This is a genomic window from Pseudaestuariivita sp. (genome assembly GCF_052825805.1).
Window position 1 is genome coordinate 110,636 of record NZ_JBRBVB010000001.1, and the last position, 104,574, is coordinate 215,209.

At 65.2% G+C, this 104,574-nt stretch carries 110 protein-coding genes and 1 tRNA gene (1 of these 111 running past the window's edge); 53 read left to right on the top strand and 58 right to left on the bottom strand.

Annotated features, from left to right (window positions below; all coding sequences use genetic code 11):
- The 6 genes from ACU0B3_RS00545 to ACU0B3_RS00570 form a co-directional block, all read left to right on the top strand.
- Positions 1 to 1,562: the 3' portion of a DNA polymerase III subunit gamma/tau gene (locus ACU0B3_RS00545; RefSeq protein WP_446258852.1), read on the top strand. Its footprint begins 181 nt before the window's first position; the window shows 1,562 of its 1,743 coding nt (coding positions 182-1,743); its start codon lies beyond the left edge, outside the window; the stop codon is at positions 1,560 to 1,562.
- A complete protein-coding gene (locus ACU0B3_RS00550) occupies positions 1,559 to 2,032 on the top strand; it encodes a GNAT family N-acetyltransferase (RefSeq protein WP_446258853.1) in 474 nt (157 codons plus the stop codon). Before ACU0B3_RS00545 ends, ACU0B3_RS00550 begins: the two co-directional genes overlap by 4 nt.
- 144 nt (positions 2,033 to 2,176) lie before the next feature.
- A complete protein-coding gene (locus tag ACU0B3_RS00555; protein ID WP_446258854.1) occupies positions 2,177 to 2,521 on the top strand; it encodes a YbaB/EbfC family nucleoid-associated protein in 345 nt (114 codons plus the stop codon).
- Between the two features lie 92 nt (positions 2,522 to 2,613).
- The gene (locus ACU0B3_RS00560) at positions 2,614 to 3,576 is read left to right on the top strand and encodes a TraB/GumN family protein (RefSeq protein ID WP_446258855.1); all 963 of its coding nucleotides are present in this window, start codon (positions 2,614 to 2,616) and stop codon (positions 3,574 to 3,576) included.
- 22 nt (positions 3,577 to 3,598) lie between these two features.
- Positions 3,599 to 4,192, top strand: coding sequence for a recombination mediator RecR (gene recR / locus ACU0B3_RS00565; protein WP_446258856.1), 594 nt, complete (start codon positions 3,599 to 3,601; stop codon positions 4,190 to 4,192).
- A 387-nt stretch (positions 4,193 to 4,579) separates the two neighbouring features.
- The gene (locus ACU0B3_RS00570; RefSeq protein ID WP_446258857.1) at positions 4,580 to 5,746 is read left to right on the top strand and encodes a Bcr/CflA family efflux MFS transporter; all 1,167 of its coding nucleotides are present in this window, start codon (positions 4,580 to 4,582) and stop codon (positions 5,744 to 5,746) included.
- Positions 5,747 to 5,775: 29 nt separating this feature from the next.
- Here ACU0B3_RS00570 and ACU0B3_RS00575 read toward each other — a convergent pair whose 3' ends face one another.
- A complete protein-coding gene (locus ACU0B3_RS00575; protein WP_446258858.1) occupies positions 5,776 to 6,552 on the bottom strand; it encodes a DUF1013 domain-containing protein in 777 nt (258 codons plus the stop codon).
- 155 nt (positions 6,553 to 6,707) lie between these two features.
- On the opposite strand from ACU0B3_RS00575, the gene ACU0B3_RS00580 reads away from it, so the two are divergent.
- A complete protein-coding gene (locus ACU0B3_RS00580) occupies positions 6,708 to 7,349 on the top strand; it encodes a ribonuclease T2 family protein (RefSeq protein ID WP_446258957.1) in 642 nt (213 codons plus the stop codon).
- A 176-nt stretch (positions 7,350 to 7,525) separates the two neighbouring features.
- Entirely contained in the window at positions 7,526 to 8,161 is a 636-nt protein-coding gene (locus tag ACU0B3_RS00585) for a hypothetical protein (protein WP_446258859.1), read from the top strand.
- Here ACU0B3_RS00585 and ACU0B3_RS00590 read toward each other — a convergent pair.
- From ACU0B3_RS00590 to ACU0B3_RS00600, 3 genes are read right to left on the bottom strand one after another with little or no spacing between them, the layout of a single operon-like run.
- The gene (locus ACU0B3_RS00590; RefSeq protein WP_446258860.1) at positions 8,158 to 9,135 is read right to left on the bottom strand and encodes a quinone oxidoreductase family protein; all 978 of its coding nucleotides are present in this window, start codon (positions 9,133 to 9,135) and stop codon (positions 8,158 to 8,160) included. The genes ACU0B3_RS00585 and ACU0B3_RS00590 overlap by 4 nt on opposite strands.
- A gap of 11 nt (positions 9,136 to 9,146) precedes the next feature.
- Positions 9,147 to 10,139 (bottom strand): NAD(P)H-quinone oxidoreductase, encoded by a 993-nt coding sequence (locus ACU0B3_RS00595; protein WP_446258861.1) that lies wholly within the window; start codon positions 10,137 to 10,139, stop codon positions 9,147 to 9,149.
- Between the two features lie 60 nt (positions 10,140 to 10,199).
- A complete protein-coding gene (locus ACU0B3_RS00600; RefSeq protein WP_446258862.1) occupies positions 10,200 to 10,898 on the bottom strand; it encodes a COQ9 family protein in 699 nt (232 codons plus the stop codon).
- Between the two features lie 122 nt (positions 10,899 to 11,020).
- Between ACU0B3_RS00600 and rpsU the strand changes: the two genes are divergently transcribed.
- Positions 11,021 to 11,227 (top strand): 30S ribosomal protein S21, encoded by a 207-nt coding sequence (gene rpsU, locus ACU0B3_RS00605; protein WP_005614280.1) that lies wholly within the window; start codon positions 11,021 to 11,023, stop codon positions 11,225 to 11,227.
- Between the two features lie 314 nt (positions 11,228 to 11,541).
- On the opposite strand, the gene ACU0B3_RS00610 is transcribed toward rpsU, so the two are convergent.
- Together ACU0B3_RS00610 and mscL are read right to left on the bottom strand one after the other, a co-directional pair.
- Positions 11,542 to 12,003, bottom strand: a complete 462-nt coding sequence (locus ACU0B3_RS00610) for an Lrp/AsnC family transcriptional regulator (protein ID WP_446258863.1) — start codon at positions 12,001 to 12,003, stop codon at positions 11,542 to 11,544.
- 96 nt (positions 12,004 to 12,099) lie between these two features.
- Positions 12,100 to 12,531, bottom strand: a complete 432-nt coding sequence (mscL, locus tag ACU0B3_RS00615; protein ID WP_446258864.1) for a large conductance mechanosensitive channel protein MscL — start codon at positions 12,529 to 12,531, stop codon at positions 12,100 to 12,102.
- A 150-nt stretch (positions 12,532 to 12,681) separates the two neighbouring features.
- Between mscL and ACU0B3_RS00620 the strand changes: the two genes are divergently transcribed.
- Positions 12,682 to 13,377 (top strand): glutathione S-transferase family protein, encoded by a 696-nt coding sequence (locus ACU0B3_RS00620; RefSeq protein ID WP_446258865.1) that lies wholly within the window; start codon positions 12,682 to 12,684, stop codon positions 13,375 to 13,377.
- A 122-nt stretch (positions 13,378 to 13,499) separates the two neighbouring features.
- Here ACU0B3_RS00620 and ACU0B3_RS00625 read toward each other — a convergent pair whose 3' ends face one another.
- The 9 genes from ACU0B3_RS00625 to pyk form a co-directional block, all read right to left on the bottom strand.
- Positions 13,500 to 13,949 carry a YtoQ family protein gene (locus ACU0B3_RS00625; RefSeq protein ID WP_446258958.1) on the bottom strand — a complete coding sequence of 150 codons (450 nt, stop codon included), beginning with the start codon at positions 13,947 to 13,949 and terminating at the stop codon, positions 13,500 to 13,502.
- A gap of 44 nt (positions 13,950 to 13,993) precedes the next feature.
- Positions 13,994 to 16,387, bottom strand: a complete 2,394-nt coding sequence (gene pheT / locus ACU0B3_RS00630; RefSeq protein ID WP_446258866.1) for a phenylalanine--tRNA ligase subunit beta — start codon at positions 16,385 to 16,387, stop codon at positions 13,994 to 13,996.
- A 225-nt stretch (positions 16,388 to 16,612) separates the two neighbouring features.
- Positions 16,613 to 17,548, bottom strand: a complete 936-nt coding sequence (locus ACU0B3_RS00635; RefSeq protein ID WP_446258867.1) for a dimethylarginine dimethylaminohydrolase family protein — start codon at positions 17,546 to 17,548, stop codon at positions 16,613 to 16,615.
- Between the two features lie 122 nt (positions 17,549 to 17,670).
- Positions 17,671 to 18,450: an alpha/beta hydrolase family esterase gene (locus ACU0B3_RS00640; protein ID WP_446258868.1), complete on the bottom strand. Its 780-nt coding sequence runs from the start codon at positions 18,448 to 18,450 to the stop codon at positions 17,671 to 17,673.
- Between the two features lie 114 nt (positions 18,451 to 18,564).
- Entirely contained in the window at positions 18,565 to 19,638 is a 1,074-nt protein-coding gene (gene pheS, locus ACU0B3_RS00645) for a phenylalanine--tRNA ligase subunit alpha (protein WP_446258869.1), read from the bottom strand.
- Between the two features lie 158 nt (positions 19,639 to 19,796).
- On the bottom strand, positions 19,797 to 20,162 hold the full coding sequence (gene rplT / locus ACU0B3_RS00650; RefSeq protein ID WP_446258870.1) for a 50S ribosomal protein L20: 366 nt from the start codon (positions 20,160 to 20,162) through the stop codon (positions 19,797 to 19,799).
- Between the two features lie 21 nt (positions 20,163 to 20,183).
- Complete coding sequence (gene rpmI, locus ACU0B3_RS00655; RefSeq protein ID WP_446258871.1) at positions 20,184 to 20,384, bottom strand: 50S ribosomal protein L35; 201 nt, start codon at positions 20,382 to 20,384, stop codon at positions 20,184 to 20,186.
- Positions 20,385 to 20,547: 163 nt separating this feature from the next.
- Positions 20,548 to 20,775 (bottom strand): hypothetical protein, encoded by a 228-nt coding sequence (locus ACU0B3_RS00660; protein WP_446258872.1) that lies wholly within the window; start codon positions 20,773 to 20,775, stop codon positions 20,548 to 20,550.
- A 32-nt stretch (positions 20,776 to 20,807) separates the two neighbouring features.
- Positions 20,808 to 22,253, bottom strand: a complete 1,446-nt coding sequence (gene pyk, locus ACU0B3_RS00665) for a pyruvate kinase (RefSeq protein ID WP_446258873.1) — start codon at positions 22,251 to 22,253, stop codon at positions 20,808 to 20,810.
- Between the two features lie 212 nt (positions 22,254 to 22,465).
- Here pyk and ACU0B3_RS00670 point away from each other — a divergent pair, with 212 nt between their 5' ends.
- On the top strand, positions 22,466 to 23,209 hold the full coding sequence (locus ACU0B3_RS00670; protein WP_446258874.1) for an N-formylglutamate amidohydrolase: 744 nt from the start codon (positions 22,466 to 22,468) through the stop codon (positions 23,207 to 23,209).
- A 28-nt stretch (positions 23,210 to 23,237) separates the two neighbouring features.
- Positions 23,238 to 23,573: a DUF1244 domain-containing protein gene (locus ACU0B3_RS00675; protein WP_446258875.1), complete on the top strand. Its 336-nt coding sequence runs from the start codon at positions 23,238 to 23,240 to the stop codon at positions 23,571 to 23,573.
- A 266-nt stretch (positions 23,574 to 23,839) separates the two neighbouring features.
- Here ACU0B3_RS00675 and ACU0B3_RS00680 read toward each other — a convergent pair whose 3' ends face one another.
- From ACU0B3_RS00680 to dgcN, 6 genes are all read right to left on the bottom strand, one after another.
- Entirely contained in the window at positions 23,840 to 24,829 is a 990-nt protein-coding gene (locus ACU0B3_RS00680) for a hypothetical protein (RefSeq protein ID WP_446258876.1), read from the bottom strand.
- A 5-nt stretch (positions 24,830 to 24,834) separates the two neighbouring features.
- Positions 24,835 to 25,695 carry a D-amino-acid transaminase gene (locus ACU0B3_RS00685; protein ID WP_446258877.1) on the bottom strand — a complete coding sequence of 287 codons (861 nt, stop codon included), beginning with the start codon at positions 25,693 to 25,695 and terminating at the stop codon, positions 24,835 to 24,837.
- Between the two features lie 33 nt (positions 25,696 to 25,728).
- A complete protein-coding gene (locus ACU0B3_RS00690; protein ID WP_446258878.1) occupies positions 25,729 to 26,325 on the bottom strand; it encodes a cysteine hydrolase family protein in 597 nt (198 codons plus the stop codon).
- Complete coding sequence (locus ACU0B3_RS00695) at positions 26,322 to 26,945, bottom strand: exonuclease (protein ID WP_446258879.1); 624 nt, start codon at positions 26,943 to 26,945, stop codon at positions 26,322 to 26,324. Before ACU0B3_RS00695 ends, ACU0B3_RS00690 begins: the two co-directional genes overlap by 4 nt.
- A gap of 4 nt (positions 26,946 to 26,949) precedes the next feature.
- Entirely contained in the window at positions 26,950 to 27,915 is a 966-nt protein-coding gene (dgcA, locus tag ACU0B3_RS00700; RefSeq protein ID WP_446258880.1) for an N-acetyl-D-Glu racemase DgcA, read from the bottom strand.
- Positions 27,916 to 28,046: 131 nt separating this feature from the next.
- Positions 28,047 to 29,042 (bottom strand): N-acetyltransferase DgcN, encoded by a 996-nt coding sequence (gene dgcN / locus ACU0B3_RS00705; protein WP_446258881.1) that lies wholly within the window; start codon positions 29,040 to 29,042, stop codon positions 28,047 to 28,049.
- Positions 29,043 to 29,315: 273 nt separating this feature from the next.
- Here dgcN and ACU0B3_RS00710 point away from each other — a divergent pair, with 273 nt between their 5' ends.
- On the top strand, positions 29,316 to 30,275 hold the full coding sequence (locus ACU0B3_RS00710; RefSeq protein WP_446258882.1) for an L-malyl-CoA/beta-methylmalyl-CoA lyase: 960 nt from the start codon (positions 29,316 to 29,318) through the stop codon (positions 30,273 to 30,275).
- A 101-nt stretch (positions 30,276 to 30,376) separates the two neighbouring features.
- Positions 30,377 to 31,555, top strand: a complete 1,179-nt coding sequence (locus ACU0B3_RS00715; protein ID WP_446258883.1) for a LytS/YhcK type 5TM receptor domain-containing protein — start codon at positions 30,377 to 30,379, stop codon at positions 31,553 to 31,555.
- 19 nt (positions 31,556 to 31,574) lie between these two features.
- On the opposite strand, the gene ACU0B3_RS00720 is transcribed toward ACU0B3_RS00715, so the two are convergent.
- Positions 31,575 to 32,027, bottom strand: coding sequence for an Lrp/AsnC family transcriptional regulator (locus ACU0B3_RS00720; protein WP_446258884.1), 453 nt, complete (start codon positions 32,025 to 32,027; stop codon positions 31,575 to 31,577).
- Between the two features lie 72 nt (positions 32,028 to 32,099).
- On the opposite strand from ACU0B3_RS00720, the gene ACU0B3_RS00725 reads away from it, so the two are divergent.
- Entirely contained in the window at positions 32,100 to 32,711 is a 612-nt protein-coding gene (locus tag ACU0B3_RS00725; RefSeq protein ID WP_446258885.1) for a LysE family translocator, read from the top strand.
- Positions 32,712 to 32,767: 56 nt separating this feature from the next.
- A complete protein-coding gene (locus ACU0B3_RS00730) occupies positions 32,768 to 33,730 on the top strand; it encodes an acetyl-CoA carboxylase carboxyltransferase subunit alpha (protein ID WP_446258886.1) in 963 nt (320 codons plus the stop codon).
- A gap of 19 nt (positions 33,731 to 33,749) precedes the next feature.
- Here ACU0B3_RS00730 and ACU0B3_RS00735 read toward each other — a convergent pair whose 3' ends face one another.
- Entirely contained in the window at positions 33,750 to 34,094 is a 345-nt protein-coding gene (locus ACU0B3_RS00735; RefSeq protein WP_446258887.1) for an antibiotic biosynthesis monooxygenase family protein, read from the bottom strand.
- A gap of 133 nt (positions 34,095 to 34,227) precedes the next feature.
- Between ACU0B3_RS00735 and pdxR the strand changes: the two genes are divergently transcribed.
- The 4 genes from pdxR (at position 34,228) to ACU0B3_RS00755 (ending at position 40,581) form a co-directional block, all read left to right on the top strand.
- Positions 34,228 to 35,694 carry a MocR-like pyridoxine biosynthesis transcription factor PdxR gene (gene pdxR, locus ACU0B3_RS00740; protein WP_446258888.1) on the top strand — a complete coding sequence of 489 codons (1,467 nt, stop codon included), beginning with the start codon at positions 34,228 to 34,230 and terminating at the stop codon, positions 35,692 to 35,694.
- A 121-nt stretch (positions 35,695 to 35,815) separates the two neighbouring features.
- A complete protein-coding gene (locus ACU0B3_RS00745) occupies positions 35,816 to 36,820 on the top strand; it encodes a TAXI family TRAP transporter solute-binding subunit (RefSeq protein ID WP_446258889.1) in 1,005 nt (334 codons plus the stop codon).
- 263 nt (positions 36,821 to 37,083) lie between these two features.
- Positions 37,084 to 39,309, top strand: a complete 2,226-nt coding sequence (locus tag ACU0B3_RS00750) for a TRAP transporter permease (RefSeq protein WP_446258890.1) — start codon at positions 37,084 to 37,086, stop codon at positions 39,307 to 39,309.
- Positions 39,310 to 39,405: 96 nt separating this feature from the next.
- A complete protein-coding gene (locus tag ACU0B3_RS00755) occupies positions 39,406 to 40,581 on the top strand; it encodes an acetyl-CoA C-acyltransferase (RefSeq protein ID WP_446258891.1) in 1,176 nt (391 codons plus the stop codon).
- 176 nt (positions 40,582 to 40,757) lie between these two features.
- On the opposite strand, the gene ACU0B3_RS00760 is transcribed toward ACU0B3_RS00755, so the two are convergent.
- Complete coding sequence (locus tag ACU0B3_RS00760) at positions 40,758 to 41,783, bottom strand: NAD(P)-dependent oxidoreductase (protein WP_446258892.1); 1,026 nt, start codon at positions 41,781 to 41,783, stop codon at positions 40,758 to 40,760.
- Between the two features lie 4 nt (positions 41,784 to 41,787).
- Positions 41,788 to 44,286 (bottom strand): adenosylcobalamin-dependent ribonucleoside-diphosphate reductase, encoded by a 2,499-nt coding sequence (locus ACU0B3_RS00765; protein ID WP_446258893.1) that lies wholly within the window; start codon positions 44,284 to 44,286, stop codon positions 41,788 to 41,790.
- Positions 44,287 to 44,420: 134 nt separating this feature from the next.
- Between ACU0B3_RS00765 and ACU0B3_RS00770 the strand changes: the two genes are divergently transcribed.
- Complete coding sequence (locus ACU0B3_RS00770) at positions 44,421 to 44,855, top strand: DUF1489 family protein (RefSeq protein WP_446258894.1); 435 nt, start codon at positions 44,421 to 44,423, stop codon at positions 44,853 to 44,855.
- Between the two features lie 20 nt (positions 44,856 to 44,875).
- Here the strand turns inward: ACU0B3_RS00770 and hisG are convergent, their stop codons facing one another.
- From hisG to hisS, 3 genes are read right to left on the bottom strand one after another with little or no spacing between them, the layout of a single operon-like run.
- Entirely contained in the window at positions 44,876 to 45,574 is a 699-nt protein-coding gene (gene hisG, locus ACU0B3_RS00775) for an ATP phosphoribosyltransferase (RefSeq protein WP_446258895.1), read from the bottom strand.
- On the bottom strand, positions 45,571 to 46,662 hold the full coding sequence (locus tag ACU0B3_RS00780; protein ID WP_446258896.1) for an ATP phosphoribosyltransferase regulatory subunit: 1,092 nt from the start codon (positions 46,660 to 46,662) through the stop codon (positions 45,571 to 45,573). Before ACU0B3_RS00780 ends, hisG begins: the two co-directional genes overlap by 4 nt.
- Entirely contained in the window at positions 46,655 to 48,142 is a 1,488-nt protein-coding gene (hisS, locus tag ACU0B3_RS00785) for a histidine--tRNA ligase (protein WP_446258897.1), read from the bottom strand. Before hisS ends, ACU0B3_RS00780 begins: the two co-directional genes overlap by 8 nt.
- Before the next feature lie 117 nt (positions 48,143 to 48,259).
- On the opposite strand from hisS, the gene ACU0B3_RS00790 reads away from it, so the two are divergent.
- Positions 48,260 to 48,463, top strand: a complete 204-nt coding sequence (locus ACU0B3_RS00790; RefSeq protein WP_446258898.1) for a SlyX family protein — start codon at positions 48,260 to 48,262, stop codon at positions 48,461 to 48,463.
- A 19-nt stretch (positions 48,464 to 48,482) separates the two neighbouring features.
- Here ACU0B3_RS00790 and ACU0B3_RS00795 read toward each other — a convergent pair whose 3' ends face one another.
- Positions 48,483 to 49,544 carry a hypothetical protein gene (locus ACU0B3_RS00795; RefSeq protein WP_446258899.1) on the bottom strand — a complete coding sequence of 354 codons (1,062 nt, stop codon included), beginning with the start codon at positions 49,542 to 49,544 and terminating at the stop codon, positions 48,483 to 48,485.
- A 269-nt stretch (positions 49,545 to 49,813) separates the two neighbouring features.
- Entirely contained in the window at positions 49,814 to 53,341 is a 3,528-nt protein-coding gene (gene dnaE / locus ACU0B3_RS00800) for a DNA polymerase III subunit alpha (protein ID WP_446258900.1), read from the bottom strand.
- A gap of 151 nt (positions 53,342 to 53,492) precedes the next feature.
- On the opposite strand from dnaE, the gene ACU0B3_RS00805 reads away from it, so the two are divergent.
- The 13 genes from ACU0B3_RS00805 to ACU0B3_RS00865 all read left to right on the top strand — a co-directional run bounded on the left by ACU0B3_RS00805 (position 53,493) and on the right by ACU0B3_RS00865 (position 66,892).
- A complete protein-coding gene (locus tag ACU0B3_RS00805; protein ID WP_446258901.1) occupies positions 53,493 to 53,822 on the top strand; it encodes an ArsR/SmtB family transcription factor in 330 nt (109 codons plus the stop codon).
- A complete protein-coding gene (locus ACU0B3_RS00810) occupies positions 53,819 to 54,307 on the top strand; it encodes an SRPBCC domain-containing protein (protein ID WP_446258902.1) in 489 nt (162 codons plus the stop codon). Before ACU0B3_RS00805 ends, ACU0B3_RS00810 begins: the two co-directional genes overlap by 4 nt.
- Positions 54,304 to 54,753 (top strand): SRPBCC domain-containing protein, encoded by a 450-nt coding sequence (locus tag ACU0B3_RS00815; protein WP_446258903.1) that lies wholly within the window; start codon positions 54,304 to 54,306, stop codon positions 54,751 to 54,753. Before ACU0B3_RS00810 ends, ACU0B3_RS00815 begins: the two co-directional genes overlap by 4 nt.
- 178 nt (positions 54,754 to 54,931) lie before the next feature.
- A complete protein-coding gene (gene xdhA / locus ACU0B3_RS00820; protein WP_446258904.1) occupies positions 54,932 to 56,332 on the top strand; it encodes a xanthine dehydrogenase small subunit in 1,401 nt (466 codons plus the stop codon).
- Positions 56,329 to 58,662 carry a xanthine dehydrogenase molybdopterin binding subunit gene (xdhB, locus tag ACU0B3_RS00825; RefSeq protein ID WP_446258905.1) on the top strand — a complete coding sequence of 778 codons (2,334 nt, stop codon included), beginning with the start codon at positions 56,329 to 56,331 and terminating at the stop codon, positions 58,660 to 58,662. Before xdhA ends, xdhB begins: the two co-directional genes overlap by 4 nt.
- Positions 58,659 to 59,411 (top strand): xanthine dehydrogenase accessory protein XdhC, encoded by a 753-nt coding sequence (xdhC, locus tag ACU0B3_RS00830; RefSeq protein WP_446258906.1) that lies wholly within the window; start codon positions 58,659 to 58,661, stop codon positions 59,409 to 59,411. Before xdhB ends, xdhC begins: the two co-directional genes overlap by 4 nt.
- The gene (locus ACU0B3_RS00835) at positions 59,408 to 60,922 is read left to right on the top strand and encodes an ABC transporter ATP-binding protein (protein WP_446258907.1); all 1,515 of its coding nucleotides are present in this window, start codon (positions 59,408 to 59,410) and stop codon (positions 60,920 to 60,922) included. The genes xdhC and ACU0B3_RS00835 overlap by 4 nt, the downstream gene beginning before the upstream one ends.
- A gap of 78 nt (positions 60,923 to 61,000) precedes the next feature.
- Entirely contained in the window at positions 61,001 to 62,044 is a 1,044-nt protein-coding gene (locus ACU0B3_RS00840) for an ABC transporter permease (RefSeq protein WP_446258908.1), read from the top strand.
- Positions 62,041 to 62,961, top strand: a complete 921-nt coding sequence (locus ACU0B3_RS00845; protein ID WP_446258909.1) for an ABC transporter permease — start codon at positions 62,041 to 62,043, stop codon at positions 62,959 to 62,961. The genes ACU0B3_RS00840 and ACU0B3_RS00845 overlap by 4 nt, the downstream gene beginning before the upstream one ends.
- A gap of 24 nt (positions 62,962 to 62,985) precedes the next feature.
- Positions 62,986 to 63,717 (top strand): ion transporter, encoded by a 732-nt coding sequence (locus ACU0B3_RS00850; RefSeq protein ID WP_446258910.1) that lies wholly within the window; start codon positions 62,986 to 62,988, stop codon positions 63,715 to 63,717.
- The gene (locus tag ACU0B3_RS00855; RefSeq protein ID WP_446258911.1) at positions 63,714 to 64,793 is read left to right on the top strand and encodes a BMP family ABC transporter substrate-binding protein; all 1,080 of its coding nucleotides are present in this window, start codon (positions 63,714 to 63,716) and stop codon (positions 64,791 to 64,793) included. The genes ACU0B3_RS00850 and ACU0B3_RS00855 overlap by 4 nt, the downstream gene beginning before the upstream one ends.
- Before the next feature lie 99 nt (positions 64,794 to 64,892).
- On the top strand, positions 64,893 to 65,825 hold the full coding sequence (locus tag ACU0B3_RS00860; RefSeq protein ID WP_446258912.1) for an aldo/keto reductase: 933 nt from the start codon (positions 64,893 to 64,895) through the stop codon (positions 65,823 to 65,825).
- Positions 65,822 to 66,892 carry an NAD(P)/FAD-dependent oxidoreductase gene (locus tag ACU0B3_RS00865; protein ID WP_446258913.1) on the top strand — a complete coding sequence of 357 codons (1,071 nt, stop codon included), beginning with the start codon at positions 65,822 to 65,824 and terminating at the stop codon, positions 66,890 to 66,892. Before ACU0B3_RS00860 ends, ACU0B3_RS00865 begins: the two co-directional genes overlap by 4 nt.
- A 61-nt stretch (positions 66,893 to 66,953) precedes the next feature.
- Here the strand turns inward: ACU0B3_RS00865 and ureG are convergent, their stop codons facing one another.
- From ureG to ACU0B3_RS00920, 11 genes are all read right to left on the bottom strand, one after another.
- Entirely contained in the window at positions 66,954 to 67,589 is a 636-nt protein-coding gene (gene ureG, locus ACU0B3_RS00870) for an urease accessory protein UreG (RefSeq protein ID WP_446258914.1), read from the bottom strand.
- 132 nt (positions 67,590 to 67,721) lie between these two features.
- Positions 67,722 to 68,354: an urease accessory protein UreF gene (locus ACU0B3_RS00875; protein ID WP_446258915.1), complete on the bottom strand. Its 633-nt coding sequence runs from the start codon at positions 68,352 to 68,354 to the stop codon at positions 67,722 to 67,724.
- A complete protein-coding gene (locus ACU0B3_RS00880; RefSeq protein WP_446258959.1) occupies positions 68,341 to 68,811 on the bottom strand; it encodes an urease accessory protein UreE in 471 nt (156 codons plus the stop codon). The genes ACU0B3_RS00875 and ACU0B3_RS00880 overlap by 14 nt, the downstream gene beginning before the upstream one ends.
- Before the next feature lie 409 nt (positions 68,812 to 69,220).
- A complete protein-coding gene (gene ureC, locus ACU0B3_RS00885) occupies positions 69,221 to 70,978 on the bottom strand; it encodes an urease subunit alpha (RefSeq protein ID WP_446258916.1) in 1,758 nt (585 codons plus the stop codon).
- 94 nt (positions 70,979 to 71,072) lie between these two features.
- Positions 71,073 to 71,534, bottom strand: a complete 462-nt coding sequence (locus tag ACU0B3_RS00890; RefSeq protein WP_446258917.1) for a hypothetical protein — start codon at positions 71,532 to 71,534, stop codon at positions 71,073 to 71,075.
- Positions 71,531 to 71,656 (bottom strand): hypothetical protein, encoded by a 126-nt coding sequence (locus ACU0B3_RS00895; protein WP_446258918.1) that lies wholly within the window; start codon positions 71,654 to 71,656, stop codon positions 71,531 to 71,533. The genes ACU0B3_RS00890 and ACU0B3_RS00895 overlap by 4 nt, the downstream gene beginning before the upstream one ends.
- A 96-nt stretch (positions 71,657 to 71,752) precedes the next feature.
- The gene (locus tag ACU0B3_RS00900; protein WP_446258919.1) at positions 71,753 to 72,145 is read right to left on the bottom strand and encodes a lysozyme inhibitor LprI family protein; all 393 of its coding nucleotides are present in this window, start codon (positions 72,143 to 72,145) and stop codon (positions 71,753 to 71,755) included.
- Position 72,146: 1 nt separating this feature from the next.
- The gene (locus ACU0B3_RS00905; protein WP_446258920.1) at positions 72,147 to 72,452 is read right to left on the bottom strand and encodes an urease subunit beta; all 306 of its coding nucleotides are present in this window, start codon (positions 72,450 to 72,452) and stop codon (positions 72,147 to 72,149) included.
- Entirely contained in the window at positions 72,449 to 72,733 is a 285-nt protein-coding gene (locus ACU0B3_RS00910) for a hypothetical protein (protein ID WP_446258921.1), read from the bottom strand. The genes ACU0B3_RS00905 and ACU0B3_RS00910 overlap by 4 nt, the downstream gene beginning before the upstream one ends.
- 94 nt (positions 72,734 to 72,827) lie before the next feature.
- Positions 72,828 to 73,130 (bottom strand): urease subunit gamma, encoded by a 303-nt coding sequence (locus ACU0B3_RS00915; protein ID WP_446258922.1) that lies wholly within the window; start codon positions 73,128 to 73,130, stop codon positions 72,828 to 72,830.
- 30 nt (positions 73,131 to 73,160) lie between these two features.
- Positions 73,161 to 73,973 carry an urease accessory protein UreD gene (locus ACU0B3_RS00920; RefSeq protein WP_446258923.1) on the bottom strand — a complete coding sequence of 271 codons (813 nt, stop codon included), beginning with the start codon at positions 73,971 to 73,973 and terminating at the stop codon, positions 73,161 to 73,163.
- A 179-nt stretch (positions 73,974 to 74,152) separates the two neighbouring features.
- Here ACU0B3_RS00920 and ACU0B3_RS00925 point away from each other — a divergent pair, with 179 nt between their 5' ends.
- The 4 genes from ACU0B3_RS00925 to denD all read left to right on the top strand — a co-directional run bounded on the left by ACU0B3_RS00925 (position 74,153) and on the right by denD (position 77,350).
- Entirely contained in the window at positions 74,153 to 75,313 is a 1,161-nt protein-coding gene (locus tag ACU0B3_RS00925) for a pyridoxal phosphate-dependent aminotransferase (protein ID WP_446258924.1), read from the top strand.
- Positions 75,310 to 76,011, top strand: coding sequence for an AzlC family ABC transporter permease (locus tag ACU0B3_RS00930; RefSeq protein WP_446258925.1), 702 nt, complete (start codon positions 75,310 to 75,312; stop codon positions 76,009 to 76,011). The genes ACU0B3_RS00925 and ACU0B3_RS00930 overlap by 4 nt, the downstream gene beginning before the upstream one ends.
- Entirely contained in the window at positions 76,008 to 76,328 is a 321-nt protein-coding gene (locus tag ACU0B3_RS00935) for an AzlD domain-containing protein (RefSeq protein ID WP_446258926.1), read from the top strand. The genes ACU0B3_RS00930 and ACU0B3_RS00935 overlap by 4 nt, the downstream gene beginning before the upstream one ends.
- Before the next feature lie 62 nt (positions 76,329 to 76,390).
- The gene (gene denD / locus ACU0B3_RS00940) at positions 76,391 to 77,350 is read left to right on the top strand and encodes a D-erythronate dehydrogenase (RefSeq protein WP_446258927.1); all 960 of its coding nucleotides are present in this window, start codon (positions 76,391 to 76,393) and stop codon (positions 77,348 to 77,350) included.
- Between the two features lie 67 nt (positions 77,351 to 77,417).
- On the opposite strand, the gene arsH is transcribed toward denD, so the two are convergent.
- A complete protein-coding gene (gene arsH / locus ACU0B3_RS00945) occupies positions 77,418 to 78,128 on the bottom strand; it encodes an arsenical resistance protein ArsH (RefSeq protein WP_446258928.1) in 711 nt (236 codons plus the stop codon).
- 45 nt (positions 78,129 to 78,173) lie between these two features.
- On the bottom strand, positions 78,174 to 78,632 hold the full coding sequence (locus tag ACU0B3_RS00950) for a hypothetical protein (RefSeq protein ID WP_446258929.1): 459 nt from the start codon (positions 78,630 to 78,632) through the stop codon (positions 78,174 to 78,176).
- Between the two features lie 320 nt (positions 78,633 to 78,952).
- Here ACU0B3_RS00950 and ACU0B3_RS00955 point away from each other — a divergent pair, with 320 nt between their 5' ends.
- Positions 78,953 to 79,552, top strand: coding sequence for a thymidine kinase (locus ACU0B3_RS00955; protein WP_446258930.1), 600 nt, complete (start codon positions 78,953 to 78,955; stop codon positions 79,550 to 79,552).
- Here the strand turns inward: ACU0B3_RS00955 and ACU0B3_RS00960 are convergent.
- Both ACU0B3_RS00960 and ACU0B3_RS00965 read right to left on the bottom strand, forming a co-directional pair.
- Positions 79,549 to 80,211 (bottom strand): GntR family transcriptional regulator, encoded by a 663-nt coding sequence (locus ACU0B3_RS00960; protein ID WP_446258931.1) that lies wholly within the window; start codon positions 80,209 to 80,211, stop codon positions 79,549 to 79,551. The two genes, ACU0B3_RS00955 and ACU0B3_RS00960, sit on opposite strands and share 4 nt — an antisense overlap.
- Before the next feature lie 47 nt (positions 80,212 to 80,258).
- Complete coding sequence (locus tag ACU0B3_RS00965; RefSeq protein ID WP_446258932.1) at positions 80,259 to 80,951, bottom strand: M48 family metallopeptidase; 693 nt, start codon at positions 80,949 to 80,951, stop codon at positions 80,259 to 80,261.
- A 111-nt stretch (positions 80,952 to 81,062) separates the two neighbouring features.
- Between ACU0B3_RS00965 and ACU0B3_RS00970 the strand changes: the two genes are divergently transcribed.
- Positions 81,063 to 81,395 (top strand): TIGR02300 family protein, encoded by a 333-nt coding sequence (locus ACU0B3_RS00970; protein WP_446258933.1) that lies wholly within the window; start codon positions 81,063 to 81,065, stop codon positions 81,393 to 81,395.
- A gap of 115 nt (positions 81,396 to 81,510) precedes the next feature.
- Positions 81,511 to 81,586, top strand: a tRNA-Ala gene (locus tag ACU0B3_RS00975).
- A 255-nt stretch (positions 81,587 to 81,841) separates the two neighbouring features.
- Here ACU0B3_RS00975 and ACU0B3_RS00980 read toward each other — a convergent pair.
- Together ACU0B3_RS00980 and ACU0B3_RS00985 are read right to left on the bottom strand one after the other, a co-directional pair.
- Complete coding sequence (locus ACU0B3_RS00980; protein ID WP_446258934.1) at positions 81,842 to 82,615, bottom strand: hydroxypyruvate isomerase family protein; 774 nt, start codon at positions 82,613 to 82,615, stop codon at positions 81,842 to 81,844.
- Entirely contained in the window at positions 82,612 to 83,658 is a 1,047-nt protein-coding gene (locus tag ACU0B3_RS00985; protein ID WP_446258935.1) for a zinc-dependent alcohol dehydrogenase family protein, read from the bottom strand. The genes ACU0B3_RS00980 and ACU0B3_RS00985 overlap by 4 nt, the downstream gene beginning before the upstream one ends.
- Positions 83,659 to 83,859: 201 nt before the next feature.
- Between ACU0B3_RS00985 and ACU0B3_RS00990 the strand changes: the two genes are divergently transcribed.
- Genes ACU0B3_RS00990 through ACU0B3_RS01000 form a run of 3 tightly spaced genes read left to right on the top strand, consistent with a single transcriptional unit; the run spans position 83,860 to position 87,867 of the window.
- The gene (locus tag ACU0B3_RS00990; protein ID WP_446258936.1) at positions 83,860 to 84,810 is read left to right on the top strand and encodes an ABC transporter substrate-binding protein; all 951 of its coding nucleotides are present in this window, start codon (positions 83,860 to 83,862) and stop codon (positions 84,808 to 84,810) included.
- Positions 84,811 to 84,845: 35 nt separating this feature from the next.
- Positions 84,846 to 85,829 (top strand): quaternary amine ABC transporter ATP-binding protein, encoded by a 984-nt coding sequence (locus ACU0B3_RS00995; RefSeq protein WP_446258960.1) that lies wholly within the window; start codon positions 84,846 to 84,848, stop codon positions 85,827 to 85,829.
- Entirely contained in the window at positions 85,822 to 87,867 is a 2,046-nt protein-coding gene (locus ACU0B3_RS01000) for an ABC transporter permease (protein ID WP_446258937.1), read from the top strand. Before ACU0B3_RS00995 ends, ACU0B3_RS01000 begins: the two co-directional genes overlap by 8 nt.
- Positions 87,868 to 88,100: 233 nt before the next feature.
- Here ACU0B3_RS01000 and nusG read toward each other — a convergent pair whose 3' ends face one another.
- From nusG to ACU0B3_RS01035, 7 genes are all read right to left on the bottom strand, one after another.
- Positions 88,101 to 88,634: a transcription termination/antitermination protein NusG gene (gene nusG, locus ACU0B3_RS01005; protein WP_446258938.1), complete on the bottom strand. Its 534-nt coding sequence runs from the start codon at positions 88,632 to 88,634 to the stop codon at positions 88,101 to 88,103.
- A 109-nt stretch (positions 88,635 to 88,743) separates the two neighbouring features.
- Positions 88,744 to 88,935, bottom strand: coding sequence for a preprotein translocase subunit SecE (secE, locus tag ACU0B3_RS01010; protein ID WP_446258939.1), 192 nt, complete (start codon positions 88,933 to 88,935; stop codon positions 88,744 to 88,746).
- A gap of 153 nt (positions 88,936 to 89,088) precedes the next feature.
- Complete coding sequence (locus ACU0B3_RS01015; protein ID WP_446258940.1) at positions 89,089 to 89,757, bottom strand: hypothetical protein; 669 nt, start codon at positions 89,755 to 89,757, stop codon at positions 89,089 to 89,091.
- A gap of 93 nt (positions 89,758 to 89,850) precedes the next feature.
- Positions 89,851 to 91,248 (bottom strand): PucC family protein, encoded by a 1,398-nt coding sequence (locus ACU0B3_RS01020; protein WP_446258941.1) that lies wholly within the window; start codon positions 91,246 to 91,248, stop codon positions 89,851 to 89,853.
- A 102-nt stretch (positions 91,249 to 91,350) separates the two neighbouring features.
- Positions 91,351 to 91,695, bottom strand: coding sequence for a light-harvesting protein (locus ACU0B3_RS01025; protein WP_446258942.1), 345 nt, complete (start codon positions 91,693 to 91,695; stop codon positions 91,351 to 91,353).
- 12 nt (positions 91,696 to 91,707) lie between these two features.
- Positions 91,708 to 91,863: a light-harvesting antenna LH1, beta subunit gene (gene pufB / locus ACU0B3_RS01030; protein ID WP_446258943.1), complete on the bottom strand. Its 156-nt coding sequence runs from the start codon at positions 91,861 to 91,863 to the stop codon at positions 91,708 to 91,710.
- Between the two features lie 845 nt (positions 91,864 to 92,708).
- Positions 92,709 to 93,641, bottom strand: a complete 933-nt coding sequence (locus ACU0B3_RS01035; protein WP_446258944.1) for a LysR family transcriptional regulator — start codon at positions 93,639 to 93,641, stop codon at positions 92,709 to 92,711.
- A 100-nt stretch (positions 93,642 to 93,741) separates the two neighbouring features.
- Here ACU0B3_RS01035 and ACU0B3_RS01040 point away from each other — a divergent pair, with 100 nt between their 5' ends.
- The 6 genes from ACU0B3_RS01040 to ACU0B3_RS01065 all read left to right on the top strand — a co-directional run bounded on the left by ACU0B3_RS01040 (position 93,742) and on the right by ACU0B3_RS01065 (position 99,525).
- Positions 93,742 to 94,791 carry an ABC transporter ATP-binding protein gene (locus ACU0B3_RS01040; RefSeq protein WP_446258945.1) on the top strand — a complete coding sequence of 350 codons (1,050 nt, stop codon included), beginning with the start codon at positions 93,742 to 93,744 and terminating at the stop codon, positions 94,789 to 94,791.
- Between the two features lie 79 nt (positions 94,792 to 94,870).
- On the top strand, positions 94,871 to 96,124 hold the full coding sequence (locus tag ACU0B3_RS01045; RefSeq protein WP_446258946.1) for an ABC transporter substrate-binding protein: 1,254 nt from the start codon (positions 94,871 to 94,873) through the stop codon (positions 96,122 to 96,124).
- Between the two features lie 82 nt (positions 96,125 to 96,206).
- Positions 96,207 to 97,238 (top strand): carbohydrate ABC transporter permease, encoded by a 1,032-nt coding sequence (locus ACU0B3_RS01050; protein WP_446258947.1) that lies wholly within the window; start codon positions 96,207 to 96,209, stop codon positions 97,236 to 97,238.
- Position 97,239: 1 nt separating this feature from the next.
- Positions 97,240 to 98,121, top strand: a complete 882-nt coding sequence (locus ACU0B3_RS01055; protein WP_446258948.1) for a carbohydrate ABC transporter permease — start codon at positions 97,240 to 97,242, stop codon at positions 98,119 to 98,121.
- Positions 98,118 to 98,453, top strand: coding sequence for a hypothetical protein (locus ACU0B3_RS01060; RefSeq protein WP_446258949.1), 336 nt, complete (start codon positions 98,118 to 98,120; stop codon positions 98,451 to 98,453). The genes ACU0B3_RS01055 and ACU0B3_RS01060 overlap by 4 nt, the downstream gene beginning before the upstream one ends.
- A 73-nt stretch (positions 98,454 to 98,526) precedes the next feature.
- Positions 98,527 to 99,525 (top strand): ester cyclase, encoded by a 999-nt coding sequence (locus tag ACU0B3_RS01065; protein WP_446258961.1) that lies wholly within the window; start codon positions 98,527 to 98,529, stop codon positions 99,523 to 99,525.
- Between the two features lie 201 nt (positions 99,526 to 99,726).
- Here the strand turns inward: ACU0B3_RS01065 and ACU0B3_RS01070 are convergent, their stop codons facing one another.
- The 3 genes from ACU0B3_RS01070 to ACU0B3_RS01080 are packed head-to-tail and all read right to left on the bottom strand — an operon-like array spanning position 99,727 to position 102,755.
- Positions 99,727 to 100,911, bottom strand: a complete 1,185-nt coding sequence (locus tag ACU0B3_RS01070; protein WP_446258950.1) for a Gfo/Idh/MocA family protein — start codon at positions 100,909 to 100,911, stop codon at positions 99,727 to 99,729.
- A gap of 3 nt (positions 100,912 to 100,914) precedes the next feature.
- Positions 100,915 to 101,574, bottom strand: a complete 660-nt coding sequence (locus ACU0B3_RS01075; protein ID WP_446258951.1) for a hypothetical protein — start codon at positions 101,572 to 101,574, stop codon at positions 100,915 to 100,917.
- Positions 101,571 to 102,755 carry a Gfo/Idh/MocA family protein gene (locus ACU0B3_RS01080; RefSeq protein WP_446258952.1) on the bottom strand — a complete coding sequence of 395 codons (1,185 nt, stop codon included), beginning with the start codon at positions 102,753 to 102,755 and terminating at the stop codon, positions 101,571 to 101,573. The genes ACU0B3_RS01075 and ACU0B3_RS01080 overlap by 4 nt, the downstream gene beginning before the upstream one ends.
- 597 nt (positions 102,756 to 103,352) lie before the next feature.
- Between ACU0B3_RS01080 and ACU0B3_RS01085 the strand changes: the two genes are divergently transcribed.
- Together ACU0B3_RS01085 and ACU0B3_RS01090 are read left to right on the top strand one after the other, a co-directional pair.
- Positions 103,353 to 103,616: a hypothetical protein gene (locus ACU0B3_RS01085; RefSeq protein WP_446258953.1), complete on the top strand. Its 264-nt coding sequence runs from the start codon at positions 103,353 to 103,355 to the stop codon at positions 103,614 to 103,616.
- Between the two features lie 388 nt (positions 103,617 to 104,004).
- On the top strand, positions 104,005 to 104,439 hold the full coding sequence (locus ACU0B3_RS01090) for a ParB/Srx family N-terminal domain-containing protein (protein ID WP_446258954.1): 435 nt from the start codon (positions 104,005 to 104,007) through the stop codon (positions 104,437 to 104,439).
- 15 nt (positions 104,440 to 104,454) lie between these two features.
- Here ACU0B3_RS01090 and ACU0B3_RS01095 read toward each other — a convergent pair.
- Positions 104,455 to 104,574, bottom strand: a 120-nt coding sequence (locus tag ACU0B3_RS01095; protein ID WP_446258962.1) for an IS3 family transposase, incomplete at its 5' end; no start/stop codon positions are given.

Below are 104,574 nucleotides of genomic sequence, written 5' to 3' on the forward strand. Positions count from 1 at the left end.
TCATCGCCAAAGGCATGAACTGCATCGGCCCGGACGGCACCGGCGGCCCGACGACCGAGCCCTGCGGCGTCTGCGAGCACTGCACCGCCATCATGGAGGGCCGCCACGTCGACGTGATGGAAATGGACGCCGCCTCCCGCACCGGCGTGAACGACATCCGCGAGATCATCGACTCGGTGGCCTACCGCGCCGCCTCCGCACGCTACAAGATCTACATCATCGACGAGGTGCACATGCTCAGCACCTCCGCCTTCAACGCGCTTCTCAAGACGCTCGAAGAGCCGCCGGCACATGTGAAATTCATCTTTGCCACGACCGAAATCCGCAAGGTCCCCGTAACGGTGCTCTCGCGCTGTCAACGCTTCGACCTGCGCCGGATCGAGCCAGAGGTGATGATCGCCCTCCTGCGCAAGATCGCCTCCGCCGAAGGCGCCGAGATCGCCGAAGACGCACTGGCGCTCATCACCCGCGCCGCCGAAGGCTCCGCGCGCGACGCGACCTCTCTCCTCGACCAGGCCATCAGCCACGGCGCGGGTGAGACGACCGCGGATCAGGTCCGCGCCATGCTCGGCCTCGCGGACCGGGGGCGGGTCATGGACCTCTTTGACCTCATCATGCGCGGCGACGCCGCCGGCGCCCTAACCGAGCTTGCGGCACAATACGCCGATGGCGCCGACCCGATGGCCGTCCTGCGCGATCTGGCCGAGGTCACGCACTGGACCTCCGTGGTCAAGATCACGCCGAACGCCGCCGAAGACCCCACCATCAGCCCTGACGAACGTGGGCGCGGACAGGCCATGGCCGAGGCCCTGCCGATGCGCGCCCTGACGCGGATGTGGCAGATGCTGCTCAAGGCGCTCGAGGAGGTCTCCGCCGCCCCCAACGCCATGATGGCCGCCGAAATGGCCGTGATCCGCCTCACCCACGTGGCCGAGCTGCCCAGCCCCGAGGACCTCGTGCGCAAGCTGCAAGCGGACCCGCCCTCCGGCCCAGCGCCTTCATCCAGCGCGCCGCGCGGACCCGCGCCAGGCACCGCGCCTTCGGCCATGGCCCCGCGCCAAACACCGTCAGCAGCGCCATCGGGACCCACCGCGACGGCCCTAGCGCAGGACACCGATCAGGCGCTTGCACGCTTCCCGACCTTTGAGACCGTCGTCGACCTCATCCGCGCGCACCGCGACGTGCGCCTCCTCGTGGAGGTCGAGACCGGCGTGCGCCTCGCCGCCTACCAGCCCGGCCGGATCGAGTTCGAACCGACCCCGAGCGCGCCGAACGATCTTGCCCAGAAACTCGGACAGCGCCTGGGCGCCTGGACCGGCAACCGCTGGGCGGTCACCGTGGTGAACGAAGGCGGCGCCGACACCATCGCCGAGGTCCGGGACGCCGCCGACCGCGCGCTCAAGGACACGGCAAGAGAGCACCCGATGATGCAAGCCGTCCTCGCCGCCTTCCCCAAGGCGCGCATCACCACGATCCGCTCCGCCGAAGAGATCGCCGCCGAGGCCACCGTCGAGGCCCTCGCCGAAGTCGAGGACGAATGGGACCCGTTCGAAGAGGAATGACCCCCCGCCGCGCAACACTCGAGGAGATACCCGGCCTCATCGCCCTCAATGCCGAAGTGCAAAGGTGGCACGCGGAGACTGACCCAAAGCGCTTCCACGCCAAAGTCGACCCGCACCATTTGCGCGCGTTCTTTGCCGACCAGATCGCCTCGGACACCGCGTCCCTCTGGGTCACGGGCACGCCCGACCACCTCACGGGTTACCTCTTTGCGAGCCACGTGATCCGGCCCGGCTCTCCGATCACGCTGCCCCAGGTCAGGCTCCATATCGAGCACATCGTGGTCACCCAAAACGCACGCCGCCGCGGGATCGGTCGCGCCCTGCTCCGCGCCGCCGAAGACGAGGCCAAGCGCATCGGCGCCTCCGAAATCACACTCGAAACCTGGGCCGCCAACACCGAGGCACACAAAGCGTTCGAGGCATCCGGCTTCGAGATAGCCCGCTTCCTCTACGCCAAAACGCTGGCGTGAACGCACGCCGCTCCCGGCTTCATCTTCCCGAATAAACTCCCCCCGGAGGGCCGGGTCACCACAAGCGCGGACCCGAGCTCTTGTGAGCCTGCCGTCCAGCCCGTATCTGTAAATCCAACGCAACACCTCCAAAGGAGTGCTCCGATGTTCAAGGGACTGGGCCAGATGGGCGACATGGCCAAGATGATGAAGGCCGCGCAGGACATGCAGCAAAAGATGGCCCAGCTGCAGGAGGACATGCACAGCCTCGTGGTCGAGGGCCAGTCGGGCGCCGGCCTCGTCAAGGCGACGTGCACGGCCAAGGGTGAGCTCAAGACGCTCGACATCGACCCGTCGATCTTCAACGGCGACGACAAGGAAGTCGTCGAGGACCTCATCATGGCCGCGATCAAGGACGCCCAGCAAAAGGCATCCGCCAAGGCGCAGGAAGAGATGTCCAAGATCACCGAAGGCATGGGCCTGCCCGCCGACATGAAGCTGCCGTTCTGAACCGCCTCGGAACCACGCTGACCGCCGCGCTCGTCTGCCTCACTGGCGCGGCGGCGGACGCGCAGCACTGGGTCACGCGCGACGTCTGCGACGTGGAAACACCCGAGTTCCACGCCGACACCTTCGACGCGCCCGGCTACGCGGCGCTTGCCGCCGAAGCCGCCGGGATCCTTAACCCGCGTGGCAAATTCTGGCGCATCGAAAGTCCTACCGGGTCAATCTCACATCTCTACGGCACGATGCACAGCTCCGACCCGTCGGTGCTGGACGTGCCGCCGAGCGTGCTCGACACCCTGCGCGCCTCGCGCGTCTTCTCACCCGAGATCGACTTCGTCGCGCCCAGCCGGCGTCACCTCGACGCGGGCATGCGCCGGATGGAGATGTTTCGCCATCTGCGCTCGGACTTCGATTTCGACGAGGTAGACCTGCCACCAGAGATCATCAACTTCATCCGCACCCGGACGGCGAGCCTCGGTTGGGGGCGCGAAGCACCAGACAGGCTTACGTTTGCGGCCCTCGCGGAAATGCTGCTGAGCGATCCATGCGAGGATTTCTGGACCGGCACGATCCCCTCCCTCGACTCCAATCTTCAAACCGAAGCCCACATCGCTCGGGTGGAGGTCAAGGGTCTCGAATCGCCCAGCGCCTTTCTCACGGAGATGAGTAAAGCGACACGCGCCGAGGACGCTTTTGCCATCGTCGCGGCTTATGCCGCCTACCTCGCCCCAACGTCCGACAACCGCACGCGTTCGACGATCATCGCGCTCTACCTGCAGGGTAAGCTGGCACTGCTCTCCCTCTCCGACCGCGCCTACCTTCAGCGGGTTTATGGCCTTGAGCGTGGCAAGAAGATCTTTGACGCGGTTGAGGGGTATCTCGTGGCCAAGCGCAACGCCAATTTCCTCGATGCGGCGGCAGAAGACTTGAAGCAAGGCGGGCTCTTCATGGCGGTGGGTGCGGCACATCTGCCCGGAGAGACTGGACTTGTGGCGCGCCTGCGCGGGGCGGGCTACACCGTGACACGTCTGCCGCTTCCCGGCGAGACCCCAGAGTGAGCGGACCTGCGCAGAGCACGCGATGAGCAGCACCAAGGATATCGACGCCCTGATCGAGCTGATGGCCAAGCTGCCCGGCCTCGGCCCGCGCTCGGCGCGGCGGGCCGTGCTGCACCTCATCCGCAAGCGCGCGCTTCTCTTCACGCCCTTGGCGGACCTCATGGGGGACGTGGCCCGCGCGGCGCGGGAGTGCCTCAACTGCGGCAACGTCGGCACCACCGACGTCTGCGACATCTGCACCTCCGAGAAACGCGGCAACGGCCAGCTCTGCGTGGTCGAGGACGTCGCGGACCTCTGGGCGATGGAGCGCGCGGGTGTCTTCAAGGGACGCTACCATGTGCTTGGCGGGACTTTGTCCGCGCTCGATGCGGTGGGACCGGACGAGCTGCGCATCCCCAAGCTGATCGACCGCGTGACCTCCGAAGAGATCACCGAGGTCATCCTCGCCCTCAACGCCACGATCGACGGACAGACGACCGCGCATTACATCGCCGACCAGCTCGATGGGCAGGTCACGCTCACCTCGCTCGCGCAGGGCGTGCCGATCGGCGGCGAGCTCGACTACCTCGACGACGGCACGATCACCGCGGCGCTGAACGCGCGGAAGGCGCTGTAGAGGAAGTTGTCGGTAACCCGATATTTCTGAAACCGTTGTGCACGCGCCAGCCCGCGGGGTGGCGCAATCGCGCCGCCCCATGGGGGCGGGACGGCGCGGCCTGACGGTTCCCGTCAGGCAGGCGCTTGGTCCGGAGCGAGTGCGCAATTGCCTCTTCGCGCCTTGCAATATCTGGGCGTTCTACAAGCAGCCTTGCCAAGACCAGTTACATCGCTAGCTTGATAACAAAGAGGAACCACCAAATGCGAACACCCCACAAAATCGTCGTAGTACACGTCCGGTGCATGGTCCCCTAGCGGTTTCCAGACCCGCTGCCATGCGCCCCCGACCTTCTGGCTCGGGGGTTTTTTGTTGCCCGAAAGCTCTCCTCGAACCTGAAGACACCCGATGACCACGCCCCGCACCCCGCCTGCACTGACTACGCTGATCTTGCTGACCGCGCTGTCGCTGCTGTCGCTGCAGATGTTCCTGCCATCCCTGGCGAACATCGCCGAAGACCTCGAGACGAGCTACGCCACGATCAGCTTTGCCATCGCCGGCTACCTCGCGGTCACGGCCGTCATCCAGCTGGTGGTCGGGCCGCTTTCGGACCGCATAGGGCGCAGGCCCGTGCTGCTCGCGACGCTGACACTCTTCACGCTGGCCTCTTTGGGATGCGCGCTGGCGACGGATGTCTGGAGCTTTCTGACATTTCGCGTGGCGCAGGGCGGGGTGATCTCGGGCTACGTGCTGTCGCTTGCCATCGTGCGCGACACCCGCCCCGAGAACGAGGCCGCGGGTCTTATCGGGTACATCGCCATGGCGATGGCCGTTGCGCCGATGCTGGGCCCGATGCTCGGCGGTGCGCTTGATGCCGCCTTTGGCTGGCGCGCGACGTTCTATTTCTACGCCATCGCCGGCGCGCTGATGCTGATGATCTGCTGGCAAGACGTGGGCGAGACGCGGACGCGGACCACAGGGACCACACGCCAGCCGGTCTCCGCCCTGCTCAAGGCGCCGCTCTTTTGGGCGTATGCGCTCTGCAGTGCGACGGCGAACGGGGCGTTCTACATCTTTTTGACTGGCGCGCCCCTGGTGGCCGAAGTGCAGTTCGGCGTGAGCACCGCACAGCTGGGCGTGCTGATCGGCACGATCACGGCGGGGTTCATTGCGGGCAGCTTTCTCGCCGGACGCCTCGCGTCGCATGTCGCGCCCTCCACGATGATGATCGCGGGGCGGCTCCTCGCCTGCGCGGGTGTTGGCACGGGGTTGATCGTGACGCTGACGGTCGGAGGTAACGCGGTGCTGTTCTTCGCCAGCACCATGTGCATCGGGGTCGGCAACGGCATCACGAAACCCAGCTGCGACGCGGGCGCCATGTCGGTCAAGCCGGGGCTGGAGGGGAGCGCCGCAGGCATCAACGGCGCGCTTTCGGTTGGGATGGGCGCGGTCCTGACGACGCTGACAGCTGTGCTCCTGCCGCCCGACGAACCCGCCGCAACGGTGCTCGCGCTGACGCTGCTGGCGTCGCTCGCCGGGCTCGGCACTGCGCTCCTTGCGAAGCGCTTGCGGTAGGATGGGTGCAAGCACCTATCCTACGGGTGTCACTTCTGGTCGTCGTCTTCGTCGTCGTCGTTCGCGCCGTCGGGCAGGTTGAAGAAGCTGTCGGCGTCAGAGAAATCCTTGTTCGCGTCCGAGTCTTCGTCTTCGTCCGCGCTGGAGTTGTCGCCCCCGAGCGAGAAGGTCTCGAGCCCCTCGATGGCGGTCGGGATCTTGGGCTCGGGGTCCATGCCAAGCGACTGCTCGGTCGAGACAAGCTTGCGGCGCTCGTCGTCGGACATCACGACGCCTTCTTTTTCTTTCTTGGCGACGGCCTTTTGCACGGCGGCGTCAAGCTCGGTCTGTTTGCACAGGCCAAGCGCGACCGGGTCGACCGGCTGGATGTTGGCGATGTTCCAGTGCGTGCGCTCGCGAATCGCCTGGATCGTCGGCTTGGTCGTGCCGACCAGTTTCGAGATCTGGCTGTCGGCCAGCTCGGGGTGAAATTTCACCAGCCACAGGATCGCCGCCGGGCGGTCCTGACGTTTCGACAGCGGCGTGTAGCGCGGACCGCGGCGCTTTTCCTCGCCGACGGCGGCGGCGTTGAACTTGAGCTTGAGCTTGTGCAGTGCGCTTTTCTCGGCGGCGTCGATCTCGTCCTGCGTCAGCTGGTTGTTGGCGATTGGGTCGAATCCCTTCACCCCCGTCGCCACGTCGCCGTCCGCGATGCCCTGCACCTCGAGCTCGTGCAGTCCGACAAAGTCCGCGATCTGCTTGAAGCTGATGGTCGTGTTGTCCACGAGCCAAACGGCGGTCGCCTTGGCCATGATCGGTTTTGCCATAATCGTCGTCTCCTGCGCTGACCCCCGCCCGAACTCGGGATGCGGCTCTCCCGTCTCCTGGCTTCAGGAGGTCCCGGTCTGAGCCGGAACGGGTTGCCGTTGTCGGGGAACTGGGGCGGTATATAGTCAAGCCGACCTGGAGAGGGAAGATGAAAATGCGCACGGTTTTGGCAGGTTGGATGGCGGCGCTTGTGCTCGCGGGCGCAGCGCAGGCCGACGGCGAGAAAGCGGGCGTCTTCGACTACTACGTGCTCGCGCTCAGCTGGACGCCGAACTGGTGCGCCTTGGAAGGCGATGCGCGCAACTCGGACCAGTGCCACCCGCGCCACGAGTTCGGCTGGACGCTGCACGGGCTCTGGCCGCAGTACCACCGCGGCTGGCCGGCCTATTGCCCGACGGTAGAACGAGCGCCCTCGCGCAGCATGACCGGCAGCATGACCGACATCATGGGAAGCTCCGGCCTCGCCTGGCACCAGTGGCGCAAGCACGGCGTCTGCACGGGCGAAAGCGCGGCGGCGTATTTCGAGACCAGCCGCGCCGCGTATGGCAAGGTCACCCGCCCGGAGGTCTTTCGCAAGCTCGAGGACCCGGTGACCCTGCCTGCTTCGGTGGTCGAGGCGGCGTTCCTGCGCGACAACCCCGGCCTAACGCCGGAGGCGATCACCGTGACCTGCAAATCCGGCCACATCCAGGAAGTGCGCATCTGCCTCGGCAAGGACCTCGCCTTTGTGCCCTGCGGCCGCGATGTCAGCCGCGATTGCAGCCTCGAGGGCGCGATGTTCGCGCCCATCCGGTAGGCACCTGACCTAGAGACCTGCGGCGCGGGTTAGGTAAATCATTCCTTACCTCGACAGACTGCCGCACGTTGTCTACCACTTGCCCCTGTGAGGGCAGGTTTGGTCGCCCGCACGCCCAGTCTTGATTTTCACCTTTGCGGCGCTTTTTCCCGCCGCTCATTTGATGGAGCTTTTCCATGACGCACCGCAGCCATTCGCTGCAGGACGCCCGCGTCCGCAGCACCCTTGCACGTGAACGACAGATGATGTCCCTGATCGAGCGCGAGATCCTCTCGGGCACCGACACGCTCGTGATCCACTCCGAGAACTGGGTCAAGATGTGGGTCGACACCGGCAATGTCGTGACCTCCGACTGCGGCACGATGCGCGCCGAGCGCGGCATTACCCGGGACGGCCAACTCCTGTGGCTCGTCTCCCGCGAGGGCAAGGCCAAGGCGTATCACGCCACAGCCGCCGATCCCTTTGCCGCGTTCGAACAGGCCGGTGCCGCACTGGACCGTCGCCGCGAAGTGCGATCGCGTTGGGACGAAGTGCGCCGGCTCTCGCGCAGGCTGCTGCTTGGCAGCGTCCGGTTCGACGTCTTGATCGCTGATGCGGACGCCTCACCGCTCTGCAGCGTCGGCATTCGCGCCTTCTTGCGGCGGATTGGGATGGGCGGCGTCACGCGGGTCTCGGGGCGCACGGCGGCGCTGATGATGCTGCTCGAGCCGCAAGTCGGCTTTGTCATCTATGAGGCCGCGCTGCGCCACGGCGCTTTGCCGGACGCGCGCGACGCCGGTCCACTCGCGACACGGGAGGGTCTGCCGGCCTAAAGCTCGATCACCGTGCTGCCGGTGGTCTGGCGCGCCTCGAGGGCCGTGTGGGCGGCGGCGATGTCGGCAAGCGCAAAGCGCTGGTCGATGCGGAGCGACACGTCGCCCGCCGCGACCTTGTCAAAGAGGCGCTGCGCCATGGCCTGACAGGTTGCGTGATCGGCGGTGTGGGTAAAGAGCGTCGGGCGTGTGACCTTGAGCGAGCCCTTGGGTCCGAGGATGCCGAGGTTGAACGGCGGCACCGGGCCGGACGCATTGCCGAAGGACATGAGCATGCCAAACGTGCGGAGCGAGTCGAGCGAGCCGTCGAACGTGTCCTTCCCCACGCCGTCCATCACCGCTTCGACGCCCACTCCGCCCGTCATCTCGCGCACGACGGGGGCGAAGTCAGGCGTAGAGCGGTAGTTGACGCACTCCGACGCGCCATGCTCACGCGCCAGCGCGCATTTCTCGTCCGTGCCGGCGGTGCCGATGAGGCGGATGCCCTCCGAGCGCGCCCATTGGCAGGCGATCAGCCCCACGCCCCCGGCGGCGGCGTGAAAGAGGACCGTGTCGCCTTTGCTCAGCGGATGCGTGCGGTGAAAGAGGTACTCCGTCGTCATCCCCTTGAGCATCATCGCCGCCGCCACATCGAATGGCACCGCATCGGGCAGCGGGCAGACTTGCGCGGCGGGCATCACCCGCGCCTCGGCATAGGCGCCCGGCGGGGTGGAGGCGTAGGCCGCGCGGTCGCCTTCCTTGAGGTGGGTGACGCCCTCTCCCACGGCCTCGATGATGCCAGCCGCCTCCATCCCCAGCACATGCGGCAGCTCCAGCGGGTAAAGCCCGGTGCGCATGTAGACGTCGATGAAGTTAAGCCCGATCGCCTTATGCGCGATGCGCACCTCGCCAGGACCGGGATCGCCCACGCTCACGTCGACGATCTCAAAGGCGTCCGGCCCGCCCGTGGCGGAAATCTGTGCAGCTTTGACCATGTTGCGTCTCCTTATGCGTCGCCCGCCACGTCGAGCACGATCTTGCCAATGTGACCGCCCGCCTCCATCCGCGTGTGCGCGGCGGCGGCGTCCGCCAGGGCAAAGGTCTGGTCCATGACCGGACCCACGCGGCCAGCGGCGATCAGTGGCCAGACGTGCTCTTTGAGCGCGGCGGCGATGCGCGCCTTGGCCAGGTCCGACTGCGGGCGCAGGGTCGAGCCGGTGATCGTCAGGCGGCGGGTCATCACCTGGACAAAGTTCATCGCCTCGACCTTCGGCCCCTGCAGGAAGGCGATCTGCACGAGCCGTCCGTCATCGGCGAGCGCCTTGATGTTGCGCGGCAGATAGCTGCCGCCAACCATGTCGAGGATCAGATCGGCGCCGCCTGCGTGCTTGAGCACTCCGACGAAGTCTTCATTGCGGTAGTTGATGGCTTCGGCGCCGAGGTCGGTGCAGACTTGGCACTTGGCATCCGAGCCTGCCGTGGCAAAGACCCGCGCGCCAAAGGCGCTCGCGAGTTGGATGGCCGTCGTGCCGATCCCGGAGGAGCCGCCGTGCACGAGAAAGCGTTCGCCGGCCTGCAATCCCCCCCGGTCAAAGACATTGGTCCAGACGGTGAAGTACGTCTCTGGAAGGCACGCCGCCTCCCGCAGGCTGAGCCCTTCAGGCACCGGCAGGCAATGGGCGGCGGGGGTCGTGACATGCTCGGCATAGCCTCCACCCGGGAGAAGGCCGCAGACCTTGTCGCCCACCGCCCAGCCGGAAACACCGGGTCCAACCGCATCGACCCAGCCCGCGGCCTCGAGCCCGGGCAAATCACTGGCGTTGGGGGGAGGCGCGTAGAGGCCCGCGCGCTGCAAGGCATCCGGGCGATTCACCCCGGCGAAGGCCACACGGATGCGCAGCTCTCCCGCCGCGGGTTCCGGGATAGGACGCGTGGTAGGCTTCAGCACCTCCGGCCCGCCCGCTGCGGTGATTTCGACGGCGCGCATCTCGCTGGTCATAAGCCCCTCCCTGACATTCGGGCGGCATCCTGGCGCCAAAGCGCCAGTCGGCGCAAGCAGTTAGCGCTCGGGGTTCGTAAACTGCCCCGGCAGGTCGGCGGGCGGCATCATCGCCGGCGCCTTGATCTGGCTCAGGAGCATGTTCGGCACTGTCAGCAGACGCTTGGCGATCGGGTTCCCATTCACCTGCGCCTTGACCTTTTCGATCTGCATCACGTTCTCGATCCGCCGGTCGAGGAACTCCCAGGTCGCCTTAGCGCCCTCGCTGTCATCGCCCAGCCAAAAGAGCACCGTCGAGCCGTAGACCCCCGACAGGATCGCGCGTTTGGTGTACCAGTTCACGTCGTTCGACGTGTCGCCAATCGTGGTCCAGATCGTGTCCGCCGTCCCCCAGACCAACTGCGCCCCGTCGGCGGCGTTTTGCTGCAGCGCAAAGAGCGTCGTGCCGCGGCGTACGGCCTCGCGGTCGGTGATCGCCTCGATCCTGAGACGCACGCCCAGCGTGACTTTCTCGCGTATCTTGAGGCTGCCTGTGTCGGCCCGTTTGTAGGCCGCCACCATCGCCGCGTCGCCCGCCTTGTGGTAGGCAATCGCGAGGTCGAGCGCGCCGCGCGGACAGACGGAACGCGCCACCGAAGGCTCCACATCGCTGTCCCTGATCGCGGCCTCGAACGTGGCCTCGGTCCAGCCGTCAAAGGCGACATGCGGCAGGGCGGCTTCTAGAAGAGCGATGCGCACGGTCTCGATATGAGCGGTCATTTGGGTCTCCTGGCAGGTGTCAAAAGCGTGGTTGCTGCGTCGCTGGACAACATAGGGGGGCCTTGTTATACGGCCACCTCCTGCACTTTTTGCAATCTAACCTAGAAAGGTGGTGACACCACATGCAGGTATCGGTTCGCGACAACAACGTCGACCAGGCGCTTCGCGCGTTGAAGAAGAAACTTCAGCGCGAGGGTGTGTTTCGGGAAATGAAGCTCAAGCAGCATTTCGAGAAGCCCTCCGAGAAGAAAGCCCGGGAAAAGGCCGAAGCCATCCGCCGCGCGCGCAAGCTCGCCCGGAAAAAGGCACAGCGCGAAGGGCTCCTCTGAGCCTGGTGTGCCGAATTGGCTGATTTTGAGAGGCTCCTGCGCTGCGGGGGCCTTTTTCTTTTGGGGTCGGGTTTGCCTCGGTTGAGCTTTTTCACTGTGCGGAATCAAGGCGAAGCCGCCGCACATCGACGGGCCCTCCGTCGCACCAAAGGTGCGCCACTCGTAATCGGCATGCCTCCGGCATGACGGCCCGGCGATTTGGTTAAGCTGGGCGCGCCGCTCGATAGTCGTCCGGGCATGGCAGACATAAAGGTGCATAGAAAGACCGTCGGATCGCCGGTCCAGGGCCCGCCGATGTGCCTCCCTCAGAATCGTCACCCCACCGGCAGCGCCGTCGTCTTGAACACCGTCCGCAGCGCGAATGAGCTCTGCATCTGAAGCACCCCCGGCAGGCGGGCCAGAAACTGGCGGTGGATGCGGGCAAAATCTTCGGTGTCCTCGGCCACAACCTTGAGCAGGTAATCAGCCGTGCCCGCCATCAGATGGCACTCGAGCACGTCGGGGATGCGCGAGACCGCCTTCTCGAAGCTGTCGAGCACTTCGTCGGCCTGCCCCGAGAGCCGGATTTCCACGAAAACGGTCGTCGGCACGTTCATCTTGCGCGGGTCGAGCAGGGCCACGTAATCGCTGATATACCCGTCCGCCTCCAGCCGCTGCACGCGGCGGTGACAGGCCGAGGCGCTGAGCGCAATGCGGTCGGCAAGATCGGCATTGCTGATGCGGCCGGTCTTTTGCAGCACCTCGAGGATGCGGCGATCTGTTGTGTCGAGGGACATTTCTGTGGGAGGCCCTTCGCAAGATGCGTCAATCCTGCGAAGGGTATCCGGTCGAGACTGAGGTGTCAGCGTTGAAACCGCAACACCTGCGCGACCTTACTGCCGCGCCAGCTGGTCGCGGATCTCGAGCAGCACGTCCAGCTCGGACGGGCCGCTTTCGACCTCGGGCGCGACCTCTTCGGGCTTTTCGGCCATCGCCTTGATCCGGTTGACCTGTTTGACCAGCATGAACACCACAAACGCGATGATCAAAAAGTTGATCACCGCCATGATGAAGGCGCCGTAGGCAAAGATCGACGCACCCGTCTCGCGCGCGGCCTCGAGGCTGGCGCCCGCCGGCACGTCGCCCGCCAGCACAAAGTAATTGTTGGTGAAATCCACGCCGCCGGTGAAAAGCCCGATGATCGGGTTGATCAGATCGCCCACCAGCGAGGTCACGATCGCGGTGAAGGCGGCGCCGATGATGATGCCGACGGCCATGTCCATGACATTGCCCTTGGCGATGAAATCCTTGAATTCGTTCAGCATTCTGGTTCCCTTGTGTGTCAGTTGTTCCGATACGGCACTCTTCGGTGCCTTCGTGCACATCACGATAGGCGCATTTGCACCAAACTTCGCCGGAAATCAGGGGAAAAGTGGCCTATCTATCCCATCACAGACTTCAAAGAGGACCTCTGCATGCTTTCTGCCCAAGACTTTCCCATCCTGTCGAAATGGCCGGCCTCCGATCCAAGCAAGCTGCAGCTCTTTTCCTTTCCGACGCCGAACGGGGTAAAGGTCTCGATCGCGCTGGAGGAGATGCAGATCCCCTACGAGGCGCACAAGGTCACGCTGGCGGATGCGGATGTGAAAAGCACCGAATTCCTGTCTCTGAACCCCAACAACAAGATCCCCGCGATCCTCGACCCTGATGGCCCGGACGGGCCGCTGGCGCTGTGGGAATCGGGTGCGATCCTGCTTTACCTTGCGGAAAAGTCGGGCCAGTTCGGCGGGACCTCGGCGGCCAACAAGGCCGAAGTCACGCAGTGGCTGATGTTCCAGATGGGTGGGCTGGGTCCGATGCTGGGGCAGCTTGGGTTTTTCTGGAAGTTCGCCGGATCGCAGTGGGAGGACAAGCGTCCTCAGGAGCGGTACGTCGGCGAGGCGAAACGCCTGCTCGGTGTGCTCGAAGGGCAAATGCAGGACCGCGAGTGGATCGCCGGAGACTATTCGATTGCCGATATGGCGATTGCGCCGTGGCTGCGCGCGCTCGACTTTTATGGCGCGAAGGAAGCGGTTGGCTGGGAAGATCACCCGGCGTTGGTGGCCTATCTCGACCGGTTCCTCGAACGTCCTGCGGTGCAAACGGGTCTGGTGACCCCGCCGCGCGACTGACCTTGATGGATGGGTGCAAGCACCCATCCTACGCCTAAGGCAGCGGCACTGCCCGCCTTACCAGCGATCTATTCATGGACCTGTAAGGTGGGCAGTGCCGTAAAATAGTTAATCAGACGGCGCTACCCGGGCAGCTTGCCAGTCAAAGCATAGCGCAAGATCTCCGCCACCTGCGCAGGCTCACGTGCAACAGCCAGAGCCGCAGCGTCCACCTCTTTCAACGCATGATCATGCTCGGGCATCTGCAGGATGATCAGCGACTTGCTCAGCGCCGCCGCATAGCCGGCGTCAAAGGCCGCATTCCACTGGCGGTACTTTTCCCCGAAGCGGACCACCACCACGTCGGCCTCCGCGATCTCCTTGCGGGTGCGGATGGCGTTGACCATCGCGCCCTTGTGGTCGTGCCAATACTTGTTCTCCTCCGCGCCCAGGATCGCCACGCCGCAATCGTCTGACGCGGCGTGGTCGGTCACCGGCGCCGAGAACGCCACATCGAGCCCGTCGCAGGCGGCGATGATGTCCTCGCGCCAGGAGGTGTGGATTTCGCCGGAAAGGTAAACGCGGTAGGTCATGGGAAGGTCCGTAGGATGGGTGATTTCACCCATCCCACTTAACCTTATCCGCGCAGAGTGCCACCCGTCGCCTTGGTCACCTTCTCGACGATCTTGGCACTGACCGCCTCGATGTCGGTCTCGGTGAGGGTCGCGTCTTTGGGTTGCAGGCGCACGGTCACGGCGAGGCTCTTTTGTCCTTCGCCGAGGCTGCCGCCGATGAACTCGTCAAAGACGCGCACCTCTTCGATCAGCGCCTTGTCCGCGCCTTGCGCCGCGTTCACCAGCGTCAGCGCCTCGACATCCGCGCCGACGACAAAGGCGAAGTCCCGCTCCACCGCCTGCAAGTCCTTGAGGTCAAGGGCGGCGCGGGTGGCGCTTGCCTTCTTCGGCATCGGGATTGCTGCTGGATCGACGACAAACGCGACCGCGGGTCCCTTCACGTCGAGCGCTTGCAGCACCTTGGGGTGCAGCTCGCCAAAGACCGCCAGCTCCTTTTTCGGGCCAAGGCAGATGCGGCCATGACGGCCCGGGTGCCACCACCCTTCGCCCCCGCGCAGAACTTGCGTCTTGGCCGGCGCACCGAGGCTGGCCAGCACGGCTTCGGCATCCGCCTTGGCATCATAGACATCAACTGGTCGCGCGGCGCCGTGCACATCCTTGGGACCGGTCGCCCCGATCCGCACGCCCACAACGCGCATCGCCTGTTCACCCGGCTCTCCGCCCGCGAAGGTGTCCCCCACCTCGAAGAGCGCGACATTGCCAAAGCCCCGCGCCTGATTGCGCGCTGCCGCTTGCAGGAGGCCGGGCAAGAGCGAGGGCCGCAGATAGCTCATCTCCGAGGAGATCGGGTTGGCGAGCATCGTCGCATCATCGCCCCCGCCAAAGAGCGCAGCCGCCGCCTTGTCGATGAAGGAATACGTGACACACTCGTTGTACCCCAATGCCGCCACCGTGCGCCGCGCCATCTGCGCCCGGCGCTGCATCGGCGTCATGATCGGGCGGTTCACGCCACTGGTGCGCGGCAGCGGACGACCTTGCAGTTTGGTCAGCGACGCCACGCGCGCGACCTCCTCGACGAGGTCCGCCTCCCCCAGCACGTCGGGCCGCCAGGACGGCACATGCGCCTGGTTGCCCTCAAGCCGGAAGCCCAGCGCCGTCAGCGTCTGGCGCTGCTCGCTTTCGGGGATGTCCATGCCCACAAGGCTCTGCACCCGCGCGGGGTTCAGCGTGTAGCTGCGCGCCGTGTCCGGCACCGCGCCCGCCTGGATCAGCTGGCTCGCCTCACCTCCGGCGTGATCGACGATCATCCGCACGGCATGCTCGAGACCCACCGGGGTGAAGGCCGGGTCGACACCCCGTTCGAACCGATACCTTGCGTCCGAGTTGATCTTGAGCGCGCGCCCCGCATAAGCGATCTGGATCGGGTTCCAGTAGGCACTCTCGACGAACACATCCGTCGTCTCCTCCGAACAGCCTGTCTCCGCACCGCCCATGATCCCGGCGATACTCTCCGGACCTGCTTCGTCCGAGATCACCATCTGCCCCGGCTGCAGCGCGTATTCCTTGTCATCGAGCGCCACGAGCGTCTCGCCCCCCGTCGCACGGTGCACCCGCAGGTTGCCCTTCACCTTAGCGAGGTCAAAGACGTGCAGCGGACGGTTGCGGTCAAAGGTGAAAAAGTTCGTCACGTCCACCAGGAACGAGATCGGACGCAGCCCGATCGCCCGCAGCTGATCCTGCAGCCATTGCGGCGACGGCCCGTTCTTGACCCCCCGGATCACGCGCCCGCAGAACACCGGACAGCCATCGAGCGTATCCCCGTCGATGGTGACCGTCAGATCGCTCTGCCAGCTCGCCGCCACAGGCTCGACCGGGCGCTCGATCTTGCGCCCAAGGCCCCGCGCCGCAAGGTCGCGCGCAATCCCTTCGACGCCCAAGGCATCGGGCCGGTTCGGCGTGATCGCGATCTCGATCACCGGGTCCACCTTGGCCGGGTCGTGCGCTGCCAGCCAGTCGATGAACCGCTCCCCCACCTCACCAGACGGCAGCTCGATGATCCCGTCGTGCTCGTCCGACAGCTCCATCTCCCGCTCCGAGCACATCATGCCAAAGCTCTCGATGCCGCGGATCTTGCCCACGCCGATGGTGGTGTCGATGCCCGGCACATAGACGCCCGGCTTGGCGATCACGACCGTGATCCCCTCCCGCGCGTTCGGAGCGCCGCAAATGATCTGCGTCTCGCCCTCATCGGTCATCACCTGGCACACCTTCAGACGGTCCGCCTCGGGGTGCTTTTCGGCGCTCAGCACCTTGCCGATGGTAAAGTCGCTCAGCCGCGCGGCCGGGTTCGATATCTCCTCGACCTCCAGCCCCAGGTCCGTCAGTGCCTCGGCGATCTCATCGACCGAAGCCTCGGTCTCCAGATGCGTCTTGAGCCAGCTCAGCGTGAATTTCATCAGCCCCGTCCTCTGCGCGTGTGCCCGCGCCGTTTAGCGGATCGCAGGCAGAGGGGGAAGGGGTCGGCGGGTGGTCTAGGCGACGGCAAGGTCCAACGAAACGCTCTAGCTCAGAGCACTGGATAGAACGTTCACAGCATCACCCATCTACATGCCCTGCAACAAACCCTTTGGCACCCGCCCCGGGCCTGATCTGGGACCTCCAAGGCAGCTTGAAGCAGAGACCTAAACCGGATCCCGCACCAAGCTCTGGCACATGCAATGCACGCCGCCCCCGCCCTGCGTGATCATCCCAAGCTCAGGATCGTAGATGGTGAACCCCAGCGCCTTGAGCTTGGCCTTCAGCGTCTTTGACCCTGCAGGCAGCAGCACCCGGTCCTCGCCCAGCGCCACCACGTTGCAGCCCAAAGCCATGGTCTCGCGGAAAGGCACATCGACGATCTCGATCCCCTTCCCCTTGAGCCAGTCCACGATCTCCGGGTCCGTACAATCGAGGCAAACGGCGGCCAGCTTATGCGCCAGCATCACCACCATGAGGTCGATATGCACGTAGTAGGGATCAATGTCGGCAAGCTTGACCTCCCAGCCCTCGGCCTCCATCCAGCCCGCCACCTGCCGCGCCCCCTCCTCCATCGAGCGCCCCTCAGGTCCCTCCCAGCCGATCAGCACACTGCCCGGCTCGATCACATTGAAGTCGCCGCCCTCGAATGTCCCCACCGTCACCACGTCGTAGATCGGGATGCCCAGCCGCTGATACGTCTCGATCGCCCGGATATTCTCCCCGCGGCGCCAATACTGCGCCATATGCGTGATGATCGCGCCAAAAGGCGTCATCACCGAACTGTCCCGCGCATAGACTTGGTAGGGCAAATGCGGATCGGGCGCATGCGTGTGCACCTCCACCCCGGCACTCTCATAGGCCGACACCATCTCCCTATGCTGCGCCCGCGCCACCGCCGGATCAAACTGCACCCCGCGGCGCAAAGTCTTTTTCGACAGCGACGACGTCTTCAGCCAACGATAATTCTCAATTGGCCCGAGCAGCACCGACCTCAGAGTCCCGTAATCCGACGTCGCCCCCCACTGATTGAGCTGCGGCGTCCCGCCTCCCTCACGCCGCGCTTTGAAGGAAAACTGATCGACCTGAACACTGTCCGCCATGAAGCACCTCCTGCCCCACGCTCACCGCTGTCACCACAAAGGTCAACCGGGCACGTCCCCTGTCTTCTCTGGTGCCCAAATACCTCCCGCGGAGCGTCCCGCAGGCACAACCAACACAACGTTCAAGGATAGGTCGGCACCCGTCCCATGAGCTGATCCAGCTGCCACCCGATCCAGCCGTGCGGGATGAAGTGCCCACCCGGATGCCGATCAAGCACCACCCGCCCTCTGTCGCAGTCCCAAGAGGTCCGCTCAAAAGACAGCCACGACACCGCCTGCCAAGGCTTCGGCTGAGAGCCTTCATCACACCCCATAAGCTCCCGCCAAAGAGAAACCGGATAGGCAAGATCCCCGGAGCCCCGGCCCGGATACGCCATCACCGTGTCCGAAAGCCCATGTACATGCCGCACCTCCCTTGGGTGTGTGTCGCACTCTTTATCCTGATCCAAAGTGCCCGAAATCGCCAATAGCGCCGCCACATCCGCCCCATCCGCGCAGACAAAGCGCCAGGCCATCGCGCCGCCCCAGGAATATCCCGACACGTAAATCCTGTCCTGGTCCACCGGGTACCGTGCCGCGACATCATCGAGCACCGCTCGCGCAAAAGCGATGTTGTCCGTCTCCCGGTTCCACCAATCCCAGCTGCGCCCCGGCCCGTTTGGCGCAATCAGCAAAACGCCGCGCCGCCGCGTGTGCCCGGCAATCCGCGCGTGGTTCACGATCAGCGTGCCCTGACGCTGCCAGCCGTGAAAATGCAGGAGTACGGGAAGCGGCGTGACACCGTCCCACCCGTCCGGCTCCCGCACGTGGTAGCTGCCTTCCGGCAGGCTGCAAGCGGTCTGCCCGGTGCACGCAAACGCGCGAAGCGGCAGAAGAAGCAATAGGACCATGACAATGCGCATGCCTTGGTCTACCTGACCCAAGCGCATCACGACATCACAAGCCCGTGGGCATGGGTGCAAGCACCCATCCTACACACCGCCCCGTAGGATGGGTGCTTGCACCCATCCCGACACCTAACGGCTCAGACCACCATGCAGCGTCGGCGTGTCGAGTGGCACAAAGCCGTAATGGCGCAGCCACCGCAGATCGCTGTCGAAAAACGCCCGCAGGTCGGGGATGCCGTATTTCAGCATCGCCAGCCGGTCGATCCCGAGCCCAAAGGCAAAGCCCTGCCACGCGTTCGGGTTGATGCCGGAGTTCTTCAGCACATTGGGATGCACCATGCCCGAGCCACCAGCCTCGAGCCAGTCATCGCCCTCGCCAAGCTTCAACTTGCCATCCTCCCAGGAGCAGCGAAAGTCGATCTCCGCGGACGGCTCGGTGAAGGGGAAGTGGCTGGCGCGGAACCGAACCTCGATTTGGTCGACTTCGAAGAAGGCGGCCGCAAACTCTTCGAGGCACCACTTGAGGTTCGCCATCGAGATGCCGCGGTCGATCGCCAGCCCCTCGATCTGGTGGAACATCGGCGTGTGCGTCTGGTCGTAATCCGCGCGATAGACCCGCCCCGGCGCAATGATCCGGCAAGGCGCGCCATGCGCCTCCATGTGCCGGACTTGCACCGGCGAGGTGTGCGTGCGCAGCACATGCGGCGGGCGGTTGTCGCCTTCGTTGCGGTGCATGTAAAACGTGTCCATCTCCGCGCGCGCAGGGTGGTGACCGGGAATGTTCAAAGCGTCGAAGTTGTACCAGTCGCTGTCGACCTGCGGACCTTCGGCGACGGCAAAGCCCATGTCGGCAAAGATCGCGGTGATCTCTTCGGTGACCTGGCTGATCGGGTGGATCGAGCCTGCAGGCCGCTCCCGCCCCGGCAGCGTCACGTCGAGCCATTCATCCCGCAACCGCGCGTCCAGAGCCGCATCGGCCAGCGACGCCTTCTTGGCCGCCAGTGCCGAGGTGATCTCGCCTTTCAAGGCGTTCAAAGCAGGCCCGGCCACTTGACGCTCCTCGGGCGTCATCTTGCCCAGCTCGCGCATCTTGAGGCTGATCTCGCCCTTCTTGCCGATGGCCTCCACGCGCAGCGTCTCGAGCGCGGCCTCGTCCGCCGCATCCCCGATCAGAGCCAGGTATTTTGCCTTGAGGTCGTCCATCGGAGCACCCTTTCGCCAGTTGATCGCGAGGTATCACACGAGGGGCGAAGCGCAAGTAGGGTGGGTGCTTGCACCCACCGCCCCCTCAAAAAGCCCCCCAAGAAAAAACAAAAGCCGCACCCGGGGGCGCGGCCTTCAAACTTCCAAAGCCTTTGGCCTTACGAGGGCAGTGCGGCTTTCGCCTGATCCACGATGGCGTTGAACGCCTGCGGCTCGTGCACGGCGAGGTCGGCGAGCACCTTGCGGTCCACTTCGATCCCGGCGAGCGCCAGACCGTTGATGAACCGCGAATACGTCAGCCCCTCGTCATGCGCGCGCACGGCGGCGTTGATCCGCTGGATCCACAGCGCCCGGAACGAGCGCTTGCGCGCCTTGCGGTCGCGCGTGGCGTATTGGTTGGCCTTGTCCACCGCCTGCGTCGCCACCTTGAAGGTGTTCTTGCGACGGCCATAGTACCCTTTGGCCTGGGAGGTGATTTTCTTGTGACGGGCGTGGGTTACTGTCCCACCTTTAACGCGTGCCATGTCTGTGGTCCTCCTTCTCGCTTAGCGGGCGTAGGGCATCATGCCCTTGATGATCTTTGCATCAGGCTCGCTGAGCACGGTGGTGCCACGGGCGTTGCGAATGAATTTGTTGGTGCGCTTGATCATGCCGTGGCGCTTGCCGGCCTGACCGGCCTTGACCTTGCCACTGGCGGTCACCTTGAACCGCTTCTTGCAGCTCGACTTGGTCTTCATCTTGGGCATTTCCGGCTCCTTTGCAGGTACGGTGAACGTGCGACTCGGCATGCCACTTGGGCCGGTCCCACGAGATAGAGCGCGCCGTATCGCGCAGGTCGCGATCAAAGGCAAGCGCAAAGGCACGTGCGGGACAGGCCGCGCCCGGCGCCTCATTTCAGTCGCGCCCGTGTCAGATGAACCGCGCGATCACCTCGACAAAGACGTTGGGGATGTTCTGCAGCGAGTAGGCGCCCGGGTTCGTGACCAGCGCAAAGGCGATGAGCCCGCCCGAGATCAGGATCGTCAGCACCGCCACCTTGGGCGCGCGCGCCTCGGCAAAGGCCGTGACCAGCGCCGGCAAGGAGAAGACCCCCAGCACCAGGCCGATCACCAGCGCGATATCGGGATCAAGGGTCATCGGGGCGCCTCCGCGTTGCTGCTGGCCTCACGCTACTCCGGGTCGGCATTGTAGATCAAACGCTCGTCGCAGGGCGCCACGCGCAGGATGTTCGTCGTGCCCGATTGGTTGAACGGCACACCGGCGGTGACGACGATCTGTTCCTCGGGCGTGGCATAGCCTCCATCGCGGGCGGCGCGTGCCGCGGTCACGACGGCCATCTTGAACCGGTCGAGGGAGCCGGCCAGCCGGCAATCGGTCCCCCAGCTGAGCGCCAGCCGCCGCGCCGTGCCAAGCTCGGAGCTGAGCGCGAGGATCGGCACGCGCGGCCGTTCGCGCGCAATGAGGAGCGCCGTCCCGCCGCTTTGCGTGTAACAGCAGATCGCCTTGATGTCCGTCGTCTCCGCGATCTCGCGCGCGGCGGCGACAATCCCGTCAGCCACGCTCGAGCGGGTGGCGGTGCGCGACGCCTCGATCACCTCGCGGTAGGTCGGGTCGTTCTCAACCTCGACGGCGACGTTGTTCATCGTGGTCACGGCCTCGATCGGGAACTGGCCCGCCGCCGATTCCGCCGAGAGCATGATCGCGTCCGCGCCCTCGTAGATCGCGCCCGACACGTCCGAGACTTCGGCGCGCGTCGGCATGGGGCTTTCGATCATCGATTCGAGCATCTGGGTCGCGACGATCACCGGCTTGGCTGCAGCGCGGCACTTGCGCACCAGACGTTTCTGGATCGGCGGCACGTTCTGCACCGGCAGCTCGACGCCCAGATCCCCGCGCGCCACCATGATCCCGTCCGATTCGGCGAGGATCTCGTCAAAGGCCGTGACGGCGGCGGGCTTCTCGATCTTGGACAGGATCGCGGCGCGCCCGTTGCAGAGGTCGCGCGCCTCGCGCACGTCCGCCACGCGCTGCACGAACGACAGCGCCAGCCAGTCCACTCCCAGCTCGCAGACGAATTCCAGGTCCTTGCGGTCCTTGTCCGAGAGCGCCGCGAGCGGCAGCACCACGTCGGGCACGTTCACGCCCTTGCGGTTGGAGATCTCCCCGCCCGCGACCACCGCGCAATCGGCGAAGTCGGCGCCGCAGGCCGTGACCTTGAGGCGGATCTTCCCGTCGTTCACCAGCAGCGTCGAGCCCGGCTCGAGCGCCGCGAAGATCTCGGGATGCGGCAGGCACACGCGCGTCGCATCGCCCGGCGTCTCATCGAGGTCGAGCCGGAACGGCGCACCGTCCTGCAGATCGTAGCTGCCCTGGTCGAACTCCCCCACGCGCAGCTTTGGCCCCTGCAGGTCGGCGAGGATGGCGATGGGCGTGCCCACGTCCTCTTCGATCTTGCGGATGATCTTGTGGCGCTCGGCGATCTCGTCGTGGCTGCCGTGGCTCATGTTGAGGCGAAAGACATCCGCCCCCGCCTCGTGCAGTGCGCGGATCATGGCATAGTCGCTCGAGGATGGCCCGAGGGTCGCGACGATCTTGATGTTGCGATTGCGTTTCATGGCGCGTCTCCGGTCTAGGGACTGGCAGCGGGAGTGCCTGGTTGCCCCGGGTTGTAGCGGCAGGCTGGGGGAAGTCCAAGAGAGCCGGGTGTGAAAGCCCAAGCTTGCGTTACCGCTAACAAAGTCGCGGCGCTTATTGCCTGTTTTCGCAGCTGCGGCAACAGGCTAAGCAGGCGTCGACCCGGCATTCCTTTGCAAGGCGCGCGAACGACATGACGTACCAGCCATTCCATATAGAGGGTGCGGACCGCCCAGCGCGCTGGCTCGTGACCTGCGATCACGCCACCAATGTGGTGCCGGAGGCGGTGGGCGACCTTGGCCTGCCAGAGGCCGAGATGGCGCGGCATATCTCCTATGATCCCGGCGCACTGGGGCTCTCCCGCGCGCTTGGCGTCGCGCTCGACGCGCCCGTGATCTCCTCCAACTTTTCGCGGTTGGTGATCGACCCGAACCGGGGCGAGGACGATCCGACGCTTGTAATGAGGCTTTATGACGGCACGCTCATTCCCGGCAATCGTCATGCCACCGAAGCCGACATCGCGGCACGTCGCGCGCTCTGCTACGATCCTTATCACGACGCGCTGGCCGATCTCGCCGGACGGCGCCCAGACACCGCGCTGATTTCCGTCCACAGCTTCACCCCTCAGCTCAAAAGCCGCCCGCCGCGCCCCTGGGAAATCGGGATCCTCTCGGCCTGGGACCGGCGTCTCGCCGATCCTTTGCTCGCAGCTTTGTACGATGAACCAGACCTCTGCGTCGGTGACAACGAGCCTTATGTCGGCCACCTCCCGGGCGATGCGATGCACCGCCACGCGCTGATCCCGGGCCGTCAGAACGTGCTGCTCGAGTTGCGCCAGGACGTCATCGCGACGCCCGAGCAGCAACGGGCGTGGGCCGACCGACTGGCACCGATGCTCGCGGCGGCCTTGCCTCTCGCGGATGCCGCGCTCAGATAGAGCCCACGCCCCTGCAAGGAGACCCGCCATGGACGCCCAGACCCGGATCGAGATCGAAGCCGCCGCCTTTCGCCGCCTGCAACAGCACCTGATGGAAGACCGCACCGACGTGCAGAACATCGACATGATGAACCAGTCGGGCTTCTGCCGGAATTGCCTTGGCCGCTGGATGCAGGAGGCCGCCGCCGAGCGCGGCATCGAGATGGACAAGATGGAAGGCCGCGAGATGTTCTACGGCATGCCCTTCGAGGAGTGGAAGGCCAAATACCAGACCGACGCTTCTTCCGAGCAGAAAAAGCGCTTCGAGCGTGAGGCGGCTTTGGCGCATGGCGGGGACGATGGGGACGGCGACGGCGGGGAGTGAGTTCGCCTCGCCCAATTGCTCACAGAGGCCCCGGATCAAGTCCGGGGCGGGTTCTTTTCCTTCCGCCGGCGAACCACCGGTTGATTTGAATAGAGCGAAGCATTTTTGCACGCGCCGTCCCGCGGGGTGGCGCAATCGCGCCGCCCGTTTTGCCGAAGGCAAACCTTCGGTTTGACGGGGGCGGGTCGGCGCGGCCTGACGTAAACGTCAGGCAAGGGCTTCGTTCTAAGCGAATATCCTTAAGGCTCAGTCGTTCCGCCCCACTTTCACTCCAATTCCGGCCCCACCAAAGGCGCCACCTCCAGCGACAGCCGCGCAACGGCGTCAGAAGGCAAAGAGCGCCGCAGCTCATCCAACCGCAACGCTGCCTCCGCAGTCGCAAGCCCCGACACATTCACCACGTTGCCCGCCACCGCCAACGCGCCTTCCTCAAGAAGCGCCAGCATCTCGAGTCCCACCCGCCCAATCGCCGGCCAAAGCGCGGCGTCGTAGGCAAGCCGGCTCGGCGCGAGCGTGCCCGTCACGTCTCCCAAAGCGCGCGCGTCGTCGGTGAGCAGCTGCAGCACCTCCTGCGGCACCTTCCCGGTGAGCGTCACGCGGGTGCCGTCAAAGGCCGCCGTCAGCGATATTGGCCGCCCGTCGTCGGCCAACTCCACGTTTTGCGTCCCCGAAAACCCCTCCGGCAAGTCCGCCAAAAGCCGCGCGAGCCGCGCACGATCTTCTGGTCCCGGCACCCGGCCCGACACGCTGACCGAAGCACCCTGCATGCGGATCACGCCATGTTCGAGCGACGGCAGCATCTCGGAGGCGGCCAGCAATGCGGCATCCCACCCCTCCGGCGCACCGCCGCGCTGCTCGAGCGAGACGGGCTCTCCAAAGAGCCCGGCGAGCGCGTCCCGCGTGGCAAGGTCCGTCACCATCCCGGTGATCGCGACCCCCTCATCCGTGCGTCGCAACTCGGCCACATAGGGATCACCACGCGGCAGGACATCGGCTGCATCCACGATCAGCGCCACATCCGGCACCGCCGCCACCCGCGCGCGCACTGCGTCCGCCTCGGCCACCGTGTCGAACGTCCCGCGCAAGGTGACGTCCCACCCGTCGACCTCGGCGAGGACAGAGTGGCGCGTGCCGGCCACGGCCTCTGCCACTGCCTGCGTCATCGCGGCCTGCCGCGCGGCCTGATCAGCCTCCCACAGGCGCCAGCCCCCAAAGGCGAGCGCCAGCAGGACCGCCGCGATCAGCCAGAGCCGCATCCCGCTCAGATCGCCGCCTTCAGGCTCTCCTCGAGGTAAATCTCGCGCAGCCGTCTCGACACTGCGCCCGGCGTGCCTGCACCGACAGCCTGCCCGTCGATCTCCACCACCGGCATCACAAAGGTCGAGGCCGAAGTCACAAACGCCTCATCCGCCGCGCGCGCCTCGTCGATGGTGAAGTTGCGCTCCTCCACCTGCATCTGCGCCTCTTCGGCAAACCGCAGGACCGCCGCGCGCGTGATCCCGTGCAGGATGTCGTTCGACAGCGCCCGCGTGATGATCGTGTTGCCCTTCACGATGTAGGCGTTGTTCGAGGTCCCTTCGGTCACGAACCCTTCCTCGATCATCCAGGCATCGTCGGCACCGGCCTTCTTGGCCGCCATCTTCCCGAGGCTCGGGTAGAGCAGCTGCACCGTCTTGATGTCGCGCCGCGCCCAGCGCTGATCCTCGATCGAGATGATCTTGAGCCCCTTTTGCGCCGCCGGCGAATTGGCAAGCCCGGGCTTCGACTGGGTAAAGAGCACGATCGTCGGCACTGTCTCCTCGGGGGGAAAGGCAAAGTCCCGGTCGCCCGGATTGCCGCGCGTCACCTGCAGGTAGATCATCCCCTCGTCGATCTCGTTCACGCGCACCAACTCGCGGTGGACCTCCAGAAGGTCGTCGTAATTCGTCGGGTTCGCCATCTCCAACTCGCCCAGCGACCGCTCGAGCCGCTTATAGTGCCCGTCAAAGTCGATGAGCTTGCCGCCCAGCACGCTTGTCACCTCGTAGACGCCGTCCGCCATCAGGAATCCCCGATCAAAGATCGAGACAGTCGCCTCGTGCTCGGCCATGTAGCTGCCGTTCAGGTATACGGTGCGGGTCATGTCAGGTGCCTCCTTGACGTGGTTTGGCGTGTGTTAGGTGCGGCTCAGCGCGGTGCGCAGGCCAGCCATGCTCTGCCGCGCGCCGGTCTGCAAGTACTCCATCGCCGTCAGCGCGGCGGTATGCGCGGATTCGCTCGATCCGGCGACGGCGTCTTCGATCACCCGCGCGCGGTAGTCGTGCTGATGCGCGTCAACAAACGTGTAGTGCACGCAGACATCCGTCAGCCCGCCCACCATCAAGAGCGTCTCGACCTTGAGCCCCTTGAGCAGGATTTCGAGGTCCGTCCCGAAGAAGGCCGAGTACCGCCGCTTCGGCACGACATAATCGCTCGGACGCACGCCCATCTCAGCCACGGCCAGCGCTGTACCCGGCTGGTCCTCGAGGCAATGCTCGGTCTCAGCCCCGTCCAGCTCACGACCAAAATCGATCCCGTCCGGCCGGTGCACCTCTTGGACAAAGATCGGCGGAATGCCCGCCCCGCGGCAGAGGTCGATCACCTTCCGCGCCTTAAGCATCCGGTCGCGGTAGCCGGCCATGTTCGGGATCGCGCGCTCGTCACTGGCACTGTCGTCTAGAAACGTCGACGCTTGGATGTCGATCACGAGCAGCGCCGCGCGTCCGACGATCATGCCGTCTCTCCCCGCGCCCGGGCAAAGTCCTCCACCTCAAGCCGTCCATCGGCCAGCAAATGCGTCGCCACGCGCGCCAATGCCCGCGCATCGCCCAGCGCGGAATGCGCCGTCAAGTCGTCATCCGGCAATCCATAGTACCCGGGCAGACCCGGGCTGCGCAGCGCGATCAGATCGTCATACGGCATCCCCGCGCGCAGCGTCAGCGTGCAGAAATTGGCGAACTGGCGCGGCGGCACGGGCGAGACGATGCCCGCCATCGCGCAGCTCACCCCCACGAGGTTCAGCTCGTCCTTGCCCCACGACCAGATCAGATCATTGCCCGCAAAATCCGACAGCTGGTCGAGCGCCGCGGCCAAGCTCACCCCCGCCGCCACGTCCTCCGCCGTCAGCCCGGTCAGCCGGGTAAAGAGCGCATCCGGCGGCACGGGATCGCCATACCGATCCACCGGCGCAACCACGACCCGCAAATGATCCACCTCACCAAAAGGCGCGTCATCCGACAGCCGCACGGCACCAATCTCGGCCACCAGCGGATCCGGATCCCGCGGCCCGTTCCAGAACCGCTGCGGCGCGCCCGGGGACACCAGAAACTCGGTATCGAGCAGGACTATCCCCACAAGACTACCCCCACAGCGCCGCCTCCGGCGGATGCACGCCCGCTGCATCGAATCTCAGCGGCACGCCCCGATCCTCCGCCAGCAAAAGCGGCCCATCGAGATCCGTCACCACCGCCCCCTGCGCCAGCAAAGTCGCCGGTGCCATTGCCAGCGACGAGCCGACCATGCAACCGACCATGACATCGTACCCTTCGGCCAACGCCGCCTCCCTCAAGGCAAGCGCCTCCGTCAGCCCCCCCGTCTTGTCGAGCTTGATGTTGACCACATCGTACTTGCCCTTCAGCCCCGGCAGCGACGCCCGATCATGGCAACTTTCGTCGGCGCACACCGGCACCGGGCGTGCCATCCCGATCAGCGCCTCGTCCTCCCCGGCGGGCAAAGGCTGCTCCACCAAAGCCACGCCAAGCCGAACCAGATGCGGCGCAAGATCGGCATAGAGCTCTGCCGACCACCCCTCGTTCGCGTCCACGATGATCCGCGCATCCGGCGCACCGGCCCGCACCGCCTCCAGTCGCGGCATGTCATCCGGCGTGCCAAGCTTGATCTTGAGCAGCGGACGATGCGCATGCTCCGCCGCCTGCGCGCGCATCTCTTCGGGCGTGTCCAGCGACAAGGTATAGGCCGTCACCTCCGGCCCCGGAACCGGCAACCCCGCCAGCTCCCAAGCCCGCTTGCCTGCCCGCTTGCACTCGAGATCCCACAGCGCACAATCCACCGCATTGCGCGCCGCGCCTGCCGGCAAAAGCTCCTGCACCGAAGCCCGCTCAAAGACCTCTGGCAAACCCTCGATCTCCGCCGTCACCGACTCGAGCGTCTCGCCGTACCGCGCATACGGCACGCACTCACCCCAGCCGGACACCGCGCCATCGGTCAGACGCACCGTCAGCACCTGCGCCTCCGTCCGGGACCCCCGCGAAATGGTGAACACCTGCGCCAGCCGAAAGACATCCCGCGTTACGGCAACCTGCATGCCCGCTCCTTCATCTTCCAAAATAAACTCTCGCCGAAGGCTCCAACGGACGCCAGAAGCTCAGCGCAAGCCAAGTCTTGTGCAGCCTACGCCACCCCGCGCCGAAAACCAGCGCGGCGCAGCCGCACAATCTACAAAAGCGCGTCGACCAGACGGCCCGCGCCGTGGCGGAAAGGATCGACCGTCGGCAGACCCATCCGCTCCTCGACCTCGCGGCAATAGGCCAGCGCCTCGTCCTCGCCCATGTGCTGCGTGTTGATCGAAATGCCCACGACCTCGCACGCCGGGTTGGCCACGCGCGCCATCTGCAACGCCACGTCGCGCAGCTCTTCGAGCGATGGCTGCTGATACTCCGGCAGCCCACGCATATGCGCCCGCGTCGGCTCGTGGCTGAGGATCAGCGCATCTGGTTGCCCGCCGTGGACCAGCGCCATCGTCACCCCCGAATACGATACGTGAAAGAGGCTACCCTGACCCTCGATGTGATCCCAGTGATCGGCGTCGTTGTCCGGCGTCAGCCACTCGACCGAGCCCGCCATGAAATCCGCGATCACTGCATCGAGCGGCACGCCCGAGCCGGTGACGAGGATACCCGTCTGCCCCGTCGCGCGGAAGGTCGACTTGAGCCCGCGCGCCCGCATCTCGGCGTCCATGCACATCGCCGTGTACATCTTCCCGACCGAGCAATCCGTGCCGACGGCGAGACAACGCTTGCCCGTCCGTTTCTTCCCGTTGGCGATCGGATAGGCGACCGACGGCACACGCACATCGTGCAGCGTCCGGCCATGCGCGGCCGCCGCCTTCACCAGCTCCGGCTCGTCGCGCAAGAGATTGTGCAGGCCCGACGCCAGATCGTACCCCATCTCGAGCGCCTCGATCAGCACGGCCTTCCACTTGTCGGAAATGATGCCACCCCGGTTCGCCACGCCGATCACAAGCGTGCGCGCGCCAGCGTCCCACGCCTCCTGCAGCGTCTTGTCGGCGACCTTCACATCCGCGCCGCAGCCCGGCAGGCGCAGCTGGCCCACGACGTTCTCCGGGCGCCAGTCCTTGATGCCCTGCGCCACCTTCGCCGCAAGCTGGTCCGGCGCGTCACCGAGGAAAAGAAGATAGGGCGTCTGGATCATGGCAGCCTCCACAGCAAAACGAGTCGCGCGCAGCGTACCGCGCGCCTGCCGCAAAATCCTCGCAAACATGCGCTGCGAATTTCCCATTGTGCGGGATATTCATGCGCAAAACTCATCATTCTAGCAAGTAATCATCTCTGAAGGCGGCAATCGCACAGATGCCTTGCGCCAATTCCCTCTTTCTGCGGATGCAAAATGGACTTGATCCAATCCGCGCAATTTCTTAACCGAAGGCCGACCCGTTCTGAAATTTTCTTGCGCACTGGAGCCGCCATGTCCTTCCGCCTGCAACCGCCCGCCCCCGAGCGCCTCAACCGCTGCCAGCTCTTCGGCCCCGGCTCGCGGCCCGCGATCTTTGAGAAGATGGCCGCCTCGGCAGCGGACGTGATCAACCTCGATCTCGAAGACAGCGTGGCGCCCGATGACAAGCCGGAAGCGCGCGAGAACATCATCGCCGCCACCCGCGACGTGGACTGGCAGGGCAAGACGCTCAGCGTGCGCATCAACGGGCTCGACACGCCCTATTGGTACCGCGATGTCGTTGATTTGATGGAACAAGCCGGCGACCAGCTGGACCAGATCATGATCCCCAAGGTCGGCTGCGCGGCGGACGTCTACGCGGTCGACGCGCTTGTCACCGCCGCCGAAGCTGCCACGGGCCGGACCAAGCCGATCACGCTCGAGGTCATCATCGAAAGCGCTGCCGGCATCGCCCATGTCGAGGAAATTGCCGCCAGCTCGCCCCGCCTCGTCGCGATGAGCCTCGGCGCCGCGGATTTCGCCGCCTCCATGGGCATGGCGACCACCGGCATCGGCGGGACGCAAGAGAACTACTACATGCTGCGCGGCGGCGAAAAGCATTGGTCCGACCCCTGGCACTGGGCGCAAACCGCCATCGTCGCGGCCTGCCGCACGCACGGCGTCCTGCCGGTTGACGGCCCCTTCGGCGACTTCTCCGACGACGAAGGATTCCGTGCACAAGCGCTGCGCTCCGCCACGCTCGGGATGGTCGGCAAATGGGCGATCCACCCCAAGCAGGTGGCGCTTGCGAACGAAGTCTTCACCCCCTCCGAGGAGGCTGTTGCCGAGGCGCGCGAGATCCTCGCCGCGATGGAAGAGGCCAAGGCGTCCGGCGCCGGTGCAACCGTCTACAAGGGGCGCCTCGTCGACATCGCCTCGATCCGGCAGGCCGAAGTGATCGTGGGCCAGTCGGACCGCATCGCCGGCAAGTAAGGCCAGGAGGCACAGCGCCAAACTGCGCAGCATTTGAGCTGTTAAGGCGCCCTTAAGCCTGCGCGCGCCATGGTGCCCCCGCACAACGCCGTGGGGGCAGCATGACTTACAGTTTCGAGACTTTGCGCGACTTTATCGGGGCGCTTGCGGTGGTGGCCATGCTGGCCGCGAGTTATGGCGGCATCCGGCGCGTGCTGCGCAGCGAGGCGCAGGCGCGCGTTTGCCTCGGTGTCCTTTTCGGGCTGTGCGCCGCCGTGCAGATGTCCATGCCGCTCTCACCTTACGAAGGTGTCATCGTCGACATGCGCAACGTGCCGGTTGCCCTCGCGGGAGCGTTTCTCGGTGTGCGCGGTCTGCTTTTGTGCGTCGGCATCGCAATTGCCGCACGGCTCTCGATCGGAGGGATGGGCGCCAGCGCCGGTGTCATCGCCATTCTCATCGCCGGGCTTGTCGGGTTCCTCTGGGCGGAAGCCACTCGCCACGTCGGGCGGCGCGGTGTTCTGCGGATCGCGACGCTGGCGGGCTGCGTGAACCTGCACCTGCTTGCGGGGCTGATGCTGCCCACAGCGCCGGCGATCTGGTTCTTTACCGTCGCGGCGCCGCTTGTGATCGTGCTCAATCTCATCTCGGTCACCGTGGTTGGCCTGTTGCTCGACCGCGAACGCGTGCGGCTGGATGAAGAGGCGTATGCCCGCGAGGCGATGCGCACGGATCCGGCGAGTGGCCTGCTGTTGCCGCAAGTGCTGCTGCGCGAGCTGCGGTACATGCGCTCGGCGGACCGGGGCGGGCAGGTGGCCGGGATCGCGGTGGTCAAGGTGCGGCACGGCGCCTGGGTGCGCGGTCTCTGGGGACAGGACGGGTTCGGGCTGGCGCTGGGCGCGCTGCGCAAACGGCTGGAGGGCGAGCTGACGCTGGGCCACCTCGCCGCGAGTGACACGCGGACCGGTATCCTCATCCCCCTGACGCAGGAGGATCTCGCAAAGCCCGATGTGGCAGCGCGGCTTGACGCCTCTGCCGGGGGGCTGGATGTGGCGCTTGGTGGCCGCGTGACGATCAAGATCGGCGTGAGCACGGTTATCAAGCGGATGGACGTCCTGCCCGAATCGCTGCCGGGTTTCCTGGGCTACTTGAACGGACGCGAGGGCAAGATCGCCTCACGACAGCCAAAGCGGCGCGCGGTGACCAAGGCCATCCCGGTCGGGTGCGACGCGATGGGCCGGATCGACGCCGTCGAACGCCGCCTCTTTGCGCAGGCCGACCTGATGATGGACACGCGCTAGGCTTGCTGCGTCCTCGCCATCAGGCGCGGTCGTCCTTGGGAGAGCCCATCACCACGTAGGACGTGATCGCGTGGACTTGCGGGAGGGTGCCGAGCACCTCGGTGTGAAAGAGCTTGTAGGCCGCGAGATCTGCCACCTCCACCCGCAAGAGGTACTCCACCGCGCCGGTGATGTTGTGGCACTCGACCACCTCCGGCGCGCGGCGCATCGCCTTTTCGAACGCCTCCTGCGCGGCCTTGGTGTGCAGGTTGAGGCCGACGGTGATGTAGGCCAGAAACCCCAGCCCGAGCTTGTCGCGGTTCAGCACCGCCCGAAAGCCCTGCAGCACACCCGACCGTTCCAGCTCTTGCACGCGGCGCAGGCACGCCGAGGGGGAGAGCCCCACACGGTCCGCCAGCGCGAGGTTGCTGATCCGCCCATCGGACGACAGCACGCGCAATATATGTTGGTCGATGTCGTCAAGAGCGCTCATAAGTTGCGAGGCTACGCGATCTGCGCTGCAATTCGCAACCAATGGCCGCCAGAGACCTGCCAGATTGCGCGCATGATGTTTGAGCTGTTCTGGCCGCTGGCCTCCTTCGCCTTTGTCTCGTCGATCACGCCGGGGCCGAACAACCTGATGCTGATGGCGTCGGGTGCCAACTTCGGCTTCCGCCGGACCATTCCGCACATGCTGGGCGTGGGCCTTGGGTTCGTGTTCATGGTGCTGCTGGTCGGCGCAGGGCTGGTGCAGGTCTTTGACCGGTTTCCGGCGAGCTACGCGGCACTGGCGGCGGGGTCCGTCCTCTACCTGTTGTGGCTGGCGTGGAAGATCGCGCGTGCCGCGGCGCCCGAGGGCGCAGAGAGCGACGGGCGGCCGTTCACCTTTCTGCAGGCGGCGGCGTTCCAGTGGGTGAACCCCAAGGCGTGGACGATGGCGGTCACTGCGATCACGCTTTATGCGCCGGACCGCAGCCTGGCGGCGATTGCGCTGGTGGGGCTCATCTTTGGCGCGATCAACCTGCCGTCGGTGTCGTCCTGGACGCTGCTTGGCCAGCAGATGCAGCGCGTGCTGACCTCGGACTGGCGACGCGTGGCGTTCAACTGGACGATGGCAGCGCTGCTCGTCGCGTCGCTCTGGCCGACCGTTGCGCCGTGGCTGACGCCCCCGAGCTAGTTGCACAAGCCCGCGCGCGTCGTCATATACCCCGTCAACACGATGCGCAGGACCCCATGACCCAGTATTTGGATTTCGAAAAGCCGCTCGCAGAGATCGAAGGCAAGGCCGAGGAGCTGCGCGCGCTCGCGCGGGAAAACGCCGAGATGGACGTTGAGGCCGAGGCCGAAGCGCTGGACGGCAAGGCGTTCGAGATGCTCAAGGAGCTCTATGGCAAGCTAACGCCCTGGCGGAAGTGCCAGGTCGCGCGCCATCCCGAGCGCCCGCACACGCGCGATTATATCGACGCACTTTTTACCGAGTTCACCCCGCTCGCCGGCGACCGCAACTTTGCCGACGATCACGCGGTGATGGGTGGGCTGGCGCGGCTCGAGGGGCGTCCGGTGATGGTGATCGGCCACGAAAAGGGCAACGACACCAAGAGCCGGATCGAGCGCAATTTCGGCATGGCGCGCCCCGAAGGTTACCGCAAGGCGATCCGGCTGATGCAGATGGCGGACCGGTTCGGACTGCCGGTGATCACGCTTGTCGACACGCCCGGCGCCTACCCCGGCAAGGGCGCCGAGGAGCGCGGCCAGTCCGAGGCCATCGCGCGCTCGACCGAGGCGTGCCTGACTATCGGCGTGCCGCTGATCACAGTGGTGATCGGCGAGGGCGGCTCCGGCGGGGCGGTGGCGTTCGCGACGGCCAACGAGGTCGCGATGCTCGAGCACTCGGTCTATTCGGTGATCTCGCCGGAGGGCTGCGCGTCGATCCTGTGGAAGGACGCCGAGAAGATGCGCGAGGCCGCCGAGGCGCTGCGCCTGACCGCGCAGGATCTCAAGCAGCTGGGCGTGTGTGATCGGATCATCTCCGAGCCACTCGGGGGTGCACACCGCGATCCGGGCGCGACCATGGCCTCCGTGGGCAAGGCGCTGGCGGAGATGGTTGACGGGCTGGCTGGCAAGGATCGCAAGAAGCTGATCGCGAGCCGGCGGCGCAAGTATCTGGACCTCGGCAGCAAGGGGCTGGCGGCCTGATCTGCCGGCCCGCCGGGCGTCAGCCGTGCGCGGCGCGGCTGTCCGCGGGCGCCTCGTCGCGGTCGAACATGCCGTAGTCACGGATGACGCCCGCGATACGGAGGTGATAGCCGGCAAACATCACCTCGCGCCCTGCCTTTTGCGCACCGCGGTGCTCTGGCAGGTTGCGCCAGGCGTCGAGCGCGGCCTCGTTTTCCCAAAAGGACAGCGACAGAAGCTTGCCGGGCGTGGTGAGGCTCTGAAACCGCTCGACGGAGATAAAGCCCGGCACCGCCTCGGCGAGCGGGCGCATCTTGGCCGCCATGTCGAGGTAGCCGTCCACCTTGCCCTCGCCGGGCTGCACTTCGAATATCACAGCGATCATCGCGGGCTCCCCTCGGTGGCTGGCTGGCGCAGTGTTCGCGAGCCAAGGCGGGATGGCAAGCGTAACGCGGCCTTTCGGCGTAAAGGCGGTAAAGCCAGTTTACCGCATCCGTAAGACCAGTTAAGCGAGCGTCATGGTGATCCCCGTGGACTCTCTGATGCTGGACCCGGCGTCCAAGGGCACGCTGCAGGCGCGCATCCAGCAGATGGTCGCGCAGGGCATCCTGTCCGGGCGGTTCCGCCGGGGAGAGAAGCTGCCCTCGTCGCGCAAGCTGGCGGCGCATCTGGGCGTCAGCCGGATCACTGTGACGCTGGCCTACAACGAGCTTTTGGCGAACGACTACCTGACCTCCAAGGGGCGGTCAGGCTATTTCGTGTCCGAGAACGCGCCGGACCCGCCCGCCTTTGCGCAGACGACGGCGGCGCCGGACACGATCGACTGGCAGGGCGCGCTGGGGCGGCGTTTCACCGGCGGGGCGACCCCGCAAAAGCCGCAAAACTGGCAGGCGTTCACCTATTCGTTCATCTACGGGCAGACCGATCCGTCGCTCTTTGACCACGCCAACTGGCGGCAATGTGCGATGCAGGCGCTCGGCGTGCGCAACTTTGCGGCGATGACGACCGATTATTACGACCAGGACGACCCGGAGCTGGTGCAGTTCGTGCTGCGCCACACGCTGCCGCGGCGGGGAATCCTGGCCAGCCCCGACCAGGTGCTGATCACGCTTGGCGCGCAGAACGCGCTTTGGCTCGCAACGCAGGTGCTGCTGACGCCGGACCGTCCGTCGGTGATCGAGGACCCGTCGTATTTCGCCCTGCGCGATATCCTGCGGCAGGCGGGCGCGCGGGTGACGCCTGTTCCGGTAGATCGCGACGGGCTGCCGCCTGACCAGATCCCGGACGGGACCAAGCTGATCTTTACCACGCCCAGCCACCATTGCCCGACCTCGGCGACGATGCCTGTCGAGCGGCGGCAGACGCTCCTCGAGCGGGCGCGCGATCTCGGCGCGCTGGTGATCGAGGACGATTACGAGTTCGAGATGGCCTTCCTCCACCCGCCCTCGCCCGCACTGAAATCGCTCGACGACGAAGGGCGCGTGATCCATGTCGGCTCGTTCTCCAAATCGCTCTTTCCCGGGCTGAGGCTGGGCTATCTGGTGGGCTCCGCGCCCTTTATCGCCGAGGCGCGGGCGCTGCGCGCGAGCATCCTGCGCCACCCTCCCGGCCTGATCCAGCGCACGGCGGCGCAGTTCCTGAGCCTTGGCCACTACGACGCGCTGATCCGCAAGATGGCGCGGGTCTATCACGCCCGCCGCCGCGTGATGGAGGAGGCGATTGCCGAGCACGGGCTGACCATCGCAGGGACGGCAGCGCATGGCGGCTCGTCCTTCTGGATGCGCGCGCCCGGCAGCCTCGACACACGCGAGCTGGCACAGACGCTGGCGCAGCAGGACGTGCTGATCGAGCCGGGCGCGCCCTTCTTTGACGGGCCCGAGCAGCCGGGCCAGTACTACCGGATCGCCTATTCCTCGATCCCCGAAGACCGGATCCCCGAGGGGATCGCGCGGATCGGGCGGGCGATCGAGGCGCACACATCTTGAGCGTCCGGCGGCGCGCGGTCCCGCGCACCCGCAATTCTTTGTGGAAGCCGGGGCGCGAGAACGCTACCCTATGCGGCGATGGAGGCCGGGAGACGGTCTCTGACGATCTGGGAGGATAAAAATGACATTTCTTAAGTCCCTCGCCGCAGGCGTGGTCGCGACGTCCGTGACCTTTGCCGGTGGCGCGATGGCGCAAGACGCCGACTACGTGCTCAACACCGCCTCGACGGGCGGCACCTATCACCCCGTGGGCACAGCGATCTCGACGTTGACCAAGGTCAAGCTGCTGCCGAAACAGAAGTTCTCGCTGACCGCCGTCAACTCGGCAGGCTCGGGCGCCAACGTGCAGGCGCTGGGTGCCGGCACGGCGGATTTCGCCATCCTTCAGGGCCTCTTCGGCTCCTACGCCGCGACGGGCACCGGCCCGGTGACGGAGCCGCAGGAGAACCTGCGCTCGGTCACGATGCTCTGGCAGAACGTCGAGCAGTTCGTGCTGTCGAATGACCTTGTTGACACCGGCACCGTGTCGGACCTGATGGCCGCCAAGGGCCAGCCGATGGCGATGGGCCGTCAGAACTCCGGCACGATCGGCTCGAACCGCGTGCTGATGTCTGGCCTCGGCGTGGACATGGACAGCGACTACGAGCTGGTCTTTGCGGGCTACGGCCCGTCCGCGGACGCGATGGCCAACGGCCAGGCGGTGGGCGGCGGCTTCCCGGCAGGCCCCCCGACCGGCGCGATCACGCGTCTGATGGCGTCGAACGGCGATGACTTCACCCTGCTCAACGTCACCGAAGAGCAGCTGGCCGCGATGGACGGCGGGCGCAACCTCTGGGTGCCGTACACCATCGAAGCAGGCACCTACCCTGGCCAGGACGAGGACGTGATGACCATCGCGCAGCCGAACTTCCTCGCCGTGAACGCCTCGGTGGATGAAGAGCACGTCTACCAGGTGACCAAGACGATGTACGAGAACCTGCCGTTCCTGCAGGCGATCCACCCCGCGACCAAGGCGATGGCGGTGGAAAAGGCGATGGCCGGTCTGCCAGTGCCGCTGCACCCGGGTGCTGCGCGCTACTACAAGGAAGTGGGTCTGGAGATCCCTGAGCGCCTGATGGCCGAGTAAAGCAGCGTGTCCTCCCGGTAGGCGCTTGCCGCCGGGAGGCATCTGCATCGGGCCATCCGGGTAGCTGCGCCAGAGACGGCGCGCGCGGTGGCTCCGCGACCTTTGAGCGGCGCGCTTTATCCCTGCAACCGGCGCGCGCCGCTCGTTCTGTATCAAGAGCTTGGACGAAGAGCCGCCGCGTGGGGGCGCGTCGTCTCTGGCGCGGCGGCTTCGCCTTGTCCCGCGCCGGGGCTCCTGCCCATAGGCACTGCCCGGACGGATCAATGACTCAAAACCCCGACCTCCCAGACGGCATCCCCGAAGACGTGGCCGCCATGATGGCCGCGCGGCGCGAACGCTGGCTGACGCTCGACGGCGTGACCGAAAGCCCGCTGCGCCTGGCCATCGCCGCGCTCGCCATCGCCTTTGGCGCCTGGCACGTGCTGACCAACGTCTACCTGACCGAGCCGGGCATGTGGCAGAACGCGATCCACTTTGCAGGGTTCGCATTCTTTGCCAGCGTGATCTACTCGCCCTGGGGCAAGGCGGCGGATACGCCGCGCGGGATCGCCGTCGACATCGCCTACGGGCTGCTGGTCGCGTTGTCCGCATTGTGGATCGCGGGGGCTGAGACCGGGCTTTATGAACGTACGCTCGCGCAGACCGGCCTCTCTTGGCAATTCCGCACGATGGACGTGATCGCCGGGCTGGTGCTGATCTTTGCCGCTTTGGACCTGTCGAAACGTGTTTCGGGCTGGGTGATCCCGATCCTCATCATCATCTCGCTCAGCTACATCCTGTTTCTCGGCAGCTACTTGCCCGGCGTCTTTCGCGCGGCGGCACTGCCGGCCAACGACGTGCTCTTTCGCACGCTCTTCAACGACGAAGGGATGTTCGGCATCCTCGCGACGATCTCCTCGACCAACATTACGCTCTTTATGATCTTTGGCGGATTTCTCGTCGCCTCGGGCGCCGCTGACTTTGTCATCGAGCTATCCAAGGTCGTGGCCGGGCGCATCCGCGGCGGTGCCGCCTTTGTCGCCGTGCTCTCGAGCGCCCTCACAGGCACGATCAGCGGCTCGGCCATCGCCAACACGGCCTCGACCGGCGTGATCACGATCCCTTTGATGAAGTCCAACGGGTTTCGCCCCAAGTTTGCGGCCGGCGTCGAGGCAGCCGCCTCCACCGGCGGGCAGCTCATGCCGCCGATCATGGGCGCGGGCGCCTTTGTCATGGCCTCCTACACCTCGATCCCCTACGCGACGATCGTGACCGTCTCGATTGTACCGGCGTTCCTCTATTTCCTGTCGGTGGCGTTCATCGTGCGCATCGAGGCGATCAAGCACAACGTCGGCGAGGGCATCAGCCTTGAGGTCGACCGGGGGAAGATGCTGTCGGGCGGGCTCGCCTTCGTGCTGCCGCTGGCGGTGATGATCTGGCTTCTGATGTCCGGCGTGACCCCGTCCTACGCGGCGAGTTGGGCCATCGCGACGCTGATCGTTGTCAGCTGGGGTGCGACGCTTCTGAGCAAGCTCGTCGGCACCGGCACATTCGCACCGGTCAACATGGGGCCCTCCAAGATCGCCGAAGCGACCATGATGGGCATCCGCTCGTCGATCCTGACGGGCGTGCTGCTGGTGGCCATCGGGATCATGAACAATGCCATCGTGACCTCGGGCGTGGGCAACGGGTTTTCGCTGATGATCGCGCAGTGGTCGCAGGGCTCGCTGGTGCTCGCGATCCTGCTGATCGGGCTGGCGTCGCTGGTGCTCGGCATGGGGCTGCCGGTGACCGCCGCCTACATCATCCTAGCCATTCTTACCGCTCCCGCGCTGGCGGGCATCCTCGCGGATGGCATCATCGTGCAGGCGTTGATGGACGGGCTGACGGACCCGGTGCAGTCGGCGATGTTCATGCTGGTCGACTCGCCGCACGCGCTCAAAGTGGCCGAAGGGATGACGCGGGAGGAGGCGGTGGCGCTCATGCGCGCGATCCCCTTCGAACTGGCCGTGACAATCCGCCCTGTGCTCGTCGACCCGGCGCTGCAGGCGACATTCCTGCTGACCGCGCATCTGATCATCTTCTGGCTGAGCCAGGACAGCAACGTTACGCCGCCCGTCTGCCTTGCCGCCTTTGCCGCCGCTGGCATTGCGGGTTCCAAGCCCATGGCGACCGGCTTTCAATCGTGGAAGATCGCAAAGGGCCTCTACATCGTGCCGCTCATGTTCGCCTACACACCGCTGATCTCAGGCAGCTTCGCCGAGGTGCTGCAAATCGGCGTGTTCGGCCTCTTTGGCATCTACGCCACCAACGCGCTCATTCAGATGTACGCCGAGGGTCCACTCAAGGCGTGGCACTATCCGCTGCTGATCTGCGGGGCGGTGGGCAGCTACTGGGCGCTGAACTGGACGGCCAACCTGATCGGGGCGGCGCTGGTGCTGGCGGTGATCGTGCTCTCGCGCCGGGGGATGGGTGCGAGCACCCATCCTACAAAGTCCGCCACTCCGTAGGATGGGTGCTTGCACCCATCCCACCCGTCTGACGCAGCGGCGCGCTTGCCCCCGCATCGCCCGCGTGATCGGGTGCGCCAAACTCAGGAGTGCCCCATGAAAGAAGCCGTCATCGTCTCCGCCGCCCGCACGGGTCTCGCCAAGTCCTTCCGGGGCTCGCTCAACCAGACCCACGGCGCCACCATGGGCGCGCATGCGGTCAAGGCCGCCGTCGACCGAGCAGGCATCGATACGGGCCAGATCGAAGACGTGATCATCGGCTGCGGCTTCCCCGAGGGCGTGACCGGCCAGAATGTCGCCCGCCAGATCGCATTGCGCGCGGGACTGCCCGACACGGCCTGCGGCATGACGGTCAACCGCTACTGCTCGTCCGGCCTGCAATCCATCGCGCTCGCCGCGCAGCAGATCACGTCCGAGGGCGCGGGCCCGATGGTCGCTGGGGGTGTCGAGAGCATCTCGATGGTCAAGCCCGACGTCTCCGCCTACCAGGAGCCGTGGCTCGCCGAGCACCGGCCCGAAGCCTACATGCAGATGATCGACACGGCGGACCTCGTCGCCGAGCGTTATGGCGTCAGCCGGGAGGCGCAGGACGCCTACGGTCTGCGCTCCCAGCAGCGCATTGCGGCGGCGCAGGAGGCCGGGCTCTTTGCGGACGAGATCGTGCCGATGGACACGGTCATGGCGGTCAAGGACAAGGAGAGCGGCGAGGTCTCGATGCACGAGGTCACGCTCACCCGCGACGAGTGCAACCGCCCGAATACCACTCTCGACGGGCTTGCCTCGCTCGAGCCGGTGCGTGGGGACGGCAAGTACATCACCGCAGGCAATGCCTCGCAGCTCTCCGATGGCGCGGCGGCCGTCGTCCTGATGGAAGCCGCGGAAGCAGAGAAGGCCGGCCTCACGCCTATGGGTGCCTTCAAGGGCTTTGCCGTCGCAGGCTGCGGGCCAGAAGAGATGGGCATCGGCCCGGTCTTTGCGGTCCCGCGCCTCCTTGATCGCCATGGCCTGACCGTGGACGACATCGACCTTTGGGAGATCAACGAAGCCTTCGCCTCCCAGGCGCTTTACTGCCGCGACCGGCTGGGGATCGATGACGAGGTCTGCAACGTGAACGGCGGCTCGATCGCGATCGGCCACCCCTTCGGCATGACCGGCGCGCGGATGGTCGGCCACCTGCTGCGCGAGGGACACCGGCGCGGCGCCAAACGTGGCGTCGTCACCATGTGCATCGGCGGCGGCATGGGCGCGGCGGGGCTTTTCGAGATTTACTGACGGGGTGAGCTTAGGTCTGGTTCATTTCGCTTAAGTCATAGCACACGCGTGACGGGAACCGTCAGGCCGCGCCGTCCCGCCCCCATGGGGCGGCGCGATGCGCCACCCCGCGGGCCGGCGCGTGCACATCTGTTTGAATTTGATGGGGCTCACTTCTGTAAACTATTGTTCGGCGTTCAGCCCTTTGACTGCCCAGCCAAAACGTCAGGCGCATCGAGTAAAGCCGCGATCGTGTGCGGCTCGGCGCGTTTCAGGCGGCGGTTGGGACGGCCTTCGGAAAGCGCCTTCAAGTCGTGCAGGATCATGTCGCCGATGGGGTGACGCCCACCCGGCACAGCGGCGGCGCGGTGCGGGGAGAGGATCACGTTCGGCGTGCTGCGCAGAGGGTGGTCCGCGGGGATCGGCTCGGGCTCGAAGACGTCGGTGGCAAAGCGGATGTGGCCGGCTTCGGCGGCCTGCCGGGCGGCCTCGAGGTCGATCAGATGCGCGCGGCTGATGGCGATGAGCACGCCACCCTTGGGCATCTGGGCGATGGCATCTGCGTTCACGAGGTGCCTGTTCTCGGCGGTCGGAGAGGCGGCGATCACGACGGCGCGAGCTTCGCGGATGAGGTCGTGGAGCGGCAGGAGCGCGATGTCTGCCTCCTTGAGCCACGGGTCATGCGCGATGATCTCGCAGCCGAAGGGCGCGAGGAGCTTGGCCGTGGCGCGGGCGATGGCGCCGTAGCCGACAAAGCCGATCCTGGCGCCGCGCAGGGTGAAGTCCGTGGCGTCACAATCGTCCACCCAGTCTCCGCCACCTGCGCGCATCTTTTCGTGCTGGGCGACGATGCCCCGCCCTGAGGCGATGAGCAGGCCAAGCACCATTTCGGCAACCGCATCCTGAAAGCCGGGAGCGCAGGAGAGTGGCTCGACACCGCGCGCGAAGCAGGCGTCGTAATCGACCGCGTCGCGGAAGCTGCCGGAGACTTCGATCACGGCCTTGAGGTTTTTGGCGTTTGCAAGGTCTTCGGCCGACAGCTCGGGATGAGCCGCGATGTAGGCGAAGGCTTCGGGCAGAGCGTCTACGATTTCCGACCGGGAGAGGCCAGCATCGGTTGCGCCGACCAACCGATAGGTTGCTTGCAGCTCGGCAAGCGCATCAGGCGAAAAGAGCTCGTCCATCCGGCGGAAGCCGGGGTCGAGGATGACAGTGGGCTTCACCGGGTCAGCCGCATTTGGAGTGACCGCAGGCGGTGCAGGTCATGCAGCCTTCGGACATGACCATCGCGTATTGGCCGCAGTTCGGGCACGCCGCGCCGCGGCCTCCCTCGAGGTTCACGACCTGCGCTTGGGGGTCGGTCTTGAGGCCCATCCCCTCCCCCTCGAGGAAGCCGGTGGCGATCATGTGCCGCTCGATCACGCCGCCGATTGCCGCAAGGATCGAGGGGATGTACTTGCCCTGCACCCAGGCGCCACCGCGCGGATCGAACACAGCCTTGAGCTCTTCGACCACGAAGGTCACGTCGCCCCCGCGCCGGAACACCGCCGAGATCATTCGCGTGAGTGCGACCGTCCAGGCAAAATGCTCCATGTTCTTGGAGTTGATGAAGACCTCGAAGGGCCGGCGCTGGCTGCCCTGCACGATGTCGTTGATCGTGATGTATATGGCGTGCTCGCTGTCGGGCCATTTCAGCTTGTAGGTCTGCCCCTCGAGCTCGTTCGGCCGGTCGAGCGGTTCGGAGATGTAGACGACGTCGCCGTGGGGCTGTTGCGGCGGCGTTGGCTGCGTGGTGGCGACTTCGGGATTATGGATATTTTTAGCCAGAAGAAGCTGGGATGGATCAATCTGAAGGGCCGTTGCGATTTTCTCAATCGTGTCGATCCTAGGCTTTTGATTGGTACCGTTGACGATGTCGTAAATCGATGTGAAGTGCACCCCGCTTTTCTCCGCGAGTTCTCGCACACCGACACCCGTTTCCTTCAAAAGCTCGCTTAGGCGCGCACCAAGTGACAAAGCTTTTTTTGGTTCCTCAGCCACACTCAGCACAGACCCCGTCACCGCGTTCGGACGGTACGTCGTGCAGCCTTTGCAGCCCTGGTCCCAGGCGGCCATGTAGACGTCCTGGAAGGCGTCGAAAGAGATGTCTTCGGGGCAGTTGATCGTCTTGGAGATCGAGCTATCCACCCACTTTTGTGCCGCCGCCTGCATCTTGACGTGGTCCTGCGGGGCCAGCGTTTGCGCGTTGACGAAGTGGTCCGGCAGGAGCGCGTCGCCGTGGAGGTCGCGCCACATCTGGACGGCGTAGTCGACGACTTCCTCTTCGGTGCGTGAGCCGTCTTTTTGCAGTACCTTGCGGGTGTAGGCGTAGGCAAAGACGGGCTCGATCCCCGACGACACGTTGCCCGCGTAGAGCGAGATCGTGCCGGTGGGTGCGATGGAGGTGAGGAGCGCGTTGCGGATGCCATGCTCGGCGATGGCGGCGCGTATGTCGGCGTCCATGGCGCGCATCGTGCCGGAGGCGAGGTATTTTTCCGCGTCAAAGAGGGGGAAGGCGCCTTTTTCCTTGGCCAGCTCAACGGAGGCGAGGTAGGCGGCGCGCGCGATTTGGTGCAGCCAGTCTTCGGTTTGTTGCGCGGCGTCGTCGGAGCCGTAGCGAAGGCCAAGCATCAAAAGCGCGTCCGCAAGGCCGGTCACGCCGAGGCCGATGCGCCGCTTGGCTTGCGCTTCGGCTTCTTGGGCTAGCAGGGGGAAGCGGGAAGCGTCGACGGTGTTGTCCATCATGCGCACGGCGGTGGCGACGAGGTCGGCGAGGGCTTTGGCATCCAGCCGGGCGGCGTCGGTGAAGGGATCGGTGACCAGCCGCGCGAGGTTGATCGAGCCGAGGAGGCACGCGCCGTAGGGCGGCAAGGGCTGCTCGCCACAGGGGTTCGTCGCCGCGATGGTCTCGGCGTATTGCAGATTGTTGGCGGCGTTGATGCGGTCGATGAAGATCACGCCCGGCTCGGCGTAATCATAGGTCGCGCGCATGATCTGGTTCCAGAGGTCGCGCGCCTCAACGGTCTTGTAGACTTTCCCGTCAAAGACGAGGTCCCAGGAGCTGCCCGCCTTGACCGCCTCCATGAACGGGTCGGTGACGAGCACGCTGACGTTGAACATGCGCAGGCGGGCGGCGTCGGACTTGGCGGTGATGAAGTCCTCAATGTCCGGGTGATCACATCGCATCGTCGCCATCATCGCGCCGCGGCGGGAGCCTGCTGACATGATCGTGCGGCACATCGCATCCCAGACATCCATAAAGCTGAGCGGGCCGGAGGCGTCTGCCGCGACGCCTTTGACGTCGGCGCCCTTGGGGCGGATGGTGGAGAAGTCGTAGCCGATCCCCCCGCCCTGCTGCATGGTGAGCGCCGCCTCCTTGAGGCCGTCGAAGATGCCGCCCATGTTGTCGGGGATCGTGCCCATGACGAAGCAGTTGAAGAGCGTGACCTTGCGCCCGGTGCCGGCGCCTGCGGTGATGCGGCCAGCGGGGAGGTACTTGAAGCCCTCGAGGGCGTCGTAGAACTTCGCCTCCCACGCGTCCGCGTCCTGTTCGACGGAGGCAAGCGCGCGGGCGATGCGCCGCCACGTGTCCTCGACGGACTGGTCGACGGGGGTGCCGTCCGCCTCCTTGAGGCGGTATTTCATGTCCCAGATTTGCTCGGCGATGGGGGCAGCGAACGCGGTCATGGCGAATCCTTTCGGGCGGCAGGCGTAGAGCCTATCAAACGGGGTCAGAGCGCTCCACTGCGGTCTTTTGACACCACAGGTTGCAGCCAACCCTCGGACGGATACACTATATAGCACATCGTGTGGAGGAATCTGTGGGTAAGTTGCATCTGATCAAGCTCAGCGTCGGCTCGGAGAGCGTGGCGGACGTGCAGCGCTGGTTCAACAGCCCCGAATGCCGCGCGCGGCATGGGCTGGGACAGCCGTGTCATATCACCCGCATGTGGCCAAAGCGCGAGGCGGAGTTGCTCGACGGCGGCTCGATCTACTGGGTGATCAAGGGGGTCTTGCAGGCGCGCACGCGTCTTCTCGGGTTCGAGGAGGTGACTGGCGCGGACGGGATCCGGCGCTGCGCGATGCTGATCGACCCCAAGGTGGTGCGGACGGAGACGGCGCTTAAACGCCCCTTTCAGGGGTGGCGGTATCTCAAGGACGAGGATGCGCCTGCGGATCTCGCGCCCCACCGCGCGGAGGAGGATGCCTTGCCGGTTGCCTTGTCAGCGGCACTCGCGGAGATCGGCGTCAGGTAGGATGGGTGAAATCACCCATCCTACGTTTGGGTCAGGCCCAGCTTTTCGGTCAGTTCTTGAAGGGTGAACCTCTCGCCCGCGCCGTAGTGCGCGACCTGGCTTTGCCAAAGCGTCGCCTGGCTTTGGAGCACCATCCCGTCGGACAGAATTTTAAGGTGGTTGGCCTCAAGTGTCGCGCCGGTGGAGGTGATGTCGGCGATCATCTCGGCGGTGAGGTTGGCAACGGTCCCCTCGGTCGCGCCTTGGCTGTCGACCAACGCGTAGTCGGCCACGCCTGCCTGCGTCAGGAATTCGCGCACGAGCCGGTGGTACTTTGTCGCGATGCGCAGACGGTGGCCGTGCTGGGTGCGAAAGGCGGCGGCGACCGCGTCGAGATCGTCGAGCGTGTCGACGTCGTGCCAGCAGGCAGGGACCGCCAGGATCAGATCGGCATGACCAAAGCCAAGCTCGACCAGCGCCGTCACTTGCGTCGCCCGCAACGGAAGGCGTTCATGGACGAGGTCGGTGCCGGTCACGCCCAGATGCAGCCGTCCTGCCGCCAGCTCGCGCGGGATTTCACCCGCCGAGAGGAGCACAAGGTCCACTCCGTCGATCCCCTCCACTGCGCCCGCGTATTCGCGGTCCGAACCCGAGCGGGAAAGGCCCACGCCGTGGTCCGCGAACCAGTCAAACGTCTTCTCCATCAGCCGGCCCTTGGACGGCACGCCGAGCTTGATCATGTGCGCGCTCCTCTGAGGGCCATGAGGAGGTCCGGGCGCAGCACGCCGCCGACCGCCGGGATCGCCTGACCGCCGCCGAGGCGCGCGGTGAGGGCGTCGTAGCGCCCGCCGGTGGCGACGGGGGGCTGGCCGGGGTCTGCGCCATGGAAGCCGAAGACGAAGCCGCCGTAATACTCCATCGAAGTGCGGCCATAGCTGGCCTCGAAGTCGAGGGTGTCGGGCGCAATGCCGCGGGCGTCGAGTGCCGCCAGACGCAGACCCAAACCCGCGACGGCGGGGGCAATCGTCGGAAGGTCGCGTGCGATGTCCTCGAGGCGCGCAAGGGAGGCATCGGCGCAGCCGCGCACCCCGAGAAGCGCATCGAGCAGGTCGGTTTCCCCCTGGGAGATCGGCGGCAACGCAGCATCCGCCCGCAAGGCGTCGATGCGCGTCTGAATCTCCCGCGCAGACCGAAGACCGATGTGTGGAGCGGTCGAGGTGGTCTCCTGCGACAGCAGCGCTTGGCGGGTCTCCGGCACCGGCGTCCGCCCGGCGAACCGGTCGAGCAGCGCGCGAAACCTGTGTGGTCGCCAGACGTGCCGCATGAGCGCCGCGCGCCGCGCGGGGGATGTGTCCAGCCCGGCGACCGCCGCCGGGAGAATGCCGATGTCGCCTGTGATCGCCGTGAGGCCGAGCCCCTCCAACTGGCGGTAAAAGAGGGCAAAGACCTCGGCGTCGGCCTCTTCCGGGGCCTCCCGCGCAAAAAGCTCGTAGCCGACCTGCACATATTCATGCGCGCGCGACGGGTCCTGATCCTGACGCCGAAAGACCTGCCCGGCATAGGCGTAGCGCGCGGGCTCGGCGCCGCCAGACATATGCTGCTCGACCACCGGCACGGTGAAGTCCGGGCGCAGCATCTGCTCGCCCCGTGACGCGTCCTGCGTGACGTAGGCCCGGCCCCGGATGTCCTCGCCGTAAAGGTCGAGCAAGGTCTCTGCAGGCAGCAGGATCGGCGCCGAAACCTCGACTGCGCCCGCGTCGAGAAAGCCCCGGAGCAGGCGCTCCGTCTCAGCCCTGAGTGCCGCGTCCGCGTCCCGCGTGTCAGCCATCGGCCTGCCGTGCGCGCATGGCCTGTACCTCTGCGACAAGATCGGCGCGCGCCACTTCGATCTGGCTGGGGCGATCCTTCCACTCTTCGAGGGTGGCGGTCTCGGCGATGCGGGCGCCCTGGATCAAGTCCTTGAGCTGCACCTTGCCTGCCTCCGCCTCGTCCGCGCCCTGGATCACCGCGATCGGGGAGCCGCGCTTGTCGGCGTATTTGAGCTGGTTGCCAAAGTTCTTAGGGTTGCCGAGGTAGACCTCCGCCCGGATGCCCGCCTGGCGCAGCTCGCCCACCATCGCCTGGTAGTCGGCCATGCGCGCGCGGTCCATGACGGTCACGACGACGGGGCCTTCGGCGACCTCGCTCGTCTGCCCTTTCATCCGGAGCGCGGCAAGGAGGCGGTCGACGCCGATGGAGACGCCGGTGGCTGGCACCTCCTGCCCGGTGAAGCGCTTGACGAGGTCGTCGTAGCGCCCGCCCCCGGCGACGGAGCCGAACTGGCGCGGGCGGCCTTTCTCGTCCTGGATTTCAAAGGTCAGCTCCGCCTCGTAGACCGGGCCGGTGTAGTAGCCGAGGCCGCGCACGACCGACGGGTCGATGACGATGCGGTCGGGGCCGTAGCCTTGGGCGTCGAGCAACGCTGCGATGGTTTCGAGCTCTTCGACACCTTTTTCACCGACGTCCGAACCTTGCGCCAAGTCTCGGAGCGCGGCGACGGTTTCGGCGCCGGTCTCGCGCCCTGCGGACATGAAGCCCATGACCACGTCCGCCTGCGTGTCATCCAAACCTGCGCCCTTGGTGAAGTCGCCGCTTTCGTCCTTGCGACCAGCGCCAAGCAATGCGCGCACACCCTCGGGGCCAAGCCGGTCGAGTTTGTCGATGGCGCGCAGGACGATGCCGCGTTCGGCCTCCTTGTCGTCTCCCGAAAGGCCGGCGACCTCGAGCACGCCGTTGAGGACTTTGCGGTTGTTGACGCGCACGATGTAGTCGCCGCGGGCGATGCCGACGGCCTCGAGAGTGTCCGACAGCATGGCGCAGATCTCGGCGTCGGCGGCGACGGACGGCGCACCCACAGTGTCCGCATCACATTGATAGAACTGGCGGAAACGGCCCGGGCCGGGCTTTTCGTTGCGCCAGACGGGTCCCATCGCGTAGCGGCGGTAGGGCGTGGGCAGATCGTTGCGGTGCTGGGCGTAGACGCGCGCGAGCGGCGCGGTCAGGTCATAGCGCAGCGCGACCCAGCCACTGTCGTCCAGCTCCCAGGCAAAGACGCCCTCGTTGGGGCGGTCCACGTCGGGGAGGAACTTGCCCAGCGCCTCGACCGTCTCGACGCCGCTCGTCTCAAGGGGGTCGAAGCCGTAGCGATGGTACACCTCGGCGATCCGCGCCAGCATCTCGGTCCGGTCCGACACGTCACTGCCGAAGTAGTCGCGGAACCCTTTGGGCGTTTCCGCCTTGGGGCGCGGGGCTTTCTTGACCTTGGCCATGGGTGTGGTTCTTCCGTGGTTTGGCGCGCATTTGGCTGCGCGCCTCGTCTAGCGGGATGGCAGGCGACGGGCAAGGCAGGCTTGCCATTGGCGCCGCAGCACGGCAACAGGTGCGGCATGCCAGACCTCACCGCCTTGCAAGAACAGATCGCGCACCTCGAACGCCAGTCCGAGGAGCTGTCGGACGTCGTGGCAGGCCAGGCGCAGGAGATCGCGCGGCTGACGCGGCAGGTTGCGATGCTGATGGAGCGCGAGGCACAGCGGGAGGCAGATGCCGGTGCGGCGGTGGTGCTGGGCGACGAGCGCCCGCCGCATTACTGATGGGCCAGATCTCCGCAGTTCAGCGGCGCACCTTGTCCTTTTCCACGACCTCACCGCCGTGCAGCAGGATGTTGGCCCAGAGCTCGGACCCTTCGAACCGCTCGTAGGTCGAGATAAAGACCGTGTCTTTTGCCAGTTGGTCCATGCGCCCGCCGCAGGGCACACGGTCGCGCACGCGGCAGACGCGGCGCTTGACCTGCTCATAGGCGGTGTCGGTGTCGGAGTAGGGCTGCACCTTGTCGGGCTGGCCGTAGCGGATCAGCTCGTGCATCTGCGGCGTGCCGAACATGGCAAGCGAGGCGGTGAACTTGCGCGCGCAATTGTCGGAAAAGCCGGTGATGTAGTGCGGACGCGGGCCGGTCTGGGACGGTTTGGAATCGTAGAGGCGGTAGACGGGACGGCGCTGCGGGTAGCGCGCGAGTTCCTTGCCCATCTGGCGTTTGGTGACATCGCACACACGCACGATCTCGCCGAAACTTACGGGGGTTCCGTATTCCACCAAACGGCCGTCGACGGCGCCCGGATCGATGCGCGCGGTGCGCGGGCCAAAGAGGCCGCCAAGGCCGCCCTGCGGCGCGGCGAATTGCGGCTCGGGGTCCTGTGCGGAGGCGACGGGGATCGGAACGGCGGTGTCCGGGACAGCCTTGGGGCGCGGGGCGGAGCCACCGCGCAAGAGGCGCGAGAAAAGGCCCTGCCGCGGCGCAGCTGCAGGGGCCATTGCGACGTCCGGGGCTGCTGCGGCAGAGGCGATCTCAGTCGGAGCTTCGTCGGTTTCCGGCGCTTCGGTGGCCTCTTGCGCGGCGTCATTCCCAGCGACGGAGGCGACAACGGCGTCGACTTCTGGATCTGCGGCGGGAGAGGTAGGAGCCGCTTCGGCAGGTGCGCCGCGTCCGCGGAGCAGGCCAAAGAGGCCCGGGGCGCGGGTGCGCTCGGCCTGCGCTTCGACGGCGGGGGCGGCGGCTTGCTCGGCCTGCACATCAACATCCTCGAACCGCTGCACATCGCGGAGCGGATCGCCGCAGGCCACCGTCAGCGCCAGCGCGGCGCAGCAGAGCGTCCATTTGCCAGGTCTGTGCCGCATCTCTGCCTCCTCCTGGCATATGTATCAGCGCATCACGCGGTGTTACAGGATGTTTCGGGACGAGGTCCAGAGTGCGCGCGCCTGGCGGCGGGCGGCCGCCTAGAGCAGGCGAGCCTTAACTTGAGACACACGCGCTCAGATCAAAGCACCCGCCTGACAGGCACTGTCAGGCCGCGCCGTCCCGCCCCATGGGGCGGCGCGATTGCGCCACCCCTCGGGACGACGCGTGCTCGTCCGTTTACAAAGTATCAGGTTTAAGGTCGCGTGCTTTAGATATCCTCGACCGTGACGACGCCCGGAAGGCTCTTTACGGCGCCCTTGATCTGCGGGTTCACGGCGAAGCTGTCGCCCAGATCGACCTCCACCTCGCCGGGCAGCGAGGGATCGAGCAAGCAGAGTACCACCGGACCCCGCCCTGCTTGCCGCGCGGCCTGCGCGGCGTCTTCGAGGATGCGGGCGACGATCGGGACGGCTGCGGCGTCTTCGACGAACACCTTGAGCCCGCCGCCGTCGCTCGCGCCCGCGACGGTGTCGATGGGGGCGACGGAGCGGCCGAGGAGCTTGAGCTGGTCGGCCTCCATCGTGGCCTCGACCTGCACGACGACCTTGGAGCCAGTCTCCAGATGCTCCCGCGCAGTCTCGAGCGTGTCGGAAAAGAGCGTGACTTCGTAGGCGCCGGTTGGGTCCGAGAGCTGGGCGAAAGCAAAGCGGTTGCCGCGGGCGGACTTGCGCTCCTGCCGGCCCGCGACGACGCCCGCGATCTTGGCCACGATGGCGCCTTGCCGCGTGCGCTCGGTGATCTCGTCGAGGGTCAGCACCTGGCGGCGCTTGAGCGGGCCCATGTAATCGTCGAGCGGGTGGCCGGTGAGGTAGAAGCCGACGGCCTTGAATTCCTCCCCCAGCCGTTCGGCGGGGAGCCAGTCCGCCACGGGCGACAGGCGCGGCTCGGGCAGGTCGTCGCCCGCCTCCCCAAAGAGGGAGACCTGGTTCGAGGCTTTCTGCTCGTGGATGGCCGAAGAGTAGGCGACGAGCGCATCGAGCGACTCAAAGACGCGGTTGCGGTTCGGATCGAGCGTGTCGAAGGCGCCAGCGCGGGCCAGCATCTCGAGCGGGCGTTTGCCGACGCGTTTGAGGTCCACCCGGCGGGCAAAATCGAAGAGCGTGGTAAAGGCCCGCTCGCCGCCCCCTTGCGGGTCCGTCTCGCCGCGCCGCGCCTCGGTGATCAGCCGCATGGCCTCAACACCCACGTTCTTCAAAGCGCCCAGCGCGTAGTGGAGTGTACCCTCCTTGACGTCGAAAGTCGCCTCTGACCGGTTCACGCAAGGTGGCGCCCAGGGCAGGTCGAGACCCTTGCGGACCTCTTCAAAGTAGACGCCCAGCTTATCCGTCAGGTGCAGATCGCAGTTCATGACGCCGGCCATAAACTCGACCGGGTGGTTCGCCTTGAGCCAGGCGGTCTGGTAGCTGACCACGGCATAGGCGGCGGCGTGGGACTTGTTGAAGCCGTAGTTGGCGAACTTGTCGAGGAGGTGCCAGACCTCGAGCGCCTTGTCCTTGTCGACGCCGTTGCCCGCCGCCCCTTCGAGGAACTTGGGGCGCTCGGCGTCCATCGCCTCCTGGATCTTCTTGCCCATCGCGCGGCGCAGCATGTCGGCCCCGCCAAGCGAGTAGCCGGCCATCTCCTGCGCGATCTGCATCACCTGTTCTTGGTAGACGATGATGCCTTGTGTCTCGTCGAGGATGTGGTCGATCAGCGGGTGCAGGCGCTCGCGCTCGGAGAGCCCGTTCTTGACCTCGCAGAACTTGGGAATGTTCTCCATCGGGCCGGGACGATAGAGCGCGACGAGGGCGATGATGTCCTCGATACAGTCGGGCTTCATCCGCTTCAGGGCGTCCATCATGCCCGAGCTTTCCACCTGGAACACGGCGACGGTCCGGGCGGCGGCATAAAGCGCGTAGGATTTGGCGTCATCGAGCGGGATCGCGTTGATCTCGTTCACGGTGCCGGGTTCCGGCTCGTAGAGCTGCGTGCCATCGGCGGCGACGTGCAGAGGGCGCCCGGATTTGAGGATCAGGTCCACCGCGTTCTGGATCACCGTGAGCGTTTTGAGGCCGAGAAAGTCGAACTTCACCAGTCCCGCCTGCTCCACCCATTTCATGTTGAACTGGGTTGCGGGCATGTCGGACCGTGGGTCGCGGTAGAGAGGCACCAGCTCGTCAGTCGGGCGGTCTGCGATCACCACCCCGGCAGCGTGGGTGGAGGCGTTCCTGAGGAGCCCTTCGACTTGCTGACCGTAAGTCAGCAGGCGGTTCACCACCTCCTCGTTCTTGGCCTCCTCGGCGAGGCGCGGCTCGTCCTTCAGCGCCTTTTCGATGCTGACAGGTTTCACGCCCTCCACGGGGATCATCTTACTTAGGCGATCCACCTGGCCGTAAGGCATCTGCAGGACCCGGCCCACGTCGCGCACCGCCGCCTTGGACAGCAAAGCGCCAAACGTGATGATCTGCGCGACCTTGTCGTGACCGTACTTCTCCTGCACGTAGGTGATGACTTCCTCCCGGCGGTCCATGCAAAAGTCGATGTCGAAATCCGGCATCGAGATCCGCTCGGGGTTCAGGAACCGCTCGAAGAGCAGCGAATACCGCAGCGGGTCGAGGTCGGTGATCGTCAGCGCATAGGCCACGAGCGAGCCCGCCCCGGAGCCGCGCCCGGGACCCACGGGAATGTCCCGCTCCTTGGCCCACTTGATGAAGTCCGCCACGATGAGGAAGTACCCGGGGAACCCCATCCCCTCGATGATCCCCAGCTCGAACTCGAGGCGCTTTTCGTACTCCTCGACCGGCGCGGCATGGGGGATCACGGCAAGCCGGTCCTTGAGACCCGCGACGGACTGGCGGCGCAGCTCGTCGACCTCGTCATCGGCAAACTTCGGCAGGATCGGGTCCCGGCGGTACGCGGCAAAGGCGCAGCGGCGGGCGATCTCCACCGTGTTTTCCAGCGCTTCGGGCAGGTCGGCAAAGAGGACCGCCATCTCCTGCGGCGACTTGAGGTAGTGCTGCGGCGTCAGGCGTCGGCGCGGCTCCTGCTGGTCTACGTAAGCGCCCTCGGCAATGCAGATGAGCGCGTCATGCGCCTCGTACATGTCCGCATTGGGAAAGTAGACATCGTTCGTCGCCACCAACGGCAGGTCCATTGCATAAGCCATCTCGACCAAGCCGCGCTCGGTCAGGCGTTCGGCCTCGGGCGGGGTGCCGTCCTCGCCCGGATGGCGTTGCAGCTCGACGTAGAGACGGCCCTCGAAGAGCGCCCCGAGCCAACGCATGAGGTCTTCTGCCGCCGGGCGTTGCCCGTTCTGCAAGAGCCGCCCCACCGGCCCATCCGGCCCTCCTGTCAGGCAGATCAGCCCTTCGCTATGCGCGGCGAGCTCGTCTCTCGTGACATGCGGCAGGCTCCGGTCCTTGCGCAGGTAAAGGTGGGAGTTGAGCTTCATCAGGCTCAGGTACCCGGCCTCGTTTTGTGCCAGCAGTACCACTGGCGCCGGCGGGCGCGGCTTGTCGCCGAGCTTGGCCTTCTCGAAGGCCAGATCGACCTGACAGCCGACGATCGGCTGCACCCCTGCCCCCTGGCAGCCGACCGAGAACTCAAGCGCTGCAAAAAGGTTGCCCGTGTCCGTCAGCGCCACCGCTGGCATGTCCATGCCCGCCGCGAGGCCCGGGAGCTTCTTCACCCGCACCGCCCCCTCGAGGAGCGAGTATTCGGAATGGACGCGAAGGTGGATGAACTTGGGATCGGTCATAGCGCGAGGATAGGCGCCCTCCCTGGGGGAGTGAAGCGGCAGCAGCGTCCGGCCCACGCAAAAGCTGTGGGTAACTTGGCATGGGATAAAACTTACCCCATCGGCTAACTTTTTGCTTGCGCCGAATCGCGTCGCGCCATTAGTTAGCCAAATGGATAACAATCTCGACAACTTCTTCGCCGCCATGTCGGACCCCACGCGCCGCGCCGTGATCGAGCGCCTGACCGAAGGGCCTGCGCCGGTCAGCCTCCTCCACGCGCCGCACGACATGGCGCTGCCGACCTTCCTCAAACATCTCAAGGTGCTCGAGGGCGCCGGCCTCGTGCGCTCCGAAAAGGTCGGACGCGTCCGCACCGTGCATATCGAGGCCGCCCCCCTCGCCCAGGCCGAGGACTGGCTGTCGCGCCAACGTACCCTCTGGGAACGCCGCCTCGACCGACTCGAAAAACTCGCAACATCCCTCGAAGGAGACCCCCAATGAGCGCCACAACCCTGACCCTGACGCGCGAGATCGCAGCCAGCCCCGGCACTGTCTGGCGCTGCCTGACCGACCCCGCGCTTGTCGCACAGTGGTTTGCCCCCGCGCCGGTCTCCGTCACCCATTGCGAGATCGACGCTGTACCGGGCGGCATCTTCCACGCCATCATGCACGTCCCCGAGATGGGAGAGATGGACGGCGGCCCGGGCTGCGTCCTCGTCGCCGATGCGCAAACGCGCCTCGTCTGGACCTCCGCTCTCGGGCCGGGCTTTGTCCCCGCCGCGCCCCCAGAGGAAGGCCAGTTCCAGTTCACCGCCGACATCACGCTCGAGCCTAGCGCCCAAAACGGCACCCGCTACACCGTCCGCGCACTCCACCACGACGCCGCCTCCGCCGCAGCCCACGACGCCATGGGCTTCCAATCCGGCTGGGGCGCCGCCGCCGACCAACTCGCCACGCTCGCCGCCAACCAGGAGACCACACCATGACCATCACCACCGGCACATTCGACCTCACCCGCAGCATGCCCGTCCCGCCCAGCCGCCTCTGGCACCTGCTTACAGACGCCAAGGCGCGGGAGAACTGGGGCGCTCCAAGCGACGACCACGTGCTCACGGTGGAGGCGTCCGACCTGCGCGAGGGCGGCGCCGAACGCCACCGCTGCGGCCCGAAGGAAGACCCGATGTTCCTCGTCGACACACGCTGGTACAAACTGATGCCCGGCACGTCGGCCTGCTACACCGAAACGCTGCACTTCGGTGGCGAGATCGCCAGCGTCTCGCTCGCCACGTACCGCCTGACCGAAACCGCCAAGGGCACCGACCTGTCGGTCACCGTCGCCATCACGTCCTTCACCGAAGACGCGCCCATCTCCGAACACGAAGAAGGGTGGAACTCCGGCTTCGACCGGCTCGTGCGCCTCGCCTCCGCCTGAGAGGGCGCCCTGCTCAGAGCGCCGGCATCTGCACGCCATCCCCACGCTGAGACCGGTTGTCCCCTTGCCAATCGCGAACCGGGCCTGTTTGATCGCGCCAGCAGGCCCGTCCTCCTCTACGCCGCATCGACGAGGACAGTGGGACAACCTTTCAGAGTAAGGCGGCAGGTCCGACCCCATGGACATCTCGTTTCTTCTGAACGGAGAGACCGTCACCCTCCGCGAACCGAACCCGACCGAAACCCTCCTCGACTGGCTGCGCGAACGCCGCGGCCTGACCGGCACCAAGGAAGGCTGCAACGAAGGCGATTGCGGCGCATGCACGGTGATGGTGCGCGGCCCGGACGGCGCCAAGGCGCTCAACGCCTGCATCCTCTTCCTGCCGCAACTGCAGGGCCTGTCGGTCACGACGGTCGAAGGGCTCACCGCGCCGGACGGCACGCTCCACCCCGCACAGGACGCCATGGTCCGCCACCACGGCAGCCAATGCGGGTTCTGCACACCGGGCTTTGTCGTCTCCATGGCCGCGGCCCAGCTCAACGGCGACACCGACCACGACACGACGCTCGCCGGCAACCTCTGCCGCTGCACCGGCTACGCCCCCATCGCCCGCGCTGCCACCGACCTCCAGAACACGCCTGTGCCAGACTGGCTCGGGTCCCCCAAGTTCTCTGGTTACGAAATACCTTCGGGGGAGCCCGAGGGGGCAGACAGCCCCCTCGGACGGTTCCACATGCCGTCCAGCTCGGATGAGCTCGCCGCGCTCTACACCCGGAACCCGGACGCCACGCTGATCGCCGGCGCCACGGACGTCGGCCTCTGGGTCACCAAACAGATGCGCGACCTGCCCACGCCGATCTTCCTCGCAGGGTGTGCGGACCTCAAGGACATCACCGAACGAGACGGCACTTTCCACATCGGGGCGATGGCCACGATCGAAGCCGTCATGCAGCGGCTCAAGGACGCGCATCCAAGCTTCGCCGACATGCTCCGCCGCTACGGCTCGACACAAGTCCGCTGCGCCGCCACTTTGGGAGGCAACATCGCCAACGGCTCGCCCATCGGCGACAGCCCGCCCGGGCTCATCGCGCTCGGCGCCACGCTGCACTTGCGGCACGCCGACACGCGCCGCGAATTGCCGCTCGAGGACTTCTTCCTCGCCTACGGCAAACAGGACCGCGCGCCCGGCGAGTTCGTGGAGGCAGTGACCCTGCCCAGTGCCGCTCCCAATCTGCGCTGCTACAAACTCTCTAAACGCCGCGATCAGGACATCTCTGCGGTCTGCGGATGCTTCAACCTCGACGTCGCGGGGGGCGTCGTTCAAAGCGCACGCATCGCCTTCGGCGGCATGGCCGGCACGCCCCAACGCGCGGCCGAGGTCGAGGCCGTCCTGACCGGCGCCCCCTTCACGCCCGAGACAATTGCAGCAGCGCTCCCGCTCTTTGCCAAAGACTTCACCCCGATGTCCGACATGCGCGCCTCCGCCGCCTACCGGCTCGAGACCGCCGCCAACATGCTGATCCGCTACCACGCCGACCTTGCCGGAGATGTCACAAGCATCACCGAGGTCACCCCATGAGCGCCGGCCTCCCCCTGCCCCACGACAGCGGCGCGCTGCATGTGACCGGCGCCGCGCGCTACGTCGACGACCAGCCGCTGCCCGTCAACACGCTGCACCTCGCGTTCGGCCTGTCGACCATCGCGCACGGCGAGATCACCGCGCAGGACCTCGCAGCCGTGAAAGCCGCGCCAGGTGTTGTCGCCGTCCTGACGGCGGACGACCTGCCCTTCGCCAACGATGTCTCGCCTTCGATCCACGACGAACCGCTGCTGGCGACTGGCACCGTCCACTACATCGGCCAGCCGATCTTCCTCGTGATTGCCGAAACGCACCTGTTGGCGAGACGCGCAGCACAGAAAGCCGACATCTCCTATGCCGAAAAGCCGGCACTCCTGAGCGTCGAAGACGCGCTGGCCGCAGACAGCCGGTTCGAGGACGGCCCGCGCGTCTACGCCCGCGGCACGCCGGATCGCGCGCTGCAAGACGCTGAGCACAGGATTCAGGGTCATATCGACATCGGGGGTCAGGAACACTTCTATCTCGAGGGGCAAGCCGCCGCCGCACTGCCGCAGGAAAACGGCGACATGCACGTCCTCTCCTCGACCCAGCACCCCACAGAGATCCAGCACAAGGTCGCCGACGCCATCGGCGCGCCGATGCACGCGGTGCGGGTCGAGACGCGCCGCATGGGCGGCGGCTTCGGCGGGAAGGAAAGCCAGGGCAACGCCCTCGCCGTCGCCTGCGCCATCGCCGCGCGCCACACCGGCAAGCCTTGCAAGATGCGCTACGACCGCGACGATGACATGATCATCACCGGCAAACGCCACGATGTGAAAATCCGCTACGATGTGGGCTTCGATGTCGACGGGCGCATCGGGGCGATCACCTTCGAGCATCTGGTGCGCTGCGGCTGGGCGCAGGACCTGTCCTTGCCCGTCGCCGACCGCGCCATGCTGCACGCCGACAACGCGTATTTCCTGCCCAACGTGCGGATCACCTCCCACCGGCTCAAGACGCACACACAAAGCGCCACGGCCTTCCGCGGGTTTGGCGGCCCTCAAGGGATGATGGGGATCGAGCGTGTGATGGACGAAATCGCGCATCACCTGTCGCTTGACCCGCTTGAGGTGCGACAACGCAACTTTTATAGCTCCAAGATCACAGGCCCTGGCACAGGCAAACGCTTCTCGGCGGAGCACTCGCCCAAATTAGCAGACCCTGCACCGGCCAACGTCACACCTTACGGCCAAACCGTCGAAGACTTCGTCTTGCACGAGCTGGTCCCCGACCTCGCGCGGCGCGCTGGCTTCGCCGAGCGACAAGCGGCGATCAAGGCATGGAACGCGCAGAACAAACTCCTCAAACGCGGGATCGCACTTACGCCGGTGAAGTTCGGCATTTCCTTCACCCTCACCCATCTCAATCAAGCCGGCGCGTTGGTGCACATCTACGCCGATGGTTCTGTGCACCTAAACCACGGCGGCACGGAGATGGGTCAGGGCCTCTTCCAAAAGGTCGCGCAGGTCGCAGCCCAAGAGCTTGGCATCCCGCTCACCGCCGTGCGCATCACGGCCACCGATACGGCGAAAGTGCCCAACACCTCCGCCACGGCCGCGTCTTCCGGCTCCGACCTCAACGGCATGGCGGTGCGCAACGCCTGCGTCACACTGCGCGACCGCATCGCCTCGGTCATCGCGCCGGATGCGCCCGAAAGCGTCCGTTTCCAGGATGGCGAGGTTACGGCAGGCACCCAGGCCATGACATTCCCCGAGGCCGCGGCAAAGACCTACGAGGCGCGCGTCTCCCTCTCCGCCACTGGTTACTACAAGACGCCCGAAATCAAGTGGGACCGGATCAAGGGCGAAGGGCGGCCCTTCTTCTACTTCGCCTATGGCGCGGCGGTGACCGAAGTCGTGATCGACACGCTCACGGGCGAGAACCGCATCCTGCGCACCGATATCCTGCACGATTGCGGCGCGTCGCTGAACCCGGCGCTCGACATCGGCCAGATCGAGGGTGGCTACGTGCAAGGCGCGGGCTGGCTCACGATGGAGGAGCTGGTCTGGGACGACACAGGTGCGCTCAAGACGCATGCCCCGGCAACCTACAAGATCCCGGCCATGTCCGACCGGCCCGATGTGTTCAACGTCGAGCTTTGGGACGCGCCCAACCGGGCGGAGACCATCTACCGGTCCAAGGCGGTGGGCGAGCCGCCGTTCATGCTGGGAATGTCGAACTTCTTTGCGCTTTCGGATGCCTGTGCGGCCTGCGGTCCGAACTACCCTGCCTTGAACGCGCCCGCGACGCCCGAAGAGGTGCTGGCCGCCGTGAAAAGAGCGCGCGGATGAGCGCGGTCTGGGTCGTCGTGGAGGCCGTGCGCGGCTCTGCCCCAAGGGACGCGGGCACGGCGATGCAGGTCACGGCGGAGGGGATCCAGGGGACCATCGGCGGCGGCGCGCTCGAGCTGCGCGCGATCGAACTGGCGCGCGAGATGATCGCGAACGGCACAGCAGAGCAAAGCCGGACGTTTCCGCTCGGCCCGGGCCTTGGCCAGTGCTGCGGCGGGGCGGTGACGCTCGGATTTACGCGGACACCGCAAGAGGTGGACGCCGAGCTGCCGCCCCCGCTGCCGGGCGAGGCGCGCGCTGCCGCGCCAGAGCTCTGGGTCTGGGGCGCGGGTCACGTGGGACGGGCGGTGGTGCATCTGATGCCGGTGGACGCCTATCGGATCACCTGGGTCGACAGCGCGCTCGACCGGTTTCCCGAAGACATGCCGGAGCGGATCACGGTGGTCCCGGCGCGGGACATGGCACAGCTTGCGGCGCGGGCGCCGCGGGCCGCGCGGCATCTGATCTTTACCTACGCGCATGACATCGACCTGGCGCTCTGTGCGGCGCTGCTGCGCCGCGGCGCGGAGGACATCGGGCTGATCGGGTCGACCACCAAGCGCGCGCGGTTCTTCCGGCGGCTGCGGGACATGGGACTGGACCCCGCGCCGATCACCTGCCCGATCGGGGACCGGAGCCTTGGCAAGGCGCCGATGGACATTGCGCGCGGCGTCGTGCACGCATTGGCGGCGAAAGGACGCGCCGCATGACCGCATTGATGTCGCTCGACGGACTGACGAAAGCCTACCCCGGGGTGGTCGCCAACGACGCCGTCAGCTTCGACATCGGACAGGCGGAGATCCACGCGCTTTTGGGCGAGAACGGCGCGGGCAAGTCGACGCTGGTCAAGATGATCTACGGGCTGGTGAACCCCGATGCCGGCAAGATGGTCCTTGAGGGGCAGAGTTTCTCCCCCGAGGAGCCGAGGGCGGCGCGGGCGGCAGGCATCGCCATGGTGTTCCAGCATTTTTCGCTCTTCGACGCGCTGAGCGTGGCGGAAAACGTCGCGCTGGGGATGGAGGATGCGGGGCCTTTGAAGGACCTCGCGCGCCGGATCGAGGAGGTCTCGACCCGCTACGGTTTGCCTCTGTCGCCTTTTGCTACCGTGGGCGATCTGTCGGCTGGGGAGCGGCAGAGGGTGGAGATCATCCGGTGCCTTTTGCAGGACCCCAAGCTTTTGATCATGGACGAGCCGACCTCGGTGCTGACGCCGCAGGAGGTGGACATCCTTTTCGAGACGTTGCGCGCGCTGAGGACGGACGGGCGGTCGATCCTCTATATTTCGCACAAGCTCGAGGAGATCCGGGCGCTCTGCGACACGGCGACGATCCTGCGGCACGGGAAGGTCGTGGGGCAGTGCATCCCGCACCGGTCCACCGCGCGCGAGATGGCGGAGATGATGGTCGGCGCCTCGTTCAAGACGCCTGAAGCGCGTGAGGCGGGGGATGGCGCTGTACTGCTGACACTCGACCAGCTGTCGCTGCCGCCGGCCTCGCAATTCGGCACGCCCTTGCGGGACGTGTCGCTGGAGCTGCGGGCGGGCGAGATCATCGGGATCGGCGGGGTTGCGGGCAACGGGCAGGACGAGCTGCTCGCCGCGCTCTCGGGCGAGCGCGTCTCGCAGGCGGGCGCCGTGGTGCTGGACGGGCAGCCGATCGGGCGGCTGGGACCGACGGCGCGGCGGGCGAAGGGGCTTTTGGCCGCGCCCGAAGAGCGACTGGGTCATGCGGCGGCGCCGAACATGAGCCTGACGGAAAATGCGGCGCTGACGGGTGCGGCGCGGGAAGGGTTCGAAAGCCGCGGGTTTCTGAACTGGGGCAAGGCCCGGGGCTTTGCCGAGCGGGTGATCGAAGCGTTCGATGTCCGCACGCCCGGCCCGGCAAGCGCGGCGCGGTCGCTTTCGGGCGGGAACCTGCAGAAATTCGTGATCGGGCGCGAGGTGCTGCAGCGTCCGCGCGTTCTGGTGGTCAACCAGCCAACCTGGGGTGTCGATGCCGCGGCTGCCGCCGCCATCCGGCAGGCGCTGATCGATCTCGCGACGGGCGGCGCGGGTGTGATCGTGATCAGCCAAGACCTCGACGAGCTGATGGAGATCTCGCACCGGTTTGGCGCGCTCAACGGCGGGCGGCTGAGCGCCTTGCGTCCCGCGGCGGGGCTGACGCTGGACGAGATCGGCCTGATGCTGGGCGGTGCGCACGACATGGAGGTGGCGCATGTGTAAGCGGTCGGGATGTGAGTTTATTTGGGAAGATGAAGCGTGAAGCTGGCGCTTGAAAAGCGACCCGAACCGAGCCGGGTCTTGAGTTTCGCCACGCCTTTGCTCGCGGTTTTGGCGACGATGGTGGCGGGGGGCGTTTTGTTTGCCGCGCTTGGCAAGAGCCCGTTCGATGCGATCCGCGTGATCTTTTACGAGCCTCTGTTTGGGGAGTTCTCTTTCTTTTACCGTCCGCAGCTGCTCGTAAAGGGCGGCCCGCTGATCCTGATTGCCATCGGGCTGGCGCTCGGGTTTCGGGCAGGTGTCTGGAACATCGGGGCGGAGGGGCAGTACATCATCGGGGCGTTGTGCGGTGCGGGTGTTGCTCTGGCATTTTACCCGCTGGAGAGCGTTTTGATCTTTCCATTGATGGCATTGGCAGGTGCGCTGGGCGGCTGGGCCTGGGCGATGATCCCGGGGGTTTTGAAGGTGCGATTTGGCACCAACGAGATCCTGGTGTCTTTGATGTTGGTGTATGTGGCCGAGCAGCTGCTGGCCTCTATGGCCTTGGGACTGCTGAAGAACCCCGAGGGATTTGGCTTTCCGGGCTCGCGCAATCTGCAGCAGTACCCGAGTGCGTTCAATGCGGACCTCATTGCAGGGACGGGGCTGCATTGGGGGGTGGCGGCGGCCTTTGTGGCGGTGATCCTCTCCTACGTTCTGCTGACGCGGCACATGCTGGGGTTCCAGATCCGGCTGACAGGGGAAGCGCCGAGGGCAGCACGCTTTGCTGGGGTGAACCCGGCGCGGATGATCCTCTTTGTCCTTGGGGTGTCGGGCGCGCTCGCAGGGCTTGCGGGCATGTTCGAAGTGGCCGGGCCTGCGGGGCAGATCACCATCGATTTTAACGTCGGGTATGGGTTCACCGCGATCATCGTCGCCTTTCTTGGGAGGCTCAATCCGATCGGCATCCTCTTTGCGGGGCTGCTGATGGCGCTGACGTATATTGGCGGGGACATTGCGCAATCGCAGCTGGGTCTTCCAGCGGCGGCGATCCAGGTATTCCAGGGGATGCTGCTCTTTTTCCTTTTGGCGTTTGATCTGCTGATCAACTTTCGGGTGAAGGTCACCGGGAGGGCTGCGGCATGAGCTTTGGTGCGATTGATCCAGTCCTTTTGATCGCCTCGTTGATGCTGGCGGCGACGCCTTTGATCTTTGCCGCCATCGGCGAGCTGGTGGTCGAGAAAGCGGGCGTGCTGAACCTTGGCGTCGAGGGGATGATGATCGTCGGGGCGATCTCGGGGTTCATCATTTCGGTGGAGACGGGCTCGCCGCTGCTGGGGCTTTTGTTTGCCGCTATAGGTGGAGCGCTCCTGGCCGCGCTCTTTGCGATCCTGACGCAGTTTGCGCTGGCGACGCAGGTGCCGAGCGGGCTGGCGTTGACGCTGATGGGGCTCGGGATTTCCTCGCTGATGGGTCAGGATTACGTGGGGGTGAAGCCTCCGGAGATGCCGAGGCTCAATATCCCAGGTCTGAGCGATATGCCGGTGCTGGGACCGATTCTTTTCAGTCATGATCCGGCGCTCTATCTGGGGATCGCTTTGGTGGCGGGCGTCTGGTGGTTCCTCACCCGCAGCCGGGCGGGGCTCGAGCTGCGCGCGGTGGGCGAGAATGCCGAGGCCGCCTTTGCGCTTGGCTACAAGGTGGTGCGCATCCGGGTGCTCGCGATCCTCTTTGGCGGAGCCTGCGCGGGGCTGGGCGGTGCCTACATCAGCCTCATCCGAGTGCCGCAGTGGACCGAAGGGATGACGGCGGGGATCGGGTGGATTGCGCTGGCGCTGGTGGTCTTTGCCTCGTGGAAGCCGTGGCGGGCCCTCATAGGCGCCTACCTCTTTGGTGGGGTCACGGTGCTGCAGCTGAACCTGCAGGCGGCGGGGTTCAAGATCCCGGTCGAGTACCTGTCGATGTCGCCGTATATCATCACGATCCTGGTGCTGGTGTTCCTGTCGGCGGACCGGTCGTCGGCGCCGGGGAGCCTGGGGCGCACGTTTCATGCGTCAAGGTAGGCCACGCCGCGCGGTGACAGCGTGATGCGGGGGAAGTTGCAGGCCATCCTCGACGGGGAGCGCCTGCCGGCTGTGCGGCTTGTCATCTATGCGATGATCGTGCTCTCGGCGGGGGTGCTGGCGCTGCGGACCGTGCCGGACCTACCAGAGGGCGCACAGAGGGCTCTTTTGTGGCTGGGGGCCGGGCTGACGCTGCTTTTTGCGGTCGAGTTTGCGGTCCGGCTCTATGCGGCGCCGAATCGCTGGCGGTATCTTTTCAGCTTTTGGGGGATCATCGATCTGCTCGCCTGTCTGCCGCTGCTGGTGCTGGTCTACCCCGAGTTGCAGGCGATGCGCGTGCTGCGGCTGATGCGGCTCTTTCGCCTGCTCAAGCTGTTGCGCCTGGCTCCGGCCTACGCGCGGCTGACGGCGGCGCTGGTGCGCGTCAGGGGCGAGCTGATCCTCTTTACCCTCGTGGCGCTGCTGGCGCTTTATCTCTGCGCGGTGGGGATTTACGCGTTCGAGCACCGCGCGCAGCCGGACGTGTTCACCTCGATCCCGGCGAGCCTCTGGTGGGCGCTCGCGACGCTCACCACGGTGGGCTACGGGGACATGGTGCCGATCACCGCCGGCGGGCGGCTCTTTACCGCCTGCGTTTTGTTCATCGGGCTCGGCATCGTGGCGGTGCCCGCGGGAATCGTGACATCTGCCTTGCTCAATGCACCGCAACCGGATGATATGGCGCGCGATACATCTGATGGGGAGAATGTCACATGATCACACGTCGCATCCTTTTGGCGAGCGCTGCCGCGCTTGGCCTTGCGGGCGCAGCCCTGGCCGACGGTCACGAGAAAACCAAGGTGGGCTTTGTCTACGTCGGTCCGATCGGTGACGGCGGCTGGACCTACGAGCACCACCAGGGCCTTTTGGCGGTCGAGGAACATTTTGGCGACGCGGTCGAAACCATGTACGTGGAGAACGTGGCTGAGGGCCCGGACTCCGAGCGCGTGATGACGCAGATGGCGCTCGACGGGGCGGACATCATCTTTACCACCTCGTTCGGCTACATGGACCCGACGATCAACGTTGCGGCCAAGTTCCCGGACGTGAAGTTCGAGCACGCCACGGGCTACAAGCGCGCGGACAACGTCTCGACCTACTCGGCACGGTTCTACGAGGGACGCGCGGTGCAGGGCCACATCGCGGGCAAGATGACCAAGTCGAACATCATCGGCTACATCGCCTCCTACCCGATCCCGGAGGTCATCCGCGGCATCAACGCAGCTTACCTGCACGCCAAGGCGGTGAACCCCGAGGTCGAGTTCAAGATCATCTGGGCCTTCACATGGTTTGACCCGCAGAAGGAGGCCGACTCGGCCAAGGCGCTGATCGAGCAGGGCGCGGATGTTGTGCTGCAGCACACCGACTCGACGGCTCCGCAGGCGGCGGCGCAGCAGGCGGGCGGCGTTGTGACCTTTGGCCAGGCGTCGGACATGAGCGAATACGCCCCATTCCCGCGCGTCTCCTCGATCATCGACAACTGGGCGCCCTACTACATCGACCGCGTGCAGGCGGTGATGGACGGCACCTGGGAGAGCGTGGACACCTGGGACGGCATCCCGACGGGTATGGTCGAGATCGGCGAGATCACCGACGCGGTGCCGGCGGACGTCAAGGAAGAGGCGCTGGCGATGATCGAGGCCATGCGCACGAGCGAATATCACCCGTTCACCGGCCCGATCAACAAGCAGGACGGCTCCGTTTGGCTGGCCGAGGGCGAGACGGCCTCGGACGGCGATCTGGCTGGCATGTCCTTCTACGTCGAAGGTCTGACGGGCGACATTCCGAACTGATCCTCGCCTCATGGCGCGACACGTAGGGTGGGCCTCGGCCCACCCTACTTTTTTGTGGCAGATGTTTTCCTGCCGGGCGCAGCGTGGCACAAAGCGGCCATGACACAGATGACCACCCTCTCCGGCCAGCCCCTCTCTTCTCTCATGTTCGGCACGATGCAGTTCGGGGGGAAGGCAGATGCGGACGCCTCCTCCGAGATGTACGCGATGTGCCGCGCGGCGGGGATCAACGCCTTTGATACCGCGAGCCTCTACACCGGCGGCGCGTCCGAGACGCTGCTGGGTGCCTGCGTTGCGGCGGAACGCGAGGACGTCTTTGTCGCGACCAAGGCCGCCTACGATCAGCCTGCGACCGACGCGAACCTGCGCGCGAGCGTGGATCGCAGCCGCCAGCGCATGGCGCTCGACGAGATCGACCTGCTCTACCTGCACCGCTTCGATGACACGACCCCGCTCGAAGAGACGGTGGCGAGCCTGGCCGCGCTGCAATCCGAGGGTGTGATCCGGCACATCGGCGTGTCGAATTTTGCCGCCTGGCAGGTGATGAAGGCGCAGGCTATTGCCGCGCAGCACGGCACGCGGATCGACGCGATCCAGCCGATGTACAACCTCGTCAAACGGCAGGCCGAGGTGGAGCTGCTCCCGATGGCCGAGAGCGAGAGTATCGCCGTCTTCCCCTACTCGCCGCTCGGCGGGGGGCTGCTGACGGGCAAGTACGCCTCTGGCGGTACGGGGCGCCTGACCGAAGATCATCGCTATGGCGCGCGCTACGGGATCGATTGGATGCCGGGTACGGCCGGTGCGTTGGCGCACCTCGCGGACACGCGCGGGATTGCGGCCGAGACGCTCGCCGTCGCCTGGGTCGCGCGCCATTCTGCCGTCACCGCACCGATCATCTCGGCCAGCGCTCCGACCCAGCTCGGGCCCTCCCTCGCCGGCTTGAATTTCGAGATCGAGGACGCGGTCTACGCAGAGATCACGGCGCTGTCGCCGACACCCGCGCCAGCCACGGACCGCAACGAGGAAGCATGACGGACGTCCTCGTTATCGGCGGCGGGATCGCCGGCATCTCCGCGGCTGCGCGGCTGGCGCCGCACGCATCGGTCACCGTGCTCGAGGGTGAGACGTCGCTTGCCTACCACGCCTCGGGCCGGTCGGCGGCGGCCTTTATCGAGGATTACGGCAACAGCGCAGTGCGCGCGCTCAACAAGGCGAGTGCCGTCTACCTGCACGAGAGCGGCGTGCTGAAGCCACGCGGGATGATGCTGGTCGGGCGCGCCGACGAGAAAGAGGCGCATGCGGCGGAGGCGAAGGATTTTGGCCTGACGCAAATCTCGCCGGACGAGGCGCGGAGGCGCATTCCGATCCTGTCTCGTGAGGCGGTCGCTTTTGCGGCCTACCGCCCGGACATGTTCGACCTGGACACCGATCTGTTGCTGCAAAGCTTTGCCCGCACAGCGCGGCAGGCTGGGGCGGAGATTGTCACGGGCGTGAAGGTCACGGAGATCGCGCGCGCCGATGGCCTGTGGCAGGTGACCAGCGGCGCGCAAAGCTGGACGGCGCACGTGCTGATCAATGCCGCAGGCGCCTGGGCCGACGAGGTGGCGCAGATGGCGGGCGTGCAGCCGTTGGGTCTGCAGCCCTACCGCCGCTCGATGGCGCGCCTGCCTGCGCCGGGTGGGCACGACGTGACCGGGTGGCCGTTTGTCGATGGTGTCGGGGAGGCGTGGTACGCCAAGCCCGACGCCGGCAAGTGGCTGGTGTCTCCGTCCGAAGAACATGCCTGCGCGCCGATGGATGCCTGGCCGGACGACATGGTTCTGGCCGAAGGGCTGGCGCGGTACGAGGCTATGGTGTCCGAGCCGGTGACCCGGGTCGAGACAAGCTGGGCGGGTTTGCGGACCTTTGCCCCGGACCGGGCTTTGGTGATCGGTCGTGATGCGGGTGTGCCTGAGTTTTTCTGGCTGGCGGGTCAGGGCGGGTACGGCTTTCAGACTTGCGTGGCCGCCTCGCAGTTGGCCGCGGACTTGGTCCTTGGGCGTGCGCCCGAGCTTGCTGCGGATGTCGTCGCCGCAGTCGATCCCGGTCGGTTTTCCTGAGCGGCGAGATGGGTGCAAGCACCCATCCTACGGAGTGTCGCGCCTTGTAGGATGGGTGATCTCACCCATCCACGACGGCGGGTTTTGTCAGACCGCCCATGCGGGTTAGATGCGCGACCACGGCATCGACCCCGGTGCCATGGCGGAGCGCGCAGAATTCGAACGGTCGCCCTGCGCGCACGCGAGTGGCGTCGCGCTCCATCACCTCGAGCGAGGCGCCGACATGCGGGGCAAGGTCGGTCTTGTTGATGACAAGCAGATCGGACTTGGTGATGGCCGGCCCGCCCTTGCGCGGGATTTCCTCGCCCGCCGCCACGTCGATCACGTAGAGCGTTACATCCGCGAGCTCCGGCGAGAAGGTCGCCGAGAGGTTATCGCCTCCGCTTTCGATCAGCACGACGTCGAGGTCCGGGTGCCGTGCGCTCATCTCGGCCACGGCGGCCAAGTTGATCGAGGCGTCCTCGCGGATCGCGGTGTGCGGGCAGCCGCCGGTCTCGACGCCGATGATCCGGTCGAGCGGCAGGGCCTGCATGCGCATGAGCGCCTCGGCGTCTTCCTGCGTGTAGATGTCGTTGGTGATCGCGCCGACGGAGAAGTCTTGCGAGAGCTTGCGGCAGAGGGCGGCGGTGAGCGTGGTTTTGCCAGCCCCGACAGGGCCGCCGATGCCGACGCGGAGGGGGCCGTTGGGTGAGGTCATGGGTGCTCCGTCATCGATGTTTTCGTGGGTGTCTGAGGGTGGGATGGAGGGGCCAGCCCCTCCCGTCGAAAATGGGATTTTCGACGTCCTCCCCGAGGTATTTTCGAACCAGAGAACTGGGGACCCCGGCGCTCATGTGCGGAAGACGCGCGGGCTGAGGGTTTCGTGGCGCATCGAGGCGATGTCGGCGAGGAAGGTAGCCGAGCCGATGTCGTCGAGAATGGTGCCTTGGGTTGTTTCGGCAATGTCGAGGCAGGTTGCGGAGAGGCTTGTGAGCGCGGCTTGGCCTTCGGTCTGGCCGAGTGGGACAAGGCGCACCGCGGCGGAGACGAGGTTCGAGGTGAAGGCATGCAGGTAGGCGGCGATGGCTTCGGTGACGGGGAGGTTCGCGTGCGCGACGGCGCGGCCAAAGGCAACGGGGAACGTGGTTGGGTCCTGTGGCGCCTGGGAGATGGCGGCTGTTGTGCGCGTGAAGGCGGCGCCCTGGTCGAGTGCTTCCTGCAGGCGTTCGGCGGAAGGGGCGAGGGTGCGGGCCAGTATGTCGGCGTCTTGCCAGGTGCCGGTGGCAGCGGCGCGGATCAGGATCGCGTCGGTGCGCCCGGTGCCGTGCTGGAGGATGTCAGTGAGCCATTCTTCGAGCGTTGCGGCCGAGGAGACGCGCCCCGCGGCGATCTCGGTCTCCAGCCCATGGGAATAAGCAAAGCTGCCGAGCGGGAAGGCCGGGGACAGCCATTGCTGCAGCGTCAGAAGGTCAGTCGTGCGCATGGGTGTGCAGCGTGTGGCCGTGGTCGTGGCTGTGCGTACGTCCGTGGCCATAGGCGCCGCCTTCGGGCGTGAAGGGCTCGGTGACCTCGCGCACGGTGGCGCCGAGGTGGTCCAGCATCGCGTGCATCACCGGGTCGCGTTGGATCAGGAGGCGCGCGCTTTCGATCTGGCAGGGCGTGTGGCGGTTGCCAACGTGCCAGGCGACGCGGGTGAGGTCGCTGGCGGTCACTTCAAGGAGGGGTTCGGGCGCGGCGATAACCTCGATCTCCGCGCCGTCCGTCGTCACGAGGCGCCCGCCTTGATCGAGAGAGGTGGTTTGCGCCAGATCAACCAGTAGGTCGGTACCGCTCTGCGTGTAGAGGACCTTGCGCCGCAGGAAGCGGGAGTCGTAGTTGAGGACAAGTGTGTCTTGCGCCGGGCCATGGCCGTGGTCGCGGTATGTGTGGGCGGTGAGCATCACGCGATCTTTGCAATGTTTGACACATAAGTTGGCAAGCGTTCACCAGACCTTAAGCTCTGCCGCCGTAGGGTTTGACATGCCAATCGCACCAAACCTTGCTGACATCGCGGATCGCCTTTTCGATGTGCGTGCTTTGAAGAAAGCTCTGAAAGCCGAAGAAGAGCATCTGCGCACGCTTCTGCTTGAGGCTCGGGTAAACGGCGCAATCGAGGGGACGCGGAGTGTCGTGACAATGCGCACGACACGGTCTCGCATTCTTCAAAAAGACCTCTTGCCTGCCGAAATCCAGAGCGATCCGGCATACTGGAAGGAGCGCGTGACGACGACTGTACTGACCAGACCGACTGCGTCTTGTCCGGTTGCACTCGGCGGGGACCTTGAGGTCCAAGAGCCTTACTGACTTGTTTCAAAACAGAAAATACCGCTGCGCCATGGGGAGGACCTCAGCCGGCTGGCAGGTGAGCAGCTCGCCGTCGGCGCGGACCTCGTAGGTTTCGGGATGCACCTCCACATGCGGCGTGGCGTCGTTGAGCTTGAGCTCCTTCTTCCCGATTTGCCGGGTGTTCTGCACGGCCAGCGTCTGCTTGGCCAAACCGAGCGACGCGCCGAGGCCAGCCGCTTGCGCGGCCTCGGACACAAACGTCACCGCCGAATTCTCGACCGACCGCCCATAGGCGCCGAACATGGGGCGGGTGTAGACCGGCTGCGGCGTCGGGATCGAGGCGTTCGGATCGCCCATCTGCGCGCAGACGATCGAGCCGCCGATCAGCACCATCTCGGGTTTCACTCCGAAGAATGCCGTATTCCAAAGGCAGAGGTCGGCGCGTTTGCCTTCCTCGATGCTGCCGATCTCATGGCTGAGCCCATGTGCGATGGCGGGATTGATCGTGTACTTGGCGATGTATCGGCGCACGCGGAGGTTGTCGTTGTCGCCGGTCTCTTCGGGCAGGCGTCCGCGCTGTTTCTTCATCTTGTCGGCGGTCTGCCAGGTGCGGATCAGCACCTCGCCCACCCGTCCCATGGCCTGGCTGTCGGACGCGATGATCGAAAAGGCGCCCATGTCGTGCAGGATGTCCTCGGCGGCGATGGTCTCCCGCCGGATGCGGCTTTCGGCGAAGGCCACATCCTCCGGGATCGACTTGTCGAGGTGGTGACAGACCATCAGCATGTCGAGGTGCTCTTCGAGCGTGTTCACCGTGAAGGGGCGCGTGGGGTTGGTCGACGACGGGAGTACGTGCTCCTCCCCGCAGATCTTGATGATGTCCGGCGCGTGCCCGCCCCCCGCCCCTTCGGTGTGGAAGGCGTGGATCGTCCGGCCCTTCATCGCTGCTACGGTATTCTCGACAAACCCGCTTTCGTTGAGCGTGTCGGTGTGGATCATCACCTGCACGTCCATCGCGTCCGCTACCGAGAGGCAGCAGTCGATGGCGCCGGGCGTGGTCCCCCAATCCTCGTGCAGTTTCAGCGCGCAGGCACCGCCGTTGATCTGCTCCTCGAGCGCCGCCGGGAGGGAGGCGTTGCCCTTCCCCGCAAAGGCGAGGTTCATCGGGAAGGCGTCGGCGGCCTGCAGCATCCGTCCGATGTGCCAGGGACCCGGCGTGCAAGTCGTCGCCAAAGTGCCATGCGCCGGCCCCGTGCCACCGCCGAGCATCGTCGTCAGGCCCGAGTGCAGCGCGTCCTCGATCTGCTGCGGACAGATAAAGTGGATGTGGCTGTCAAAGCCGCCCGCCGTCAGGATTTTCCCCTCACCCGCAATGGCCTCTGTGCCGGGTCCGACGATGATGTCGACGCCGGGCTGGGTGTCGGGGTTGCCGGCCTTGCCGATCTTGTGGATGCGCCCGTCCCTGAGGCCAACGTCGGCCTTGTAGATGCCCGTCCAGTCGACGATCAGCGCGTTGGTGATGACCGTGTCGACCGCGCCCTCGGCCCGGGTTGCCTGGGATTGCCCCATCCCGTCGCGGATGACCTTGCCGCCGCCGAATTTGACCTCCTCGCCGTAGAGCCCGGCGTTCGGCCCGCTGCCACCAGTTTGCCCTCCCGCGTTTTCGGCGATCAGATCGCGCTCGACCTCGATGATGAGGTCCGTGTCGGCGAGCCGCACCCGGTCCCCGGTCGTGGGCCCGAACATGGCAGCATAGTCCGCGCGAGAGATGGTGGCCGGCATCGGCAGCTCCTTTGATCGTCATCCGCATGGCACATGGCCGCGGCGCTCTTGTCAATCTCCCGAGGTCCCGGCGGCGCTGATCGCAGCCCCTCGCTCAACCACTGGGCAGTCCTGCCCGCCGTTTCGCGATTATCTCAAGCCGCGGCGCATGCCGGCTGCGATGAACGTTGCGCACCCAAAACGGCATCAGCGGCGTCGCGAGCCCTGCATCTACTGTCACACTGTCGGTGAATCGGCACCCCTCCGGCGTCTCGACCACCTCCGAGACATGCGCCCACTGCCTGATCGAGCCCCCGAATTCGACACTGCAAAACCGGCGCGCCGCGTGATCGCAGTCCACAACCTCCATCCGGTAGGGCATCGCCGGCATCCAGCCAAAGAGCCGCACGCGCACGTCGAACACGTCACCGCGCGCCAGCTGCCGCGCCTCCGGCATCCCCTCGAACGTGGCAACCCCCGTCATCAGACGCCCAAAACTGTCGAACCGAGTGTTGATGTCCCAGACAAGGCCCGGATCACAGGCATAGTCGAAAGTCACCACAACACGTCGCCTCACGCCTGAAACGCCTCGTCCTGCAGCGCCGCCACTAGCCCGTATGTCCGCATCGGCATCTCCCGAAGCTGCACCTCAACGCCCATCTCGTGATCTCTCAAAAAGCGAAACGGCCCCCCAAGCATCCCGAGCCCCCTTCTTCTGGCTGGCAATATCCTGAGGGGGTCCGGGGGGAGCAAAGCTCCCCCGCGCGAAAGCCGGACACGGGCAAAGACGCTGCTTCAGTTCACCTCACCAAAAAACCGCAGCTCTTCGGTACGCGCCCGCGTCAGCCGCTCGAGGCAGATGTAAAAGAGCATGTTCTGCATCGACCCGCCGCGCGCGAGCAGGCTCTCGGCCTCGCACGCCTTGTCGCGGAAGGGGATCCAGGCGCGCTGCGCGTCACGCAGGATCACGCTTGTCTTGACCTCATCGGCGCCCAGCCCCTGATCCAGGATGCGCGCCTGCGCGATCGCCATCCCCCAGGCTAGGTTCAGGTCCTCATCGGCAGCCTCGTACGCCTCGGCCGCGCAGCCGGTCATCTCCACCTGCGTCTGTGGATCGGCGCAGTTGAGCGTCTGCGCCGCCGCAGGCGTGGCCATGAGGAGCGAAAGACAGACCACCCAATACCGCATCTCAAAGCGCTCCCATAACCTGCTGGTTGAACCCGTAGACGCGCCGCGCGCCGCTGATCGGGATCAGCTGCACTTCGCGGCGCTGGCCCGGCTCGAACCGGACGGCTGTGCCCGCAGCGATGTCGAGCCGCATGCCACGCGCCGCCTCCCGGTCGAAGTCGAGCGCGCTATTGGCCTCGCCGAAATGGTAGTGGCTGCCCACCTGCACAGGGCGGTCGCCAGTATTCGCGACCATGAGCGTGATCGCCGTGGCACTCGCGTTCAGTGTCTGCGTGCCGTCTGCCGGTAGAATCTCTCCCGGGATCATTCTGCATCTCCTCCCTTGGATTGCGCCACACGCAGAATGTCCTGCCCGAACACACCCACAAGCGCGCCGAGGATCACCACAAACGCCGGCGTCGGCAGGCCGAGGATCGTGCAGATCACCGCGAGCGCCAGCATCAGCAACAGCAGCGTCAGCATGTCGTACAGCCCGTCGCTGATCGCGAGCTCCATCAGCGTGACCGACTTCAGCGCATCGCGCACCATCGGCTCTGCCAGCCGCACGAGATAGCCCGCCCCTATGGACAAAAGAAATGTGAGGAGCATGTGCCACCCTCCTTTGCTGGGGACCGGGCGCGGCGCGCCTGCCCCTGTGGTCGCCCCGCCGGGCGGAGCATATGTGTTCAGCCCCGCGCGCGCCTCACCGGATCGGATTGTGCACCGTCACCAGCTTGGTGCCGTCAGGAAACGTGGCCTCGACCTGCACGTCGTGGATCATCTCAGCGATCCCCTCCATGCACATCTCCGCCGTCACCACATGGGCGCCCGCCTCCATCAGATCGGCGACGCAGCGCCCGTCGCGCGCGCCCTCGACAACCGCATCGGTGATAAGCGCAATCGCCTCGGGGTGGTTCAGCTTGACGCCGCGCGCCAGACGCTTGCGCGCCACCTCCGCCGCCATCGAGATCAGCAGCTTGTCTTTTTCGCGCGGGGTCAGCTGCATCTGCGGCCTTTCACTCTGTTGTGGGCAGCCTCACAGCTGCCACGTCCGGGGCACGGCGGCCCCGAGCCTTGTCAGTGCCGGCACCAAGGTCTTGCGCAGCGCGAACCCGTCCTCAGCCACGACGCGCGCAAAGAGCACGCCCGACCGGATCACGCTAGCGCCCCCGGTGCGCGGCATCAACTGCCTGAGCGGCGCGAGGAGGCGCCCGGCCTCGGGGCTGATCAGAATAACGGCAGCTTGCGCCGCCATCCCGTCCGCGACACCCGGCCTCTGCAGGATGGCCTGAACGTCCCCGACAAGCCGCGTGCGGTCTGCAAAGACCGGCGCGCCCGCGCGCGTAATGTCGATCCGGTCCACCAGATCGAGCGCCCTCAGGCGCTCGCCCATCGCCGCCCGGCCAAAGACCATCGGCTCCACCACCAAAAGCGTGCCGCCCTCGGCCACATCCGCCGACAGGTGCCGGTCGAGGCGCCCCCCGTCAAAGAGGATCGTCTCCTGCGGCACCCAGTTGAGCCGCGCGCCTGCCGCAACCTCGAGCCGGGAGCGCACCTGCCCCGTCTCCGTCGGCTGCGCGCGGTAGATGCGCTCGGCAGCCTGCGTGGTGACGGTGAGCGTTGCGCCGGCCTCCGCCGTGACGCGTGCGTCGAACCTGTCGCCCCCGGTCACGCCGCCGCTGGTGTTGAGCATGACCGCCGTCAGCTCGGCGGCGGTCTGGGGAAAGAGCGCCCTAAGCGCGCCCGACTGGTGCAGCCGCCCGAGCCGCGACGCACCACCCCGCGCATGCGCGCTGATCGCAAGGCGCCCGATCGCGCGCGGCTGGGAAGGCAAGGCTTGGGCCGTCATCGCGAAGACCCTAGGGCACCCGGACGAGACGCGACAGCTTTAGCTGAGCGGCGAGGCCGATCTGCCGCGCCCAGCGCCCGCTTTTTCGACAGCCTTTCCCGGCAGGGCCGCTCATCGCGCCTTGCGGCGCGCCGCGCGAGGTGTATCCCTGCCGGAACGACGACCGCGAGGAGGACCCGATGATGTTGCAACTGACCCAAGCCGTTGGCCGGCTCGGCACGGAAAGCGCCTTTCAGGTGCTTGCACGCGCGCAGGCGCTTGCCGCCGAAGGCAAGGACATCATCAACCTCGGCATCGGGCAGCCCGATTTCCGCACGCCCGAGCATATCGTCGAGGCGGGCATCCAGGCGCTGCGCGACGGCCACCACGGCTACACCCCCGCGAACGGCTTGCCGGTTCTGCGCGAGGCGGTGGCGCTCGATCTCGAGAAACGCCACGGCGCGGCGGTGGACCCGGACTGCGTCGTCGTCGTGCCGGGCGGCAAGCCGACCATGTTCTTTGCCGTCCTGATGTTCGGGGAGCCGGGCGCCGAGATCCTCTACCCCAATCCGGGCTTTCCAATCTACGAATCGGTCATCAAGTATTCGGGCGCCACGCCGGTACCGATCGCGCTCGAAGAGGAGAAGGGCTTTGCCTTCGACGCCGAGACAGTGCTGGGCCAGATCACCGAGAACACACGCCTGATCATCATCAACTCACCCGCCAACCCGACGGGCGGCGTCACCCCGCGCGCGGAGATCGACAAGCTGGTCGCAGGCCTGCCGGACCACGTGGCGATCCTGAGTGACGAGATCTACTCCGAGATGCTCTACGACGGGCGCGAGCATGTTTCGCTGCTGCAGTATCCCGAGATCCGCGACCGGCTGATCCTCCTCGACGGCTGGTCCAAGACCTACGCGATGACTGGGTGGCGCATGGGCTATGCCGTTTGGCCGGAGGCGTTGGTCGAGACCGTTCAGAGGCTTTGCATCAACGACCACTCCTGTGTGAACGCCGCCGCGCAACATGCCGGCCTTGCCGCACTGACCGGTCCCAAGGACGAGGTGCTCAGGATGGTGGCCGAGTTCGACACACGCCGCCGCTTCATCGTGGACGCGCTGAATGACCTGCCGGGCGTGCGTTGCGCGGATGCGGCTGGCGCCTTCTATGCCTTCCCGAACATCGAAGGGACCGGGCTCACGGCGCAGGCGGCGCAAGACCTGTTCCTCAACGAGGCGGGCGTGGCGACCATCGCCGGCACCTCCTTTGGCGCGTGGGGCGAGGGGTTCGTGCGGCTGAGCTACGCCAACAGCCTCGAGAACATCGAAAAGGCCGTGGACCGCATCCGGGCCGTCCTGTGACGCCCTTTTGGCGCGGCCTGCGGCACGGCGCGCCCTTTGTGGTGATCGTCGTGCCCTTTGCCGTGCTCTTTGGGGCGGTGGCGCGCGAGGCGGGCATGGACATCGTCGAGGTCATGGCGATGTCCACGGTCGTCTTTGCCGGTTCGGCGCAGTTCACCGCGCTCGCGCTCTTGCAGGACGGCGCGCCCACGGCCATTGCGATCATCGCCGGGCTGGCGGTCAACCTGCGCATGGCGCTCTACTCGCTGGCGCTGATCCCGCACCTCGGCCACGCGCCCTTCTGGCAGCGCGGCGTTATGGCCTTTGTAATGGTTGACCAGGCGTTTGCCGTCGCGGTCAAGACCTACGAGACCGAGCCCGACATGCCGCGCCGGGACAAGGTCCCGTATTACTTTGGCGTCGTGATGTCGGTTTGCCCGCTGTGGCTGGTCTTTACCTATGTCGGTGCGGCCGTGGGCCAGACGATCCCGGAAAGCTGGCAGCTCGATTTTGCGGTGCCAATCTGCTTCATCGCGCTGACGGCGCCGCTCCTGCGCACGCCGGCGCATGTGGCGGCCAGCTTTGTGGCCGTGGCAGTCGCGCTGATTCTGGCGTGGATGCCGTGGAACCTGTGGCTGATGGTGGCGGGCCTTCTGGGCATGATGGCGGGCGCCGAGGTCGAGCGCCGCACCGAGCAGATGAAGGCGCGCCAGCCATGAGCGATCTGGTGATCTGGACGGTGATCGTCTTTCTCGGGATCGGCACCTACCTGATCCGCTTTTCGTTCCTGGGGTTTCTCGGAGACCGGGAGCTGCCGCCCTGGCTGCTGCAGCACTTGCGCTATGTCGGGGTGGCGGTATTGCCGGCGCTGGTCGCGCCAATGATCCTCTGGACCGACGGTCCGGGCAGCGCCATCGACCCGGTGCAGCTGGTGGCCGCGATGGCGGGCTTTGCCGCGGGCTGGCGGTTCGGCGTGATCCCGGCGCTGGTAGTCGGGATGGGCACGCTTTACGCTGTGAGCGCGCTCTTTGCCTGACGGCGCACCGTGACAAGCGTCCCTACAGCGCGCTACATCTGAGATGAAAGCGGGAGGACGGCATGAAAATTCTCATCACCGGGGGCGGCGGTCTCGTCGGGCAGAAACTGGCCAAGCGGCTGGCCGCAAAGGGAGAGCTGCGCGGGCAGGCCATCGACGAGGTCGTGCTGGCCGACGTGCTGGACCCGCCGGCCATCGAGGCGCCTTTCAAGGTTACGACGATGACGGGCGACATCTCGAAACCCGAAGATGTGGCGCGGATGATCGACGGGGAGACGACGGTGATCTACCACCTCGCCGCGATCCTTTCGGGTCACGCCGAAGTGGAGTTCGACCACGGTATCGCGGTCAACCTGATGGGCACGCTGCACCTTTTGCAGCGGGCGCGTGAGATGGAGACGCAGCCGGTCTTTTGCTACGCCTCCTCCATCGCGACGCTGGGCGGCGAGGTCCCCGACCCGATCGAGGATTGGACCGCCACCAACCCGCAGACCTCATACGGCACGCAAAAGGCGGCGGGCGAGCTGTTGCTCAATGACTTTTCCCGCAAAGGGTTTGTGCAGGGGCGTGGCGTGCGGCTGCCGACCATCTCCGTCAGGCCGGGCAAGCCGAACCGGGCGGCGTCTTCCTTCATGTCCTCGATCATCCGCGAGCCTCTGAACGGGGAGGAGGCGATCTGCCCGGTGGGGCTCGATTTCCAGCACTACTACCTTAGCCCGCGCATGTGCGTGGAAAACCTCGTGCGGCTTGCGGAGGTGGAGCAGGAGGCGCTGGGGATGAACGTCAACATGACCATGCCGGGGCTGACGCACACGATCAGTGATTTGCTGGACGCGATGCGGGAGGTTGCGGGGCCGGAGCCTGCCCAGCGCATCCGGTTCGAGAGCCAGCCGGAGATCGAGAAGATCGTGATGGGCTGGCGCTATGCCTTCAACCCGGCCAAGGCGCTTGCGTTGGGGCTGACGGCGGACACGGACTACCGCGACAACGTGCGCTACTACCTCGAGGACGACAAACCGTAGTGGGTGCAAGCACCCATCCTACGGGGTGGCCGGCGCATGTAGGATGGGTGATTTCACCCATCCCCGGTTACAATTTCGAGACACGGGCGCGGGCTTTCTCCGCGCTCTCCACCCGCTCCGAGTAGCGGTCCACCAGGTAGTCCGAGCGTCCGCGGACGAGCCAGGTGAACTTCACCAGCTCTTCCATCACGTCCACGATCCGCCGGTAAAGCGGCCCTTCGGGCAAGCGCTCGCCGTCGGAGAATTCGAGCCACGCCTTGGGGATCGAGGACTGGTTGGGGATCGTCACCATCCGCATCCACCGCCCAAGGATGCGCATCTGGTTCACCGCGTTGAAGCTCTGCGAGCCGCCCGAGACCTGCATCACCGCCAGCGTCTTCCCTTGCGTGGGGCGCACACCACCCATCGAGAGCGGCAGCCAGTCGATCTGCGCCTTCATGATGCCGGTCATCGCGCCGTGGCGCTCGGGCGAGGACCAGACCATCCCCTCGGACCAAGTCGCCAGATCGCGCAGTTCGGCGACCTTGGGGTGGTCGGCGGGTGCATCATCCGGCAGTGGCAGACCCGACGGGTCAAAGAAGCGCGTTTCGCACCCCAGCGCGCGCAGCACCCGCGCGCCCTCTTCGGCGGCACGGCGGCTGTAGGAGTTCGGACGCACGGAGCCGTAGAGCAGCAGGATGCGGGGCGGATGACCCGGATCGCCAGGCGCCTTGAGCGCGTCCGCGTCCACAGGCGCCAGCGCCTCGCCCGAGATATGTGGCAGGTCGGTCAGGTCCATGGTCCGGGCTCTTTGTGTGTGAAAGCCCTTGAGGCCCAGCAGCCCCTAGGGCTGCTCTTCCTCCAGGTGCAGCTTCATGTCGATCAGCACCTGCTGCAGCGCCACCGTCTCCTTAAGCAGCCGCTTGGCCTCGTTGACCGAAATCACGCCGTCCTCGATCGACTGGTTGTACTCGGCCATGAGCATCGCAAACCGCTGGCTGAGCGCGATCACGTCCGAGTTGACGCCGCCCCCCTCGCGGTCGTTCCGGCGCCGGTCCGAATAGGAGATCGTGATTCCCCGCAGCTCGGACAGCGCCGCCGTCACATGCGGATAAGACGACGCCTCTTCGAGCTGGGCGGCGGCATCTACCGGGATGAACCGGTCCGAATGCTCGGGGCTGTCCGAGTAATACCGCCCCAGCGTCGCCTTGGATTTCCCCGTCAGCTCGCACGCGCGTTCGATGCCGACGTCCTTGACCAGGGCCTCGGTGTGTTTCTTCAGGTAAGAGCCGATTCCGGCCATTGGCAAACATCCCGTTACGCCCCGTCACTTGGGGAAACCTACACTCGCTTTCCCATTAATCGGTTTTGCAGGGGATGTCATTACCTGCCCCACATCGCCGGCACACACTGGCGGTCTGGACGCCCAGGTGTCCAACAAGAAGGCAGGCACGGCCCACAGCCCAGCCGCAGGCGCCGAACACGCCCCGCCGCGGTCGACTTTGACCTCGCGCTCTAGCGCTCTGAGACAAGATCGAAGGGTCCACCACTCACGACGCCGTGTCTGCCTTCACGCCTCAGCGGCGCACTTGCCCCTCGCCTGGGCGGCAGGCAAAAGGCAGCATGGCCAAGCTCTACTTTCACTACTCGACGATGAACGCGGGCAAGTCGACGGCGCTGCTGCAGGCGGCGCACAACTACCGCGAGCGGGACATGGTGCCGTACCTTTTGAAGGCGGCGTTCGACACCCGGGCTGGCGCGGACCAGATCGGCTCGCGCATCGGCATTTCCGCGCCGGCGGAGTGCTTTGGCCCGGACGAGGACCTCTTTGCCAAGATGGCAGCCCACCTCGATCAGGGCCCGGTCGATTGCGCCTTTCTCGACGAGGCGCAGTTCCTGACCGAGGCACAGGTGTGGCAACTCGCCCGCGCCGTCGACGACCTGCGCGTGCCGGTCATGTGCTACGGGCTGCGGGTCGACTTTCTGGGCAAGCTCTTTCCGGGCTCGGCCACGCTTCTGGCCATCGCCGACGAGATGCGCGAGGTACGCACCATCTGCCATTGCGGGAAGAAAGCGACCATGGTCGTGCGCAAGGACGCGGACGGCAACGTGGCCACGGCGGGCGATCAGGTGCAGATCGGGGGGAACGAGACCTATGTCTCGCTCTGCCGCAAGCACTGGCGGGAGGCGGTGGGCGACGCCCAGCCAGGGACCAGGCCCTAGCTGATCAGCAGCCGCAAACCCGTCGTCACGTCTGAACGCACGGCCAGACGCAGCCCCGGCTCGTCCCCGGCCTTCAAGGCTGCGAGAATCAGGCGGTGGTACTTGGGCGGCTCGTTGCGCCGCATCCGCCCGTAAAGCGCGCGCATCGTCGGACCCAGCTGCAGCCAGACCGTCTCGGCAAGCGCCAGCATCGCAGGCGCCTGCGCGCGCAGGTAAAGCGTGCGGTGAAAGTTGAGGTTTGCACGGATGTAACCCGCCGCGTCCCGCTTTGCGACCATCTCCGCGACGGTGGAATTGAGGAGCGACAGCCGCTCGATCAACGCCATGTGCGCGCGCGGCAGGGCGCGGGTGGCCAGCTCCACCTCGAGGAGCGCACGCAGGGCGGCAAGCTCCTCGATCCGGTCGGTGGTCAGCTCGGGCGCCGAGACCCGCCCCGACGACGACATCTGCAGCGCGCCCTCAGCGACCAGCCGCCGCACCGCCTCGCGGGCGGGCGTCATCGAGACGCCGAACTCCTTTCCGATCCCGCGCAGCGTCAGCGCGTCGCCGGGGGAGAGGTGACCATACAGGATCTGCGCCCTGAGGCCCCGGTAAACGCGGTCATGCGCGGCCGGACTGGGCGCGGTCACCTGCGGTGCGGGAGGGGGATCAGGCAGCATGCCAGATTTGTGATCACAAAGCGGGCGCCGGTCAAGCCTTCACGCGCCTATCCGGCAAACCGGACCCGGTGCAGCGCCAGCCCTTCGTGCCGAAGCCACGCGCGCTCGCGCTCGCAGGGTCCGAAAAGGTCCGTCACATGCGCCCAGAAGGCGGGGCTGTGGTTCATCTCCGCCAGATGCGCGACCTCGTGCGCGGCCACGTAGTCGAGCACGCGCGGCGGCGCCATGATGAGCCGCCAGGAATACATCAACCGCCCCGCCTCGGTGCAGCTGCCCCAGCGCGAGCGCGTGTCGCGCAGCGCCAGCGCCGTGTAGCTGCGCCCCAGCGCACGCGCGTGCCGATTGCTTGCCTCCGACAGCGCATCGCGCGCGGACGCCTTGAAGAACGCCTCCACCGCCCGGCCAACCGCGCGGCTGCGCGCCGGCACTTCGATCACGCCGGCCGCTGCGCGCACCGCAGCCACGTCAGCCCGGCGCACCACATGCAGCGCTCCGCGATAGGGCACCTCTGCCTCTTCGGCCACCAACGTCTCCACCGGCGTCTGGCCAACATGCCGCCGCAGCCAACCCGCCTTTTCCCGCGCAAAGGCAAGCGCCTTGCGCTGGCTCATGCCTGCCGGCACCGTCAGCGTCACCTTCCCGTCGAGCGAGGAGACGCGCAGCGTCATCCGCCGTGCCCTCCGGGACTGCCGCAGCGTCACCGCAACAGGCGGATCACCTTCGAGGATATGCTCTGCCATGCGGGTCTGCTCGCTTTGCGTTGAAGCCGTGGAGGTTAGGCTTTGACACCCCATGGCCTTTATGGCAGGGGACGCGGATCGTCTTCAAGACATTGAGCGGGAGCACCCGATATGCCCAAGGAAGAATGGGGAACCAAGCGCCTGTGCCCGACAACCGGCAAGCGCTTTTACGATCTGAACAAGACGCCGATCGTCAGCCCGTACACGGGCGAAGAAGTCGAGATCAAGAACGGCAAGAGCCGCATGATCGAGGCTGACCAGGAAGACGCGGCGACCGCGGCAGCCAAGGCCAAGGAAAGCGAAGAAGAAGATGTCGTGCTCGAGGATGACGACGAGGATGTCGATGTCGATCTGGGCGATGACGTGCTCGACGACGACGATGACGAGGACAACGTCTCCCTCGACGAGATTGCCGACGTCGCCTCCGAGGACGACGACAGCTGACCTCGGACAAGGCCCTCACCTGCGCGATTTTCAGATGCGATTTTTCGCTTGATCGCGCCGGGGGCCTTGCCTAGATACCGCAAAGCCGGGGCTACCAGACCGGCGATCAAAGGATGGGGCCTTAGCTCAGCTGGGAGAGCGCTACAATGGCATTGTAGAGGTCAGGGGTTCGATTCCCCTAGGCTCCACCACCTTTTCTATACCTCGTTCACTACCACGCTTCGACGCTGTTTCGGCCACGATCAGCGGTGTCTGTCTTTTCTATCCATTAGCAAACAGCAGTTCACGCGCCGACCCGAGGGGTGGCGCAATCGCGCCGCCCCAGTGGGGCGGGTCGGCGCGGCCTAACGGTTCCCGTTAGGCAGGAGCTTTGATCTGAGCGCGAAAAAAATCTGAGGCGCATTGCTGAAGGATTGCACCGGACTTGAGACCCCGCCATTCCAACCTCAGCCCCGACCCTTCGACCAAGCCCTCAACCAACCCAGCGTCGGCTCTGTCGCACCCCCCGGCTTGTACTCTGCACCAAATGGCACGTTCCAGCCCTCGTCCGCCATGTACCGGAGTGCCGGCAGCAACTGAGTATCTTCAGCATCCGGCGCGCCGCGTGAGGGGATCGCGGCGAACTGGACGTGCGCGACCACGTCCCGGCACTCATCAAAAGTCGTGATCAGATCGCGCCCCATCCGACCCATGTGGTAGAGGTCGAACATCATCCGAACATTTGTTGCGCCACAAAGGCCAATCGTCTCGCGCGCCGCTTCCGGCGTGTCGATCAGGTACCCTGGCACATCGTAGCCGTTGATCGGCTCCACAAGAAACGTCAGGTCCGGCGCCTGCTGCGCCGCCTCGCCCAGCCGCCGGCCAAAGACCTCCATCCTCGCGCCGCCATCCACCTTGCCGGCCATCACATGCACCGCGCGTGTCCCGGTGGCGCGGGCGTAGGTGATCGCTTCTTCCAGCGCCGCCTCCGCCTCGGCCCCGCGTTCGGGCAAAGCCGTCAGGCCAAAGTCGCCAGCCGCCAAATCCCCCGGACGGGTGTTAAGGCCCAGCATCCAGAGCCCCGTACGCCGCAGCGCCGCCGCGACATCGTCCGCAGGCACGGCGTAGGGCCAGTGGCATTCGACGGCATGAAACCCTGCGCGCCTCGCGGCCGCGATGGCATCGGGCAAGGCAAGCTCGGTCCAGAGGAACCCGAGGTTGGCGGAAAAGCGCAGGGTCACGTCGTAAAGTCGGTGATGACGGAAATGCCCGGCGGCTGCGCGCCATCCATGGCCGCAAGCGCCGCACCCGCCTGCGACAGGGGAATGCGGTCCGTGACCAGACGGTCGAGCGGCAAAAGCCCCGCGTCCACAGCCGCCAATAGATCGCCAAAGCCCCGCGCACCCAGCCCCCGCATCCCGTAAAGCGACAGCTGCCGCGCGTAGACCAGATCGAGGAGCGGCAGCGGCACCGTTGCGTCCTTGCCCACCGGCATGCCGACCTGCACATGTCGCCCCAGCTTGCGCAGCGACCGGAGGGAGGCGTCAAAGGTCTGCGCGATCCCCAGGGCGTCAAGGCTCACATGCGCACCGCCGCCCGTCGCCTCCCGCACCGCCTCGGCCACGTTCCCGCCCGAGGCATCGAGGCAGACGTCCGCGCCAAACGCCCGCGCCATCTCGAGCGCCGGGGCGGAGATGTCGACTGCCACCACCTGCGCGCCCTTGGCCTTGGCGATCAGGATCGCCGACAGACCGACGCCGCCGCTGCCGTGGGTCACCACCCACTCCCCCGGCTGCACGTCCGCCCGGTCCACCAGCGCCCGCCACGCGGTTGTCACGCGGCACCCCATGCCGGCGGCCACGTCAAAGGGCAGCGTCTCAGGCAAGGCCACCAGATTGAAATCGGCATGCGGGATCGCCACGACCTCGGCAAAGGCCCCCCAAAAGGTGAAGCCGATGACCTCCTGCGTGTTGCAGACCGTCGGATGGCCAGCCGCGCAATCGTCGCAAGACCCGCAGCCAAGGATGAAGGGTGCGGTGACCCGGTCCCCAACCTTGAACCGCTGAGCGCTTCGCCCGACTTCGATGACCTCTCCGGCCAGCTCGTGGCCCATGATGTGAGGTAAGGCGACGTCCGGGTCCGCGCCGACCCAGGCGTGGTGATCAGACCGGCAGACCCCGCATCCGCGCAGTGCGACAAGCACGCCGTCCTGCGGACACGCAGGGTCCGGCACCTCCGTCAGCGCGAGCGGGTCGCGCCACCGCTCCATCAGGGCTGCTTTCATGTCACTCTCCTCCGGCTCCAAGCCATAGAGCAGGCACCGGCGCGTCCCAAATGTTTTGTTTGGGTGCACGCCTCTCAAGCGGCGTACACGGAACGCGCGCCCTAAACCTCCTTTACAACAGGTATGGCAGCACCGTTTACTCGCGCCCGGAACCGGGACCGACCTCGACGAGGTCGAAACCCCCATGAGGGAGAACGACACATGACACGTTTTGCAAGCACCGCAGCCGCGCTGCTGCTGGGCTCGACCGCGATGGCGGCGGACCTCGGCGCGGTGGATGAGCCGATCAAGCTGGCGATCAACGAATGGACCGGGCAGCACGTCACGACACACATCGCGGGCAAGATGCTCGAAGAGGCCGGCTACACCGTCGAATACGTGACCGCCGGGATGCTCAACCAGTTCCAGGCGATTGCCGACGGCGACATCCACGCCACGCTCGAAATCTGGTCCTCCAACGTCTCGGACGAGCTGGCCAAGCAGGTCGAGGCCGGCACGATCACCGAGCTCGGCAACCTCGAGCTCGACGCCAAGGAGGGCTTTGCCTACCCCGCGCACGTCGCGGACCTCTGCCCGGGCCTGCCGGCGTGGGAGGCGCTGCAGGACTGCGCGATGAACTTTGCCACCGCAGAGACGATCCCGGCTGGCCGTCTGGTCGACTACCCCGCCGACTGGGGGACACCGGGCGCGGACCGCGTCGCGGGACTCGAGTTGCCCTACAAAGCCGTGCCGGCAGGCTCCGAAGGCGCGCTGATCGCGGAAATCCGCGCCTCCACCGAGAAGCAATCGCCGCTGCTGATCGTCTTCTGGCAGCCGCACTGGGCGATCGCGCAATACGACATGCAGTTCGTCGAGCTGCCCGCCGGCACCGAGGCGTGCTACTCGGACCCGGCGTGGGGGACCAACCCGAACGCCACCTCGGATTGTGACTTCATCCCGACTCGCATCTTCAAGGCCGGCTGGGCCGGCATGGAGGAAAAATGGCCGGCGGCGCACGAGATCCTGTCGAACTACACCCTCGCGGTCGAGGACCAGCAGCCGATGATGGGCGCGGTCGACGTGGACGGTCAGGCCGTCGAGGAGGTCGTCGCCGCCTGGATGGCCGAGAACGAAGGCAAGTGGAAGCCGGTCGTCGAGGCCGCAACCCAGTGACACAGACCGCCGCCATCTCGGCGCGCGATCTGTGGATGGTCTTTGGAGAGGGCGCCGCGCGCGCCCTTTCTGCCACCTCGGGGGACGCCGCCAGCCGCTGCGCTGACTTGCGCGCACAGGGCTTGATACCGGGCGTCGGAGGCGTGTCGTTCGACGTCAAACCCGGCGAGCTCTTTGTCATCATGGGCCTCTCGGGGTCCGGCAAATCGACGCTGATCCGGTGCCTGTCGCGCCTGTCGGAGCCGACAGCCGGACAAATCCACCTTGAGGGGGAAGACATCCTCAAGGCGTCCAAGGCGCGCATGACCGAGCTGCGCCGCGACAAGCTGGGCATGGTTTTCCAGCACTTCGGCCTTTTTCCGCATATGAGCGTGGCCGAGAACGTCGCCTTTCCGCTCAAGATGCAGGGCGCCTCCAAACCCGAGCGTCTGGCGCGCGCTGCCGAAGTCCTCAGGATGGTAGACCTCGAGGGGCGCGACGACGCCTATCCGCGTCAGCTCTCGGGCGGTCAACGCCAGCGCGTCGGCATCGCCCGCTCGCTCGCGGTCAACCCCGACATCTGGTTTCTCGACGAGCCGTTCTCCGCGCTCGACCCGCTCATTCGCCGCCAGCTGCAGGATACGTTTCTGAACATCCAGGCCAAGCTGCAAAAGACCATCGTCTTTATCACCCACGACATCGCCGAGGCGCTGAAGCTGGCCGACCGCATCGCGATCATGCGCGACGGGCAGATCGTGCAGATCGGCACCCCGACCGAGATCGTGCTGACCCCCGCCGACGATTATGTGCGCGAGTTCTCAAGAGACGTCGCACGCGGCCAGCACGCGCGGGTCGAGACGATCATGCAGCCCGCACAAGGCGCTTCGGGCGAGGCGATCCGCACCGACATGACGCTCGATGAGGCGCTGGGGGTCTGTTGCCGCGGCTTTGACCCGGTGCCGGTGCAAAACAGCGCCGGAGAGATCATCGGCCAGGTCCATCCGCGCGATCTGGCGGCGGCGCTGCGCCCGGATGCCTGACAGGTCTGACCTCCTGCCCCGGACCGACCGCGCCCGCGCGGCGTGGCTGGTGCTGCTGGTTGCCGCCGTCTGCATCCTTGCCGAGCCCTTTGCGCCATGGCTTATCTCCTGGCCAACCGCCCTGACGTTGCCGCTGACCGACTGGGTCGGGACCGGGGCGGAAGCAGTTCTGAACTTCATCAAGCCCGCCGCGCGCGGGGTGAGCTGGCTTCTGGATTTCCCGATGTCCTGGCTTCAGACGCTGCTGAGCGCCCTGCCCTGGCCGATGGTGATCGGCGCGGTTGCGGCGCTTGGCTGGCATCTGGGCGGCTGGCGGCTCGCCGCGCTTGGCGCGCTTGGCCTCGGGTTCGTCGTCGCCTCCGGCTACTGGAGCGAGGGGATGAACACGCTTGCGCTGGTCTTTGTCTCCGTCCCGCTGGCGCTCGCATTAGGGCTGGCGATTGGCCTCGCGGCTTACGAGCTGCCTCGGCTCAAGGCGCCGATCCAGGCAACGCTCGATGCTATGCAGACCGTGCCGACCTTTGCCTACCTCACGCCGCTGCTCCTGCTCTTTGGCTTTGGCCCCGTGGTCGGCCTGATCGCCTCGGCGATCTACGCTGCGCCGCCGATGGCGCGCAACGTGCTGCTCGCGCTCGAACGGATCGACCCGGAGATCAAGGAGGCCGCGATCATGTCCGGCGGCACGCGGCGGCAGCAGCTGTTCCAGGTCGAGCTGCCGGCGGGCCTGCGTCAGATCATGGTGGGCGTGAACCAGAGCCTTATGGCCGCGCTCTCGATGGTCATCATCGCAGCCGTGATCGGCGGGTTCGACGACATCGGGTGGGAGGTCCTCTTGACCATGCGCAAGGCGCTCTTTGGTCAGGCGTTCCTCGCGGGACTGGTGGTGGTTATCTTTGCCGTCATCATCGACCGCTACAGCGGCACGCTCACGTCCGAACCGGCGCGGCACGACCCGCGGGTGGCCTACACCTTGCTGGTGCTCGGCGCGGTGGGAGCCGTGGTGTTCTGGAACGCGGACCCGTCGCAATACACGCTCTTCGACACCTCGGCGGAGGCTGTCGACAGTGCAGTGAGCGCGTTCACGGCCAGCTACGGCACGACGCTCGACACCGTAAAGAACACGGCGATGTTCTACGGCCTCCTGCCGCTCAGGATCGGGCTCGACCAGGCGGTGCTGCCGTTCACCTGGGGTTTTGTCTGGACGGCTGCGATGAGCTGGACGCTATATGCCGCGGCGCTTGGACTTGCAGGCCTCCTGTGGTGGTCGGGGCGTGGCGGTATGGCCCTGGCGGTTGTTCTGGGCGGTTTGGTGCTGGAGACTGGTATCGCCAATCTGCCTTGGCCGCTTGTCCTTGTCGGGATCGGCGCGGCCACGTTCACGGCGGTTGGCGGGCGATTCACCCTCGTTGCCTTGCTCTTGGTGCTGTCGATCTTTGTCGCGGGCCTCGGAGAGCGCGCCTTGCTCTCGCTCTATCTGTGCAGTGCCGCCGTTGTGGCCTGTGCGCTGCTCGGCGGTCTGCTTGGGTGGCTCGGAGCGGTCAGCACGGTCGCGTGGACCATCCTGCGCCCGGTCTGCGACATGCTGCAGACGATCCCCCTTTTCGTGTTCCTGATCCCGGTGCTGATGTTCTTTCAGATCGGAGAGTTCTCTGCTTTTCTGGCGATCATCGCTTACGCCATCGTGCCGATGATCCGCTACACGCGCGAGGGGCTGACGCAGACGCCGTCCGAGTTGCTCGATGCCGCTGTCGCGTCAGGCGCGACCCCGTGGCAGACGATGCGCGACGTGCGCGCGCCCTACGCCATTCCGACGATCCTTCTGGGGCTCAACCAGACGATCCTTTACGCCTTTGCGATGCTGGTGATCGCGGCGCTGATCGGGACGACAGGGCTCGGCCAGTCGATCTATCTGGCGCTGGGTCAAGCGGATGTGGGACTGGGTCTGTCTGCGGGGGCGGCCATGGCGATCCTCGCCTTTGTCGCAGATAGGATCGTGCAGGGGCTCGCGCGGGCGCGGAAAGAGGCGCTGGGGCTTTAGAGGCTGGGGCCTTGGATCGCCTCTTGAGAGCGCGAAATTTGACCCTGCTAAATTTCGCTTAGACCAAAGTGCCCGCCTGACAGGCACTGTCAGGCCGCGCCGACCCGCCCCCGTCAAACCGAAGGTTTGCCTTCGGCAAAACCGGCGGCGCAATGCGCCACCCCTCGGGCCGGCGCGTGCACATCGCTTTCTTCAGGACTGGACTTAGGTGCCTCCGTGGGGAAAGGCGCAACTTAACCCTGCTTGGTCACTTGCGTGAATTCGAGCTCGACGGGCGTTTCGCGGCCAAAGATCGACACGGTGACCTTGAGGCGCTGGTTGTCGTCGTCGACCTCCTCGACCATGCCGTCGAAGTCCTCGAACGGGCCGTCGTTGACCTTGACCTTTTCGCCGATCTCGAAGGAGATCATCAGCTTCGGCGCTTCCTCACCCTCTTGCACACGGCCGAGGATTTGCTGCACTTCGGCGTCGCGCATCGGCATCGGGCGGCCCTGCGGGCCAAGAAAGCCGGTAACCCGGTCGATGGAATTGATCAGGTGATAGCCCTGATCGGACATCTCCATGCGCACCAGCACGTAGCCGGGCATGAAGCGCCGCTCGGCGGTGACTTTCTTGCCGCGGCGGATCTCGATGACCTCTTCGGTCGGGACCAGCACCTCTTCGATGTCCTCCTCGAGCCCCTGCTCCACGACCGAGGTGCGAATCTTCTCGGCGATCTTCTTTTCGAAGTTCGACAGGACGCTGACCGAATACCACCGCTTTGCCATGCCGCTTGCCCTTTCTGCGTGCGCCAGAAACACAAAGGCGCGCCAGGTTTCCCCTGCGCGCCGTTTCCCAGCCTGTTACCCCGCGCCGCAGCGCGGATCAAGCAGGAACCTAATTGAACATGCTCAGCACCGCCTGCAGGCCGCTGCGGATGCCGAGGTCCACAAGTCCGAAGAAGAGCGCGCAGAGCGCCGCCATGATGAACACCATGACGGTGGTCAAAAGTACCTCGCGCCGGGTCGGCCAAACGACCTTGGAGACCTCGGAGCGGACTTGCTGAATGAACTGAAGCGGATTGGCCATGCCGCGCGTTTCCCTCTTTGCACCCGAGGCACATACGCGCCCGGGCGGGGTGGTTCAAGAGCCGCCGTGCTGCCTCAGTCTGGCGGGTTTGCCTCGAGGCCACGACAAAGGGCGGCGAGAGTGTCGCCGCCCTTTTTGCAGCTGCGGTTCAGCTCAGCTGACGTTCGGTTTGGTGATCGTGCCCTGGATGGTCTTGTCGCCGGGGATGGACGACACCTTGTAGCTGAGAAGCGGGATGCCGAGCGCGTTCGAGAAGGGGTGCCCGCCGCCCTCGATCACCGAGTGCTTGCTTGAGCGGATGATCTTCTTGCCAGGGAAGTTGTTGCCGCCCTTGGAGCTGGCGGACGTCTTTTTCTTGCGCTTGCTGAGCATGCGCATCCCGAACTTGGCCGATTGCAGGCCCTTGCGCTGCGACCAGCCGGGGCGGGCCATGTCCGAGGACAGCATCAGCGGGTGATCCTTGAGGATCGACGTGCTGTTAAAGAGGTCGTGGTCCGCCGTCTCCGCGATGTACTGGTCCTCGCTCGCAAGTCCCACGTCCAGAGAGGAGGTGCCGTCCACGATGCCCATGGCGCGGCGCGCGATGCCGATCGGGTTGAACGGCGCGCGCACGACGACCAGCCGCCGGGAGCCGCTCAGGTGGTCGTTGTAGGCGTCCGCCTTGTCGTCCGCGACGCGGGCCGCGGCCATCTCGGCGCGCGCGGTGTCGCTCGGCGCGATGACGTCCATGTCGGCCTGGCGCACACCTGCGTCGCTCAGGCTCGCCGCCACCTGGTCGGCGCTCGCGGTGTCGGGGTAAAGGCGCGTGATGATCGTGGTCATGATCCCTCCTTAAGGTGCTGCGGCCGGTCACCTGACGGCCGGTATAGTTGCACAAGCTGCGGGCAGACGTGGCACCCTGCCTCCCGAACCGTGCTATTTGACATAAGCCGCCCGCGCCTGTCGTCCAGCACCGCGCCGCAGGGGATGAAGCACCGCCACAGCCACCGCGAGACACAGCATCTCAGCAGCAAAGACGGGAACGTATGGAACGTGCGCGGCGGTCTCGCCGGGCAACGCCAGAATGAGATCACGCGCGATGCCGCCCGACGCCACGGCGAGGCCGGCAGCGGTCGCTTGCACTGCGCCCCATGCTCCGAGCGCAAGGCCGATCTGGCCGCGCGGGGCGGCGCGCATCGTCGCCGTCAGGGTGCCGTGGCCAAAGAGCCCGGCGCCGATGCCGGCGGCAAAGACTGCCGCGGTAAAGGCCCAGACCGAGCCGGGGCCCACCGACAGCGTGATCGCGCCGAACGCCGGCACGCCGATCGCAGCGCCGATCCAGGCCATGCGTACCGGGCACCCGCCGCGGCTGAGGTACCGGCTGGCAAACGCAAATCCGCCAAGCGTGCCAAGCGCGAGCACCGCCGTCAGGCGCGTCGTCTCCGCCACGCTCATGGCGAGCACCTGCCCGCCGTAGGGCTCCAGCAGGACATCGGCCATGGCAAAGCCGAAGGTGCCAAGCCCGATCACCGTCAAAAGCCGCGTTGCGCCGCTGGCGCGCATCAGCCTGGCCCAGGCCTGGCCAAAGGGCTCGACCGGCGGGGGGCGCATCGCGCGTTCGCGGTTGCGCGCCTCCTGCTTCCACAGGGCCGCGCCGTTGAGCGCGATGGTCACCACGGCGGCGCCCTGGATCACCTGGATCAGCCGCGCGGGCGAATACTCCTCGAGCAGCGCGCCGAACACAAAGGCGGCGCCGATCATGCCGACCAGCAGCATCACATACATCAGGCCGACGACGTTCGGCTGGTCTTCCTCGCGCACGAGGTCGGTGGCGAGCGCCAGCCCGACGGTCTGCACCATGTGCACGCCCGCGCCCACCAGGAGGAATGCCAAGGCGGCGGAAGCGTAGCCAATCCAGCGCGGCGCCTCGGCCGCCTCGCCAAAGCCCGACAGGACAAGCAGCGCAAACGGCATGATGGCAAAGCCGCCGAATTGCAGCATCGTGCCTTTCCAGATGTAGGGGATGCGGCGCAGCCCGAGCGCGGAGCGGTGTCCGTCGCTGCGATGGCCGATCAACGCGCGGAACGGGGCAAAGAGGAGCGGCAGCGCCAGCATCACCGCAACGATGGTCGCCGGCACATTCAGCTCGACGATCATCACGCGGTTGAGCGTGCCTACCAGGAGCACCAGCGCCATGCCGACGGTGACCTGAAAGAGCGACAGCCGCAACAGCCGGCTGAGGGGGACCTCGGCGGAGGCAGCTTCGGCAAAGGGCAACCATTCTGGGCGGATCCGCGCCAGATTGGAAACCAGGAATGCACGCAAGCTGAACATCGATCGCCGCTTAGGTCAGAATGAGGTCTTTGTCCGAGGGATGCGCGCGCCGCGCGGGAGACCGGCGGCGCGCACAGGTATCTTGCAACGGATCGCGGTCCGTCAGAGCTCCGGCAGCGCCGGCGTGTAGCTCGTCTTGGACACCTCGTCGATCACCACACGTGCGGTGGATCCGTCCGGGAGCACCACGAGCATCGGCTCGGCGCTGTTGCCGGGGATGACAGGCGCTATGAAGGCGACCTTGGCCGTCTCTTCTTTGTCGCTGCCAAGGCCGGGAACCAGGAACGCGCTGTCCGTCTGCTCTTTGCCCATGTGGTAGTTTTCAACGATGTCGGTCGTGCTGACCACGGCAAGGTGCACCGCGAACGAGCTGACGGCGACGGCGCCGAGGAAAATCGGGATACCCACGGTCGGGTTCACGACAAGCCACAGTTTCGAATTGTTCATCGTGGGCCTCCGTTATCCGAGCCAGGGCGTGGAAACCGCCACCAGGATGTGTGCGAGAAGCGCAATTGCGCCAAAGACCCGGGTGCCGTCGATGATGTAGCTGTGGACTTCCTCAGCTTCTTTGATCGTCAAGCCGGTGGGCCATACTTTATCGGGATCGTCGGACATGTATGTCCCTCCGTCATCCAATAGGTTGCAACAGGACCAGGGACAGCACCCCGAACCGATGGAAACCCGCCTGGCGACTCTCTGGCAGAGAGGACGGACAGGTGACACTATGTCCTGTATAGATGACAGTTTCAATGTCTATTTTGCTTTACACACTTATCATGAGTGCGCGAAGTGCCTTGCAGCCACAGCACTTTCAGGTCGCGCGAGCGGGCCTCGATAAGGCACAAGCACATGGTCATTAACCAATTGTCGATGAAGGTGGCAGGGGTGGCAGTCTGCAGCGATCCTGTCTCAGTGGAAATTCCCTGTTTTGGGCCGATTTACAGGGAAATTCCGGGGCTTCTGGACTTCTTAAGCGTATGGGCGTGGAATTTCCGTTGTTTAAACAATGGCATGCGTAGAATTTCCCTAAACATCCAAGAAGGGAATTTGGCGTCAGTTGCAGGGAAAACCAAGACTCAAATGATCCAAGAATGCGTCGCCTGGAGTCCACCTTAGGGATCCGACTTGATCATAAGCCGTAGAGGCCATCCGTTCATCGTGCAGATAAGGCCGGGAAAGAGCCCGAACTTACCTAATGCTGCGCTTCGAGATGTTGGGCAAAGGGCGGAAAGCAGACCTTCGCGGCAGGTGCGACACGATCGGATGAATTTGCGAAAGCGGACCTTTTGCGTGTTCGAACGCTTCGACGCGGGGAAGCCGGACGTACGCCTACTGCGTCCAATGCATGAGGTTACCTCAGTCCATCATTTCACGTGTCATATGTTAGAGGATTTCCACAACGAGCCGGCTCGGTGTTTTCGAATTTAGCTTGGGCACATTTGGGGTCAGTTTTGGATTTCTCAGTTGGTTTCGGTCGCAACGGCGGCTTGATCCCTGACGACGGACCGCAGTTTTTCTAGCAGCCAGATATGCAGCGGATTGGTGGCGTCGCGCCTGTGGCGGACGGCGTGAATTCCAAAGGCTCCCCCTTGAATGGGCAGGGGGCTGTGGGTGATGTTGAACCGGCCTGCGTTGTTGGCCGCGATCCGGCTGGGCAATGTCACAACCAAATCGGTATTTTCAACGATAGACAAAGCCGCGAACAAGGATGGCACAACGGTCTGGATGTTCCTTTTTAGGCCCTGCAGATGCAGAGCGTGGTCAACGAGGTTTCTGTTCGCGCCATAAGGAGAGACAAGAAGGTGGTGAGCCTCGGCCACCTGGCCCAACGTCAGCGATTGCGCAAAGATCGGATGGTCGCGACGGCCAGCCAGCACGTAGTGCTCGGAATGCAGGCTTTCAGACACAAACGAGGCATCACTGTTCAGCGGAAAGTCGAAATACCCAATGCCAAGGTCGATCTGCCCTTGATCTAACGCCTCAAGCGCGTCGCGATTTTGCAATGGGAAGGCATGGACGTTTATGTTGGGGCTGGCCGTGCGCAATTGGGCCACCAGTTCGGGGATCACACCCGTGAGTTCAAAGTCAAACGCGCCAATCCTCAGATCCGTTGCCGCAGAACTCGGATCGAACTCTTCCAAGCCTTCGAGGGTCTCGGTCAGCAATCGGACAATGCGTCGGACCTTCGGTTCCAGTTCATGGGCAAGAGCCGTCGGCTCAAGGCCATGTGCCCGCCGCAGGAACAGCGGGTCCCCATAAAGATTGCGAAGGCGCTTCAAAGCGTGGCTGACGGCCGGTTGCGTCAAACCCATTTCGCGCGCAACAGCCGTCGCCTGCCGCTGCCTCATGGTTTCCAAAAACACCAAAAGGATCGTCGTGTCGATCAGCCTCAAATCAATTTGATTTATATCTCTCATAGATTGATTTCATTATCTGCGATGGCTGGCTCCGTCTAGCGTGATGGGGTGCAGGGACTTGCCGCGTCGGGGGATCATGGCTGAAATCCAGCTTCGCAATGTTGGGAAACGTTGGGGCGACTTTGTCGGCGTGGACAATTTCGATCTGACCATCGCCGACAAGGAATTCCTGGTGCTGCTGGGCCCGTCGGGCTGTGGCAAGACCACGACCATGCGCATGATCGCGGGGCTGGAAGACGCGACCGAGGGCGAGATCATCATCGACGGCCAGGTGGTCAACGACCTTGATGCCAAGAAACGGGATGTGGCGATGGTGTTCCAAAGCTACGCGCTTTACCCCAACAAAAATGTCTACGAAAATATCCGTTTCCCGCTGAAGGTGCGCAAGGTCGACCCGGCCACACATGACGCGCGCGTGCGGCGCGCCAGCGCAATGGTCGAACTGGACGATTTCCTGCACAGGCGACCGGCCGAGCTGTCGGGCGGGCAGCGACAACGGGTTGCGCTGGCCCGCGCCATCGTGCGCGAGCCCAATGTCTTCCTGATGGATGAACCGCTGTCCAACCTTGACGCCAAATTGCGCGTCTCGACCCGCGCGCAGATCAAGAACCTCAGCCACGAGCTGGCCGTCACCACGATTTATGTCACCCATGATCAGGTCGAGGCGATGACGCTGGCCGACCGCGTGGTGATCATGAAACAGGGCGTGGTCCAGCAGGTTGGCACCCCGGTCCAGATCTATGACCGCCCCGCGAACGCGTTTGTTGCCAGCTTTATCGGCAATCCCGCGATGAACCTGATCCAAGGCGAGGTGACAGGCGGCACCTTTCGCGCCGAACGGACAGAGATCGCGGGCCTGGCAGCGCAGGACGGCCCGGTCACGCTGGGCTTCCGGGCCGAAGATGCCCAGGTTGTGGACGGTGAAGGCCAGATGAATGCGCCGATCTACACGATCGAGCTTTTGGGCGATTCCACGATGGTCTCGGTTCGGATTGGCGGTGCGCTGGTGTCGGTCAAGGCCGCAAAGGGGTATCGCGCAGACATCGGGCAACCGGTCTCGATCAGCGTACCGGCCTCGCAATGCCATTTATTCTCAGCAACGACAGGAGATCGCATCCAGGCATGATGCGGCCCAGACCCCGCGCAAGCGGACCATAACCGGGTGCAAGTTTCGAAGGCGCACCCACAATAACAGGGAGAGACCTATGAATATGAAACATCTGGGGTGGGCGGGCGCGATGTCCGTTCTGATGGCAACAGCGTCCTATGCCGACGGCCACGCCGCCTGCGGGCCCGACGGCCAGTCGGTCCGCATCCTCGCCAGCGACTTCCCCGCGATCCACGCTGTCGCAGATGCAGCCGAAGCCGCCTGTGCATCGGGTGCCGCCGAGTTCACCCGCAACCACACAACCGAAGCGCGCCAGATCATGAACGCCGCGCTGACGCCGAACCCGGCGGAATACACCTCGGTCATCGTCGCGAACTCGACGCTGACCCAGTTGATGAACGATGGGCTGGTGCGCCCGCTGAACGATCTGGTCGAAAAATACGGGCAAAACATCCCCGACAACCTGAAAATCGACATCGACGGCAACGTGATGGCGATTGCCTTCATGGCAAACTCGCAGCACCTGTTCTCGCGCACCGACATCCTGGAACAGGCGGGTGTCAGTGGCGTCCCCGGCACGTATGACGAGGTGATCGCGGCGGCCAAGGCGATCCGCGATGCGGGCATCATGGAATACCCCATCGTCATGAACATGAAGACGGGATGGAACGTCGGCGAAAGCTTTAACCTCGCGTTCCTCGCGCATGGCGGCCAGTTCTTCAAACCCGGCACGGCCGAGCCGATGGTCAATGGTGAGGCTGGCGTCGCAGCGCTCAACACCCTGAAAGCACTGGTGGAATACGCCCATCCCGATCACCTGACGCAGGCCTCGAACGAGACACAGGCGCTGTGGGAAGCAGGCGAAGCTGCGCTGGGCATCATGTGGGGCTCGCGCGGTGCCGCCGTGCTGGACGATGAAGGATCAACCGAAGAGGTGACGTCGAACACCGTTCTGTCGGCGGCTCCGTCGGTCGAGCCGGGTGGCGTGCCGGGCGCAACCCTGTGGTGGGACGGTTTCACCATTTCGACCAACGTGTCCGACGCCGAGGCCGAGGCGACCTTTGCCGCGCTGGCCAGCGCGCTGACCCCTGAAATGGTCGCCGCAAACAACGACGACGCCGTCTGGTTGCTCGAAGGCTTCAAGCCCGGCGCCGCTGCCGCAGGCGTTTCGGCCACGGCACAGGGCGGTGCCGCGCCTTATCCGATGCTCCCGCAAATCGGCCTGCTGCACAATGCACTGGGTGCCGAATTGTCGGACTTCCTGCAAGGCAACGAAAGCGCCGAAAAGGCGCTGGCGGATGTCGAAGCGGCGTATGTCACCGCCGCCAAAGAGGCCGGGTTCCTTCAGTAAATACTGAAGGCAACCTGAGTGAGGGGGGCACGCCTTCGAAGGCCCCCCTCACAGTTTTCCGACCTGACCCGGGCCCACCGACATGAAGCATCGCACCTTTGTCTGGTTCATCCTGCCCTCGCTGGCAGCGATGACATTGTTCATCGCGCTGCCGATCGTGTCGGTGTTCATCCAGTCGCTGTTTGTGGGGCACGAACAGGTGCTGGTCGTGTCGAAAAGCTGCGGCCCCTTCGGATGCCAGGAATCGACCGCCGTTGACCTTGAGGCGACGGAGAAATTGCGCGAAGAGGCACCGCTGGGCCGGTTCAACGGGCTGGGAACATATCTGAACCGCTCACATCTGGCCTTTGCCGAAATCGGGGTCGCCTGGGCCGAGACTGACAGTTTTGGCGAGTTCTGGAAGGTCGTGGGTGATTTGCCGTTTTACCGCGCGCTGGCCTTCACGCTGACCTATACCGCGATTGTCACACCTATGGTGATCCTGTTGGGCCTGGCCATTGCCCTTGGCGTCAACGCGCTGCCAAAGCTGCTAAAGGGGCCGTCGATCTTTGTCTCGCTCTTGCCGTTTCTGGTCACCCCGCTGGTCGGCTCGCTGATCCTGTTCTGGATGGTGGATGGCGATGGCGTCATCGGGGCCACGATCCAGGTGCTGTTCAACGACCCGAACCTGAGCCTCAAGGCGTCCGCCACGCTGACATGGACGATGCTGATCGTCTACGGAATCTGGCACACCCTGCCCTTCAGCTTCATCACGTTTTACGCCGGTTTGCAGACGGTGCCAGATGACATCCTGGAAGCCGCCAAGGTCGACGGGGCCAGCAAGTGGGAGCGTACTGTACATGTTGTGGTGCCGCACCTGATGCCGCTGGTGTCCTTTGTCACGCTGATGCTGCTGATGGACAATTTCCGGGTGTTTGAACCCATCGTCAGTTTCTCTGCCGAAGCGCATGCGCGCTCGCTCAGCTGGATCATCTACAACGACCTGCGCGAAAGCGGGAACCCGCTATACGGTTCCGCTGGAGCCACATCTATGCTGACCATCATCGGCGTCGTGATCCTTTTGTCGCCAGTGCTGGTGCGGACCTGGCGCGACTTCAACCGCAAGGCACATTGAGATGGCGACCGCTTCCGAAACCCGTATGACGCCTGCCAAAGCCGTGTCCTTTGCGATGGTCGGTCTATGGCTGTTCATCGCTGCCTTCCCGTTCCTCTGGACCTTTTGGGGCAGCTTCAAGGTGCAGGCTGACTTTTTCTCCAAGGCGGATTGGACCAATGCGCTGTGGGGCACCCAGACGATTGCCGAAACAGGAAGCCCGTTTACCGGGCAGGGCTATTTCGGCGCTTGGGTGATCGAGGAGTTCTGGCAGAACGTCATCAATTCCGGGATCGTCGTGGTGTTCACCGTCATTATATCCCTGACCTTCGGCACCTTGGGCGGCTACGCGCTGGCACGGTCGGGCTTCCGCTACGCATTCTGGCTCCTGATCGCCGCGCTCGTATTCCGCGCCATGCCGCATATCACGCTGGTCTCGGGCTACCTGCTGCCGTTCTTCGAATGGAACATCTGGGGCCACCTGCCCACGACGATCATCGTGCTGGTGGCGATTAACCAGCCCTTTACGCTGTGGATGCTGCATTCGTTCTTTCTGAATATCCCCAAGGACATGGACGAAAGCGCGATGGTGGATGGCTGCACCCGGTTTCAGGCGTTCTGGCACGTCATCGTGCCCGTCATGTGGCCTGGCGTGATCACCACGGGGCTTTTCAGCTTCCTGCTGGCATACAACGACTTCACCGTGACCGCGATGCTGCTAAGCGCCGAGAACGAGACGATGATCCCTGCGATCAACTCGTTCCTTGGCACCACACAGGTTGAGGGCAAAGTGATGTACGCAGTTGCCGCAGTGGTTTCTGCGACGGCCCCGCTGTTTGTGCTGATCCTGTTCTTCCAGCGCCAGATCGTGTCGGGCCTGACAGCGGGAGCGGTGAAAGGATGAGCCGCCACGACGCGCACAAGGCGCGGATCGCGCCGCTGCGCGGGGCATTGCAGGAGCTTTTTGCGCCCGACGCCCGCATCCGCCCCGGCCACCCGTTCAAAGACATGGCTGGTCCCGATGCTTTGTGGGAGGTGGCTTGCGCGCTGCTTCGTCGGGCCATGCCCGACATGGAGCGTCCGGTGTTCATGCGTCACCACAAATACCGGCGCATCAAGGATGGCCTGATCCGGGAGAACTGGGTGATGGCCGATATCCTCGACATCTACCGCCAACTGGGCGTCGATGACCTTGCCCGTATGCAAGACATGACCGGAGGGTCCCGTGCAACTTGATACGCTCTCCCGCGAGCAGGTGACTGACCCGCACACGGCCAACAAGGCCCGCATTGCCCCCCTGCGCGAAGCGATGGCCAGCTTTGATCCTGCTCGCGTCCGCGCGGCCCTTGCGGACCTGCTGACCCCCGATGCCGTGGTCCACATGCCCCATCCCCTTGGTGACTTTACCGGGCCGGAGGCTTTTTATGGCGCCTGCTACGCCCCGCTGCTTGATGCCATGCCGGATCTCGAGCGCCGTGATTGGATCGTGATGGGTGGGCTCACCGAGCACGGAGATAACTGGATCGGATGCGGCGGCCATTACATGGGCACCTTCGTCGGGCCATGGCTCGACATCCCGCCCACCGGCCACCTGACGCATATGCGGTTCCACGAGTTCTACCGCTTCGTGGAAGGCCGCGTGGTCGAAATCCAATCGCTGTGGGACATTCCCGAGGTCATGATGCAGGCCGGTGCCTGGCCCATGGCCCCGTCGCTGGGGCTGGAGTTCTGCATCCCGGGCCCCGCGAGCAATGATGGTATCGTGCCCGGCCCCTGGGATCGCTCGCGCGCCACGCAGTCCTGCAACCAGATCGTCGAGATGTTGCAGTTCATGAAGAAGCATCCCAGCCAGGGCGGCCCCGAAGTGATGGAGATGTCCCGGTTTTGGAGTGACCGGGTAAATTGGTACGGGCCCGCCGGGATCGGCACCGCGCGGGGCATCGCCGGATTCAGAAACTGGCATCAGATCCCGTTCCTCAACGCGATGCCCGATCGCGGTCAATACGTGGACGAAATCACTTACCACTTCTTCGGCGACGGGAACTACGCGGCGGTCACCGGTTGGCCGAACATGATACAGACGGTGACCCACGACGGCTGGATGGGGATCGCGCCCTCGGGCAAGCGGATCACAATGAAATCACTCGACTTCTGGCGCATAGAAGCAGGCAAGATCCGCGAAAACTGGGTGATGGTCGATATCCTCGACGCCTATCGACAACTTGGCGTTGATGTCCTCGCCCGGATGCGCGAGTTCAACAAGGTTCGAGTGCAAGGCCGTCTCCCATTCCCGATCGGCGATATTTGACGGCCACGGCCACGATCGCGGCGAGGACAATACAAATGCACTGAACCTTGTGTTTAGGCGTTGGTCGCGCCGCAAAGGTCACCAAGATCAAACGCCTGTCAATAATCAGCGACAAACCTTACTGTTGGCCGACCTTTGTCCGCATAGCAGGTTGCAAACGCAGCATTGTTTGACCCAGGTCGAAGGTCCGCTTGGGGCCGTTTAAATGTTAACCCAAGTCGCGTCGGATTGGCTGGAGCGTACACAGGCATCGATGAATCGCACGCCGGTCGCGCCGTCTTGGACCAATGGCATGTCGAGCCATGTCACAGGGGTCTCTCGACCATCTGCTCGGGCCGCGACGGCCATCGCAAATTCGGTGTAGAGGTTGCCCCAGGCTTCGATGATACCTTCGGGGAAACCACGCGCGGTGCGCACCAGGCGTTCTGTACGGGATGAGAGCCCGTGTCCGTGACCGCGTGAGAGAACTTGGTCAGGCGCGCCGAAGCGGTTGAACTTCAGACGATCACAGTCTTCCAGGTCCCACTCCAAGCCACCTTCAGAGCCAAAGATGCGCAAGCGCAATCCGCCGCGGTTTCCCGGGGCCAACCGGGTTGCCATCAATGTGCCCGGCACATCGTTCGCATGGCGCGTCCAAGCGAAGAAGGTGTCCTCCAAGGGTTTCGGCGTGCCGCAGACGTGAAAGTCCGCGCGTACCTGCGTCAGAGGCAAATGGCTCACAAAGCTTGCGACGTGGGCAGCATGGGTGCCGATATCGCCTACGCAAGAAGTCTGGCCGGACTTCGCGGGGTCAAGTCGCCATTTGACGTGGGGCGCATCGCCTGAATCCTGAGGCGTCATCCAGTCTTGCATGAACTCGACATGGATTTGGTTGATCTTGCCAATGCCACCTTCAGCCACGATCTCGCGGGCCTGTCGGATCATCGGAAAACAAGACATGACGTAAGACACGCCAAAGACGCAGCCGGCCTGTTTGGCCAGCATGACAAGCGCGTCCGCCTCTTCGACCTCATTCACCAGCGGCTTGTCGCAGAGCACATTGATGCCCGCCTCAAGAAAGGCCTTGGCAGCGGTAAAGTGGACATGGTTGGGCGTGGTGATCATGACGGCGTCGACACCGTCCGGTCTGGCGGCCTCTGCTTGTGCCATCTCTCCGAACGATGGGTAGCACCTCTCTTCGGGCAAATGCCATTCGGTGGCGGCGGCCTTGGCGCGGGTTGGATCGGAAGAAAAAGCACCCGCGGCGATCTCCCACCGGTCGGTCATCCGTGCAGCGGTGGCTTGCATGCCGGATATTCGACCACCGCCGACTACGCCTAGCCGCAAGCGGCGCGCCAAGCGGGGAAACGGGCCATCGAAGTCAAATGTCTCAGGAAGCAAAGGCATGACTTAAAGCTCCGGTGGTGTTGCGCCTTCAGGCAGCATTTCGACGGCCATGAAGACAGAAGGTGTGATGGTCTCGAATTGGTGCCAAGGATAGTTGCCGTCCGCATCGTACATCGGTCGATGCGTTGTACCGGGCGCCATAGGTTCTTCGAGATAGAGCGTTTCGATGTCCCGTTTCCGGCATTGCTGCATTTTGCCAAAGCCAATGATCTGCGTGTGGACCTCTCGGAAACCCGGCACCGGGCAGAAGGCATGGTCTTTATGAAGCCCAACATTCAATGGCACGGAAGCAGAGTGATACAGCGTGAAGCCGAACTGTCCGACCCAGACTTTTGGTGACATATAGTGTTCGATGCCACGCAAGCGTTCCTCGCCACGCACCTCGAAGGCCGAGGGCCAGGCTTTGCGAATTTCAGCCATCAGTAATTCACCATCGGCATGGTCTGCATACCTCTCAACGATGACGGCATGGGAGACATCGCGCACTTCGGTGCCCTGCAGCACGGCCGATTGCAATTCGCCCAAGGTTTGTTCCCGCACGCGGATGGGATCGTCGGACAGGTTCAACACGATTGTTTTGCCTTTGATCTGGTAAGCCGCCTCTTCCTTCAAAATGCGCAGAGTGAAGAACGGGTCCCCAATGCTAAGCGTTTCGATACTCATGTCGGCACCTCCCAGTTCACGTTCAGCCCGGTCTCGGATGTCTCTGGCAGCATCGCCGGACGAGCGCATGTGCTTTGAATGTCTACGAACCGGCCCAGACAAGGGCTGTCGAGCATCCCTTGCATAACTTCGCACAGATGAAAGCCTAACGCTCCGCTGGCCCGAGGCTCTCGGTTGTCTTTCGCAGCGGCAGCAAGCTCGGCCAACCCGGCGCCGCGTGCATCAAAGTTGAGCCCATGGGTGTTCTCGGCAACTTCCCAGTTCTCGGGCGCAACAGGACGGGGGCGCATGGTCCACCGTGATGTCGCACGCGTGCGCAGCCAAACCTCGCCCTGAAAAATGTTGGCCCCATCGCCAGGATCGGGGTCGGGAATGCAAATCGTGCCTTCGGTTCCGTAAATTTCCAGCCGTGGCGTTTCGCTTTCCCAAACGTCGAAGCTGACCATCATTTGACCGAGAACACCGCTTTCGAATTCGATTAGACTTAAGCAATGGGTGTCGACCTCGACAGGCATCATCTCTCCGTGGCGAGGCCCATTTTCGATCATCCGTTCGGGAAATGTCTTTCGGGACATGCCAGCGACACGTGCAATTGGACCAAGGCAAAACACCATTGCGGCAAGATAGTAGGGACCCAGGTCCAGAAGCGGGCCGCCGCCTTTCGCATAGTAGAAGTCGGGGTTTGGATGATGCCGCTCAACCCCATGCGTTGGCACAAAGGCCGCAACACCCGTGGGCGCGCCGATCGCGTTCTGGTCCAGAAGCTTGCGAACGGTCTGCCACCGCCCGCCAAAGAACGTATCCGGCGCACAACCAACGCAAAGCCCCTTAGACCGCGCAAGGTCCAAAATCCGACGTCCGTCGCTCAGCTCTGTCACAAAGGGCTTTTCCGAATAGACATGTTTGCCCGCCTCAAGCGCAGCCAGGCTAATCCTGGCATGTGCCGCCGGGATCGTCAGATTGAGTATGGCGTCAATTTCAGGGTCGGCCAGGATCTGGTCCGGCTCCGCAACCATTGGCACCTTAAACTCCGTAGCCTTCGCGCGGCTTTCCTCCCGATTCAAACTGCCGCAGGCGACGATCTCGAGTCCGTCAAACTTGCTACAATTTTCAAGGTAGATATTGCTGATACGGCCTGTTCCGATTAGGCCGACCCGGAAAGATTTCGAGCCATCACTCATGCGCGCCCGTCATAAAAGTTGTAGTCGCCTACGTTTTTGAGCTTTTGGCAAAGAAAAGGGAAGTCGGTTTCGGCGCGCAGGGAACTTTGACGAGACCAGCCCTCGTCTCTGATCCGAACGTCTGGAATGCGGGCTGCAGTCGCAGCATGTTTACTGATGGGTGGAAGGCAGCCTAGGGCCCATTGTCCGGTTCGCAGTTTGCGCTTTGAATGTCTGCAAGCCCGAGCTTAACGCTTAGATTTCAGAGCTGCACTGTAGGGCGGTTACGTCTGCAAATGCCGTTAAAAATTACGGTTAGCTCAAGAAACCTTGATTTCTAGTCATTAGCTATCCGAAGTTTGGTTTCTTAAGAACTGATGCGGCCTTTTCCGAGGCACTTAGTGCGCTCATTTTTAATATGAATAGTATCATACCTCCAAACCCTGACAGATTTGCGCAAGAAAACTTGTACTGCGAACAGGGATATCCCACTTTTCACGCAATCGAGGTTTTCGGACAAAACGGCGCCGTCGAGGGCAAGGTGTTAGTATGGGTAGAGAGAAAAACGAAGACGTCGCGGGAAGACCCACCGATGGAGGCCCCGTACGTTTGCAAGCCATGAAATGGACCCAAACGAGGGCTTTCTTTGATAAGTGTAGAAAAGCTCTCGCAGAACAAACCGTCCTCAGTCGCGACAGCATTGATCTGGCATTCGACTCAGACTTCGAAGTCGATTTTGAGGCCGCGCCCAGAAGGTTGTGGGCCTATTGGCGCGAAGAAACCAAGGCTTGGGAGGAGATTGCCGCACACTTGGGAAAAGCGGTTGAAGAAATTAAGAAGCTGAGCCCGCCTGCCAAAGCCGCCAGTCAACACGTGATTTAAGGGCTCGAAGAGCGCCATACTGGCGCGAAAGCGGCCGCAGATACCGCGCGCCGCTTTGCAGACCTTTGCTCTGCCAGCCACGGCAACCCGCAGGCAGACGTTGTGGCCCGCGCTGTTGCACGTGCATTTGCAATCGACGAGCTGGAGGTCACGTTCGGGCGTGTGCCAGACTCCACGGAGCCCTCAACAGATTTTGGTCGGACGGTTCAGGCTGCGATGGGCATCTTCCGACCGGAGGGCAACAAGGGCCAGATCGCGGATTGGAATGCTCCGGCCAAGAACGCTTGGGACTAAGTGAAAGTTAACCCGCAGAAATAATCGACCTTCGATTTTGACGGCAGGTGTGCGGTTCAGCGACATGGGAGCGGTTTAAAGAGAGGCGAACCGCATGCCCCATTCCAACACTTTGGCTCCGCTTGATCTGATCCATCTCCCCCCTTCTCGGGTTGTACCGGACCCGAATACCGCGCGGGAATACTCGCCTGGTAAGATGCGCAGGATGCGCGCGTCGATCCGCGAGTTCGGATTGCTGCAGCCCATCCTAATCGATGAAGATGATGTGATGATTGCCGGGAATGCCCGGCTGGCGGCAGCACTGGACCTCGGGATGCCCGAGGTGCCTTGTGTACGTATCTTGCATCTCAGCCCTCCCGAGGGTCGGGCCTACGCCATTGCCGACAACAAGATTGCCGAGCTTGGGACCTGGAATGAAGCCAAACTTGGAGAAGAGCTGCGCTTTCTGGCCGAGCAGGAATTGTCCTTCGACCTTGAGGTCCTTGGCTTTGAGACCGCCGAACTGGACTTCATTATATTGGGCGACTGACGTGCCCCTAGTTTTCTAGACACCTGCCTTTTCGAGTTTGAGCTGTCTTTCTTCGAAGTCAACGGGCGACAGCATGCCGTTGTTTGTGTGCTTGCGCTTGGTGTTATAGAACGGCTCAATGTATTCAAACACATC

Bases quoted from the DNA above. Each gene is read 5' to 3' on its own strand.
- ACU0B3_RS00550 (WP_446258853.1), top strand. From the start codon at position 1,559: ATGACCCCCCGCCGCGCAACACTCGAGGAGATACCCGGCCTCATCGCC.
- ACU0B3_RS00555 (WP_446258854.1), top strand. From the start codon at position 2,177: ATGTTCAAGGGACTGGGCCAGATGGGCGACATGGCCAAGATGATGAAG.
- recR (WP_446258856.1), top strand. From the start codon at position 3,599: ATGAGCAGCACCAAGGATATCGACGCCCTGATCGAGCTGATGGCCAAG.
- ACU0B3_RS00570 (WP_446258857.1), top strand. From the start codon at position 4,580: ATGACCACGCCCCGCACCCCGCCTGCACTGACTACGCTGATCTTGCTG.
- ACU0B3_RS00575 (WP_446258858.1), bottom strand. From the start codon at position 6,552: ATGGCAAAACCGATCATGGCCAAGGCGACCGCCGTTTGGCTCGTGGAC.
- ACU0B3_RS00580 (WP_446258957.1), top strand. From the start codon at position 6,708: ATGCGCACGGTTTTGGCAGGTTGGATGGCGGCGCTTGTGCTCGCGGGC.
- ACU0B3_RS00585 (WP_446258859.1), top strand. From the start codon at position 7,526: ATGACGCACCGCAGCCATTCGCTGCAGGACGCCCGCGTCCGCAGCACC.
- ACU0B3_RS00590 (WP_446258860.1), bottom strand. From the start codon at position 9,135: ATGGTCAAAGCTGCACAGATTTCCGCCACGGGCGGGCCGGACGCCTTT.
- ACU0B3_RS00595 (WP_446258861.1), bottom strand. From the start codon at position 10,139: ATGACCAGCGAGATGCGCGCCGTCGAAATCACCGCAGCGGGCGGGCCG.
- ACU0B3_RS00600 (WP_446258862.1), bottom strand. From the start codon at position 10,898: ATGACCGCTCATATCGAGACCGTGCGCATCGCTCTTCTAGAAGCCGCC.
- rpsU (WP_005614280.1), top strand. From the start codon at position 11,021: ATGCAGGTATCGGTTCGCGACAACAACGTCGACCAGGCGCTTCGCGCG.
- ACU0B3_RS00610 (WP_446258863.1), bottom strand. From the start codon at position 12,003: ATGTCCCTCGACACAACAGATCGCCGCATCCTCGAGGTGCTGCAAAAG.
- mscL (WP_446258864.1), bottom strand. From the start codon at position 12,531: ATGCTGAACGAATTCAAGGATTTCATCGCCAAGGGCAATGTCATGGAC.
- ACU0B3_RS00620 (WP_446258865.1), top strand. From the start codon at position 12,682: ATGCTTTCTGCCCAAGACTTTCCCATCCTGTCGAAATGGCCGGCCTCC.
- ACU0B3_RS00625 (WP_446258958.1), bottom strand. From the start codon at position 13,949: ATGACCTACCGCGTTTACCTTTCCGGCGAAATCCACACCTCCTGGCGC.
- pheT (WP_446258866.1), bottom strand. From the start codon at position 16,387: ATGAAATTCACGCTGAGCTGGCTCAAGACGCATCTGGAGACCGAGGCT.
- ACU0B3_RS00635 (WP_446258867.1), bottom strand. From the start codon at position 17,548: ATGGCGGACAGTGTTCAGGTCGATCAGTTTTCCTTCAAAGCGCGGCGT.
- ACU0B3_RS00640 (WP_446258868.1), bottom strand. From the start codon at position 18,450: ATGCGCATTGTCATGGTCCTATTGCTTCTTCTGCCGCTTCGCGCGTTT.
- pheS (WP_446258869.1), bottom strand. From the start codon at position 19,638: ATGGACGACCTCAAGGCAAAATACCTGGCTCTGATCGGGGATGCGGCG.
- rplT (WP_446258870.1), bottom strand. From the start codon at position 20,162: ATGGCACGCGTTAAAGGTGGGACAGTAACCCACGCCCGTCACAAGAAA.
- rpmI (WP_446258871.1), bottom strand. From the start codon at position 20,384: ATGCCCAAGATGAAGACCAAGTCGAGCTGCAAGAAGCGGTTCAAGGTG.
- ACU0B3_RS00660 (WP_446258872.1), bottom strand. From the start codon at position 20,775: ATGACCCTTGATCCCGATATCGCGCTGGTGATCGGCCTGGTGCTGGGG.
- pyk (WP_446258873.1), bottom strand. From the start codon at position 22,253: ATGAAACGCAATCGCAACATCAAGATCGTCGCGACCCTCGGGCCATCC.
- ACU0B3_RS00670 (WP_446258874.1), top strand. From the start codon at position 22,466: ATGACGTACCAGCCATTCCATATAGAGGGTGCGGACCGCCCAGCGCGC.
- ACU0B3_RS00675 (WP_446258875.1), top strand. From the start codon at position 23,238: ATGGACGCCCAGACCCGGATCGAGATCGAAGCCGCCGCCTTTCGCCGC.
- ACU0B3_RS00680 (WP_446258876.1), bottom strand. From the start codon at position 24,829: ATGCGGCTCTGGCTGATCGCGGCGGTCCTGCTGGCGCTCGCCTTTGGG.
- ACU0B3_RS00685 (WP_446258877.1), bottom strand. From the start codon at position 25,695: ATGACCCGCACCGTATACCTGAACGGCAGCTACATGGCCGAGCACGAG.
- ACU0B3_RS00690 (WP_446258878.1), bottom strand. From the start codon at position 26,325: ATGATCGTCGGACGCGCGGCGCTGCTCGTGATCGACATCCAAGCGTCG.
- dgcA (WP_446258880.1), bottom strand. From the start codon at position 27,915: ATGCAGGTTGCCGTAACGCGGGATGTCTTTCGGCTGGCGCAGGTGTTC.
- dgcN (WP_446258881.1), bottom strand. From the start codon at position 29,042: ATGATCCAGACGCCCTATCTTCTTTTCCTCGGTGACGCGCCGGACCAG.
- ACU0B3_RS00710 (WP_446258882.1), top strand. From the start codon at position 29,316: ATGTCCTTCCGCCTGCAACCGCCCGCCCCCGAGCGCCTCAACCGCTGC.
- ACU0B3_RS00715 (WP_446258883.1), top strand. From the start codon at position 30,377: ATGACTTACAGTTTCGAGACTTTGCGCGACTTTATCGGGGCGCTTGCG.
- ACU0B3_RS00720 (WP_446258884.1), bottom strand. From the start codon at position 32,027: ATGAGCGCTCTTGACGACATCGACCAACATATATTGCGCGTGCTGTCG.
- ACU0B3_RS00725 (WP_446258885.1), top strand. From the start codon at position 32,100: ATGATGTTTGAGCTGTTCTGGCCGCTGGCCTCCTTCGCCTTTGTCTCG.
- ACU0B3_RS00730 (WP_446258886.1), top strand. From the start codon at position 32,768: ATGACCCAGTATTTGGATTTCGAAAAGCCGCTCGCAGAGATCGAAGGC.
- ACU0B3_RS00735 (WP_446258887.1), bottom strand. From the start codon at position 34,094: ATGATCGCTGTGATATTCGAAGTGCAGCCCGGCGAGGGCAAGGTGGAC.
- pdxR (WP_446258888.1), top strand. From the start codon at position 34,228: ATGGTGATCCCCGTGGACTCTCTGATGCTGGACCCGGCGTCCAAGGGC.
- ACU0B3_RS00745 (WP_446258889.1), top strand. From the start codon at position 35,816: ATGACATTTCTTAAGTCCCTCGCCGCAGGCGTGGTCGCGACGTCCGTG.
- ACU0B3_RS00750 (WP_446258890.1), top strand. From the start codon at position 37,084: ATGACTCAAAACCCCGACCTCCCAGACGGCATCCCCGAAGACGTGGCC.
- ACU0B3_RS00755 (WP_446258891.1), top strand. From the start codon at position 39,406: ATGAAAGAAGCCGTCATCGTCTCCGCCGCCCGCACGGGTCTCGCCAAG.
- ACU0B3_RS00765 (WP_446258893.1), bottom strand. From the start codon at position 44,286: ATGACCGCGTTCGCTGCCCCCATCGCCGAGCAAATCTGGGACATGAAA.
- hisG (WP_446258895.1), bottom strand. From the start codon at position 45,574: ATGATCAAGCTCGGCGTGCCGTCCAAGGGCCGGCTGATGGAGAAGACG.
- ACU0B3_RS00780 (WP_446258896.1), bottom strand. From the start codon at position 46,662: ATGGCTGACACGCGGGACGCGGACGCGGCACTCAGGGCTGAGACGGAG.
- hisS (WP_446258897.1), bottom strand. From the start codon at position 48,142: ATGGCCAAGGTCAAGAAAGCCCCGCGCCCCAAGGCGGAAACGCCCAAA.
- ACU0B3_RS00790 (WP_446258898.1), top strand. From the start codon at position 48,260: ATGCCAGACCTCACCGCCTTGCAAGAACAGATCGCGCACCTCGAACGC.
- ACU0B3_RS00795 (WP_446258899.1), bottom strand. From the start codon at position 49,544: ATGCGGCACAGACCTGGCAAATGGACGCTCTGCTGCGCCGCGCTGGCG.
- dnaE (WP_446258900.1), bottom strand. From the start codon at position 53,341: ATGACCGATCCCAAGTTCATCCACCTTCGCGTCCATTCCGAATACTCG.
- ACU0B3_RS00805 (WP_446258901.1), top strand. From the start codon at position 53,493: ATGGATAACAATCTCGACAACTTCTTCGCCGCCATGTCGGACCCCACG.
- ACU0B3_RS00810 (WP_446258902.1), top strand. From the start codon at position 53,819: ATGAGCGCCACAACCCTGACCCTGACGCGCGAGATCGCAGCCAGCCCC.
- ACU0B3_RS00815 (WP_446258903.1), top strand. From the start codon at position 54,304: ATGACCATCACCACCGGCACATTCGACCTCACCCGCAGCATGCCCGTC.
- xdhA (WP_446258904.1), top strand. From the start codon at position 54,932: ATGGACATCTCGTTTCTTCTGAACGGAGAGACCGTCACCCTCCGCGAA.
- xdhB (WP_446258905.1), top strand. From the start codon at position 56,329: ATGAGCGCCGGCCTCCCCCTGCCCCACGACAGCGGCGCGCTGCATGTG.
- xdhC (WP_446258906.1), top strand. From the start codon at position 58,659: ATGAGCGCGGTCTGGGTCGTCGTGGAGGCCGTGCGCGGCTCTGCCCCA.
- ACU0B3_RS00835 (WP_446258907.1), top strand. From the start codon at position 59,408: ATGACCGCATTGATGTCGCTCGACGGACTGACGAAAGCCTACCCCGGG.
- ACU0B3_RS00845 (WP_446258909.1), top strand. From the start codon at position 62,041: ATGAGCTTTGGTGCGATTGATCCAGTCCTTTTGATCGCCTCGTTGATG.
- ACU0B3_RS00850 (WP_446258910.1), top strand. From the start codon at position 62,986: ATGCGGGGGAAGTTGCAGGCCATCCTCGACGGGGAGCGCCTGCCGGCT.
- ACU0B3_RS00855 (WP_446258911.1), top strand. From the start codon at position 63,714: ATGATCACACGTCGCATCCTTTTGGCGAGCGCTGCCGCGCTTGGCCTT.
- ACU0B3_RS00860 (WP_446258912.1), top strand. From the start codon at position 64,893: ATGACACAGATGACCACCCTCTCCGGCCAGCCCCTCTCTTCTCTCATG.
- ACU0B3_RS00865 (WP_446258913.1), top strand. From the start codon at position 65,822: ATGACGGACGTCCTCGTTATCGGCGGCGGGATCGCCGGCATCTCCGCG.
- ureG (WP_446258914.1), bottom strand. From the start codon at position 67,589: ATGACCTCACCCAACGGCCCCCTCCGCGTCGGCATCGGCGGCCCTGTC.
- ACU0B3_RS00875 (WP_446258915.1), bottom strand. From the start codon at position 68,354: ATGCGCACGACTGACCTTCTGACGCTGCAGCAATGGCTGTCCCCGGCC.
- ACU0B3_RS00880 (WP_446258959.1), bottom strand. From the start codon at position 68,811: ATGCTCACCGCCCACACATACCGCGACCACGGCCATGGCCCGGCGCAA.
- ureC (WP_446258916.1), bottom strand. From the start codon at position 70,978: ATGCCGGCCACCATCTCTCGCGCGGACTATGCTGCCATGTTCGGGCCC.
- ACU0B3_RS00895 (WP_446258918.1), bottom strand. From the start codon at position 71,656: ATGCTTGGGGGGCCGTTTCGCTTTTTGAGAGATCACGAGATGGGCGTT.
- ACU0B3_RS00900 (WP_446258919.1), bottom strand. From the start codon at position 72,145: ATGCGGTATTGGGTGGTCTGTCTTTCGCTCCTCATGGCCACGCCTGCG.
- ACU0B3_RS00905 (WP_446258920.1), bottom strand. From the start codon at position 72,452: ATGATCCCGGGAGAGATTCTACCGGCAGACGGCACGCAGACACTGAAC.
- ACU0B3_RS00910 (WP_446258921.1), bottom strand. From the start codon at position 72,733: ATGCTCCTCACATTTCTTTTGTCCATAGGGGCGGGCTATCTCGTGCGG.
- ACU0B3_RS00915 (WP_446258922.1), bottom strand. From the start codon at position 73,130: ATGCAGCTGACCCCGCGCGAAAAAGACAAGCTGCTGATCTCGATGGCG.
- ACU0B3_RS00920 (WP_446258923.1), bottom strand. From the start codon at position 73,973: ATGACGGCCCAAGCCTTGCCTTCCCAGCCGCGCGCGATCGGGCGCCTT.
- ACU0B3_RS00925 (WP_446258924.1), top strand. From the start codon at position 74,153: ATGATGTTGCAACTGACCCAAGCCGTTGGCCGGCTCGGCACGGAAAGC.
- ACU0B3_RS00935 (WP_446258926.1), top strand. From the start codon at position 76,008: ATGAGCGATCTGGTGATCTGGACGGTGATCGTCTTTCTCGGGATCGGC.
- denD (WP_446258927.1), top strand. From the start codon at position 76,391: ATGAAAATTCTCATCACCGGGGGCGGCGGTCTCGTCGGGCAGAAACTG.
- arsH (WP_446258928.1), bottom strand. From the start codon at position 78,128: ATGGACCTGACCGACCTGCCACATATCTCGGGCGAGGCGCTGGCGCCT.
- ACU0B3_RS00950 (WP_446258929.1), bottom strand. From the start codon at position 78,632: ATGGCCGGAATCGGCTCTTACCTGAAGAAACACACCGAGGCCCTGGTC.
- ACU0B3_RS00955 (WP_446258930.1), top strand. From the start codon at position 78,953: ATGGCCAAGCTCTACTTTCACTACTCGACGATGAACGCGGGCAAGTCG.
- ACU0B3_RS00960 (WP_446258931.1), bottom strand. From the start codon at position 80,211: ATGCTGCCTGATCCCCCTCCCGCACCGCAGGTGACCGCGCCCAGTCCG.
- ACU0B3_RS00965 (WP_446258932.1), bottom strand. From the start codon at position 80,951: ATGGCAGAGCATATCCTCGAAGGTGATCCGCCTGTTGCGGTGACGCTG.
- ACU0B3_RS00970 (WP_446258933.1), top strand. From the start codon at position 81,063: ATGCCCAAGGAAGAATGGGGAACCAAGCGCCTGTGCCCGACAACCGGC.
- ACU0B3_RS00985 (WP_446258935.1), bottom strand. From the start codon at position 83,658: ATGAAAGCAGCCCTGATGGAGCGGTGGCGCGACCCGCTCGCGCTGACG.
- ACU0B3_RS00990 (WP_446258936.1), top strand. From the start codon at position 83,860: ATGACACGTTTTGCAAGCACCGCAGCCGCGCTGCTGCTGGGCTCGACC.
- ACU0B3_RS00995 (WP_446258960.1), top strand. From the start codon at position 84,846: ATGGTCTTTGGAGAGGGCGCCGCGCGCGCCCTTTCTGCCACCTCGGGG.
- ACU0B3_RS01000 (WP_446258937.1), top strand. From the start codon at position 85,822: ATGCCTGACAGGTCTGACCTCCTGCCCCGGACCGACCGCGCCCGCGCG.
- nusG (WP_446258938.1), bottom strand. From the start codon at position 88,634: ATGGCAAAGCGGTGGTATTCGGTCAGCGTCCTGTCGAACTTCGAAAAG.
- secE (WP_446258939.1), bottom strand. From the start codon at position 88,935: ATGGCCAATCCGCTTCAGTTCATTCAGCAAGTCCGCTCCGAGGTCTCC.
- ACU0B3_RS01015 (WP_446258940.1), bottom strand. From the start codon at position 89,757: ATGACCACGATCATCACGCGCCTTTACCCCGACACCGCGAGCGCCGAC.
- ACU0B3_RS01020 (WP_446258941.1), bottom strand. From the start codon at position 91,248: ATGTTCAGCTTGCGTGCATTCCTGGTTTCCAATCTGGCGCGGATCCGC.
- ACU0B3_RS01025 (WP_446258942.1), bottom strand. From the start codon at position 91,695: ATGAACAATTCGAAACTGTGGCTTGTCGTGAACCCGACCGTGGGTATC.
- pufB (WP_446258943.1), bottom strand. From the start codon at position 91,863: ATGTCCGACGATCCCGATAAAGTATGGCCCACCGGCTTGACGATCAAA.
- ACU0B3_RS01040 (WP_446258945.1), top strand. From the start codon at position 93,742: ATGGCTGAAATCCAGCTTCGCAATGTTGGGAAACGTTGGGGCGACTTT.
- ACU0B3_RS01045 (WP_446258946.1), top strand. From the start codon at position 94,871: ATGAATATGAAACATCTGGGGTGGGCGGGCGCGATGTCCGTTCTGATG.
- ACU0B3_RS01050 (WP_446258947.1), top strand. From the start codon at position 96,207: ATGAAGCATCGCACCTTTGTCTGGTTCATCCTGCCCTCGCTGGCAGCG.
- ACU0B3_RS01055 (WP_446258948.1), top strand. From the start codon at position 97,240: ATGGCGACCGCTTCCGAAACCCGTATGACGCCTGCCAAAGCCGTGTCC.
- ACU0B3_RS01060 (WP_446258949.1), top strand. From the start codon at position 98,118: ATGAGCCGCCACGACGCGCACAAGGCGCGGATCGCGCCGCTGCGCGGG.
- ACU0B3_RS01065 (WP_446258961.1), top strand. From the start codon at position 98,527: ATGGCCAGCTTTGATCCTGCTCGCGTCCGCGCGGCCCTTGCGGACCTG.
- ACU0B3_RS01070 (WP_446258950.1), bottom strand. From the start codon at position 100,911: ATGCCTTTGCTTCCTGAGACATTTGACTTCGATGGCCCGTTTCCCCGC.
- ACU0B3_RS01075 (WP_446258951.1), bottom strand. From the start codon at position 101,574: ATGAGTATCGAAACGCTTAGCATTGGGGACCCGTTCTTCACTCTGCGC.
- ACU0B3_RS01080 (WP_446258952.1), bottom strand. From the start codon at position 102,755: ATGAGTGATGGCTCGAAATCTTTCCGGGTCGGCCTAATCGGAACAGGC.
- ACU0B3_RS01085 (WP_446258953.1), top strand. From the start codon at position 103,353: ATGAAATGGACCCAAACGAGGGCTTTCTTTGATAAGTGTAGAAAAGCT.
- ACU0B3_RS01090 (WP_446258954.1), top strand. From the start codon at position 104,005: ATGCCCCATTCCAACACTTTGGCTCCGCTTGATCTGATCCATCTCCCC.